The sequence below is a fragment of the Mesorhizobium sp. INR15 genome (assembly GCF_015500075.1).
In the GTDB taxonomy this organism is placed as follows: Bacteria; Pseudomonadota; Alphaproteobacteria; order Rhizobiales; family Rhizobiaceae; genus Mesorhizobium.
This window is the reverse complement of the sequence record NZ_CP045496.1, coordinates 4,208,646-4,323,443: the sequence shown is the minus strand read 5'-3', so window position 1 is coordinate 4,323,443 and position 114,798 is coordinate 4,208,646. Positions and strand designations below refer to the sequence as shown.

Genomic DNA, 114,798 nt, shown 5'->3' with positions numbered 1-114,798 from the left:
TGCCGTCGAGCGACGTTTCATCGAAGCCGTCCATCGACATCAGTGAGAACTGCAAGGCGGCGAACGGGGTGATGGCGCTGTCCCCCACCTGCTGCCGCCAACCAGCCTCGATGTTGGTGCCGAGACCGGCGCTAAGGAAATTGCTGCGCCAATTCTCGGTGATTCCGGCCACCGGATCGAGCGGCGAGCCGGAGCCCGGCACCGCCGTGGCGCGGTGGACATTGTTGTTGGAGAGGCCAAAGGCAAGCGCGCCGTTGACATAGAACTGATCCCACTTGCGCGCGACATAGGCACCGGCCTGACCGCTGATGATGTTGCCTGATGTCTGGCGGTCGCCGACGGTGAAGTAGGTTGCGGCGCCGCCGAGCGCGAAGCCCATCTGCACATCGGAGTCGCCCGTGGAACTGAGACCCGCTGTGAAGCTGCCGCCCTTGTACACGCTGTCGGCACTGCCAACGGTAGCATCGCCGCTGATCTCGCCACTATTTCCGCCCGCGGTCGCCCAATAGCTCCAGCGCCGGTCGTCGGGCTGCAAGGCTTTGAACGGATCCTTTCCTGATTTCGCCGGTTCATCATAGGCCTGCGGTGTAAGAACGTTATCCGTCGGGTCGGTGCCGAGGCCGGTACGCCAGAGATCAGCTTGACGGCTCATCGAGGCGAAGAAGGCTTCATATGTATCGAACTGCGGTTGTTCGACGCCGGAAACCCCCTCGCCCGAGATCGAATCATAGACCGCGCCAAGTTGATCGATCGTGGGAATGTAGAACAACGCCCCGGCGATCTTCTTGAAACTCGGCGAGGTTGGTCCGCTCTGGATGGCATTGACCGCGTCGCCGACCGGGGTCTGGTTCCGGGTCAAACCGGTAGGGGCGAAGGTGATGTCAACGTTAAGGTGGACTTCCTTCGAATTCGGATAAAGCAGTTCGTATTGCGCGATCGCACTCGGCACGGCGTTCAGCTTCAACCCGTTGTGGGTCACGCCGTTTGTGGCTTGCAGGATCAGGAAGTCTTGGCTGCCGGGCTTCGCCGCGGATGGGTCCACTATGTTCACGTCGACCGCGCCGTTCAGATCGGCCGTACCGATGACATGAATGAAGTCGGATGCCGGATCAAGGTCGACGTCGAGCTTGTAGGCGCCGGTCGAGGACTGGTTCCAATTGCCGACCAGGTTGGTCGTCATCACCTTGCCGTCGCCGCCTGGCGAGAAATAGCCGTTGTCGGTGAAGAGATAGCCCGAGCCTACCTTCGCGTCGGCGCCTGCGTTAAAGGTTGCGCCGAGCATGTTCGTGAAGCTGTTGGCGCCGCCGCCGAGATCGAAGGAGCCGGTGACCGTGCCGTAATTGGTGACATCCTCCTTGCCGGCGCCGGAAAGGATCGCCCAGCCGCCATCCGTTCCGCTCGCCGTCGTGATCGTGCCCTTGTTGCTGATGCTGTTGTTGTTGCCGTCGATGATCCAGACGCCGACGCCGGTATGGGTCGCGTCGGTGGCGCCGCCCTTTACAAGGCCAGAGGCGCTCTTCAGGTTGATGGCGATGTTACCATTGCCTTCCACGGCCTTGCTCTGTGCGACAATCGCATCGGTGCCGACCGCATGGGTGACCACCGAGCCGGTGAGATCGACGGTGACGGTGCCGGCGGTGCCGAGATATTGCTGTGCCGCATCCTTCTTGCCACCGTTGCTTTGCGCGAAAATGCCGATGGAACTGTCGCCATAGGTATCGATCGTGCCGGAATGTCTGACGAGAATATCGCCTGAATCGCCGGCGTCGCCATTGCTGCCGATGCGCCAATTCGTGACGACGCTCACGCCCGGGATCAGCTCGTTGCCGAGCGTACCCAGGATGCCGCCGCCGCCGCCGACCGACTGGGCGAATATGCCGGACGACGACGAGCCATGGGTGATGATCGCCCCGGTGCCCTCGACGGTTACCGCTTTGCCCGATCCGCCATTGCCGCCGCCTTGCCCGAAGGCCTGGCCGATACCGAGATTGAGCGCCGGGACAGGCCCGAGCCCGTTCGCCAGCACGCGATCGACATTGCCGGCAACGCCACCACCGCCGCCGACCGACTGCGCGAAGATGCCGTTGGAGGCCGCGCCGAAGGTCTCGATCTTGCCGGTGCTGTTGTTGATGACGTGGACGATGCCACCGTTGCCGCCGCTGGTGCCTTTGCCGCCGACACCGATCGTTCCCGTGGCACCGATATTGGCCTTGCCGCCAACGCCGCCGCCGCCGCCGACCGACTGGGCGAAGATGCCGTTGGAATTGCTGCCCTTCGTGGTGATGTTGCCGGTATTGGTGACGTTGACAACGCCGCCAATGCCTGCCCCACCGCCATTGCCGCCGACGGCCGCGCCAAGCGCGCTGTAGATCTTGGTCTTGCCGAAGAGCACGTTGGCGATCAGCGCTGCCGGAACCGGGATCAACTCGTCCGTGCCGAGAATGCCGTTGCCGCCCGCGCCGCCGCCGCCGCCCACGCTTTGCGCATAAATGGCGTCGGCAAGCGAACCGTTGGTCGTGATGCTGCCGTCATTGGTAACGGTTACGGTTCCGCCGTCGCCAGCGGCGCCGGCCTTGCCGCCGACCGCGACCGACATGGCGACGTTGATGAGGGCATCCTCGGGCGCCTCGCCCTTGCCAACCAGCACGTTGATCGAGTTGGCGCGGCCGCCGATGCCGCCACCGCCGCCGATCGATTGGGCGAAGATGCCATAGGCGCTGTTGCCGGTGACAACAGTATCGCCGGCTATGTCCTTGTTGGTGGTGATGAGGCCGGTCTCGATGTTGCCGTGATTGTTGACGTTGACGTCCTTGCCGTCGCCGGCGAGGGCGCCATTGCCGCCGATGGCCACCGAGACATTGGTATTCTGCGCGCTCGAGCTGGTCGCGTTGGCCCAGCTTCCAACCGCAGTGATTGCATTGCCACCATCGCCACCGCCGCCGCCGGCGCTCTGTGCGAAGACGCCGGCCGAATTGCTGCCATAGGTACGGATGATCGACCAGTTGTTGACTGTGACGCTCGAACCATCACCGCCAAGCGCGCCCTGGCCGCCGACTGTGACGCCGATCGACGCGAGCGGCAGGTTGCTGTTGTTGATGCCGAGATTGACGCCGATCGCGAAGCCGCCATCGCCGCCACCGCCGCCGATCGACTGCGCCCGCACGCCGTCTGCGCCAAGGCCGAAGGTGGTGATGGTGGAGTCGGGGACGACCGCGCCGAGCGCGTTCTTGCCGGCATCGACGATGACGGTGCCGCCGTTCCCGCCGGTGCCGCCCGTGCCGCCAACGGCAACCGATATGTTGGCGCCCGGCCCCATTGAGCCCGAGCCCGCTCCGGCGTAGCCGCCAGTGCCGCCACCGCCGCCGACCGATTGCGCCCAAATGCCATGGGCTCCCGTGCCACTGGTGGTGATGTCGCCGCCATTTATGACATGCACCGTGTCGCCGATACTGCCGACACCGCCCTTGCCGCCAACCGCGACCGAAACGGCGACCGCCGGAATCTCTTCCGGATCAGGCGAAACCGCGATCGAGAAGGCGATAGCCCCACCGCCATTGCCGCCACCGCCACCCACGGACTGCGCGAGGATACCGTAAGCCTTGATGCCCGTGGTGCTGATGTCGCCCTGGTTGTTGACCGTAACGGTGCCTCCACTGCTGCCGTCGCCCGCATTGCCGCCGACGGCGGCCGATATCGCGCCAACCGCGAGCGCACCGGCGATTGAGAAGCCGCCATTGCCGCCACCGCCGCCAACGCTTTGCGCATTGATACCGATCGACCCGTCCGCATGGGTGACAATCGTCGAGGCATTGTTGACGGTGACCGCCTTGGCGACGCCACCCGCGGCCCCCTTGCCGCCAAGCGTTACGGTCAGCGCAACCGCGCCGATCGTGCCGCCGCCGGCAAAACCGCCATTGCCGCCGCCACCGCCGACCGACTGCGCGAAGATGCCGAAGGCTTGGAGACCATAGGTCTCGATCGTGCCGCCCGTGGTGTTGACAGTGACGATATCGCCAATGCCACCGACACCCGCAGCGCCGCCCATCGCGAGAGCGAAACTGAATGCGCCACCGCCGCTGACCGCAACGGCACCACCGCCATCGCCACCGCCGCCGCCGACGCTCTGCGCGAAGATGCCGTAGGCGCTGTCGCCTTGGGTGGTGATGTTGCCTTTGTAATTGACAGTCACGTCCTTGCCGTTGCCACCAGGGCCGCCACTGCCGCCGATCGCGAAACTGGCGCCAGCGCCGGAGGTGCCGCTCGCCACCGAGACAGCGAGACCGCCCCTGCCGCCGCCGCCGCCGACTGATTGCGCGAAGACGCCGTAGGCCTTGGCACCAGTGACAACGGTATGGCCCTGACCATCGGTGTTGCGAGTGCCGGTATGGATATCGGAGGCGACAAGGTGGCTGAGATCACCCGGCGTGGTCACGTGGTTGACCTCGACCGATCCGCCGTTGCCACCCTTGGCGCCGGCGCCACCGATGGCGATCGAGATCGGCGCTCCCACACTATACGAGCCGCCGCCATTGCCACCGCCGCCGCCGAGCGACTGGGCCAGAATGCCGACGGCGTCATTGCCGCTGGTGGTCAGAGGGCCGGAGGAATTGACGGTGACCTTGAGGCCATCGCCGCCGCCGCCGCCGGAGCCGCCTATGGAGAAGAGGCCGCCGCTGGAGCCACCATCGCCGCCGCCGCCGCCGATCGACTCCGCCTGGATAGCGGTGCCGACCGTGGTGATGCGGCCGGTATTATTGACCGTAACAATGCCGCCATTGCTGGTCGCGCTGCCGGAGCCGCCAATGGCGACCGCGCCGCCACTGTCGCCGCCATTGCCGCCGCCGCCACCGATCGACTGGGCGAAGATGCCGCGCGCCTTCGGGCCGATCGTGATCAACGTGCCGTCATTGTTGACGGTGACGGAGCCGCCGATCCCGCCGGCCGAGCCATCGCCGCCTATTGCTACCAGGCCGCCGCTGTTGGAGCCCGAGCCACCACCGCCACCGATCGACTGCGCCACAATCGCGTCCGCGCCGACGTCATGGGCGTTGGGGTTGGTGCCGCCATAGGTAATGATGGTGGTCCCCGCCGCATTGTTGACGACGACTGTGCCGCCATCGCCACCAGCCGCGCCCGAACCACCGATCGCGACCAGCCCGCCGACATCGCCGGCCGCGCCGCCGCCACCACCGATCGACTGCGCGAATATGCCATAGGCGCCGACGCCCTGCGTGGTGATGTCGCCGCCACGATTGTTGTTGACCGTGACGGTGGAACCGGTGCCGCCGCCGCCGCCGAGCTTGCCGCCGAGCGCGACGATGCCGCCAGCATCGCCCGCATTACCACCGCTGCCGCCGAGCGACTGCGCCCAGATGCCATGCGACTCTATTTTCGACGTTTCGATGGCGCCGCTGTTGGTGACGGTGACTGTGCCGCCATTGCCGCCAGAAGTCGCCGAGCCGGGCAAGCCGACAATGCCGAAGCTGTCGCCGCTGCCGCCGCCCGCGCCGCCGATCGACTGGGCAAAGATGCCGGACGATTTCTTGCCGGTGGTGATGATGTGCCCGCTATTGATGATCGTGACCGTACCGCCGGTCGTCGCCGGCCCGCCGGAGCCGCTTGGGCTGAGGATGTAGCCACTGCCACCATTGCCGCCCTTGCCGCCCTTGCTAAGCGCGAAGATGCCGGGCGAGTTGTCGCCACCGGTGGTCAGGTTGACCGAATTATGCAGCGTAACCGTGCCGCCGGCGCCCGCCGCGCCGCCGTCATAGGGGCCGAGCGCGCCATAGGCATCGCCGCCATTGCCGCCATTGCCGCCGATGCTTGCGACGGTGACGGCAGGCGTGTTGTCGACGTTGTTTCCATAGGGCCCGTCGACACCATTGACGAGAGTGACGCCGACGGTCGGCCCGGTGCCGCCGGGACTGCCACTCGATCCGTCATAGCCGATGGTGACGCTGCCCAGGAGGCCAAGGTCGATGTGGACGCCATAGCCATTGCTGCCGCCCGAGCCCTGAGAGCCAACCTGACGGTCGACGTAGACCGCGCCGTTGCTCTGTGTGCCGGAACTGCCGCTGCCGGCGCCGCCTGCCGCGCCGCTATTGTCGAAGATGTCCGGTTTGTAGGCGTCGATTACCGTCTGCGGATGATTGGTGTCGGTCTCGTTTTTGACTGTGAAACTAAGGATCAAGTTGGTGACGGGATCCTTAGTTTCGCCAACGACCGTGTAGGTGATTCCCGCTGAGACATACGTGCTGTTTAGTGGGGCCGGCGCATCGACCAGGATCGCATTGTAGTGGACGACAGACAAGACGGTGACCGAGGTGAGCGCCCAGCCCGAGCCGAGGTCCTTGACCACGGTCTCCAGCAGCCCCGTGTGCGGATTGGTGACTTGACCGCCGACGATGATGGCGGCGCGCGCCGCGGGCGGGGTCAACAAAAGGAACGACGCCGTCACGGCGGCGACTGCACCCGGGCCGAAAACACAGGCTCGCAATGCCCTTCCACGACCGAACATCGGTTGCTTGGCCGTCTTGATCTTCGTCATCGCCGCGGCCCCCCCGGGCCATCCATGTTCCATCCGTCCCCACGGACCGAATCTGGAACCAACTCTGGGTGACCCCGCGTCAGGTCTCTGTCAATGGCATCGCCTGACGCCGAGTCAGCGAGGATTGCCGCGCGGTAAAGCCGGGCGAGTGCCCCGACTGTACTGCGACGCTGTTTGGGAGCTTTGCAAGAAGGCGGTATTTCTCTGATATTACCGATACATACAAAGGAAATGCCATATCCTGCCCAGCATACCACACTGGATGGACGTGTGCTCGCTGGAGTCAGCCGGGAGGATTACAGGCCCACTCCCGATCTGGACTTTTTCTGGGTGCGTTTTGCTTTTCACGCAAAAGGTGAACTGCCTCCGATTGCCATCGAAATCGATCCGCTGCCGCGATTGCTCAAAATCCGGCGCCCAAGGATGGAATCAAATCCAGTCAATGATGTTTGAGCGATTCGAGCGTGCTCCTCGGACATGTTTGTTTTGGCTGTTTCTTGACCAATCCCACGTCCGCGCAAGCAAGCGCTCCCCGCTCTGAACCATACAATGGTTGACCTGATCCAAGCATGCCGAAGCAGACTGCGCTAGACTGCCTCACGGAAGGAGCCGAGTGCATCATGAGCCACACAACCAGGAGAACGCCTGCCTACGATCCCCAGCAGCTCGAACCTCTGCTGATATCGAGACAACACGCTGGCGACGTCGAAGGCATGGCTGCCCTGTTCGAGCTGGACGCGGTCATAGACTGTGGCCACGGCCAATTGCTGCGTGGCAGCAAAGCCATTCGAAACTACTATGCGGAGCTCGTTGCGACGGGCCGGAAATTCACGGTTGGAGAACAGCGCCCTGCCCTTGTCTGCGGTGATCTTGCGCTGACTTCGACACGACTTCCCGACGGTGATGTGACCAGCGAAGTGGCAAGGCGCCAAAACGACGGAACCTGGCTTTGGGTGATAGACCGCCATTCTGTCACCTAGGCAGCCGGCCGGTGTCTTTCGGGCAGCGCCTGTTTGTTGCTGTTTCCGCCTGGCTGGGGCATGCAACTGCTCATGCTCGCGCCGCTACGGCTCGAGACGTCAAACCTGTCCTGAATCGATGCGTCAGCGCCGCAGCGCGTATACGCGATCCATACTGTCGCTGCTGATCGGCAAAGCCATGTCGTCGTCAAGCAAGCGTGTAATCCGGGCAAAGCCGGTAAATGCCTTCCTGGCTTCTTCTGCCGACATCTGGCCGGTCAGAGCTGCGGAACAGCAATTCAATGCGCATTGGTAGACTGGTCCGCGCCGCCCTGCTGGCCACTTCCGCAAGAAGACCATAGCCTCGGCAACACTATCAACTTCTTCAACAGGGTGACCCTGCCCGCGCAAAATCCGCACCGGCGAAAAAAAGTGCAAGCGATCCATCATTTCCTCCCGGTCGATCGCGATGTGTTCGATCGAACTGGATAAAACTCACCACTCGAAGATTGGTTCCACGAAAAAAGTAAGCGCTGCGAAGAATATTTGGCCGCCTTAGCCTGAAAGCCCTCGGTCCTTGCCAACGCCGAATCGCCTCCCGCTCAAAGATATCGGCCAACCATTTTGCCCGCGCGATAAGCGTGTTTCTCATTGAATATCTTTAAGGTGAAAGCCGGCAAATGGATCGGTTGCCGGTTCCCCTGCGGCGGGCCTAACCTGCGCGGTCAACGCGTGAGGGCGCGTGCTGCAAAAGGGGACGTTGCAAATGACAATACAAGGCGCTTCACCTGATCTTTACAACGAGGATCTGGCTCCGGCCAAAGTCCGGAACTGGGGACCATTTTCGATCTTCAACGTCTGGACTTCGGACGTTCACAGCCTCTGGGGCTACTACCTCGCGGCAAGCCTGTTTCTGTTTTGCGGCGGCTTCGTCAATTTCATCATCGCCATCGGCATCGGATCACTGATCATCTACGTAATGATGAATATGGTCGGCTATGCCGGGGTCAAGACTGGCGTGCCCTACCCCGTGCTAGCCCGGGCCTCCTTCGGCATCTGGGGTGCCAACATTCCAGCCCTGGTGCGCGCTGTCGTCGCCTGCTTCTGGTACGGCGCGCAGACAGCCGCCGCCTCTGGCGCCATCGTGGCGCTTTTGATCCGCTCGCAATGGTTCGCTGACTTCAACGCCAGCACGCATTTCCTCGGCCATACCGGCCTCGAAGTGATCTGTTTCGTGGTCATCTGGGCGCTGCAATTGCTGATCATCCAGAACGGCATGGAAACGGTGCGCCGCTTCCAGGACTGGGCCGGCCCGGCGGTGTGGGTCATGATGCTGGTCCTGGCCATTTATCTCTGCGTCAAGTCAGGAAGATTTGCCTTCACCAGCGACATCCCGATGGATGTGCTGCTGGACAAGACCAAGGATGCAGGTGTGCCCGGCACGCCGGGGTCGTGGACATCGCTGTTTGCGGTGGCGGCGATCTGGGTGACCTATTTCTCGGCGCTCTATCTCAATTTTTGCGATTTCGCCCGTTATGCACCCGACAAGGCTGCGCTACGCAAGGGCAACATCTGGGGCCTGCCGATCAACCTCATCCTGTTCTCGCTGGTCGCCGGCGTCACCACCATCGCCGCCTTTGACGTCTACGGTGAAGTGCTGCTGCACCCTGACCAGATCTCGGCGAAATTCGACAGCTGGTTCCTGGCGGCACTCGCGGCCTTGACCTTCGCCGTGGCGACGCTTGGCATCAATGTCGTGGCGAACTTCGTTTCGCCGGCCTTCGACTTCTCGAACGTTTTCCCGCGGCAGATCGACTTCAAGAAGGGCGGCTACATCGCGGCCGTGATCGCGCTCGTGCTCTACCCCTTCGCACCATGGGAAGGCAGCGCTGCTTCCTTCGTCAACATCATCGGCGCGACGATGGGCCCGATCTTCGGCGTGATGATGGTCGACTACTATCTGATCCGGAAGGGTGAGGTCGACGTCGAGGCACTCTATCGCGAAGACGGCGAGTTCCGCTTCCAGGGCGGCTGGCACGTCAATGCCTTCATCGCCGCCGGCATCGGCGCCATCTTCTCCTCGATCCTGCCCAACTTCACCAACTGGCTGCCAGCCTGGTGGGGGGTCTATGGCTGGTTCTTCGGCGTCGCCATCGCCGGTGTCATCTACTACGTGCTGCGCACCGCGGCCGTGAGTGCGGGCGCCAAGATGGCCAAGGCCTGAAAATGAGGGAATAGGCAGTAGGGGCTAGGGAATAGGGAACTGCTTCCCTACTGCCTACTGCCTACTGCCTACTCTCCGACCATGTCGGTCAGCCTGCGCACCGTATTCCAGTTGCGCGAGGTGCCTATGCCCAGACGTTTGTGGCTTGCCGCCGTCAGCAGGCGGGAATTTGGCGTGGTGCGCGAGAAGACGATCCAGATGTCGCCGCCGACGGCCAGCATCTTCTCATCCTCGCCGATATAAGACTTTAGCGTGGCCACGGCCTCGTCTCTAACAGGCTTGCGCATCACGCGCACCGCCACCTGGTCCCCGGCATCGGCCGATTCGGCCGGAAACGGATTGCCGGCCGCGAGCGCCCGCCAGTCTCGTGCCCCGCGCACGATGATGTCGACATGTTTGCCGAAGGTTTTTTCGAAGGCAGCCTCAAGTTGCTCCTCGACAACAGCGACAGGCGTCTCCCATGTTTCGAAGACGAGATTGCCTGTTGCCACCAGGGTGCGCGGATTTTTCAGCCCGATGTCTTGCGCCATCGCCTTGAGGTCGGACATGACGACCCGGCGCCCCTCGCCCAGGATGATGCTGTAGAGGAGCGCGACATAGGTTTGCATGGCCGGCCTGCCGATGGCCGTCAAACCAGCCGGCTTTGCTCCACCGCCGCCTCGATGAAGCTGGCGAACAGCGGATGCGGCTCAAGCGGGCGGCTTTTTAGCTCGGGGTGATATTGCACGCCGATGAACCAGGGATGGTCGGGGTATTCGACCGTTTCCGGCAACACGCCGTCAGGCGACATGCCGGCGAACACCAGGCCGCAATCCTCGAGCCGTTCCTTGTAGTCGATGTTGACTTCGTAACGGTGGCGATGGCGCTCGGAAATCTGGGTGTCGCCATAGATATCGGCGATCTTCGATCCCTTGGCGAGCTCGGCCTGATAGGCGCCGAGCCGCATCGTGCCGCCGAGATCGCCGGTTTCCCGGCGCTTCTCCAGCATATTGCCCTTCAGCCACTCGGTCATCAGGCCGACGACCGGTTCCTTGGTCGGGCCGAACTCGGTCGAGGATGCATGTTCAACCCCTGCCAGCGAGCGCGCCGCCTCGATGCACGCCATCTGCATGCCGAAGCAGATGCCGAAATACGGCACCTTGCGCTCGCGGGCGAATTTGGCTGCCAGGATCTTGCCCTCGGAGCCACGCTCGCCAAAACCGCCGGGAACGAGGATGCCATGCACCTTTTCCAGCCATGGCGTCGGGTCTTCCTTTTCGAAGATCTCCGATTCGATCCAGTCCAGCTTGACCTTGACGCGGTTCGCCAGTCCGCCATGCGACAGTGCCTCGATCAGCGATTTGTAGGCGTCCTTGAGGCCGGTATACTTGCCGACCACGGCGATTGTGACTTCGCCTTCCGGATTGTGGATACGGTTGGAGACCGCCTGCCAAGGGTCCATGCGCGGCTTCGGTGCCGGATCGATGCCAAAGGCGGCCAGCACTTCCGAATCAAGCCCTTCCTTGTGGTAGGCCATCGGCACATCGTAGATGTGCGGGACGTCGAGCGCCTGGATGACAGCACTTTCCCTGACATTGCAGAACAGCGAAAGCTTGCGGCGCTCTTCCTTGGGGATGGCGCGGTCGGCACGGACCAGCAGGATGTCGGGTGCGATGCCGATGCCGCGCAGCTCCTTCACCGAGTGCTGGGTCGGCTTGGTCTTCAATTCGCCGGCAGTGGGGATATAGGGCATCAGCGTCAGATGGACGTAGACCGCATTGTTGCGCGGCAAATCATTGCCGAGCTGTCGGATCGCCTCAAGGAACGGCATCGCCTCGATGTCGCCAACGGTGCCGCCGATCTCGCACAGGACGAAGTCGTAGTCGTCATTGCCGTTGAGGACGAAATTCTTGATCTCGTCGGTAACGTGCGGAATGACCTGTACGGTCGCACCGAGGTAATCGCCGCGCCGTTCGCGCTCGATGATGTTCTTGTAGATGCGACCGGTGGTGATGTTGTCCTGCTGATTGGCGGAGCGGCCTGTGAAGCGCTCATAGTGGCCAAGGTCGAGGTCGGTTTCCGCCCCATCATCGGTGACGAAGACTTCACCGTGCTGGTATGGCGACATCGTGCCGGGATCGACATTGAGATAAGGGTCGAGTTTTTTGATGCGTGCGCGATAGCCCCGCGCCTGCAAGAGAGCCCCAAGGGCCGCTGCGGCTATGCCTTTTCCGAGTGAGGAAACCACGCCGCCTGTGATGAATACATATCGCGCCATGGGAGTCATCGCTTAACGCGGCTGAATTGATTCCGCCAGAGAAAAAACCACCGCGAAGGCTTTTTCCCAAGATGGCGCTGATGTCGTGGACAAGGCAAAACAAAAGGGCCGGCTGAGCCGGCCCTTTTGGCAATATGGACGCAGGCGTCAGATGATGACGACCTTGGTACCCACTCTGACGCGGCTGTAGAGGTCCATCACATGCTCGTTGATCATGCGGAAGCAGCCGTTGGAGGCGCTGGTTCCGATCGACTGCGGCGCGATGGTGCCGTGGATACGCAGATGCGTGTCCTTCTTGCCGTCATAGAGATAGATGGCGCGGGCGCCGAGCGGGTTCTGGCCACCACCGGGCATGCCGTCCTTGAACTGGCCGTAGTGCTTCGGCTCGCGCTTCTGCATGTCCAGTGTCGGGATCCAGCGCGGCCATTCCTGCTTGTCGCCAACGGCAACCGTGCCCTTGAACTGCAGGCCTTCACGGCCGACCGCGATGGCGTAGCGGCGAGCGGTCGAAGATGATTCGACTAGGTAGAGCCGGCGCGCGTTGGTGTCGATGACGATGGTGCCGGCGTCGTAGCCCGTGAATTCCACGTCCTGCGGCACGAACTCCGGCTTCACCTTGAACTGCTTCTTGGCTTCCTTCTTGGCAAGGGCGGAGTCGAGAGCCCGCGTCTCAGGAAGCAACGACAGGGATGAAGACGAGGATGTGCCGCCAAACAGGCCGGCGAAAAGGCCGGCGCTCTGCTGCTTCTGGCCGACCGGCTCGCTGCGCAGCTCGCCATTGTTGCCGGTGAGCGCCACATTCATCGCTTCGGCCGGGATCGGCTCGGCCGAAGCGATCGGGGCGATCGGCTCAACCGGTTCGATGATCTTGGCCGTCTTCTTGGCAGGTTTCGCGTCGGCCACGACAGCCGCCGACTGACCCTTCTGGGCCATGAAAGCTTGCCGTTCCGCGTCGGCCCGGGCTTTCGCCGCCTCACGCATCGCAAGCTTTCTGGCCTCGAGCGCCTTGTCGCGAGCCGTTTCCTTGTCAGCGACAATCTTGGCCTCGATCTTCTTGATCTGGGCAAGGTCGTCCGACGTCTGATTCTTCTTCTTCTTGAGAAGCTTCAACTGTGCCGCATCGCTTTTGGCGGCGACGTTGATGGCATCGGTTTTCTCAACCGAAGGATGTGCGGCCGGCATGCCGGCGAAGGCTGGTGAACTCATGCCGAGTGCGGCGCAAAGTCCCAGGAAAATGAAGCTGCGAAGCTGCATGGCGAAGATCCGATCGTTCTATGCTTGTTGCCCACGGCGTCTCCCCGCACCCCCCAAGGGCGCCGGAAATGCCGCGCGCAATCTATAGTCGATTAAGCGGAGACCTCTCAAGCGCGCTGTCGCGCTTGACCCGATCGAATCTTCGTGACCGTGCGGCATTTGCCGCGACTGTGTTCAAACGACAACAGATTGCGTTGGCGGCCAGCAGCCTTTTACTGGTTCGGGACCTGCGGGGTGACCGGCAAGGTAACGCCGTTCGCGGCCGGCGGAGTCGTCGAACCAGCTGCCGGTGGTGTTGCCGGAGCGTTCGCCGGAGGCTTCGCGGCGGCATCGTTGCCGGTTGGCGGCGTCGGCTTGGTTGTGCCGGCGGGCGCCGCTGGCGCTGTCGTTCCAGGCAACTGGTTGAGCACGCCCTTGCCGGCGCCATCCGAAGTGGCGGGCACGCGGTCAAGGATATCGATCGGCTTCTCGCCGTAGCGCGCAACGATCGACAAGGTCAGCGAGGTGACGAAGAAGGCCGCGGCCAGGATTGCCGTTGCGCGGGTCAGCGCGTTGGCGGCACCGCGTGCGGTCATGAAGCCTGATCCACCACCGATGCCGAGGCCACCGCCTTCGGAACGCTGCAGCAGCACAACGCCCACGAGGGCGAGCACAACCATGAGATGGATGACGATCAGTACGGTTTCCATAATTTATCCTGGCAAGACCTTGCCCGGCCGCGAACACGACCGGTGAATTGGAGGCGGCTCAATACAATGCTTTGATGGCATTTCCAAGCCCGTGGCCGGAATATGGGAATCGATGTCACCTTTGCAACGATTTCCATCCCGACGCGATCTACTTGTCGCGGGCTAATGACATCAAGAGATGTTGCGGTAGGCCTCGGCTATGGCGAGAAAATCAGCAGCCTTGAGGCTGGCGCCGCCGACCAGCGCTCCGTCGACATTGTTGACGCCGAGCAGTTCGACCGCGTTCGACGGTTTGACGGAGCCGCCATAAAGAATGCGCATCTTCGCCGCCGCGCTTCCAAGTCTCTCCGACAGTTTGGCGCGAATATGCGCGTGCGCTTCGGCGACATCGGCGGCGGTCGGGGTCAGCCCGGTGCCGATCGCCCACACTGGCTCATAAGCAACAACGGTGTTGGATGGCGTGGCGCTAGGCGGCACCGAACCGGCGACCTGGCGTGACAATACATCAAGCGCGGCGCCGGCTTCGCGCTCCTGCTTCGTCTCGCCAACGCAGACGATGGCGACCAACCCGGCGCGCCAGGCCGCGGACGCCTTGGCCTGGACCGTCGCATCATCCTCGCCGCGCTGCTCGCGGCATTCGGAATGGCCAACGATAACGTGGCTTGCGCCCGCGTCCTTCAGCATTTCCGCAGAGATGCAACCCGTGTAGGCGCCACTTTCCTTAGGGTGGCAATCCTCACCGCCGGCATGGACCGGGGTCCGCGAAAGGATCTCGGCGGCGTGAGCCAGAAGGGTTGCGGGGACGCAAATGAGTGCCTCGGTTTCCGCGTCCAGCCCGCTCATGAAGCCGTTGCCGATCATCCGGAGTTCGTTGAGCGAAGCGCTGGTGCCGTTCATTTTCCAGTTTCCTGCAACGAGCGGGCGAATTCCTGGCGTCATGGATTTGCTTCTCCGGGCGAAATTGAGCAGCGCACGCACCAAGCAGACATCGCTTGCTTCGTCGCTTGGGTTTGTTTTGTCGCAGGTTCCTGTCGCAAAACCGTGCCACACTTTGCTGAACGTGCTTACCAAAATCAGGCCACAAAGCAATCGACAGTGGGCCGGAAGGGCGCTATTGCGCTTGTTTCAGACTCGGCGCATGCGAAAAAATGCGCATAAATCGGAAGTAACCATGCTTGGTATCTTGAGAAGCGCGGCAGGGACCTGGGTCGCGAAGACGCTGCTTTCACTGTTGGTGGTAAGTTTCGCAGCCTGGGGCATCTCCGGCCGCTTGATGGGCGGCTTGGCCGGCCACGACTCGGTCATCACCGCTGGCGGTACCAAGGTGTCGATCAACGAGTATCGGCTCGCCTATGATCGCCAGCTCAGCGTCATGTCGCAGCAGTTCGGCCAGCGCATCAGCCACGAGCAGGCAAAGGCGCTAGGCATCGACAACCAGGTGCTGGCGCAACTCGTTTCCGGCGCCGTGCTGGACGAGCAGGCCCGCAAGCTTGGCCTTGGCCTATCCAAGGACCGGTTGGCCGAGTTGACCCGCGAGGATCCGGCCTTCAAAGGCCCTGGTGGCCAGTTCGACAAGAAAACCTTCGAGTACATGCTGCGTCAGGTTGGCATGCGGCCGGAAGACTATCTGAAGAACCGCGCCCAGGTGGCGGTACGCCAGCAGATCGTCGAAGCGGTTTCGGATGGCCTCAGGGCGCCGGACACTTTCTTCAAGGCGGTTGCGCTTTATCGGGGTGAAGACCGCACCATCGACTACCTGAGCCTGCCGAAGGCGCTCGTTGAGCCCATTCAGGCGCCGGCGGACAGTGTGCTTTCCACCTATTTCGACGCCAACAAGAAAACCTATGCGGCGCCCGAGTACCGCAAGTTCTCCTATGTCCGGCTTGAACCAGCGGACATCATGGACACCACCGCGGTCACCGACCAGCAGGTCAGCGACGACTACAACAAGAACAAGGCGCGCTACACCACGCCCGAACTGCGCACCATCGAACAGCTCGTGTTCAAGACACCGGATGCAGCCAAGGCAGCGCTTGATTCGCTCAAGGCCGGCGCAACCTTCGACAAGCTCGTGACGGCGGAAGGCAAGACCCAGGCCGACACTTTGCTGGGCACGTTGCCCAAGGACAAGGTTGCCGACAAGGCGGTCGCCGAGGCAGCCTTCGCCCTCAATGCCAATGAAGTCAGCCAGGTCGTGCAAGGCGCGTTCGGTCCGGTCCTGCTGCGTGTCACCGAGATCAAGCCCGAGGTGGTGAAGCCCCTGAGCGAAGTGTCCGACCAGATCCGCAAGGACCTTGCGCTGGGCGAAGCAAGCCGCATCCTGCTCGACGTGCGCGACAGTTATGAAGACACCCGCGCCTCGGGCAGCACGCTCGCCGAGGCTGCCGCCAAGCTGAAGCTGAAAGTCATTACTCTTGACGCCATCGACCGCGCCGGCCTGAGGCCGGACGGCACCATCGTCAAGGACCTGCCGCAGTCGCCGGAACTGATCAAGGCGGTCTTCGAGGCCGAGCCGGCGACCGAGAACGAAGCGCTGACCACGGCCGACAATGGTTTTGTCTTCTACGAAGTCAATTCAATCACCAAGGCACGGGACCGCACCCTCGACGAAGTGCGTCAGAGGGTGATCGCCGACTGGACTGCCGAGGAGACGACCAAGCGGCTTACGGCCAAGGCCGATGAGCTTGAAAAGCGGCTGAAGGCAGGCGTAACACTCGACGCCATTGCCGGTGAGCTGAAGCTGGAAAAACAGACCAAACGCGGCGTCAAGCGCGATACCGATGACGTCGACTTCGGCAAGGAAGGCGCGGCCACGATGTTTGGCCTTGGCGAAGGCGGCACCGGGCTTATCCCTTCACCTACCGGCGACGGACAGATTCTGTTCAAGGTCGCCGAAGTGTTCGAGCCCGCCGGCGCCGACGCCAGTTCCGTACCGGACGACGCTCAGAAATCCTTCACCTCCGGCATGTCCGACGATCTGCTCGACCAACTGGTTGCGCAGTTGCAGACGCAATACGACGTCCGCGTCGATCAGGCCGCCGTAGCCCAAGCCCTGGCCAGATGAGCGCGCTGAAAACCCATATCGCCAAGGTCGCGACCGGCACCGCGCTATCCTTTGAGGAAGCGCGCGAGGCTTTCGACATCATCATGTCTGGTGATGCGACACCTGGCCAGATCGGCGGCTTCCTGATGGCGTTGCGCGTGCGCGGCGAAACGGTGAGCGAGATTTCCGGCGCCGTCGCTACCATGCGCGCCAAGATGCTGCGCGTCGAAGCTCCTGCCGGAGCTATCGATATTGTCGGCACCGGTGGCGACAATTCGCATTCGGTGAATATTTCGACAGCATCCGCCTTTGTCATCGCCGGCAGCGGCGTGCCTGTTGCCAAACATGGCAACCGCGGCCTGTCCTCACTGACCGGCTCCGCCGATGTGCTGATCGCGCTCGGCGTGAAGATAGACATCGCGCCGGAAATGATCGGCCGCTGCATCCACGAGGCCGGCGTCGGCTTCATGTTCGCGCCAGCGCATCATCCGGCAATGAAGCACGTCGGCCCAACCCGGGTCGAACTCGGCACGCGCACCATCTTCAACCTGCTTGGCCCGCTTTCCAACCCGGCTGGCGTTAGCAGGCAAATGGTCGGTGTATTCCTGCCGGAATGGATAATGCCTGTTGCCGAGACGCTGAAGGCGTTGGGCGCCGAACATGCCTGGGTTGCTCATGGCGACGGCTATGACGAGATCACCACCACCGGCGAAACCCAGGTGGCGGAACTGGTTGGCGGCGAGATCAGAACCTTTACCTTGACCCCGGAAGCGGTCGGGCTGAAGCGCCACACCAAGGACGAGCTGCGCGGCGGCGATGCGGCCTACAACGCCAAGGCGCTGCGCGACATGCTGGGCGGCGCTGCCGGTGCCTATCGCGATACCGTGCTGATGAATGCAGGCGCTGGCATGGTGGTGGCGGGCAAGGCAACGACGCTTGCCGACGGCATCGCGACCGCCACACAGGCCATCGACAGCGGCCGGGCACTTGCCGTGCTCGACAGACTGATCGAGATTTCGAACGGTTAGAGAAGATGTCCGACATCCTGCGCAAGATCGAGGCCTACAAGCGCGAGGAGATCGCTACGGCCAAGGCACGCTTGCCGCTTGCCGAGATCAAGGCACGCGCGAAAGATGCCGACAAGCCGCGCGGCTTTCTCGCCGCACTGGAAACCAGGCGCGCATCCGGTGCCTTCGCGCTGATTGCCGAAATCAAGAAGGCAAGCCCATCCAAGGGGCTGATCCGCGCCGATTTCGATCCGCCGGCACTGGCCAAGGCTTACGAAAAAGGCGGTGCGGCCTGTCTTTCCGTGCTGACCGATGGGCCATCTTTCCAGGGCGCGCCGGAATTTCTTACAAAAGCCCGCGCGGCGGTGGCATTGCCGGCCTTGCGCAAGGACTTCCTGTTCGACCCCTACCAGGTCCATGAGGCTCGCGCCTGGGGCGCCGACGCCATTCTGATCATCATGGCAAGCGTCGATGACGCCTTGGCCCAGGACCTCGAAGCGACAGCTTTCGAGCTTGGCATGGATGCACTGATCGAAGTGCACGACGAGGCCGAGACCGAGCGCGCGCTGAAACTTTCGTCACGGCTGATTGGCATCAACAACCGCAATCTCAGGACATTCGAGACCAGCCTCGACACCTCGGAGCGGCTGGCGGCGATGGTGCCTGACGGTCGCTTGCTGGTGAGCGAGAGCGGTATTTTCTCGTATGAGGATTGCCTGAACCTGCAAAAGCACGGCATCGGCACCTTCCTGGTCGGCGAGAGCCTGATGCGGCAACAGGACGTGACAACGGCAACGCGCCTGCTGCTGACGGGCAAGGCGCCGGCCGAGGCCATCTGAACATGACACCTGCCCTCACCCATCTTGGCGCGCAGGGCGAGGCCAATATGGTCGATGTCGGCGACAAGGCCGAGACGACGCGCACGGCGATCGCCGAAGGCTTTGTCTCGATGCAGCCCAAGACACTTGAGATGATCCTCGAAGGCAACGCCAAGAAGGGCGATGTGCTCGGCACCGCGCGTATCGCCGGCATCATGGCCGCCAAGAAGGCGCATGAGCTGATCCCGCTCTGCCATCCGCTGCTTCTGACGAAAGTGTCCGTCGACATCGAGCCCGACCCGACCTTGCCTGGCCTCAGAGTGACGGCGCTGGCGCGCGTCACAGGCAAGACCGGCGTTGAGATGGAAGCGCTGACCGCCGCTTCGGTTGCGTGTCTGACCATCTATGACATGGCCAAGGCCGCTGATCGCGCCATGGTGATCTCCGGCATCCGCTTGGTCGAGAAGACCGGCGGCAAATCCGGTGACTACAAGGTGGCCCCCTAGATGGCGCTGGTTCCAGTCGCGGAAGCGCTTGAGCGCCTGCTGGACGGCGCCGCGCCACTGGCCGGCGAAAGCGTTTCCCTACTGGAAGCCATGGACCGCGTGCTGGCCGATCCTGTCGTTGCATTGCGAACCCAGCCGCCGTTCAACGCGTCCGCCATGGATGGTTATGCCGCCCGCACTGCCGATGTGACATCCGTGCCTTCGCGGCTGTCGGTAATTGGCATGGCGCCGGCAGGCCGAGGCTTCGACGGCGCTGTTGGCAAGGCGCAAGCCGTGCGCATCTTCACCGGCGCGCCGCTGCCTGAAGGCGCTGACACCATCGTTATTCAGGAGAATGTCCGCGACCTTGGCGGCGGCACCATTGAAGTGACCGAGTCCACTGCGGAATGGCGCAACATCCGCCGCGTTGGTCTCGATTTCTCGAAGGGCGACATTCTGCTGGAGAAAGGCCGCTTCCTCGATCCGGCTGCACTTTCGCTGGCGGCATCGGCCAATCATCCGCGTGTGAATGTGGTGAAGCGGCCACTCGTAGCCATCATCGCCACCGGCGACGAATTGTTGCCGCCAGGCAGTGAACTCGGCCCCGACCAGATCATCTCCTCCAATGCCTATGGCGTTGCGGCTGCTGCACTTTCGGTCGGCGCCCAGGCGCTTGATCTCGGCATCGCCGCCGATCGCAAGGAAGCCATCGCAGCTCTGGTAAAAAAGGCTGTCGCTGCCGGCGCCGATGTCATTGTCACGCTGGGCGGCGCCTCGGTCGGCGACCACGACCTGATCCACGACGTGCTGACCGGTGAAGGCATGACGCTCGACTTCTGGAAGATCGCCATGCGTCCCGGCAAGCCGCTGATGTTTGGCCGCCTTGGCAACGTCAGGTGCATCGGCCTGCCCGGCAATCCGGTGGCGAGCCTGGTCTGCTCGCAACTGTTCTTGAAGCCACTGCTGGCTCGGCTTGGCGGCCGCAGCCATAAACAGGATATCCGGCAGGCGCGATTGGGTGCGGCAATGCCGGCTAACGACCTCAGGCAGGACTATGTGCGAGCAGTGGTCAGCGAAAGCGATGGCGAACTGATAGCGACCCCGTTCGGCATCCAGGACTCCTCGATGCTGCGCATGCTGGCCGACGCCAACGGGCTGATCGTGCGCGCACCGTTTGCACCCGCAGTGGGCGAAGGCGAGCTTTGCAACGTCCTTATGTTGCGCTGAAAGAACGACCCGCAAGCCGCTGATAAATCAATCACAAAATTGAGCGGAGCTCCATCAGGAGATCAACGTCCGCGTCAGTGGGTGCACCGGGTCGGCAAGACCATCAATAATGCTGAAATGATGCCGGTCAGGTTCGACGACAGTGCTGGTCGTGGCGCCGAGGCCGGTCCAGATGTTGGCGAGCAAGGCGTTCTGGCGAAGGAATTCCGCACGCTCGCCGCCGCCTGCCCAGCAGGTGATGCGGGCATTGGACATTGGGCGCAGCAGTGCCGGACTTTCCGTCAGCGCCTCAGTCTCGTCGATCGCCAGCGCCGTGTTCATCTCGGTCGCCATCATCGGGCGCAAATCGTGCACGCCCGAGATCGACACCACGTTGCGTATGCGCTTCGCCACGTCTGATGCCAAAGGCGTCGTTGCCGTCACCATGCGGCTGGCGAGATGTCCGCCGGCGGAATGCCCCGTCAGCATCATGGGCCCCTCGACCATTGACGCTGCCTTGCCGATCGCCGCGCCGACCTCCCTGACGATGCCGGCAATGCGGATTTCCGGGCAGAGCGTGTAGGACGGCATCGCTACCGCAAAACCGTTTTCGACCGCTCCAGCGGCTAGATGCGACCAGAAACTCTTGTCGAACGCTTTCCAGTAGCCACCGTGGATGAATACGACGAGCCCCTTGGGGGAGGCGCTGGGAAGAAACAGGTCGAGCCGATTGCGCGGCCTGTCGCCATAGGTGACGTCGAGCTGAGCCCGGCCAGAGGCTGAAAGCGTATCGCGAAATGCTTTCGCGGGCTCCACCCAGGCGGCCGGCCAGCGGTCGCTGCCGGCTATGTTGGCCCCGTTGGAGTAGGCACTGTCCCAATCGGCAATGTGATGTTCGAGCACCTGCACCCTCCCCCAAACGGCATCGTTTCAGCCACTAGGAGCCCGTCCAGTTAGCGTTCCGGTCGGGTTCATTTCATTAGATAGTCTGATTGCGACAGGCTCTCGGGTGACGATAGCCTGGTCAGGAGGCCCTGAGGAGGCTTCCCAGCTTCACGAGGTTGTGGGCGGTGCAGATAATCGCCCATTCGGCACGCACGTTTGCCAGTCCCCGCAACAGGAACTGGCGGAAGCCGCGTGCCTGCTTGATCTGCCCGAACACCGCCTCCACGATCTGCTTTCGCAGTCGGTAGGGGGTCTCGAAGCCGCCGTCGGCGATCTTTTTTCTCATTGCCTGTGTCAACGGTCCGCCGCCCTTGCCGTTGTCGGCGGTGGGGTGTTTGGCGCGTCCGGTGGCGATGTAGCCATCGATCCCGCGTTGGTCGAGGCTGGCGAGGTTGACTTCGCTCAGATAGCCGCTGTCAGCGGACGCTTGCTCCGGTTTGCGGCCGAGATTGGCTTGGATGCCATCGACCAGCGGCACCAACTGGCCATAGTCGCTCGTGCTCGGCGTCAACCCGTGTGCAACGATGATCTGCGCTTTGCCGTCGACGGCCGCCTGCGCGTTATAGCCCTGGATGAAACCATCCTTGGTTTTGAGAATGCGGCTTTCAGGATCGGTGAAGTTGCGCTGGGCCTTCGCGGCGGGCTCGTCGGATGGCGCAGCCGCGGGCTTGCCGGTCTTCTTGCGGCCCTCGGCCTCGCGGCTCTTCTGCTTCTCGGCCTCGATGCGGCGCTCCTCGTCGGCCGCGGCCTTCGCCTCGGCCTCCAGTTCAGCCTTGGCCTGGGCGATCCTGGCGATCCGCCTCTGTTTGTCGGCGACCCAGCCGGGCAGTTCGTCACCTCGTTTGTTGCCGTGCAGCTTGTCCTCTTCGGCATCCGCCGCCTCAGCGGCGGCCAGCCAGCGATCGACCTCCGCCTGCAACTCGGCTTGGCGCTTCTTCATGTGCTGATAGCTCATCGCCTTGTGTTTGGACGCGTTCGCCTTGATCTTGGTGCCGTCGAGCGCGACATGCCCGAGCCGCACCAGCCCGGCCTTCTCGGCCAGCTTCAACACCTGCACGAACAGCCCGGCCAGCTGTTTGAGGTGCCGCTTGCGGAACTCGGAAATGGTACGGAAATCCGGCGCATCCAGCGCCGCGATCATCATGAAGTCGGCGCGCTCAACGCACGCCTTGGCGATGCGCCGGGAGGAATAGAGGCCGCTCGCATAGCCGTTGAGCAGCAGCGCCACCATCAGCCGCGGATCGAACGGCGGCTGGCCAAGCGCACTCCTATAGCTGCTGGTAATCTCGCTCAAATCGAGGCTCTCCCGCACCAGATCCACGATGAACCGTGACAGGTGGTCCCTCGGCACAAAATCCTGCACGCTCGGCGGCAACAACTGCGGCTGATCAATCTTCCACGCGCGAAAATGCTTGCTCATGGTCGCAATTAGAATCAGACTCGTGCCCAATTGAACAGCGACTACTCGGACAGGCTCCTAGCAATGGCCATCGCCAGGCCATGCGTCAATGTGCCAGCGGCAAAACATTTTAGGCTTGAAACAAATTTCGACTGGTGCGATCCTGTGTATACGAACAGCCGACAATGGGAGGTCAGCTGTGTTGCCCGTGACATCAAATCTTCGATCAAACTCTGCGCGACCGCATTGTCGTGCAAGGTTCCGCCGGCAGCACATAGGCTCTCTGGAAGTGCAGGAATTTCAATTCCACCGAACCGGCCTGAGCGCCATCCATTGGCCAGGCAGCAGATAGGATAGCGGCGACATGCTTGGGCCATCAGCGCATATCGATACGTTCACGCGCGACCACCTGCCGCCGCCGGATCAATGGCCGGAATTCCTGCTCGAAGGCTTTGAATACCCCGACTACCTCAACGCCGGTGTCGAGCTGACCGACAGGCTGGTCGAGAAGGGTCTCGGCGATCATACGGCACTGATCGGCAATGGCCGCCGCCGCACCTACAAGGAACTCTCCGACTGGACGAACCGGCTGGCCCATGCGCTGGTCGAAAATTACGGCGTCAAGCCTGGCAACCGGGTGTTGATCCGCTCCGCCAACAATCCGGCCATGGTCGCCTGCTGGCTGGCGGCCACCAAGGTCGGCGCTGTTGTCGTCAACACCATGCCGATGCTGCGCGCCGGCGAGCTCGGCAAGATCGTCGACAAGGCCGAAATCACGGTTGCGCTTTGCGACACAAGGCTGATGGACGAGATGACCGCCTGCGCCAAGGACAGCCGTTTCCTCAAGCAGGTCATCGGCTTCGACGGCACCGCCAACCACGACGCCGAACTCGATCGCGCCGCCCTCGACAAATCGGTCACCTTTGCCGCCGTCAGGACAGGACGCGATGATGTCGCCCTGCTCGGCTTCACCTCCGGCACGACTGGCGTTCCCAAGGCAACGATGCATTTTCATCGCGACCTCCTGATCATCGCCGACGCCTACGCGCGCGAGGTGCTCGAGGTGACGCCCGACGACATCTTTGTCGGCTCACCGCCGCTAGCCTTCACCTTTGGCCTCGGCGGGCTTGCCATCTTCCCTCTGCGCTTCGGCGCCGCGGCCACGTTGCTGGAACAGGCGACGCCGCCCAACATGATCCACATCATCGAAACCTACAAAGCGACCGTCTCCTTCACCGCGCCGACCGCCTACCGCGCCATGCTCAAGGCGATGGATGAAGGCGCGGACCTGTCGTCGCTGCGCGTCGCGGTCTCGGCCGGCGAAACCTTGCCGGCTCCCGTTTTCGCCGAATGGACCGAGAAGACCGGCAAACCGATCCTCGACGGCATCGGCGCCACCGAAATGCTGCACATCTTCATTTCAAATCGCTTCGCTGACATGAAGCCGGCTTCGACCGGCAAACCTGTCGGCGGTTATATCGCGCGGATCGTCGACGACGAGATGCAAGAGGTGCCGCGCGGCGCCACGGGCCGCCTGGCCGTGCGCGGGCCGACCGGCTGCCGCTACATGGCCGATGACAGGCAGAAAGAATATGTCCGCGACGGCTGGAACCTGACCGGCGACACATTCACCCAGGACGAGGATGGCTTTTTCCACTTCGCCGCGCGCTCCGACGACATGATCGTCAGCGCCGGCTACAACATCGCCGGCCCCGAGGTCGAGGCGGCACTCCTGTCGCATCCCGATGTCGCGGAATGCGCGGTGATCGGCGCCGACGATACCGAGCGCGGCCAGATCGTCGAGGCGCATGTCGTGCTGGTGCAAGGCGTTGCACCGGACGCGCTGACCACCAAGCGCCTGCAGGACCACGTCAAGGCAACCATCGCGCCCTACAAATATCCGCGATCGGTAAAGTTCATTGCCGCCTTGCCGAAGACCCAGACCGGCAAGATCCAGCGGTTCCGCCTGCGCACGGAGAAAATCAATTGAGCGAGCCATACGATCCGGCGTCGGAAGGCGCGCAGATGTCGTTCAAGGAGCGCATGTCCTACAGCGACTATCTGCACCTGGAGAAGGTCCTCGAGGCGCAGACACCGCTCTCGTCAGCGCATGACGAGATGCTGTTCATCATCCAGCACCAGACCTCGGAGCTCTGGATGAAGCTCGCGCTGCACGAGATCGGTGCCGCGATCCGCTCCATCCGCGCCGATCGCCTGGAGCCGAGCTTCAAGATGCTGTCGCGCGTTGCCCGCATCTTCGAGCAGTTGAACAATGCCTGGGACGTGCTGCGCACGATGACGCCCAGCGAGTACACTGAGTTCCGTGACGCGCTCGGCCAGTCGTCCGGCTTCCAGTCCTGGCAATACCGCGCGATCGAGTTCATGGCCGGCAACCGCAACCTTGCCATGCTCGGCCCACACAAACACAGGCCGGACCTGAGCGAGAAGCTGGAGGCGATCCTGGCCGGGCCGTCGCTCTATGATGAAGCGCTGCTGTTGCTTGCCCGCAATGGCTTCGATATCGGCGCCGACGCCAAACGCACTGACTGGCGCGAAACCCGCACCGAGAACGAAGAGGTTCTGGTCGCCTGGCAGACCGTCTATCGCGACCCGCAGCGCTATTGGATGTTCTATGAACTGGCCGAGAAGCTGGTCGATTTCGAGGACTATTTTCGGCGCTGGCGCTTCAACCACGTCACCACGGTTGAGCGCATCATCGGCCTGAAGCGCGGCACCGGTGGCACCTCGGGCGCGTCCTATCTCAAGAAAATGCTCGAAGTGGTGCTGTTCCCGGAGCTTTGGACAGTCCGCACCCGACTTTGACGTCAAAAGGCCTATTCGCGCGGATGGGCCTTTTTTAGCGGACGAAGCCGCAGCACTGGTCGAGGCGAGGAAAGCGCCCCGCCCCGCTCCCTCAGGTAACGGCTTCCTTCACGGCGAAACGCTGGTCCTTCCAGGCATCCGTGCGCAGGATATCTTCCAGCACGTCGACTGCATGCCACACATCGGCGTAGCTGACATAGAGCGGCGTGAAGCCGAAACGGATGGTCGAGGGCGCGCGGAAATCGCCGATCACGCCGCGATCGATCAGCGCACGCATGACCTGATATCCGTGGTCGTGAAGGAACGACACCTGGCTGCCGCGCTTGGCCCCATCGCGCGTGCTCTCCAAAGTGAGACCAAAAGCACCGCACCTTGCTTCAACGAGCTGGATGAAGAGGTCCGTCAGCGCTGCGCTCTTTTTGCGCACGGCCGTCAGGTCGACATCGTTCCAGATGTCGAGCGCGCCTTTCAGGGCCCGCATCGAGAGGATAGGTTGCGTGCCGCACAGGAACCGGCGGATGCCGGTGCCGGCGACATACCCTCGCTCGAAGGCAAAGGGCCGCGCATGCCCCCACCAGCCGCTGAGCGGCTGGCGGACTTCCGCAAGGTGCCTTTCCGCAGCGTAGATGAAGGCTGGCGCGCCCGGACCGCCATTGAGATATTTGTAGGTGCAGCCGACAGCGAAATCGGCTTTCGCCTGGTCGAGTTCGACCGGCAGGGCGCCGGCGGTGTGGCACAGATCCCAGATGATCAGCGCGCCGGCCTCGTGCGCCTTGCGCGTCAATGCAGCCATATCGCGCAATTCGCCCGACTTGTAGTTGACGTGGTTGACCAGAATAACCGCGACGCGCTCATCGATCAGATCCTCGATATCAGCTGCATCGACACCTTCGAGACGAAGCACCGCGCCCGGCCGCGTCGAGGCAACGCCTTCGGCCATGTAGAGATCGGTCGGGAAACTGTCGCCCTCGGCGACGATGACGGAGCGGTCCGGCCGCATCTCGAGCGCCGCGTGCAGCACCTTGTAGATGTTGGTCGACGTCGTGTCGCAGACAACCGTCTGGCCGGCCGCCGCACCGATCAGGCGGCCGAGCTGGTCGCCAAGCGTCGTTGGCATGTTGAACCATCCCGCCGTGTTCCAGGCCCGGATGAGGTCCTCTGCCCATTCCTGCGCCGATGCCGTCCGCAGCTCATCGAATACGGCGTGAGAGGCGGCCCCGAGCGAGTTCCCGTCGAGATAGATCACCCCTTTCGGCAGGATGAAACGGTCACGCATGGCACGTAGCGGGTCCTTGGCATCCATCGCCTCGATTGCCGCGAGATCTGGAATATTCATGATGCGATCAGTCCTTGGTTATTCGCGGATGGTTTCGCGCGCGGGCGCCGGCCCACGGCTGCGCTTCAGGCTTGGCAGTGCCAGCATGGCGAGCACGAACAGGCCGGTGGCAAGCTTCAGGTCGGGAGGTGGCATGCCGGCTGCGAGGCAGAACGACACAAGCTGGTAGTAGACGACCGCTCCGACGAAAGGAGCCAGCAACTGGCGCCGCACCGTCTGCTTGCCGACTATGGCCTCGCCAATCATCAGGGCGGCAAGGCCGTTGATGAGAATTCCAAGGCCCATATTGACGTCGGCGAAGCCTTGCGACTGAACCATCAGCGCGCCGCTGGTTGCCGAAAACGCGCTGGCCAGGCCGACGCCGCCAATGGTCGCCGCCCAGACATTGATGCCCTGGGCTTCCGCCATGTCGGGATTGGCACCGACCGCACGCACAGCCGTGCCCTTTTCGGTCTTGAAGAACATGTTGAGCAGCACGAAGACAACGAGGCCGATCAGTCCGGCGACGGCGATCTTGCTGGCCGGAAAACCCGGGCGCATGAACGGCGCCCAGTCGAACACAGCAGGAGTACCAAAGACCGAAAGGTTCGACTTGCCCATGATGCGCAGGTTGATGCTGTAGAGCATCGTCATCATCAAAATGCCGGCAAGCAGCGTGTGGATGCGGAAGCGCAGATGGATGAACGCTGTGCAGCAACCGGCGGCGAAGCCCGCGATCAACGCGACGGCGATGGCGGTCAGCGGCGATGCACCGCCAGCAAGCAGAACCCCGCAGACGCAGCCGCCGAGCGGAAACGCCCCTTCGCTGGTGAGATCAGGGAAATTCAGCATGCGGAACGGGATCATGATGCCGAGCACGACAAAAGCCAGGATCAGGCTTTGCGCCAACGTGACGGGAATGATGGCGATGAAGCTGGTCAGAACTGTCTGGATAAAGTCCATGATGATCAGCTCGCCAACAGCATGCGGTCGGTCTTGACGGAGAAGTGGCCGATCAGGTCGGCAACGGTGACGTTAGCCTTTTCCGCTCCAGTGACTTCGAGGCGAACCCGCCCTGCGTCGAGCATGACGACACTGCTGCCGTACTCCACTGCGTGCTGCATGTTGTGGGTCACCATCAAGGTCGTGAGCTTCAGCGCCTCGACCGCCCGAACCGTCGCCTTCATGACAATGTCGGCGGTGCGCGGATCGAGGGCGGCGGTATGTTCGTCGAGCAGCAGCAGGTCCGGTGAGCCGCCGACTGCCATGATCAGTGACAGCGATTGCCGCTGCCCGCCTGAGAGAAGATCGACACGGGTGTCGAGCCGGTTCTCCAGACCAAGGCCCAGCATGGCCAGGCGCTCGCGGTAGGCCGCGATGCGGGTGGGGTTCAATCCCTGACGCAAGGTGCGTTTCTTGCTACGAAGATCAGCCAGCAGCATGTTTTCCGCGACCGTCATGGAGGCGGCGGTACCGCGCATCGGGTCCTGGAAAACACGCGCAAGCCGCATGGCGCGCATGTGGACCGGCAAGTTGGTGACATCAGTGCCGTTGATCAGGATCTGGCCGGAATCAAGCATCAGAGACCCTGAAATCGCGTTGAGCATGCTGCTCTTGCCGGCCCCGTTGGAGCCGATGACGACCGCGAATTCGCCCGTGGCGAGCGACAGGCTGAGACCATCCAGCGCGATCTTTTCGTCGGCCTGCCCCTTGTAGAATACCTTGCGTGCAGATCGGATTTCGAGCATCCGTCCCTCCCGGAAAAAGCGACGGCGTCAGCGACGCCGCCACTTGTTGACGAAGCTCGATGTCAGTCGACGATGCAGCCGCAATCGGCCAGCGAAGCCGGGATCTCGATGCCGAAGGCGGCCATCGCCTTCTTTGAGATCAGCGCCGAGTGGTCCTTGTAGGCAGGCCGCGAAGGCGCGATCGTCTTGGGATCCTTTCCTTTCAGGATTTCCGCCGCGATGTTGCCGGCGTTGACGCCGACTTGCTCGTAGTTGACCGCGAAGCTTGCCGGCACGACGCCGCCGCGCACGGCATTGACGTCAGCGTTGACGACCGGGATGCCGGCCTGACGCGCCGCGGCCGAGACAGCCGCGATGGCCGGCTGGATGAGGTTGGAGGTCGGCCCATAGATCACGTCGGCCTTGCCTGCCAGCGAGGCAATGCGCTGCTGGATATCATTGACGTTGTCGATGCCGACCTCGACCACTTCGAACCCGGCTGCCGGAGCTGCTTCCTTGATCTTTTCCAGGAGCGCGACGTCGTTCGCCTCGCCCGGATTGTAAGGCACGCCGAAACGCTTGGCGTTCGGCAGCAGTTTCTTGGTGAAAGCCATCACAGCCGCGACATCCTGAAGGTCGCTCGCGCCGGTCATGCCTTCGTCTCCGGCGTCCCACGACGGAACTAGCTTGGCGGCGACCGGATCGGTCACGGCCGCGAACACGATTGGAATTCCCGAGCCGGCCAATGCCTTCTTGGCGATCTGCGAGACCGGTGTGGTGACGGTGTACATCAGCTTGGGCTGGTCGGCCTGGAGCTTGGCGATCATCTGCGGAACCAGCGACGCATCGAAATTGGTATGGCTTTCCGTGTAGACGACTTCCTTGCCTTCGTTGAACCCGTTCGCGGCAAGCGCCTTTTTGAAACCGGCGACGGCGGCGTTCAATTGCGGATGTTCGCCAAAATTGGCGATGCCGATGCGGATCTGATCAGCGGCCGAAGCGCCGATATTCGCCATCAGGACGCCGGCCAGGGCCAATCCCGGCAGCCAAGCGGATTTCAACTTCATCATCATTTCCTCCCAGATTTGATTGGTGCCGCTTACGGTGCGGCAACTGTGGCAATCATGATCAGTCCATCCTTGCCTGTCAAACATTATATATAATTCTTGCCACACCCTCACATGATATATAATTCTTCCCAGGTCAGCTGACGGACGAAAGCGCATGCAGGATCAGAAGAGATCGACAAAGACCGAGGCGGCTTATCAGCTGCTGCGGCGCGATATCCTCACCACCCGCCTCATGCCGGGCGCGCCCCTCAAACTGAGCGCATTGCGCGGCACCTACGGCGTTGGCTGGACACCTCTGCGCGAGGCATTGTCGCGGCTGGAGGCCGAGCGCCTGGTCACCGCGATCAGCAATCGCGGCTTTGCCGTCGCCCCCGTATCGCGAGCCGAACTCGAGGATCTGGCGCACGCGAGGATGGTTGTCGAGATACCCCTGTTCCTGGAATCGATCGAGAAAGGCGGTAAAGCATGGGAAGATGCCGTCGTCACCGCCCACTACCGGCTCTCCCGCTGCAAGACCGCGGTTGACGATCCTTCGGATGAGGCCGTCGACAAATGGGACGAGAGCCACGAGGCCTTCCACGCGGCACTGCTGAGTGCGTCGACCTCCAACTGGCTGCTGCGATTCCGCTCCACAATCGCCGACCAGTTGCGCCGGCATCATCGCTTTCTTGGCCTTGCGCCGACACTGCGCGCCGCGGCAGGGCTCAAGGATGGCTATGAAGAGGCCATGGATGCGTTGCGCGAGGCGATAGCGATCGAGCACCACACCGCGATCATGGAAGCGGCGCTGGACCGTGATGTCGAGCGGGCAAAGGCGTTGATGGTGGCCCACATCGGCTACACGCTGCATGTCTATGTCCACAGCGAAGACAACAACGCGAGCAAGTACACCGCGCGTGCCGGCAGCTTGAAGACGGTCGGCAAATGAGCTCAACGCTCCCGCGCCGCCCGACACTCGAGGAGATTGGCGCGGCTCGCGACCGGCTGGCCGCGTCGTTGCCACGGACACCGCTGCTGCGTGTCGATCTTGGCGGGACCGACCAACGGATATTCCTAAAGCTTGAGACCCTGTCGCCCATAGGCGCCTTCAAGATCAGGCCGGCGCTGAATGCTCTGCTTTCCCGCGACGCCGATGCGCTACGGCATGGCGTCGCCACGATCAGTTCGGGCAACATGGCCTATGGAATGGCCTGGGCCGCAAGGGCGCTTGGCGTTCCAATGGCCGCCTACATGTATGCGGACGCGCCCCAGACCAAGATCGATGGAGTCCGCCGCCTTGGTGGCGAGGTGCGTTTCATTTCGCACGAGACCTGGTGGCGATACATCACCGGGATTGAGCGTCCGGATATCGCTGAACTCCTCATAAATCCCGTCACCGATCAGGCGGTACTGGCGGGAAATGGCACCATCGGCCTGGAGATCGTCGAAGACCTGCCGGAAGTCGATTGCGTGCTGACGCCCTACGGCGGCGGCAGCATGACAACCGGGGTCGCCAGCGCGGTCAAGGCATTGCGGCGCGACGCGAAAGTCTTCGCGGTCGAAGACGAAAACGCGGCGCCGGTCACCGCCGCCCTGGCGGCCGGGCGCATTGTCGATATCAAGACGCAGCCCTCCTTCATCAAGAGCATCGGTGGGCCGTCGCTGGTGCCTGAACTATGGCCTTTGGCAAACCAGCTTATCGACGGCGCTATTACCGTCAGCCTTCAGCAGGTGACGGAAGCAATGCGGCTGCTGTTTTCGAAAGCGAAGCTCGTGGCCGAAGGTGCCGGGGCGGCGTCACTGGCCGCCGCTCTTTGCAGCGAGCAGGCAACTGGCAACATCGTCTGTGTCATCTCCGGTGGCAACATCGATGCTGGCGCCTATGCGCAGGTCTTGGCCGGGGAAGTCCCACCGGCGTGATGTTGGCGCCGACCCACCCGTGGTTGGCATTTTGGCTTCGTTTCGTTCACGGCAAATGGCAAGTCAGCAAAGGTCGACATATCCGTCTTGGGCACCTGTCCATGACTGGTGCCAGGATTCGCCATGGGATGGGCCACACGCCGTTAACCATAACAATTTCAACGCTGGAAAGCATGCGCCAGCGGCGTGAAATGAGCCGTGGCGAAGCGGCACGGTGCCGACAATAATTTCAGCCGTCTTAACAAATTCATTAAACTTTAAACAGTTGCGGAACACAACTGGAACAGATAGTGTTTGTTCTGGGTTTGTTTTTCCGATTCTGGTTTCAGAACTCCTGGGGGCTGCCATGCTGACGCGCAAGCAACATGAATTGCTGATGTTCATTCATGAACGCCTGAAGGAAAGCGGCATTCCCCCATCCTTCGACGAGATGAAGGAGGCGCTCGATCTTGCCTCCAAGTCCGGCATTCACCGGCTGATCACGGCGCTGGAAGAACGCGGCTTCATTCGCCGGCTGCCCAATCGTGCCCGTGCTCTCGAAGTGCTGCGGCTGCCCGACTCGATCGCACCCGGCCTCAACGCGGCGCGCAAGTTTTCGCCCAGCGTCATTCAGGGCGGCGGTGGTCAGGGCAGCCTCGGCCGGCAGATCAAACCAGCTCCTTCGCGCATGCCTTCGGCCGGCAATGACGATGACGCGGTCTCAGCCGTATCCATCCCGGTGATGGGCCGTATCGCCGCCGGTGTGCCGATTGATGCCATCCAGCACCAGACGCATTCGATCTCGGTGCCGCCGGACATGATCATGGGCGGCGAGCACTATGCGCTGGAGGTCAAGGGCGACTCGATGATCGAGGCCGGTATTTTCGACGGCGACACAGTCATCATCCGCAACGCCGACACCGCAAGCCCGGGCGAGATCATCGTGGCACTGGTGGACGAAGAAGAGGCAACGCTAAAGCGGTTCCGCCGCAAGGGCGCTTCGATTGCGCTTGAAGCCGCCAATCCTGCCTATGAGACCCGCATCTTCGGGCCAGACCGGGTCAAGGTGCAAGGCAAGCTCGTGGGGTTGATCCGGCGTTATTGAGCCTGAGGCGCTGCCTGTTTCTCCGGCTTGACGTAGGGCGGCAAGCCTCGCGCTTCCCGTGAGAATTTTCGCTGTTCGTGCCAGGGCCGGTATGGTCTGTCGACGGCGAAGCTGATCCGTGCCGGCGCGGTCGCGGATAGCCTATCGAAGAAGATCGCGGCACTGCCTTTGCGGGCCAGCTGTCTTTTGGTCAGAACGAGTACCAGCGGATTGTGACACGGATCGTAGGCCGTGGCGTCGTTGATGATGATCAGGTCGGCAAACGCACAGGCTCTCCAGGCATCCTTGCGGTCCTCGACATGCGCGATGATCGCGCCGGACGGATGCCGGGCAACGCACACACCGGCCATGCAGTAGAACGGCGCTCCTGACGGCAGATCAGCAGGGTCGATATCGAACTGCGCGTCTTCCTTGCTGAACACCTCCGGCAGGACGATGGTTTCGGATCGCAGCGCGCGTTTCCAGTTGTCGACGGTGAACTCGTTCGGGCGCGGCCGGTTGACGGCGAGTTCGCCGCCGCCGATCGGCAGTGCGACCAGCCGTGCATCCTCGGAGACCAGCACGTCGGGCGTTTCGGCGCCGGAGACCGTCAACAGGCTGGCTAGCGCGAACGGAACGGCTGCTAGCCGCAGCCGGGTCGTCGCCATTGTCGCGATGATCAGGGCAATCGTTGCCAGCAGGACCGACCGCTGCGAAATCAGACCGACGGCATCGACCGGCGAGCGCTCGGAGATCCAGCCGGATACGGCGATCATCGCGGTCAGCCCTTTGCCCATCAAATAGAGGGCGGGCCCATCGAGGCCGAATGGCATCAGCAGCGCGCTGGCGACGGCCAGGAACATCACGATGGACACGATCGGCATGATGGCCAGATTGGCGAACAGGCTGAGCGGCGACACGCGCTGAAAATGCCAGATCGCAAACAGCGCCGTGGCACTGCCGGCGATGATCGAGGTCATCGCCAGACCGCCCATCATCAGCAGGAACTTTCGCGTCAGAAAGCCGGGCAAGGAGCGCCGTGGCGGCGGCGTCCTGGTTTTTCCCGCGCGATAGTCCGACCAGCCGGCATAGGCACCAACCAGGGCCGCGGTTGCAGCAAACGACATCTGGAAGCTCGGACCAACCACCTCGTGCGGCGATATCGCGATGACGGCGATGGCCGAGATCGCCAGATTGCGCATGGTCAGCGCTGCTCGGTCAAACAGGACCGCAATCAACATCACCGCCAGCATGATGAAGCTGCGTTCGGCTGCCACCACCACGCCGGAGACCACAAGATAGGCGGCGATAGAGAAAAGTGCCGCCGCCGCGGCGTATTTCTTGACCGGGCGCCGCGAGGAGAAATCCGGGAACAAGGCGAAAGCGCCGCGCAGCATCGCCATGATGGTGCCGGCGACCAGCGCCATATGCAGCCCTGAGATCGAGATGATGTGATAGATGCCGGTGCGCCGCATCGACTCATTGATCTCTTCAGGAATGCCGGCGCGCACGCCGACGATCAATGCGGCGGCAATTTCACCTTCGGCGCCACCAACAATGCCGCGAATGTGATCGGCGATAGTCTCGCGGGCATTCTCGATCGCCGCGGAAAGCCTGGCGCTGAACGGCATGCCTTGAGACGGAACAACCTGCGGATTGCCGAGGAAAAAGCCGCTGCCGCCAATGCCGGAAAAATAGCTGTCGAAGGAGAAGTCATAGCTCTCCGGCCGCACCGGGCCGGTTGCCGGCAGCAATTTGGCATAGCCGGTGACCTGGGAGCCGGCGACCGTCTCAGCGGGTATTTTCCGCGCCGACAGGCGAACCCGTTCCGGCATGTAGCGCAGCTTCGGCCGCGCGGTCGAAATCACGTCGAGGGTCAGTCGAATACGGCCGTTTGCCATGCGGTCGATCGAGACGACGCGGCCGGTCAGTTGCGTCGATATTTCCGAGCCGAGCATCTGAGTGCCCGCCCGCCATGTCTCGACCTTGGCGGCAAGCATGCCGAGCGCGCACAACAGCGCCGCCACGAAACACAGATTGGTTCTGTGCCAGGAACGCGACGCGAGCGCGCAGACCGCCATCAAGACGACGGCGGCGATAGGCTTTGGAAAATCCGGTTCCGCCGCCAGCGAGAAATAGCCGATGGCTCCGCATGCCAGAAACACCGGCACGAGCAGGAAGGCGATGCCCCGGTCAAGCTCCAGCCCAGCGGCCAGGGCGATACCGTTGCCGACGCGAGGCAAGGAGAACCGGCGCAAAGGCGAACGCAGGCGCGTGACCGCACCGGCCTCGCGGACCGGACCTTGCGTCGGGACATCGGCGGTTGGATGGTCAGGGCGGTTTTCAGGCAGCGGAACGGCAACTGCCAAGGTGGCCGAAGGCATGGCAAACAATGATCGTTCGCTGACACCGATGACGGTATCCTCGCCCTCCTCCCCACCCCGGCTTCGTCCGGCCATCGGGTCTGCCCCTTGCGCCCTTGACCTCCTATGCTACATGAACGCGCAACGCGCGAAAGTCCGCCCCCCATACCCCGCTTCAGACGCTTCCCGAGAGTTCCATGTCCGACAAGGTCGTTACCCGTTTTGCTCCCTCGCCCACCGGCTACCTGCATATCGGTGGCGCGCGCACGGCGCTGTTCAACTGGCTCTATGCCAAGCATACGCAAGGCACGATGCTGCTGCGTATCGAGGACACGGACCGTGAGCGATCCAGTGACGCGGCGACGGCCGCCATCCTCGACGGACTGACCTGGCTTGGCCTGTCATGGGAAGGTGACGCGGTATCGCAGTTCGAGCGCGCGCCGCGCCATCGCGAAGTGGCCGAGGAGCTCGTGCGCCTGGGCAAGGCCTACTACAGCTACGAAACACCTGCCGAGCTCGACGCGATGCGCGAGGCAGCGCGGGCCAAGGGCCTGCCGCCGCGCTACAACGGCCACTGGCGTGATCGTGACGCGTCCGAGGCGCCTCCTGGCGTCAAGGGCGCGATCCGCATCAAGGCGCCGTCAGAGGGCGAGACTGTGGTGCGGGACCGCGTGCAGGGTGACGTCCGCTTTCCCAACAAGGATCTCGACGATTTCATCATCCTGCGCTCGGACGGCAATCCGACCTACATGCACGCTGTCGTCGTCGACGACCACGACATGGGCGTTACCCACATCATCCGGGGCGACGACCATCTGACCAATGCCGCACGCCAGACTGTCATCTATGACGCCATGGGATGGGATTTGCCTTCGATGTCGCATATCCCGCTGATCCATGGTGCTGACGGCGCCAAGCTGTCCAAGCGGCACGGCGCGCTCGGCGTCGAGGCCTATCGCGCCATGGGCTATCTGCCCGAGGCGCTGCTCAATTATCTCGCGCGGCTTGGCTGGAGCCATGGCGATGACGAGATCATGTCGATCAAAGACATGATTGCCTGGTTCGACATCGGCGACGTCAACAAGGGTGCCGCGCGCTTCGACTTCGCCAAGCTCGAGGCCCTGAACGGCGTGCATATGCGCCGCATGGATGACGCCGCGCTGTTCGACATCTTCATCTCCACGCTGCCCCATCTCGAAGGCGGGCCCGCACTTGCCGCGCGCCTTGACGACAAAACCCGGGCGCAGTTGCTGGCTGCCTTGCCGGGCCTCAAGGAGCGCGCCAAGACGCTGGTCGAACTGGTCGACGGTGCCGCCTTCCTGTTTGCCACGCGGCCGTTGCCGATCGACGAAAAAGCTGCCTTGGTGCTCAACGACGATGCGCGCAACATCCTGCGCGGCGCGCATGCGGCATTGAACGCTGTTTCAGGTGACTGGACGGCGGCATCGGCGGAGGCCGCGATCCGCGACTATGCGCTTTCAGGCGGCCATAAGCTTGGCGGGGTTGCGCAGCCGTTGCGGGCCGCCTTGACCGGCAAAACCACCTCACCGGGTGTGTTCGATGTGCTTGCCGTGCTTGGCCGCGACGAGAGCCTGGCACGCATTGCCGATCAAATCGATTAGGAGCAATCTGGCCCAAGAAGATTGGCATTGAAAGGCGCGTTTCGCAGTGCAACATTAGGCCTTGGCCCAATCTGGCACGCACCCCCTAAAATGCGGTCGCGAATACGCGCATTCCGGTGATTTCGACGTGTCGCTTTGCAGAATTTGCCTTTGCCGGCATGAGGAAAGAAGAAGGAGTTTGCAATGACCGAAGCAGCGACAAAACTGGAATTGGGCGGCAAGACCCAGGAGGCCACCGCAACGCTTGAATTCGCCGGCAAGACGCACGAATTCAAGGTGCGAAGTGGCTCGGTCGGACCCGATGTCATCGACATCGCCGCGCTCTACAGCACCACCGGCGCTTTCACCTACGACCCGGGCTTCACCTCGACCGCCAGTTGCGAGTCGGAGATCACCTTCATTGACGGTGACGCCGGCATCCTCCTGCATCGCGGCTACCCGATCGACCAGTTGGCCGAACATGGCGACTTCCTCGAAGTCTGCTACCTCCTGCTCTACGGCGAATTGCCGACCAAGGCGCAGAAGGACGATTTCGACTACCGCGTGACGCGCCACACCATGGTGCATGAGCAGATGTCGCGCTTCTTCACCGGCTTCCGCCGTGACGCGCACCCGATGGCGGTGATGTGTGGCGTGGTTGGCGCGCTGTCGGCCTTCTACCACGACTCGACTGACATATCCGATCCGTACCAGCGCATGGTTGCGTCGATGCGGCTGATCGCCAAGATGCCGACGATCGCGGCGATGGCCTACAAATACCACATCGGCCAGCCCTTCATTTACCCGAAGAACGAGCTGAATTTCGCCGCCAACTTCCTGCATATGTGCTTTGCGGTGCCGTGCGAGGAATACAAGATCAACCCGGTTCTGGCGCGCGCCATGGAGCGCATCTTCATCCTGCACGCCGATCACGAGCAGAATGCTTCGACCTCGACCGTTCGTCTCGCCGGCTCTTCGGGCGCCAATCCTTTCGCCTGCATCGCCGCTGGCATTGCCTGCCTGTGGGGCCCGGCTCATGGCGGCGCCAACGAAGCGGCGCTCAACATGCTGGGCGAGATCGGCCATGTCGACCACATCCCGGAATTCATCGCCCGCGCCAAGGACAAGAACGACCCGTTCCGGCTGATGGGCTTTGGCCACCGCGTCTACAAGAACTACGATCCGCGCGCCAAGATCATGCAGAAGACGGCACACGAGGTTTTGGGCGAACTCGGCATCAAGGATGATCCGCTGCTCGACATCGCCATGGAATTGGAAAAGATCGCGCTCACCGTTCCCTATTTCATCGAGAAGAAGCTCTACCCCAACGTCGACTTCTATTCCGGCATCACGCTGAAGGCGCTGGGCTTCCCGACCACGATGTTCACCGTGCTGTTCGCGGTCGCCCGCACTGTCGGCTGGATCGCGCAGTGGAAGGAAATGATCGAGGATCCGCGCCAGAAGATCGGCCGCCCACGCCAGCTCTATACCGGCGCACCGGAACGCGACTACGTGCCGATCGCCAAGCGCTGATCGCCGGAGGTTCCGCAAACAAAAAAGGCGCCGTTCAGGGCGCCTTTTTTATGTGTTGAAGCACGACACCAGCAGCGATTTCGCCGGATGGCTTGCCGGTGGCCATGCGTCGCGCAATCTCGGCAAACCCGTCCTTCTGCCAGGCGCGCATGCCTGTGTCGGCAAACAGCGCTTCCAATTGGCGCGCCAGATTGTTCGGCTTGACGTATTCGTTGTAGAATTCCGGGATCAGTGCCCGGTCCGAGATCAGGTTCGGCAGCAGCGCCGACCAGACGGAAACAAGATAAGGCGCGACGACACGGGCGACAGGGTCAAGCCTGTAGCAGGAGACCGTCGGCACGCCAGCGAGCGCCAGTTCCAGGGAGACTGTTCCCGACGCGATCAGCGCCGCGTCAGCCTTGCCGAAGGCCTGCCACTTCCGCTCCGGGTCAAGAATGATCTCGGGTTTCTCGTCCCATCTGGTGACCGCGGACCGAACAGTGTCCGCGACATGCGGCACGGTTGGCAGCATCAGCCGCAGGCGGTGCCCGCGCGCCCGCAGCATCGACACGGTTTCTCCAAACGGCTCCAGCAGCCGGCGCACCTCGCCACCCCGTGAGCCAGGCAGGACAAGCAGCGTCTTCACACGGTCCGGCGCAAGGTCGCGCGGTTGGGCCTGCGCCTTGGCCGCCGAGAGCACGCCAGCGTCATGCGTGAGACGATGCCCGACATAGGTGCCGGGTGGGCCGCCAAGCCTGCCCAGTTCCTTCACCTCGAACGGCAGGATGCAGAGGATGTGGTCGACATAGGGCTTCATCGCCACCGCCCTGCCCGGCCGCCATGCCCAGACACTCGGGCAGACATAGTGGATGATCGGGATCGATGGGGTGGCCGCACGTACCTTTTTGGCGACGCGCAACGAAAAGTCTGGGCTGTCGATGGTGATGAGGCAGTCCGGCTGGGCATCCGCGACTATCTTGGCCATCTGGCCGATCCGCCTTATCAGGCGCGGCAGGTCACGCAGAACAGCACTGAAGCCCATGAGCGCGACATCACCGGCGTCGAACGGTGAAACCAATCCGAGCGCCTGAAGATGGCGGCCGCCAAGGCCGACAAGCCGCACCTCGCGGCCTGTCGAGGCTTTCAGCGCGCGCACGATATCGGCGCCCAGCAGATCGCCTGATTCCTCGCTGGCGACGATAGCGATCTTCAGCACCTTGTCAGCCATGCATTGGCTCCACTGCTGGCAGGCCGACGATGAACAGCCCGAGCGCGTTGGCACGCGCGATGGTCGCCGGCCCCTCAAGGATCAACGAGCGCCCGGCCTCGACCGCTATGCCGGCAAGCCCGGCCGCATGTGCCGACTCGACAGTCTGCGGGCCGATCGACGGCAGGTCGGCTCGCAACTCCTGGCCAGGCTTGGCGCATTTGACCAGCACACCACGCGCTTTGCCGGCTAATCTCCCGTGACCGCGCAGCTCCCGCGTTCGTTCGAGCAGGCCTTGGGTGCCTTCGATGCCTTCAAGCGCGATGGCCCGACCACCGATCGCGATGGCTGCCTGGCCGATATCAAGCGCGCCGATGGCCTTTGCCGCCTGTCTGGCCGCTTCAATGTCGCGCCAGTCCGATTGCTTTGGGCCGGTTGCGGTCAGCGTGCCCTCGCCAGCGGCAAGTTCGGGAACAACCTCATGCGCGCCGATCACTTTGATACCGCGCTTTTCCAAGCCGCGGGTTACGACCTTCAGAAGACCGTCATCCCCGCGCGCCAGCGCCATGATCACCGTCGGCACGATCGCCAGCAAGCCAAGGCTCGGGCGAATCCTGGTCAGCCGCGGCCTGCGCTTGATCTCGCCGGCGAGAACCAGGTGAGTGACACCGTGGCGCTTCAGCGTTGGTATCAATGAGCCGATCTGCTCGAGGGCGAGAGTGCCGTGCTCGTACCGGCGCAGATCCTGCTGACGATCGGCCTCGCCCTCCATCAGGAGGACAAAAGGCGGATAGCCGTGCTTAGCAAGGCCTTGAGCAACCTCGACCGGCAAGCTACCGCCACCGGCAACGATACCGACCTTGGCTCCTGGCGCGAGAACGAAATCCGGCGCCGCCTCAGTCTTCGTCATCGCCATCGTCGCCATCGCTCCCTTTGAGCGACGGCACCGCATAGTGCCGCTTGCCGCGGCTGGTGAAGAAGTCGACAATCTTCATCGCAGTGGGTGACGAGGCAAATTCAGCCTTGGCGAACTCGATGTTCTCGCCAACGGTGCGCGAACGGTCAAAGATCGTCTTGTAGGCCTTGCGCAGCAGCTGGATTTCAGAACGCGGCAGGCCTGAGCGCTTGAGCCCGATGATGTTGAGGCCGCGCAGGCTGGCGCGATTCCCGACAGCGATCGCATAGGGCATGACGTCACCGACGATTGCCGAGCACCCGCCCAGAAAAGCATTGTCACCGATGCGAACGAACTGATGAACGGCCGTCAGCCCGCCAATATAGACATTGTTGCCGACCTCGCAGTGGCCGCCCAGCGTCGCCCCATTGGCGAAGGTGGCATTGTTGCCGACAACGCAGTCATGAGCGATATGCGCATACGCAAGAAAATTGCCGTTGTCGCCGATCGTCGTCTCGCCACGGCTGCTATCGGTGCCGAGGTGCATGGTCACCCCTTCGCGCAACGTGCAGTTCTCACCGATCACCAAGGTGGTGCGGCCACCCTTGTGCTTGGTATTCTGCGGCGGCGCCCCCAATGTCGTCATCGGGTAAACCTTGGTTGACGCGCCGATCGTGGTCGCGCCCATCACCGAGACATGACTGACCAGCTCGACGCGGTCGCCAATCACAGCCTCTGCGCCGACATGACAAAACGGCCCTATGCGAGCACCTTCGCCAATCTGAGCGCCTGCCTCGACAACCGAGGAAGGGTGGATGAGTGTCTGAATTTTCATAAGCATTCGATCGTCAGTCGCTCGTCACCATCATCGCTGAAATATCGGCTTCAGCCGCCTTGGCGCCATCGACCAGGGCTTCACAGGCGAATTTGAGCAAGTTGCCGCGTTTCTTGATTTTCTTCACATAAATTTTCAACTGGTCGCCAGGAACGACCGGTTTTCGGAATTTGGCATTGTCGATGGTCAGGAAATAGACCAGCGACGGCTTTTCGGTACCAAGACTGCGGATGCAGATGGCGCCGGCCGTCTGCGCCATGGCCTCGACGATCAGCACGCCGGGCATCACCGGCTGGTCCGGGAAATGGCCCTGAAAATGCGGCTCGTTTATGGTGACGTTCTTGATGCCGATAGCGGAGTCGTCACCATCGATATCGATAATGCGATCGATCATCAAAAACGGATAGCGGTGCGGCAGGAGCTTCATCAGCCCCATTATGTCGACCGCTTCAAGCGTCGTCGTCGCCGCAATCATGTCAGCCATTGCCTCCCTCGCCCTGTTTCCGGGTCCTGGCGAGCTTGCGCAACATGGCTATCTCCCGCATGGCTTCCGCCATCGGCTGCGCCGGATAACCGCCCCAGATTTCGCCTGCGGGGACATTGCTCATAAATCCACTTCTGGCGGCAAGCTTGGCCCCTGCCCCGATGGTCAGGTGATCCGCAAGGCCGACACCGCCGCCCATGGTGACATTGTCGCCCACTGTCACGGAACCTGAAATACCCGAAAGCCCGGCCACGATGCAATTGCGACCAATACGGACGTTATGGGCGATCTGAACGAGATTGTCGATCTTGGTCCCTTGACCGATAACGGTATCGGACATGGCGCCGCGATCGACGGTGCTGTTCGAACCGATCTCGACATCATCCTGGATGATGACGCGGCCGATCTGCGGCACACGTTCGGGGCCCTTGGCACCGGCGACAAAACCAAAGCCGTCCTGGCCGATCCTGGCGCCGCCGTGAATGATGACGCGGTTGCCGATCAGCGCGTACTGGATACTGGTGCCCGGCCCGATATAGCCATCGCGGCCGATCTGGCAGAGCCGCCCGATGACGGCGTTGGGAGCAACGACCGTTCCGCTGCCGATCGAAGCGCCCGGTCCAATGACAGCGCCTGCTTCAATGATGGCGCCCGCCTCGACATGAGCGGTCGCATCGACATGCGCATGTGGCGAGACGCCGGTTTCACCAGTCATCGGCCCTGGTGTTGCTGCCGCAGGAAAGAGCAGCCGCCCAACCAGTGCGAAAGCCTGTTGCGGGCGCGGATGAACCAGAACGGCAACGCCGGCCGGCGCCTTGCCGGCGAACTCGGCGGGGCAAAGCACCGCCGCCGCCCGCAGCGACGGCATCAGCGCGAAATTGCGCCTGCCATCGACAAAGACGAGCGCATTCTCGCCGCCTTCGCTGGCTGGCGCCAAGGCGTCAATAAACACATGAGATTGGCCGGAATCGACAAGCACCGAGCCGGTCAGATTCGCGACTTCGCCCGCCGTATACCGGCGTGAGGGCGCGAAGAACACCGGATCGGTCATTCCAGAAGCTATATCCAGCTAGGTCGGAACATCTTCTTCCGGACCGAAAGGTCCGGAAGCGTTGTAAACCGCCGATCAGAAGCGGGTCGATATGCCGAAGTTGAATTCCTGCACGTCGTCAGACGCTTCTTTCCTGACCGGGATCGCATAGTCAATACGGATCGGGCCGAACGGCGAGGCCCACATCAAGCCCATACCGACCGAGGCGCGCAATTTCATGCCAGTCGACGACGGGTCAACACCCGATACCTTGTTACCGTAAAGCGTTGCCGCGTCCGCGAACACCGCACCGCGCAGGCCGAAGCTCTCCGGAATGACCGGCAATGGGAACTGGGCTTCCGCCGAAGCATTGAAGTAGGTGGTGCCGCCAAGATGATCGCCACTGCCGCCCAGTGCGACTGGTCCAATACCGCCATAAGCGAAGCCGCGGATCATGCGGTCCGTGCTCTGGAAGTGATCGAAGACACGCAGGTCACCGCCACCATACCCTTGGACGACGCCTGCCCCACCTGACACAAGACCAACCAGATCCAGTTGTTCAGAAAGCGTCTGGTAGACGCTGGCCCGACCGGTGACTTTCACGTATTTCGCATCACCACCGAGGCCGGCGAATTCAGCCGTGGTCGTGGCGTAGATACCCTCATGCGGGTTCTTCATGTCGTCGATGGTGTTGTAGACCAGCCCAAGGCTGACCGACGACTTGATCCACGGGCTTTGCGCAATGCCATCCAGAATGGCGGTGGAAACGTTGCACTTAAGCGGATCATAGACCCCAGAGGTCATGCAACCATCGTCCAGCTTATACTTCTCTTGCGAGATATTGTACGCCAGCTGCGTTGAAATGCTCTCTGTGATCGGCAGACCGAAGCGTACCGTCGCGCCTATCGTCTCGCTGTCGTAATTGCTGTAATTGCGCGTCTGGTTGAACACGTCGAATCCAGCAGCGATACGCCGTCCGAGGAAATAGGGCTCGGTGAAGGAAAGGCTGTAATCGCGCGAATTCTTCCCGCCACCAGCCGAAAGCTTGATGAACTGGCCGCGGCCGAGGAAATTGCGCTCGGAGACCGAGCCTTCAACCGACGGGCCTGCCGTGTCGCCACCAGTCGAATAGCCGGCGCCGACCGAGAATTCACCGGTCGACTTCTCGACCACATCGACAACGAGCACGACCTGATCCGGCTGGGAGCCAGGCACAGTCGAGATATCGACTTTGTCAAAGTAGTTAAGGCCTTCAAGCCGCTTCTTCGCGCGCTGGATGAGCACCTGGTTGAAGGCGTCGCCTTCGCTGACGTCGAACTCGCGACGGATGACATAGTCACGCGTGCGGTCGTTGCCGCGGATTTCGATCCGCTCGATATAGGCCTTGGTGCCCTGATCGACTGTGTAGACCACCGAAATCGTGTGGTTCTCGAAGTTGCGGTCGCCGCGCGGCGTCACCTGGGCGAAAGCGTAGCCCGAACCCGCGACCTTCTCGGTCAGCGCGATGATGGTGTCTTCGACGTTCTTGGCGTTGTAGACGTCGCCCTTCTGGGTCTCGACCACCGATTCCAGCGCCTTGCTGTCAACTTCCGGGATAGTGCTCTCAACGCTGACGTCGCCGAACGTATAGCGGTCGCCTTCCTGAACGGTGATGGTGACGGTGTACTTGTTCGTCGCGTCGTCAAGCTCGCCGACAGCGGAAACCACCTGGAAGTCGGCATAGCCGTGATTGTAATAGAAGCGGCGCAGCAGCTCCTGATCGGCGCGCAGCTTGTCTTCGTCATAGACGTCGTCGCGCAGGATGAACGATAGGTAGGACGAGCGCTTGGTGTTGATCACATCGGACAGGCGGCGGCTTGAATAAGCGCTGTTGCCGACGAAATTGATCGAAGCGATCTGAGTGCGGCCGCCTTCGTTGATGTTGAAGACAACATTCACGCGGTTGTCGCCCAGTTCCATGATCTGGGTGGTCACGGCGGCATCGTCGCGGCCAATGCGCTTGTAGGCGGCCTTGACCGCCTCGACGTCGGCATCAACCGCCGCCTGCGAGAATGTCCCGCGCGGCTTCAGCTGAACCGCCGCTGCCAGCGCGTTGTCCTTGAGCTTCTTGTTGCCCTGGAACAGCACCTGGTTGACGACCTTGTATTCGGCAACCTTGACGATCAGCGTCGAACCGACCTGATTGATCTGCACATCCGAAAACAGGCCAGTGCCAAACAGTGCCTTGACAGCGCCGTCGACATCGGAGCTGGAGAACGACTTGCCCGGCTTGATGGTGATGTAATTGCGGATGGTGTCGGCGTCGACACGCTGGTTGCCGCTTACCTCCACTCTGGAGACGACAGCCGCCTCGGCCGCTGATGTGGCAACGAATTGCACTGCGAGCGTGCCTGGTACGACCAGAGCCGCAGACATGGCCACCGCGGAAGCGGCGCTCAGAAACTTGGATGCTGCCTTCATCGGGCTTAATAACCTTTTCTCGTAGTCCCCACGGCGAGAAAACCGGACGTGCGGTAATTTCCCCTACCGTATTAACCGGATTTTCCCTACACGCAAGGCTTCTGGTTAATTTGTATTTACTTAACCTTGCCGCGTGGCTTTCGCGTCACTCATATCCCCGTGCATGGTAAACGGGGTCTCAACATCGCTCACGCCAAAGCCAAATTCCTTCATGATTTCAGCACCCAAACAAATCGTTCCAGAAAACGAAACCCATGAAGCACAGCACCAGAAGCAAGCCTGCCCGATAGGCTATTTCCATCATCCGTTCCGACACCGGGCGCCGGATGACGGCCTCAACCCCGTAGAACAAGAGATGGCCGCCGTCGAGGGGGGGAATCGGCAAAAGGTTTAGAATGCCTATCCCGACAGAGAGCAGCGCAACGAGCTGCACCAGCCATTCAAAGCCCAGCTTTGCCGCCTTGCCTGCCATATCGGCGATCTTCACCGGGCCGCCGAGCTGACACTTGTCCTCCCGGCCGACAACAAAACGCTGCAGGAATTGCCCCGTACGCTGGATGACGTGCCCCGTCTCCTGGATTGCCGCTCCAACTGCCCCGACCGGAGTGTAGGTGATCAGCCTGGGCTGGCCGAGTTCCTTGTTGTTGACGACGCCGATGACGGCCACCTTGACCTTGTTGCCAAGCGCATCCTCCTGCTCCCTCAACTGCGGCGTAGCGGTCACGGTGACCTCTTTGCCATCGCGCATCATGACGAAGGTGATCGAATCGCCAGCCCTGCCTGAAACCAGGCGCTGAACATCGGCAAAGGTCTCGACCTTGGCGCCGTCGACGCTGACGAATCGGTCGCCGGGCAGGATACCTGCCTTGGCGGCCGGGCTTTCGGCTGTAACCTCCGCCACCATGGGCTCGGCGACATAGCGGCCATAGGTGGAAAAAAGCACCGCGAAGACAGCGATCGTCAGCAGGAAATTGAACAGCGGTCCGGCAACCACCGTCGCGGCCCGCTTCCAGATTGGTTGCGTGTGAAAGGCGACCTTGCGTTCCTCGTCGGTCAGCGCTTCGATGTCTTCCGAGTTTGGCTGGCTCGATGTGGCGTTCATGTCACCGACGAATTTGACATAGCCGCCAAGCGGTATGGCGCAGAGCTTCCAGCGCGTGCCATGGCTGTCATTGAAGCCCAGGAGCTCGGGACCAAAGCCTATCGAGAAGGCCCTGACGCCGATGCCGCACCAGCGTCCGACCAGGTAGTGGCCCATTTCGTGGACAAACACGACCACCGTCAGCACGAACAGAAACGGCACCAGTGTGCCGAGCAGAATGCCTTGGGTGCTGAAAAGCGCGTGAAGAATCTCGTTCAAGACAAACCCTCAAATTCTTCCACAGCGCTGATCGCACGGTGACTGTGACATCAATCGAGGCGAATCCAAGGCGCTCTGTACCGGTCTTGGACTATGCCGATCAAATTGGAAACAGTCCGTGAGCCGGATGATCGGCGGTCGCCGAAATCCAGCCGATGACGTACAGGGCGAAAGCAGCCGCCACAAGCCCGTCGACACGGTCCATGACACCGCCATGTCCGGGAATCAGCGTGCCGGAATCCTTTTTGCCGTGCCGGCGCTTGACCCATGATTCAAAAAGGTCACCCGCCTGCGCGACGATCGACAACAGCAGAGCCACAAGGCCGAGCACACCAAGATTGCCAATGCCCGCCGCGGCCGCCAGGGCGAGCCCTGCAATCACGCCACCAACGGCGCCGCCAAGCGCGCCGCTGCGCGTCTTGCCAGGTGAGATCGACGGCGCCAGCTTCGGGCCGCCGACAGCGCGGCCGACGAAATAGGCGAAAATGTCAGTCGCCCAAACGACGGCGAACAGGAAGAGGATTGCAACGAGGCCGGATCGATCGCCATCGCGCAGCAGCGCCAAAGAGAGGCCCGAAACAGCTGCATAGGCCAAGCCGGAGGCATCCCACTGCGTCGCCTTTCGTAAAATGGCGGCGACAGCGGTGATGGCGACCAGGACTGCGAGAAGCGGCAGCAAAGCGGATGCCGGCAGCCCGGCGATCAGCGTCCCGATAAAAATCAGAACCAGCACTTCAGGCAGGAAACCAAGCCCCGCCATTCCAGCGGGCCGGGACATCCGCGTCCATTCATAGAAGATCATCGCCGATATGGCCGCCGAAAGCAGGCGAAACGGCAGGCCTCCAAGCCAGGTCAGGCCAAGGGCAACGATGGCAAGAACAAGCGCCGAAATGACCCGAAGCTGAAGATTGCTCATCCTGCCGCCGGTCGCGAAGCGACGTCTTGTGAGCCAAGTCCACCAAAACGGCGCTCGCGGCCGGCGAAGTCACGCAGGGCTTCGGCTAGGTGTTCACGGCTGAAATCGGGCCAAAAGCAAGGCAGGAAAACGAGCTCGCTATAGGCGGCTTGCCACAACAGGAAATTGGACAGCCGAAGCTCGCCGCTGGTACGGATGACCAGTTCCGGGTCAGGAATGCCCTGTGTATCGAGCGCACCCGCGAAGCTCTCGGCGGTGATTGCCTCGCTGTCGAGCTCGCCACGCGCTACGGCCTCGGCAAGCTTGCGCGCTGTGCGAACGATTTCGTCGCGCCCGCCATAGTTGAAGGCGATGACCAGCGTCAGAGATTCATTGCCGGCGGTGAGCGATTCGGCCTCGTCGAGCAGTCCCCTGATATCAGCCTGCAGCCCTGCCCTGTCGCCAATGATTCGCACCCGCACCCCGCTTTGATGCAGTTCGGCGAGATCGCGGCGGATGAACAGTTTGAGCAACCCCATCAGGTCGCTGACCTCGGATTTCGGCCGCGACCAGTTCTCCGATGAAAAAGCGTAGACCGTCAGGAAGGAGATGCCGAGGCCAGGTGCGGCGCGCACCGTCTTGCGCAGCGCCTCGACCCCGGCGCGGTGACCAGCCAGCCGCGGCATGCCGCGCGCTTTGGCCCAGCGTCCATTTCCGTCCATGATGATCGCGACATGCGCGGGCGTTGCCATGTTCTTGCTTTCGGGGCCGGCCCCTAAACCTGCATGATTTCGGCTTCCTTGTCGGAAAGCAGGTGATCAATGTTGCTGATCGTCTCGTCGGTGAGTTTCTGAACCTGGTCGGACCGCTTGCGCTGGTCGTCCTCGCTGATATCGCCGTCCTTTTCCGCCTTCTTCAGGAAGTCCATGCCGTCGCGGCGCACATGGCGCGCGGCTACACGGGCATTCTCGGCATAGGTATGCGAGATCTTGACCAGTTCCTTGCGGCGCTGCTCGTTGAGTTCGGGGAGCGGAATTCGTAGATTGGTGCCATCGACGATCGGGTTGAAGCCGAGATTGGATTCGCGGATGGCGCGATCGACCGCGCCGACCATGGACTTGTCCCAGACCGACACCGAGATCATGCGTGGCTCCGGCACCGACACATTGGCCACCTGGTTGATCGGCATCGAGGTGCCATAGGCCTGAACCTGGATCGCGTCGAGCAGGCTGCCGGAAGCGCGACCGGTCCTGAGCGAAGCCAGATCATGCTTGAACGCGGCGATTGCCCCATCCATGCGCCGCTTGAGATCGTCGTACTCGCCACTCATCACTATCTCCTCAACCCGTCTAGCGCGGGTTCATTGCGCCAGGGCAAAGCCCCGTGTTTGAGCCTGATTTTCGAAAACCGGTTTCCCTTTTTCGGGCTCGGGCCCCGAATTACTCGTCCGCGACGACCGTGCAGCGGCCGCCACCCCTCAGAATATCGCCGAAATTACCTTTTTCGTGGATCGAATAAACGATTATCGGAATGTTGTTTTCGCGCGCAAGGGCTATCGCGGCCGTATCCATGATGGAAAGGCCTTTGTTTATGACTTCAGCATGGCTGATGCGCTCGTAACGCGTCGCGTTCGGGTCCTTCTTGGGGTCCGCCGAATAAACACCGTCGACCTGCGTGCCCTTGAACAGCGCGTCGGCGCCGATTTCGGCGGCGCGAAGCGCCGCGGCCGAATCAGTGGTGAAGAACGGGTTGCCGGTGCCGCCGGCGAAGATCACGACCTTGCCCTGGTTCATGTAGGCGGTTGCCTGGCGCTGCGAAAAGCTCTCGCAAAGCTCGGGCATGGCGATGGCCGACAGCACCACGGCATCGACACCAATCTTGTTCAGCGAGGTGCGCAATGCCAGCGAATTGATCACGGTGGCAAGCATGCCCATGTGGTCGCCAGTGACACGGTCACCGCCCTTGGAGGCCACGGCGACGCCGCGAAAGATGTTGCCGCCGCCGATGACGACACCGACTTCGATGCCCAGGGCGCGAGCCTCGGCGATGTCGCTGGCGATGCGATCGACGACCGATACGTCGATGCCGAAATGCTGTTCGCCCATCAATGCTTCGCCCGACGCCTTCAGCAGAACACGTCGATAGAGGGGCTTAACCGTCATCTGGACCTCGTCATTTTGCATGGCGCATCCGGGCAGGCATTCACGCAGGCACCATCCCAAAACACTGGGTTCCGATACACGATGGGCGCCGCGATGTCACGCGGCGCCCGAAGCGGAAATCAATGGTCGACTTTCACGAAACGCCTGCAAAACGACCTTGCATCATCAGGTCGGACAGATAGCCGTCCGGCTTGTCGCCCGCCGCCTGCCCACCAGTCATGGCACCTTGTATTTCCGAGCCTACGAACGAATTCGGAATGCTGGGCGCCTTATCGACACCGCACAAGAAATCGGCCGGGCATCCTAACGGACACCCGGCCGAAAAATCTTGTCAGATGCTTGGAGTGCCCGAAGGCAACCTTACTTCTTGACCGCTGCCGCGACTTCCGCCGCGAAATCCGTCTCTTCCTTCTCGATGCCTTCGCCGAGAGCGAAGCGCAGATAGGCCGTGATCTTTGCCGGAGCGCCGATTTCTTTCTCGGCTTCCTTCAGCGCCTGCTCGACCGTGATGTCGGGGTTGAGCACGAAGGCCTGCTTCAAGAGCACGACTTCCTCGTAGAACTTGCGCAGGCGGCCTTCTACCATCTTCTCGATGATCGCTTCCGGCTTGCCGGACTGGCGCGCCTGATCGGCGAAGATTGCCCGCTCGCGCTCAACCGCTGCCTGGTCGACTTCTTCCGCGATCAACGCCATCGGGTTGGAGTTGGCGACATGCATGGCAACCTGCCGGCCAAAGGCGTTGGCGGCTTCCGCATTGCCGGTGGTTTCGATCGCCACCAGCACGCCGAGCTTGCCGAGACCATCAGCAACCTTGTTGTGAACGTAGTTCGCTACAGCACCGTGCTCGACGCTGAGCTTGGCCGAACGGCGGAAGCTCATGTTCTCGCCGATCGTGCCGACGGCATCCTTGATCGTGTCGGCGACCGACTTGTCCGAGCCCGGATACTTGGCGGCGGCGACAGCTTCGGTCTTGCCGCCATAGGCGAGCGCGACCTTGGCGACATTGGCGACGATCTCCTGGAACGCGGCATTGCGTGCAACAAAGTCGGTTTCGGAGTTCACTTCAACGACCGCGGCCTCGCGAACGCCGGCGTCGATGCCGATCAGGCCTTCAGCCGCCGTACGGCCGGCCTTCTTGTCAGCCTTCGAAATGCCCTTCTTGCGCAGCCAGTCAACGGCTTCTTCCATATTGCCGTTGGTCTCGTTCAGTGCCGCCTTGCAATCCATCATGCCCGCGCCAGTCAAGTCGCGGAGTTCTTTGACCTGTGCAGCTGAAATGCTCATTGTCGCCTCTTTGTTTTAAATGCACCGACGCACCACCGATACTCGATGATGCGTCTGTCTAGCGTGCCAAAATATGAGAATGATGAAGGCCGCGAACGGCCTTCGATTATCAAGCTTCCGGAGCTTCCGAAGCCGGGGCCGGATCAAGCGCCGGTTCAACCGGAGCTTCGACCGATGCTCCGATGTCGACGCCGAGCGCGCCTTGCTGACGGGCGATGCCGTCGATCGCAGCCTTGGCGATCAGGTCGCAATAGAGCTGGATGGCGCGGGCCGCGTCGTCATTGCCGGGGATCGGGAAGTCGATCTTGTCCGGATCGCAGTTCGAATCGATGATGGCAACGACCGGAATGCCCAGGCGCTTGGCCTCGAGAATGGCGATCGCTTCCTTGTTGGTGTCGATGACGAACATCAGGTCCGGCGTCGAGCCCATGTCCTTGATGCCGCCGAGTGCCTTGTCGAGCTTCTCGCGTTCGCGGTCGAGATTCAGGCGCTCTTTCTTGGTGAGGCCCTGGGCCTCGCCAGCCAGCATCTCGTCGAGCTTGCGCAGGCGCTGGATCGAGTTCGAGATCGTCTTCCAGTTGGTCAGCATGCCGCCGAGCCAACGCGAATTGACATAATACTGGGCCGAACGCTGTGCCGCGTCAGCAACGATGTCCGACGCCTGGCGCTTGGTGCCGACGAACAGCACGCGGCCGCCCTTGGCGACGGTGTCGGAAACCTGCTTCAGCGCCTGGTGCAGCAAAGGCACGGTCTGCGAGAGGTCGATGATGTGGATGTTGTTGCGGGCGCCATAGATGTACGGCGCCATCTTCGGGTTCCAGCGGTGGGTCTGGTGGCCGAAGTGAATGCCAGCTTCCAAAAGCTGGCGCATGCTGAAATCAGGCAGTGCCATTCAAAGTTCCTTTCCGGTTAGCCTCCACGGACACAGGCATTTTTGGACTTTTGTCCTAGAACGCCACCGGAGGTCTCAGCCGGATTTCTCCCGGGCAGACACCAAAGTCCGTGTGTGGAATGAGCGCGCATATAGAGGGGAAGCAAGACAAACGCAAGCCGTCTGGCGCTTCACCGGTCAGCGTGCGGCAATCAGCGCGCCGGTGCCGATCATCGCGCTGCCGGCAAACCGGTTCATCAGCCGCATGCGCCTTGGCGTCCTGAACCATCCTGAAGCCCGCCCCGCCAAGGCAGCGTAGAAACCCATGGTGAGGATGTTGACGCTGATCACGACCGCAACCACCAGCAGGCCGTCGGCAAAGGTCATGGTGTTGAGGTTGAGGATCAGCGGCATGATGGAAGCGTGAAACAGGATCGCCTTCGGATTGCCAAGCGCAATGGATGCGCCGAGGAAAAACGACCGCGACAGCCTGCCGTGCGGCGCCTGCGATTCGCTCGACTGCGTGGCGGCGGCTCGCCACATCTTGACGCCCAGGAAAATGAGATAGGCAGCGCCCGCGTATTTCAGCAGCAGAAAAACCCATTCGAATGTCTGCGCCAGCGCCACCAGCCCGAGCAGCGCCAGGGTGACCAGCACCGCATCGCCGGCGGCGACACCGACGCCGGCGATGAAGGCACGGACAAACCCATGCGACACGCCATTGGTAATGACCGTGAACATCGCCGGTCCTGGCGTCGCGGCGGCGAGCGTGACTGCAATGCAATAAGCCAGGAATGCCGTCAGCGTCATGACCGGATTTTCCCCTTGGGTACCCTCACCCGCCTGAAGATCGCGACGATCTCCTCGCGGCTGCATTCGATCGCGCCAAGCCGCACGGCGCGGTCACGCTCGAAACCGGTTATGTCATAGTGCGGCGCCGATGTCTTGGGCGGCCCCTGGTAGGACGAGCGCTTGATGCCGAGCTGCGCGGCAAAGCTGTGCAGCTGGTCAGTGTCATCGGCCATCAGATGGCACCAGCGGTGACCAACCCATTTCCAGATCGCCGCGTCGACATAGACCGCCATGAGGCTCGCCGCATTTCCTTCTGTCCGTTCGCGCGTTGAGGCGCGATCGGCCGCGTGAACCAACATTCGCCCGGCAGCGATCATAGAAGGGATTCGGATAGAAAATGAAGCCGCCTCAGGCTTCGAACTCGACCGCCGTGCGTGAGGGGGATGGTTGGCGACCTTACTTCGTCGGGCAGGGTTTCGTCTGATCGAACAACGACAGGTTGACCAGCTTGCCGGTCATCGAGAAGTCGCCATAGTCCATGACCAGATCGCGGGTAATGCCGTTCTCATGCAGCTTGAAGCTGATCCGGTATTCCGGCACCTCTTCGCCGTTCTTGGCGGTGTCGTCGAAATAGGCGATGTCGACTGGCCAGTATTTGTCGGTAGCCAGTTTGGCCAGCGCCGGCGCCTCCGGATCGGCCTTGTCGGCGTCGGTCTTCTTGCCGACGACCACCGTGGTGGTCATCACCTTGTTGGCGTCCTCCGAACCGTCGAACAGATTGGTTTGATAGAAGTTTTCGCCCTTCTCCGCCTTGCCGATAAGCTCGACTAGGTGCTGGGTCGGAAACTGGGTCGGGGTCAGTTCAACGCTGTTCTTCTCGGGTTTGTCGATATCGACCTTGAGTCCTTTGGTTTCCTTCGTTGCGATACCCTTGACCTCCTTGTCGAGATTCTGGTCGACGAAGGATTTGGTCACGAACGAGAAGGTCTTGCCTTCGGCATCCTCGAATGTGGTCGTCTGCTGGTCGGTCAGCTTCGTGCTCTCGCTGGTGATGATCTGCGTAACGAAGCGGAATTTCACCGTATAGCCTTCGCAGGCCGAGCCATTGAACTCATAGACCATGCGGCCGGTGATGCCCGTGATGCCCGAACGGTCGGATGCCTTGTCGAGTGAAAGATCATAGACGGCGCGGTGAGCCTGCAACGCCGGCACGGCGAAAGCAGGAGCCATCGGAAAAACCGCCGACAGAAGAACGGCTTGGAATGCAAGGCGCGTTGCGCGCATGAGGTACTCCGATCGTCGCGGCTGATGGCAGGCCGCAGGGAAAGATGGTCCAGCTTAAAAAAAGTCGTGGCGGAAGCGAGGCAAAAATAGCAATTTCGGCCCAGCCAGCGCGGCGACATCAAGCAATAGGGAAATACCATGAGTGAAACAATCGAAAAGCGGCTAAGCGATCTCGGCGTCACGCTTCCCGTCGCCGCCGCGCCCGCCGCCAACTATGTGCCCTATTGCAGGACCGGCAACCTGCTGTTCACCGCCGGTCAGCTGCCGCTCAAGGATGGCAAGCTCCAGGCGAGCGGCTTGCTTGGCCGCGATGTCGACACGGCAACCGGCAAGGAAGCCGCGAAATACTGCGCGATCAACATTCTGGCGCAGGCCAAGGCCGCGCTTGGCGACCTCGAAACAATCCGCAGGCTGGTGAAGATCACCGTTTTCGTCGCTTCGACGCCGGAGTTTGTCGAGCAACACCTGGTTGCCAACGGCGCCTCCGACTTCCTCGTGGCGGCGATCGGCGAGCGCGGCAAACATGCCCGTTCCGCGGTCGGCACCGCCTCGCTGCCGCTTAATGCCGCGGTGGAAATCGAAGCCATCTTCGAAGTCGAGTGAAGACATGACCGACCTGTCCTGGTTGACGGCCCGGCCCGTTGCCCATCGTGGCTTTCACGACATGAACAAGACCCGGTGGGAGAACACGCTCTCAGCCTTCGCCGCGGCCGCCGAACGCAACTATGCGATCGAATGCGACGTCCACCTGTCATCGGATGGCGTTCCCGTCATCATCCATGATGGCGACCTGCGGAGGCTGACCGGTCAGGATGGCTTCGTCTGGCAGCGCACGGCGGCGGAAATGGCGGCGCTGAAGGTTGGTGGCACAAAGGACCATGTCCCGACATTGCAGGAGGCGCTCGATCTGGTCGACGGCCGCGTGCCTATGGTCATTGAGTTGAAGGGCATTCCCGGGCGGGACGAGGGACTGGTGGCGCGCGTCGGCAAGATGCTCAAGCGCTACAAAGGCAAGGCAGCGATCATGTCGTTCGATCACTGGCTGATCCGCGATTTCCCCAGAGATGCTCCTGGTATTCCCGCGGGATTGACCGCCTACGGCAAGGACAACCAGCTGATCGAGGCGCATTTCGCCATGCTGGCGCATGAGATCGATTTCACCTCGTATGCCGCTGGCGACCTGCCCAACCGGTTCGTCAGCTTCGTGCGCGAAAAGCTCAAGATGCCGGTCATCACCTGGACCGTGCACGACCAGCCGGCGGTGGACCTGACCTTCAAATACGCCGACCAGATGACGTTCGAAGGGTTCGACCCCGATCATGTCAAAGTGGCCTGAATCCGGATTGCCTGAAACGTGACTTGTACGAGCCCCTGCGGAGCTTAAATAAGCCTAATGGATCAGGGCGATGACGGTGATGGACAAGCGGCGAACGCGGATTACTCGATCCGCGTCGCCTCGGGTATAGGCGCCTTTACCAGCGAAGAATGGAATGGCTTCGCCAGCACCACTCGAAATGACAAGGAAAACACCTACAACCCTCTTGTTTCATTCGCTTTTCTAAGCGCGCTTGAGGATTCAGGTTGCGCCGTGCGGCGCACCGGCTGGCAGGGGCATCATCTGCGGCTGGAGAACGCTCAAGGCAAGCTGCTTGGTGCCGTCGCTTGCTATCTCAAGTCGCACAGTCAGGGCGAATACGTCTTTGACCATGGCTGGTCCGATGCTTTCGAGCGCGCCGGCGGACGCTACTACCCGAAACTGCAATGCGCGGTGCCGTTCACGCCGGTCACCGGCCCTCGCCTGCTGGTCAGCAAAGGCGAGGACAGCGGCGCTGTCAAAGCCGCCCTCGCGGCAGGCCTGAAGGCGGTGACCGAAAAGCTCGGCGTCTCTTCCGCCCACGTCACCTTCGCTCCCGAAGACGACGTCGAGGCGCTGGTAGCCTCAGGCTTCCTGCATCGGACCGATCAGCAGTTCCACTTCTTCAACGAAGGCTTTTCGGCCTACGATGATTTTCTGGCCACGCTTGCCTCACGCAAGCGCAAGGCAATGAAGAAGGAACGGCGTGAGGCGCTTGCTGATGGCATCTCGATCGATCGGTTGACCGGCAAGGACCTCACCGAGAAGGTGTGGGACGACTTCTTTGCCTTCTACACCGACACCGGCAGCCGCAAATGGGGCCGGCCCTACCTCAGCCGCGAATTCTTCTCGCTGATCGGCGAGCGCATGGCCGAGGACATTCTGCTGGTAATGGCCAAGCGCAATGGGCGCTACATAGCCGGCGCCATCAATTTCATCGGCTCGGACGCGCTCTACGGCCGCAACTGGGGCTGCATCGAAGACCACCCCTTCCTGCATTTCGAGGTCTGCTATCATCAGGCGATCGACTTCGCCATCGAGCGCAAGCTGAAAGTGGTCGAGGCCGGCGCGCAAGGCGAGCACAAGCTGGCGCGTGGCTATCGGCCGGTGACCATGCACTCAGCGCACTACATCGCCCATCCCGGACTGCGCAACGCAGTGGCGGACTATCTCAAGCGGGAGCGGCGCGAGGTGGAGCGCATGGGCGAGTATCTGGAAGAGCACACGCCGTTCCGCAAAGATCTGGCCGAGTAGAGGCCGCGCAGCCTTAAAAGAGCTGCTGTTTACCGACTTCCCGGAATCCGCTAAGCCAAACACGGGCATGGGTGTACAGCACCCTGGGGTTGGCATGCAGGGTTTGGCATCTTGGGAAGCCGGGCAATGGCTCGGCGCGGTGGGAATTGCGGCTGCGCTGTTGTTGGTCGTCTGGCTTGAGCGCCGGCCCGCGACTTGGCATCTCGGCTTCGCTGCATTCTTTCTTCTCTTCGGTGCCATCCATCTGCTGTTCCCTGGCAAGACCGGGGCATTGTGGACGACGCTGGTGCTGGTAGCCGTGATTGGCGCTGCCTCCAAACTCAAGTATCGCTATCTCGGATTCAATCTCCTGGCGGGTGACATTAGCCGCCTCGCGACAAGCGGCCTCCGCAGGCTGCTCAAGGACTACAAGCGCCTTGTCTTCCTCTACGTTTCTGGAACAGTCGTGATCCTCGCCAGCCTCGGCGCACTTGCAGCCGTCCTGCGCGAACCGGCGGACTCGCTCCAGGAGCGCCTGGAAATCGCTAGCGCCGCGGCGCTTCTCTACGTCATTCTCTTTGTGGCCGGTGGAGGATCGCGGCGGTTCCGCTTTCATCTCCTGACACAGGACCGTGCACATCTTTCCGTTTTCATGGCTTCATGGTTTCGCATCGGGCTAAGCCAACCCGCATTCGTCGACATTGACACCGATGCCTTGCCGCTTCTGACGCCGATGCCGCCAAGACAAATGGCGGGCGAACGACGGCCGCACATCATCATGATCCTGCATGAATCGACGTTCGATCCCAGGCGCCTCGGCCTTCCGATCGATGACGCGTTCAAGCCATTCTTTTCGCCTGAGGGCAGTCTGTCGGGCGCGCTGCATGTCGACGTTTTCGGTGGTGGCACGCAGCAGACCGAGTTTTCCGCGCTAACCGGCCTCTCATCGCTGTCATTCGGCATGAACAGCCGCTTCGTCTACTATCTTCTCACGGGGCGAATCCGTCACTCGCTCCCATCCTTCCTGGCTGACGCCGGATATCTCGTTTCGCATGTGAGTTGCGACGCGCCGGCAAGTTTCAATTGCGGCCATTTCTACAAATCGATCGGGATCGAGCATGTCAGCCACGCTGAAATGCTGCCACCGCCCTTCGACACCGGACGCTGGGAGCGTGAGCAGCACGACCAGCAACTCTTCGATCACGCACTTGGCCTGTTTTCCGATCGGGTGGCGCTTGGAAAACCATCCCTTCTCTCCATCATGACGCTGATGAACCACGGCGATCATGTCCGCCGCATCTTCCCGCCCGAACGGCATGAAGAGCTCCGTCGTGAAGCTGTCGCCGCCACCGATGATGCCCAATATGGCGAATACATCGTGCGCCTTGCCGAGAGCGTCGAAGCCTATGATGCGTTCCGCAAAGGTCTCGACGAAAGGCTGGACGGTCAGCCCGCGATCATCGTCCGCTACGGGGACCACCAGCCGTCTTTTACCGCGCCGCTCACCGGTTTGCCGCCATCGAATTCGGCACTGTACGAGACCTTCTACGCGATCGAGGCGGTGAACTGCTCGCTCCCTTCGGATCTCACAGCGCCGCCGGTTCTCGATGTAACCTACTTGTCGACGCTCGCGTTGCTGGCTGCCCAAATACCGCTCGATCCGGTTTTCACAACCCGTGCCGCCCTGTTGAACAACGATCCGTCCGCTTACTTTGACCTCGCCTCGGCGCCGAAGAGGCGTTTCCATCGGGCGCTCGTCGAAGCCGGCCTAGTCGATCTCGCCTGATCGTCTTGCCTGCATTCAGCGGCTTCGCTACACGAGGCGAATGGAGCAGCCTATGCTCAACTCCAGGCAAATCCGGAGCGTTCGCCATGGTTGAAGCCGCCTACGACACCGACAACATCTTCGCAAAAATCCTGCGCGGCGAAATTCCATCGCACCGCGTCTATGAGGACGAAGCGGTCGTCGCTTTCATGGATGTCATGCCACAGGGACCGGGCCATACGCTGGTCTTGCCGAAGGCACCTTCGCGAAACCTGCTCGACGCCGACGCGTCGACGCTAGGACCGCTTTTCAAGATCGTTCAGAAAGTAGCGCTGGCGGTCAAGCAAGCCTTCGGCGCCGACGGAGTGACGATTCTGCAGTTCAATGAACCGGCGTCGGGCCAGACGGTCTACCATCTGCATGTTCATGTCATCCCGCGCTTCGAGGGCATTGCCCTGAAGCCGCATAGTGGCGGTATGGAGAAGCCTGAAATCCTGGCTGAAAACGCGGGCAAGATACGCGCGGCGCTGGCAAGCTGACGCACCTTTCGAACTGGAAACAGTTCAATCGGCGGCTGTTAGCCTCAATTGCTCGAACGCACTTGGCCGAGTGACGCCTTGTTCCAGTTGACGACGAATTGCATCCGCACACTGCATCGGACTTGAAACAGACGTATCGACTTCGAGATCGTAGAGTCCGGGCTTGTGGACCGCCTCTTGCCAAAGGCGCACGGGCAGCGGTGCCGGATCGTCGTCAGTGCCGATCACATAGCCCTTTTCCGCAGCGCTTTCGGCGCGCCGTTGCAGAATCACTTCTATTGGGCAGCGAACCCCGACGAACAGCACCGGCAGACCAGCCACGCGCCTGGCGCAATCGGCAAGACAACCTAGAGGCCGCGTATAGCTGTCGTGGTGGCCGACATCGGCCACGACATTCAATCCCAACCGGCTGTGCGCGGCGATCGATTCGTAAAGTGCCGCATAGAAGCTTGGGATGAAAATTTCGAGATCGGGACGCTCGCCGCCGGGCCGCAAACCCATTCCGGGCCGGTAACGCGGCGGCGTCATCCGAGCATAATTGTCAATGCCGAGGTTCATCCAGGGGGCGCCAAAACTATCCTGGATGGCCGCAACGATGCTCGACTTCCCCGATGGCGGCGCACCGTTCAGGATGATGATCTGTCCAGCCATGCCCGATCTCATTGCATCAACGGAAAAGGCCCCGTCTCCGGGGCTTTTTTACTTCGACAAAGTCAGTTCTTTCTTGGCAGTTGCGGCACCAGGCTGCGCTTGCCGCCATCCTTGCCCTTGGGCTCCGGCTTCTGCGCCACCAGCTTTTTCGCTGCCGGCTTTTTCGCCACGGCCTTCCTCGGCTTGGGTGCGTCTTCCGGCTCTTCCTTCTTCGGCGTTACCGGCGCCTCGTCGGCGAGCGATTCGAGCTTCAGGCCGGTCTCGCCGGTTTCCTTCTTCTCGACGGTGACACGCACCGTGCCGCCCTTCTTGAGCTTTCCGAACAGCACTTCGTCGGCCAGAGGCTTCTTGATGTGCTCCTGAATGACACGGCCAAGCGGCCTTGCGCCCATGCGCTCATCGTAGCCCTTGTCGGCCAGCCAGGCGATCGCATCGGGCGACAGGTCGAAGGTGACGCCACGCTCGGAGAGCTGGGCTTCAAGCTGCATCACGAACTTCTGCACCACCTGATGGATGACCGGCACCGGCAGCGAGCCGAACGGGATGATCGCATCGAGGCGGTTGCGGAATTCCGGCGTGAACAGCCGGTTGATCGCCTCGACATCGTCGCCTTCGCGTTTGGTCGAACCGAAACCGATCGCCGCGCGCTGTGCATCCGAGGCACCCGCATTGGTGGTCATGATCAGGATGACATTGCGGAAGTCGATCTGCTTGCCATTGTGGTCGGTCAGTTTGCCGTGATCCATGACCTGCAACAGGATGTTGAACAGATCGGGATGCGCTTTCTCGACTTCATCCAGCAAAAGCACACAGTGCGGATGCTGGTCGACGCCGTCGGTCAAAAGCCCACCCTGGTCGAAGCCGACATAGCCGGGAGGCGCGCCGATCAGCCGCGAGACGGTGTGGCGTTCCATGTATTCCGACATGTCGAAACGGATCAGCTCGACACCGAGCGAGGCAGCGAGCTGCTTTGCCACTTCGGTCTTGCCGACGCCCGTCGGGCCCGAGAACAGATAGGAGCCGATCGGCTTTTCCGGTTCGCGCAGGCCGGCACGCGCCAGCTTGATCGCCGAGGTCAGCGCGCTGATCGCGGTGTCCTGACCATAGACGACACGCTTCAACTCGATGTCGAGGCCCTGCAGCACCTTCTCGTCGTCGGCGGACACGGTCTTCGGCGGGATGCGCGCCATGGTGGCGATCGTCGCCTCGATCTCCTTGATGCCGATCGTCTTCTTGCGCTTGGCTTCCGGCACGAGCATCTGCGAGGCGCCGGTTTCATCGATCACGTCGATCGCCTTGTCCGGCAGCTTGCGGTCATTGATGTAGCGTGCCGACAGCTCCACCGAGGCCTTGATCGCCTCGTTGGTGAACTTCACCTTGTGGAATTCCTCATAGTAGGGCTTCAGGCCCTTCATGATCTCGATGGCGTCCTCAATGGTCGGCTCGTTGACGTCGATCTTCTGGAAACGGCGCACCAGGGCGCGGTCCTTCTCGAAGAACTGTCGGAACTCCTTGTAGGTGGTCGAGCCGATGCAGCGGATCGCACCGGACGACAGCGCCGGCTTCAACAGGTTCGACGCATCCATCGCGCCGCCCGATGTAGCCCCTGCCCCGATCACGGTGTGAATTTCGTCGATGAACAGCACGGCGCCCGGATAGTCCTCGAGCTCCTTGACGACCTGCTTCAGCCGCTCCTCGAAATCGCCGCGGTAGCGCGTACCGGCCAGAAGCGTGCCCATGTCGAGCGCGAAGATGGTGGCATCGTGCAGCACTTCGGGAACGTCGCCTTCGACGATGCGCTTGGCGAGGCCTTCGGCGATCGCCGTCTTGCCGACGCCGGGATCACCAACATAGAGCGGATTGTTCTTCGAGCGGCGGCAAAGCACCTGGATGGTGCGGTTGATCTCGGTCTCGCGGCCGATCAGCGGGTCGATCTTGCCGGCCTTGGCCTTGTTGTTGAGGTTGACGCAATAAGCGGTCAGCGCATCCTGCTGCTGCTTCTTCTTGCCGCCTTCCTCCTGCGGCTCGGAGCCGCTCGGACCATTGCCCTGCTCGTCGTCGGCGCCCCGCGGTGAGCGTGCCTCCGATGCGCCGGGGCGCTTGGCGATGCCGTGCGAGATGTAGTTGACCGCGTCGTAACGGGTCATCTGCTGTTCCTGCAGGAAATAGGCGGCATGGCTCTCGCGCTCGGCGAAGATGGCGACGAGCACATTGGCGCCCGACACTTCCTCGCGGCCCGACGATTGCACGTGGATGACCGCGCGCTGGATGACGCGCTGGAAGCCGGCGGTCGGCTTGGAATCCTCATCGTAACCGGTGACGAGATTGTCGAGCTCGGTATCGATATAGGTCAGGACCGTGTGCTTGAGCTCATCGAGATCGACATTGCAGGCGCGCATGACGGCGGCGGCCTCGGTGTCGTCGATCAGGGCGAGCAGCAAATGTTCAAGGGTTGCGTATTCGTGGTGCCGCTCATTCGCGAGCGTCAGCGCCTGGTGAAGCGCCTTTTCCAGGCCTTGGGAGAAAGCCGGCATGTTACCTCACTTCTTCTCCATCACGCATTGCAGCGGATGCTGATTCTGTCGGGCGAAATCCATGACCTGAGACACTTTGGTCTCGGCCACCTCGAATGTATAGACCCCGCACTCGCCCACCCCATGATTGTGAACATGAAGCATGATGCGTGTGGCGGCTTCGCGGTCCTTCTGGAAAAAACGCTCCAGCACGTGAACCACGAACTCCATCGGAGTGTAGTCGTCGTTGAGGATGAGGACCCGATAGAGACTGGGCTTCTTGGTTTTGGTTTTCGTGCGCGTGATGACAGCCGTGCCACGGCCGGTCCCATTGCCGTTGCCGTCACCGTCTTGCATCCGCGCCACATGCGTCGTGGCAGTCAATCCGATCGTCACGTATTCCTGCCTCTTCCGATTCCTCATACGAGTTCGACATGTAGGTGCTCGATGTACGATTTTAAGCCCTTCTGTTTAGCTGACAATATGGCTAGGTGGCCAAACCGGGCCGTTTTTCGCAATCGTGAAGCGGCATGATGCCCCGGAGCCGGAATTGACACGAAAAAACCCGGCCGCGCGGGCGCGACCGGGTCTCTGTTGTCGGCCAGAACGGGCCAACCGTCACATCATGAGGCGAAATTACTTAGCCTTGGCAACGATCGATTCGAACGGCTTGTAGGCTTCCTTCGCGAGTTCGGCATAGAGGTCGCCGATCTTGGTCGCCTCGGCGACGAACGCCTCATAGGACTGCTTGGCATAGTCGGACTGGATCTCGATCGCCTTTTCCAGCGACTTGGCCGAGAAAATCTTCTCGACGGCGGCGCTGCCGGCTTCAAAGCTCTTCTTTGTGTATTCGCCAGCTTCGGTGGCAATCGCCTGGGCGCCCTTGGAGAGCGATGCGAAGCTCTTCAATCCGGTGTCGGCGAACTCTTTGCCGTATTTGCTGAAGTCCTCATAGGTCTGGGTCATTTCGCGGATTCCCTTGACGGTTGAAGCGTCCTTCTTCGGGGGCGCCCTTGTGCAATGCACCTGAATATATTGTGCGGCGCACAAAAGTCAATATTTGACCGTCGCGGAGCCCTCCTGCGCCGGCAATGGCTAAAAATCGAATAAACAGAGGCTCAAGCCCGAAGAAAATGGTGAACGCGGCGGTTACCATAAACGGATTGGTAACGCTGCCCCAGTAGCTTGGCAGGAAGTGAGGCAGGACCCTTTGCCGCCTCCAACGCAACAAAAAGATCCAAAGGAAGTATCAGTGCGTCAGGCGTTGTTGGGCATCGTTTCCAAATCCACCTCCCCTCTCAAAGCGGCCATGGTCATCGCTCTTGCGATGACATTTGTCGTTGCCGATGTTGCCTCGTCGCTCGCGGCAAGGTCGGCGGCCATCGTGATCGATGCCAAGACTGGCAAGGTGCTCTACTCCGCGGATGCCGACGGGCGCCGCTATCCGGCGTCGCTCACCAAGATGATGACGCTCTACCTGACATTCGAAGCGCTCGCGAAAGGCAAGATCAGCCGGAACTCGCCGATTGTCTTTTCAGCCAACGCGGCCGCTCAGGCGCCAACGAAGCTTGGCGTGAAGTCAGGCGGTTCGGTAACGGTCGAAACGGCGATCCTGTCTATTGTGACCAAGTCGGCGAACGACTCGGCTACCGCACTTGGCGAAACACTCGGCGGCAATGAAGCCAATTTCGCCCGCATGATGACCGCAAAGGCGCGGCAGCTGGGCATGAACGGCACTGTGTTCCGCAATGCCAATGGCTTGCCCAACCCTGGCCAGTTCACCACCGCGCGGGACATGGCGACGCTCGGCATCGCCCTGCGCGAGCATTTCCCGCAGTATTACGGCTATTTCGCGCAGCGCTCCTTCCTCTACGGCCGTCAGCGCATCAATGGCCACAATCGTCTGCTCGGACGCATCAAGGGCGTTGACGGCATCAAGACCGGTTACACCCGCGCCTCCGGCTTCAACCTCGTCTCGTCGGTTTCCGACGGCAATCGCCGCCTCGTCGCCGTCGTCATGGGCGGCACCTCAGGTGGCAGCCGCGACAATCATATGGCGGCGTTGATCAACACATACATGCCGAGGACTTCGACTCGCGGCGGCGGTACGTTGGTCGCCAAGGGCGGCGACAGCAATCCGATTACCGCCCTTGCCAAGGTGCTCTTGCCAAAGCACGACGCGCCGACGCCCGACGACAAGCCTATCGCGCAGGACGACGCCACCGTGGCCGACGACGCCGCGGTCGCCACTGATGACAGCGATGATCAGGCAGAAGATGCAGCACCTGTCGTGAAGGCCAGGAAGGTGAAGACGGTTATCGTCGCGGCGCCTCAGGTTGCGACGGCGCAGGTTGTCGCTGCCTATGCCGAACCAGCCCCCGCTCCCGCCGTCGACCCGGTGCACACGGCATCAGTGCCATCAGGCTGGGCGATCCAGGTTGCTTCATCGCCAAAGCAGTCCGAGGCGCAGGCGTTCCTCGACAAGACCACCAAGCAAGCGCCCAAGGTCCTCGCCGACGCCGCAGGCTTCACCGTCGCTTTCCAAAAGGACGGCGTCACCTACTACCGCGCCCGCTTCGGCGGCTTCGGTTCAAAGAACGCGGCATGGAATGCCTGCACTGCTTTGAAGAAGAAGAAGATCGAGTGCTACGCCGTCCAGCAATAGACGGTGTGGAAGTTATCTCCCGGAAAAATTCTGCGTCGAAGGAGACTAGTTGTGATTGGAGAGCAAGACGTCCTTGGCTTCGTTAATCCGCGCCGCCAGGAAAGACGTGCCGCCGATATCGGGGTGCAGGCGCTGCATCAGGCGGCGGTGCGCCTTGCGGACATCCGCCGCGGCGGCCCCCGCTTCAAGACCAAGGACCTTGTAGGCCTCCTCCTTAGTCATGGCGCCCGGACCTGGCGTAACACCCAGCCCGTCACCAATGTTCGTCTCAACGTTTTTGCGCCAGACGGGAAATCTGCCGTCAAGATACGTCTCTAGCAATTGCTGGCTCTCCGGATCGCCGGGGAGTTCGCGGTAAAGCTGCTGCAATTCCGCATGGCCCATTGCGCCGAGCATCTTGCCTTCATGGCGACCGGCCAAGACAAGGCCCTCCAGGCCGCCAGTGTCGTGATCAAGCTCCATTTCAAGCGCCGCTGTGCGGACCGTCGAACGCTTGCCCGCTACAAGTCCCGTCTTCGGCTGGCGGCTGCGCATGGCGCCATACCAGCCAATTGCCCCGAACAGAACAATGCCGCCGATGCCGCCGCGCCCGGCTAGAAGCAGAGCGCCGCCCAACAGTGCAAGCAGAATCGGTCCTGACGTTCTCATTCCGTCGGCGAGCCTGGCCGGATCAGCGCGCAGGAGTGCGGTCGCTACGCTGAGCAGCACCAGTAGCAATGCCACCAGAACAATGACTGCGGCTATCATTTCCCACCGTCCCGCAAGCTGCCTGTCCCCTTGGACAGAAGCGCGATTTGCTTGAACATTCTTTCTGCGCCGGAATGATGGCCGGCAACCGGAGCCGATGAGACACTCGAGCAGGCTCCGGTCGCGCCATGGTGCTTCGCCGGCGCAGGAGTGGACATCGACTGGTTCTTGTTGCGCATGCGTTCAAGATGTGGCGTTGGCGCGCCGCTTGCAAGTCCAGCACAAGGCAACATGGAGGGCCAGAAAACCGCCGCGGTTGGCAAGGATGGACCGTCTGCGTCGGGGTCTAGAGCAAGCCGAGGTCGGCAAGCTCGCGCCGGAGTTTCGGCGGCATCTCAACCAGCCCTGCCTTGACCTGGCCGAGATCGACCGGCGCGTCCGCCGGCTTCAGGTAGCGCCAGCCCTGGAAGGCCCGGCGCGGTTGCCAGTCAGTGCGCACAACCTGCGGATCGAGGATCAGGTGGCAGCGGCCGATCCCCTCGGCGTCCGTGAACGGCCGGATTTCAGTGATCAGCTGCCGGCACTGCACATTGCCCTTGACCACCCAGTAGAGCGAGCCGCCATCGATGATCTCGGCACCGCGCGTCGGCACCATGCGGGTGGTGTGGTAATGTTCGACCGGTTCGCCCGCCCGCCGTTTTTCATCGAGGCGAAACGCGATCCACTCTTCGAGATCCTCGACGCTGTCGCAGCCGACGCAGAGTTTTAGGAGATTGAGAGCCATCGTTTAAGGTTAAGCCGCCGCGCGGATGCGTCAACGGCCTGATCGACTTCTCCACAGTGCCAGCAGGATCTCAGCACTCCACGACATTGACGGCGAGGCCGCCAAGGCTGGTTTCCTTGTATTTCTCGTTCATGTCGAGGCCCGTCTGGCGCATCGTCTCGATCGCGGCATCGAGTGGCACGAAATGGATGCCGTCCCCCTTGATGGCCAGCGACGCGGCGGTCACAGCCTTGACCGCGCCAAGCGCATTGCGCTCGATACATGGCACCTGGACCAGCCCGCCGACCGGATCGCAAGTCATGCCAAGATGATGTTCCAGAGCGATCTCGGCGGCATTCTCGACTTGCTCGGGCGTACCGCCCATGACCGCACAAAGCCCGGCTGCCGCCATCGCTGAAGCAGACCCCACCTCGCCCTGACAGCCGACCTCGGCGCCTGAAATCGAGGCGTTGGTCTTGATGATGCCGCCAACAGCCGCCGCCGTCAGCAGGAAATCGCGGATGCTTGGCTGATCAGCTTCAGGATGGAAATGCAGCCAATAGCGCAGAACCGCGGGCAGCGTGCCGGCAGCGCCATTGGTCGGCGCGGTGACGACACGTCCGCCGGCGGCATTCTCTTCGTTGACGGCCATCGCATAGATCGACAGCCAGTCATTGGCGAGCAACGGGTTTGGGCGGTTCTGCTGCCACTGTTCCTGCAGCTTGTCATGCAACATGCGCGCGCGGCGGCGGACCTTCAGCCCGCCCGGCATGATGCCGTCCTGCGACAGGCCGCGATCGATGCAGCCCTTCATGGCGCCCCAGATGGCATCGAGGCCGGCATCGAGCTCCTCACGCGTCATCTGTGTTTCCTCGTTGACGCGCTTCATGTCAGCGATCGAAAGGCCGCTCTTCGCCGCCATCGCCAGCATTTCGACGGCGTTCTTGAAGGGATGCGGAACCTTCTTGCCCTCTGTCGTTACCGACCCCTTGGCCTTCATCTTCTGCAACTCTTCCTCGGAAACGACGAAGCCGCCGCCGATTGAGTAGTAGATGCGCTTGAGCAGCAGCCGGTCGCTGGCATCATAGGCGTAGAACGCCATGCCGTTGGCGTGGCCAGTCAGCGGCGTCTTCCTGTCCAGAACCAGGTCAGTGGCCGGATCGAAGCGATAGGACGGATGGCCCGGTGGTGCTATGCGCTTTTCCTCGGCAATCCGTGTTGCAATGCTCTCGGCTTTGTCAGGGTCGACCGTCTGTGGGGTCAGGCCGGCAAGGCCAAGCACAACCGCACGGTCGCTGCCATGGCCGATACCGGTATAGGCGAGCGAGCCGTGCAGGCTGGCGCCCAGCCGATCGACCTTGACGCCGGACGGCCGCGGCCAGTCACCGTTCTGGATCTCATCGAGAAAGCGCGCGGCGGCCGTCATCGGGCCCATCGTATGTGAACTCGATGGGCCGATACCGATCTTGAACAGGTCGAAAACCGAAAGGAACACGCGCTGTTGTCTCCTGGGGCCGTATCGAGAGTCACATATAGGAATTTTCAGGATGTTTCCGCTCTTTTAAAGAGCGCGGCGCTGCATCCGCCGACCTTGTTTGCTCCGGTAGCGACATTGGTTGCGAGACCATGACGGCGTGACTATCCTGCGGCATTGCCGAGGGAGGAAGCCATGCTGACGTTGAATGCGAAGCCAGGGCCGGTGCATATCGTGCCTGCCCAGACAGCCATCATCGTGGTGGACATGCAGAACGCCTTCGCCACGGCTGGCGGCATGTTCGATCTGGCCGGGCTGGATATATCCGGCGCAGCTGCCGCCATTGACGCAACGAAGCGGCTTCTCAAGGCCAGCCGGAATGCCGGCGTGGCGGTGGTCTATCTCCAGATGTCATACGCACCCGACCTCCGTGATGGCGGCGATCCTTCTTCGCCGAACTATCACAAGGAGTTGGGGATGGTGTTGATGCGCGAGCGCCCCGAGCTTCGCGGCAGGCTGTTGATCGACAACAGCTGGGATTGGCAGATCGTCGACGCGCTGAAGCCAGAGCCGGGCGATCATGTCATCCGCAAATCCCGCTACAGCGGCTTTTGTAACACCGGCCTGGAAGCGCATCTGCGTGCCCGCGATATCCGCCACCTGCTGTTCACCGGAGTTGCCACCAATATCTGTGTCGACGCAACCGCGCGCGACGCCTACTCGCGGGAATTCTGGCCGATCCTGATCGAGGATGCGATGAATCATTCCGGGCCGGACTTCAACCGCCAGTCGACACTATGGAATTTCGAGCATGCGTTCGGGTGGGTCACCAAGTCCGATCTGGTGATCGACGCGTTGCGGACCGAGGTCGCGGCTTTGCCGGCTTAGATCATGAACCCGGACCGATTTCGGCGAGGGCCAGTGGCAGTTATTGCGAATCCCCTGGCCCCGGGAATGGCCGGTCGATGCGCCCCGACAGCCAATAAGCGAACAGCCCGATCCATTCGCGGGTCGCCATCGTCGTGTTCTGCAGCGAATCGGTGGCATTGTCGCGAAACAGGCCAACACCTTCCTTGCCTGAAGTGCGATAGTCCGCAGGCCAGGGAATTGTGGCAAAGCCCACTTTGTCGAACAGGGCCTTGGAGCGCGGCATGTGGAAGGCCGAGGTTACCAGCAGCCAGGTCTCGCCCGGCTTCGGCGTCATCATTTCCTTGGTGAAGACAGCGTTCTCGTAAGTGTTGCGGGACTTGTTCTCGAGGATCAGCCGGTCCGCTGTCACGCCAAGCGCCGAAAGCAGGCGCGGCGCCGTGTCGGCATCGGCCTCCCCTTTCAGCAACAATTCGTCGCTGCCGCCGGAAACCACCACCTTCGCTTCGGGAAAGCGCCGTGCCAGGACAGCGGTTTCAACCATGCGGTCGCCACCGGCATTCAGCTCATAGCCACCACGCACCAGATTGATTCCGCCTTCGAAACCGCCGCCGAGCACGACAATACCGTCGACCTTTTGCGGTAGAGTTGGCCTGGGGAAGCGCTCTTCCAACGGATTGAGCATCATGGCGCCAAGCGACGTCCAGGCCGAAAGCGCGAGAATCAGGAAGGCGAACACAGTGCCTGTTGCTGCCAGCCGCCGCTTGCCGATCATGGCCGCGAGCAAGCCGGCCAGCAGTAGGAAAATCGCCAGGTTGAGCGGCTGGACGAAGAACCAGAATACCTTGGAAATGTAGAAGAACATCGCTCACCCCATCAGATGAGCGATACCCTTACCACCACTTTTCCGGCTGAAATGTGCCGGCCGCCTGCTCGATGACCGCGGCGGTCTGGAACAGCGTTTCCTCGTCAAATGGCCGTCCGATGAGCTGCAGACCAAGCGGCAGGCCCTTGGCGTCAAGCCCGGCGGGCACGGAGATACCAGGCAGGCCAGCCATGTTCACGGTCACCGTAAAAATGTCGTTCAAGTACATTTTCACCGGATCGGCGGCCATGTCTTCATCGGCGATGCCGAAGGCAGCCGACGGCGTCGCAGGTGTCAGGATGACATCGACACCCGCGGCAAAGACATTCTCGAAGTCGCGCTTGATGAGGCTGCGCACCTTCTGCGCCTGCAGATAGTAGGCATCGTAGTAGCCGGCCGACAGCACGTAGGTGCCGATCATGATGCGGCGCTTGACCTCGCGGCCAAAGCCGGCGGCGCGGGTCCTTTCATACATATCTATGATGTCCTTGCCCGGCACGCGAAGGCCGTAGCGGACACCGTCGTAGCGAGCGAGGTTGGACGAGGCTTCGGCTGGTGCAACGATGTAGTAGGCCGGCAGCGCGTATTTCGTGTGCGGCAAGGATATGTCGACGATCTCGGCGCCGGCGTCTTTCAGCCAGGCAATGCCCTTCTGCCACAGCGCCTCGATTTCTTCGGGCATGCCGTCGACGCGGTATTCCCTGGGAATGCCAACCTTCATGCCTTTGATCGGCTTGCCAATCGCTGCTTCGTAGTCCGGCACCGGTCGATCGACGGAGGTGGTATCCTTCGGATCGACAGAAGCCATGGATCTGAGCATGATCGCGGCATCACGCACGTCACGCGCGATCGGCCCGGCCTGGTCAAGCGACGATGCGAAGGCGACAATGCCCCAGCGCGAGCAACGGCCATAGGTCGGCTTGATGCCGACCGTGCCGGTAAAGGCAGCCGGCTGGCGGATGGAGCCGCCGGTGTCGGTGGCTGTAGCGCCGGCGCACAGAAATGCCGAGACAGCCGCAGCCGAGCCACCGGACGAACCGCCCGGCACCAGCTGGGCGTTATCCAGGGTGCGCGCGGTCTTGGTGCCGCCGGCGGAGACAAAGCCGCCATCGCCCTGATGCGTGGTTGGCATCACCACCGTGTCGAGCCGCGAACGCCGCCATGGATTGACGACCGGGCCATAATAGGACGTCTCGTTGGACGACCCCATGGCGAACTCGTCCATGTTGAGCTTGCCCAGCATGACGGCGCCATCAGCCCACAGATTGGCGGTCACGGTCGATTCGTAGCGCGGCTTGAAACCATCAAGCACATGGCTGCAGGCCTGAGTATGCACGCCTTCGGTGCCGAACAGATCCTTGATGCCAAGCGGAATGCCCTCAAGCGAACCGCCCTCGCCCTTCGCCAGCCTGGCATCCGACGCCTTGGCCATGTCCCGCGCCTTGTCGCCGGTGACGACGATATAGGCATTGAGCGCCGGATTGGCGCGGTCGATGGCCTGGAGATAGGCCTCGGTGATCTCGGTCGCGGTGATTTCCTTGGCGCGCAGCTTGGCGCGGGCCTGCGAAATCGTCAGCTGGGTCAGGTCGCTCATCGGGCAAGGCTCTTTTCGTAAAACACCGACCACTCGGAATCGGGATAATCCAGCACCGGGCCGCAGCGCGTAAACCCGGCTCGTTCATAGACGGTCCACGCGGCAGGATGACGGTCGCCAGTCTCCAGGACCAGACGCGTCAGGCCTTCCTCGCGTGCCAATGCTTCGACCCGCTCAACAATCTGGGCGCCGATCTTGCGGCCGCGATGCGAAGGGCGCGTGTACATGCGCTTGACCTCGCCAACGGCTTCATCATGACGCTTCAGCGCGCCGCAGCCGATGGCCAGACCGTTGTCGCGGGCAATGAAAACCGTTGTGTCCTTGCCGGCCATCTGTTCGACGGTCAGGTGATAGCTGTGCTCCGGCGGTGTCAATTCGAGCAATGTCTCGTTGAGCTCCTTGACCAGACCGCGCACATCCTCCTGCAACGGCGTTTCAACGGCGATTTCGATGGCCATCGCCGCCTACTCCACGACCTTCGGAACGAGGAAGAAATTCTCTTCGGTCGCCGGCGCATTGGCGACAATATCGGCCGCCTTGCCTCCATCGGTAACAATGTCCTGGCGCTTCTTCATATCCATCGGCGTGACCGAGGTCATCGGCTCGACACCGGAAACATCAACTTCGTTCAACTGCTCGACGAAGCCCAGGATGGCGTTCAACTCGCCGGTCATGCGCTCGGCATCCTCTTCGCTCACCGCTATGCGGGCGAGACGCGCGACGCGCTTCACTGTCTTGACATCAACGGACATGTTTTAGCCTCGGGAAAACCAGCTCGCGCTATAGCCGCGCCGCGCGCCATGCGCAACATGCATCGTTCCGAACGCTAGGCTGCGGTGGCGGCCCGGCTCTTTGGTGTCCGCAGCGGAACGGGCAACTCAAACAGACGTTTCTTGCCCGAGCACATGCTGCACGCCGCCTCATCCTCACGTGCGGCGAAAGCCTTTAGTTCGGCACGCGAGCAGTCCGGCTCAAGCGGTTGGTACTTCAGATAAGGGTCCCATTTCTCGGAGAGACGATACTTGGCCTTCTGCATCGGCAGATAAGCCAGTGGGGCGCATTTCCAGATCCGCCCGTCGTAAAGTTGCTTGCAGTAACGGGCAGGACAGATCTCCCAACTGGCGCGAGCGTCGCCATCCTCGAAAGGCTGCATGCTATCGCCAAAGCCTTCATAGCGGCGCGTCCAGGTCTTGTTCGACGGGCGGATCTCGGCAACCAGATTATGCTCCAGCCGCCACGCGTCCAGAAGAGCGAAAATCGGCTTCAGCTTCTCACGATATTCCTCCGAATCATGATGAACCGAGACAGTCAAACCGGCATCGGGGTCAGCGACAAGGACAGCTGGTAGCGTCGGGTGACGGTGCAGAAAGAAGCCGTTGCTGACAACATCGATACGCGTCCGCGGCCAGTGCCGCCGCACCAATCGCACAAACTCGGGCAGTTGCGGATGGATGCTGGGCTCCCCGCCCAGCAGCGTAAACCGCTCAACCGATACGCGTTGGCTCCACAATTTCATCCATCGATCCGCTTCTTCCAGCGAGACGATGCCGGAATGGGCATGATTGGAGTAATGCGAACAACTCTCGCATGACAGGTTGCAGCCATGCGCGACATGGAGTTCCAAGATCGGGAATACCGGGCGCCGTCGGCGAACGAGCGAACCCACCTGCTTCAATATGTTCATTTGAACCACTTAGCACGCTCTGACGGGTTGGTGATGATCACAGCCAAACCCAGACTAGGGCAGCGCCACCCCATCACACAGATAGTAGCTGCCGCTGTTGCCGCTGCCTTCGCTCTCGTCTTCAATCGGCTTGACCGAAACCAGGTCGATCTGCGTCGGGCTGAGCTGCGTCACCGAAAGGACGTCCGGAAAGGCATACCCCGGCTCCTGGCAGATAGCCGTCACTGCCCAGCTTGGCGACCGTGTCGCCTTGGTCACCTGCAGGAATTCGCAATTGTATTCGACGCCTTGCAGGCCATTGGCCGACAACACCACGTTGCCGGCCTCGATCAACGTCCGCAGCGTATCCTTCTTGGCCTGCGCGCAAAGGCCCTCTGACTGCGGATAGACACCTTTGATGAAATCATCGGCGGCCCCCACCGGTGATGCCGCGACGAGCATGGAAACGCAAAGAGATTTCCGCGACGCCATGCTTTTGTTCCATTTTCTAGAGAGTAATGGTCTCGCCGATCTTGGGCTTCGCCACGTTCACACCCGAGCCTTCCAGTCCCGCTTCGAATTTCTCGGCGGTTGGATCAATCATCGGGAATGTGCCGAAGTGACAGGGTACGACCGTTTCAAACTGGAAGAAGCGCCGGCACGCCAGGGCTGCGACCGCGCCCCCCATGGTAAAGCGGTCGCCGATCGGCACGAGGCCGATCTTGGGCTCATGCAATTCATTGATCAGCGCCATGTCGGAGAAGATGTCGGTGTCGCCCATGTGGTAGAGCGTCCGGTCTTCCGGAAAATGCAGGACGAGCCCGCCTGGATTGCCCAGATAGATGTTGCGTCCGCCCTCTTCCGCGAACGACGAGGAGTGCAGTGCCGAGACGAAGGTCGTGGTGAAGCCGCCGCAATCGACGGTGCCGCCAATGTTGCCGGGGTTGATCTTCTTGTCGCTGACGCCCTTGCCGACCAGATACATGCAGATTTCGAAGTTGGCGACCAGTTGGGCGCCGCTTTTGCCCAGCACTTCCAGCGCGCCGCTGATGTGGTCATTGTGGCCATGCGTCAGCAGCACGTGGGTAATGCCTTCAGCCGGCCCTTCCCAGCCGCCCGTCCATGACGGATTGCCGATCAGATAGGGATCGATCAGGATTTTCGCGTCCGCTGTTTCGATGCGGAAGGCCGAATGGCCGTACCAGGTCAGTTTCATCAATGCATTCCTCGATTTTTGCTTTGTCAAAGGATAGAACGCCGGCGGCGCGAGATCAAAGTGTTACAGCGTCCTTTGCGTACCCTAGAGGGCGCGCGGTGCTGTAAAAGTCAAAAGGAAAGCCGTTGAGCATCATCACGATCGAGGAACTGCCGGCACGGCTTGTTGGCGGCAAGACGCTCGCCGGGCTTGATCTCGGCGACAAAACGATCGGCGTGGCTGTCTCCGACCGGGGCTTCTCCTTTGCCCATCCGCGCCCCGTCATCATGCGACGGAAATTCTCGCTGGATGCCGCTGTGCTGCTCGCTTTGCTGAACAAGGAGAATGCAGGCGCCGTGGTGATTGGCCTGCCGATCAACATGGACGGGTCGGAAGGTCCGCGCGCACAGAAATCCCGCGCGTTCGTGCGCAACATGGCCGGCATGAGCGACCTGCCCTTCGTATTCTGGGACGAAAGGCTGTCAACGGTCGCGGCCGAAAGAACCCTGATCGAGATGGATTTCTCGCGCAAGAAGCGCGCCGGCAAGATCGATTCGGCGGCAGCCGCCTTTATTCTGCAGGGAGTTTTGGACCGTCTTCAGTCGCTTGATGCAAGCGCTCGAGCGGAACCTGGCCCGCCGCCTGCTTCCTGACCCAGCCGGCGATTTCGCGACGGCGGCGGAATGCCCACAATGCCATCAACAGAAAACCGTCGAACACGCAGGCCCGTCCAACCATCCCCGGAATGATCAACGGATCGATCCCGAGCATCTGGCCGTAAAGCTCGAAGACGAAGTCGTGCAATTGGCGGGTGAGCATGACGTAGCCAAAATTCATGTCGTTGAGCGACAGGAAGAACCAGCCCCAGAAAAGAGCCATTGGCGCCGCCCACAATATGAACAGGGTGCGCATCAGCGGCCCTTCCTATGATTGGTGTCGGGCCTATGATTGGTGTCGAGCCTATGATTGGTGTCTGGCCGTCCGGAAATGCGCGACAGCAACGAACTGTGCGCCGCCGCCGATGCCATCACATGGGCGGTGGCGCGGACCTCGCCTTCGTCCGGATCCTCCGCGAGCAGCGAACGCCGTTCCGCAAGCATCGCCACGTAGGAAGCCAGCATCGCTGCCAATTGCACGGCAACAGCCATGAACAGGCCGTTTATGCCTTGAGCCGCGCCGGCGACAAGGATCAGTGACAGCACTCCGGATGCGGAGATGAAGGCAACCCGCACAACACTCTCGGCATCGGGACTGGTGGCATTGTTGACCAGGCTTTCGATAAAGGCCCAGCAGAACAGGACCGCGACCACAAGCAATGCCACGGCGAACGGCGCCACCACGGCGGCATTGTCGATGCCGGCGATGCGGACGTTCCCCGCCGCGATCCCAAGCACGCCAAGTGCCGCCGCGATGCCACGATCTCCATCGATGCAGATAAACGCCAGCAGGGCAAAAACGACTGCCCAGTGCAAGGTCAGAAAGGAGGCCAGAATGTGCCGCATGGTGTTCCTGCTTCGGTACACAGACAGTGGGCTTTGCCAGCCGCCGCCGCAATGGAAACCATTTGTTAAGGTTAACGGCCATCCACAGGAACCCTCTTGATGCGCCCGTGGCGCTTTACATGATGGATGTAGCTGCTACGCCACGGGTTTTCCCGCGAGCGCCAACCAATGCAAGCCACCTTCGAGAGCATCCTGCCGATCTTCCTGCTTATCTTGTGCGGGAATATCCTTCGGCGATTCAATGTCGTGGATATCGCCGGGTGGGATGGCATCAACCAGCTTGGATACTGGTTCTTCTATCCGACATTGATCCTGGTCACGATCGTTAATGCCGATTTCGACGGCCTTCATCTCGATGCCATGATGCTGGCGCTGCTTGTCGCCCTGCCCCTGATGTTCGCATTCGTGCTTTCGTTGTGGCCGCTGTTGCGCGGCAACGGCCTTGCGGTTGCTGGTGAATTCTCGTCGATTTTCCAGACATCCATCCGCTGGAATGGCTTCATGGCGCTTGCCATCGCGCAGAAATTGTTTCCTCCCGCAGGCATGGCCGTTGTCGCGCTGGTGATGGCGGTGATCATCCTGCCGATCAATCTGATGACGGTTTTCGTGGTGACGCGATTTGCCGACGGCAACGCGAACTGGCCAATCCTGCTGCGCCGCATGGTGACCAATCCCATGGTCATCGCCGCGGCCGGAGGCCTTCTGCTTCGTGCGATGCCGTTCGAACTGTTTGCGCCTGTCAACGACACGCTGCGGTTGATCGGCCAAGCCGCGCTCGGGCTTGGCCTCGTCGGCATCGGCTCGGGATTGCGGCTCGACAGTCTGATCGAGCCGAGAGCCGCGGTGCTGATCCCGGTAGTTATCAGGCTGATCGTATTTCCAGCGCTGCTGCTCGCCGTGTCGATGCTGGTTGGCGTCACAGGCCAGGAGCTGTCGTTTTTGGTTCTATGCGGCGCCGTGCCGACCGCCATGAACGGCTATGTGCTGGCCAAGCAGATGGGCGGTGACGCGGAACTTTATGCGACAGTCACAACCCTGCAGACGCTTTTGAGCTTCTTCACCATTCCCGCCGCTTTGCTGATCACGGCTCAGTTTGTCGGGGGATAAAGCGTGTCAATGATCATGCGCGCATCGTGGCGCGCATCGAGCATGCCATAGGTGTTGCGCCATTGACCGGCCAGCCGCGTCTCGACAAAGGCATCGGCGATCCGCCCTGCCCCCAAGCGGCGCAATTCCGCCGCTGCCGCTGACAGCGCCAGCTGCTCGGTGAGCAGGCGTGCGGACCCGTCGTCGGTTCCGGCAACCTGCATCGCAGCCTTGAGCACGCCAATGGTACCACGGCCACCGGCGCCAAGATCACGATCGATGCCGGCCAGCACATCCTCGAACAGGCCAGGCGCCCGGCTGAGCACGCGCAGCACGTCGAGCGCCATGACATTTCCGGAGCCTTCCCAGATCGCATTGACCGGAGCCTCGCGGTAATAGCGGGCCAGCGGCGCTTCCTCGACATAGCCATTACCGCCGAGGCACTCCATCGCTTCATAGAGCAGCGGCGGCGCGATCTTGCAGACCCAGTATTTGACAACCGGCGTCATGGCCCGCGCGAACGCCGCCTCGCCGCGATCGCTGGCCGCCTCATCGAAGGAGCGCGCCAGCCGGAAGGAAAGAGCGGTGGCGGCAGCGACATCGAGCGCCATGTCGGCCAGCACACGCTGCATCAGCGGCTGTTCGATCAGCGTCGAGCCAAACACCTGGCGATGGCGTGCATGGTGGACGGCTTCGGCCAGGCCCGCGCGCATGATCGCCGATGACGCGACAGCGCAATCGAGCCGGGTCAGCGTTACCATGTCCATGATCGTCTTCACGCCGGCGCCGGGTTCGCCGACCATCTCGCCGATGGCATTCACGAACTCCACCTCGGATGAAGCGTTGGACCGGTTGCCGAGCTTCTCCTTCAGGCGCTGGAAGCGGAAGCCGTTGCCCGAACCGTCGCCAAGAATGCGCGGCACGAGGAAGCACGAAAGCCCCTCTGGCGCCTGACCGAGCACCAGGAAGGCATCCGACATCGGCGCCGACATGAACCACTTGTGGCCGGTGAGCCGATAAAAACCGCTGCCGGCGCGCTCAGCCCTGGTGACATTGGCACGAACATCGGTCCCGCCCTGCTTTTCCGTCATGCCCATGCCAAGCGTCAGGCCGGTCTTTTCCACCGGCGGCTTCTGGCTCTGGTCATATTTGCGGGTCGTGACGCGCGGCGCCCATTCGCGAAACAGCTTCGGGCTCGCCATCAGTGCCGCCAGCGAAGCGCTGGTCATGGTGATCGGACACAGATGCCCGGTCTCGAGTTCCGCGGTGAGATAGAAACGGGCGGCGCGCACCTGATGGCGTCGGCCGATCTCGGCGTCGCCATTTTCCCACACCGACGAATGCAGCCCGTTCGCCACCGAACGGCGCATCAGCGCATGATAGGCGGGATGAAACTCGACCTGATCCAGACGCCGGCCCTGCCGGTCGTGGGTCCTGAGCTTTGGCGTCTCGACATTGGCGAGGCGAGCCAGTTCCTGCGCCTCCTGCGTCAGCACGAAACGGCCAAGCGCGTCCAAATCCTTGCGCACCGGGTCGGAAAAACGCTCCGCAAGCTGGATCAGCAACGGATCCCCCCGCCAGGCGTTGCCGCCTGTCAGCGGCGGCGGCTGGTTCGTCACGTCGTCGGTCACGTACTGTCCTTATCAGCAGAAGGCCACGAATCCGAAGCCATCGGCTAGATATAGCCAAGCGTCGCCGCGCGCGCGACGAAAATACCGGGGAGAAATGCGACAATCCAATGTCGGCGCTTGCAGGGTGAAAATCTCCGCCCTATAGCAGCGCCTTGAGATGACCGACGCTTCGTCCCTGCCACTTTACCCTCACCGCCATCTTCTGGGCATCCGCGACCTTTCCCCCGCTGATATCGAGCTTCTGCTCGACCGGGCGGATCAAGCTGTTGCCATCTCCAGGCAATCGGAAAAGAAGACGTCGACGCTGCGCGGCCGCACGCAGATCAATCTGTTTTACGAAGCTTCGACCCGCACCCAATCATCGTTCGAACTCGCAGGAAAGCGGCTCGGCGCCGACGTCATGAACATGTCGGTAGCAAGCTCTTCGGTGAAGAAGGGCGAGACACTCATCGACACCGCAATGACGCTCAATGCCATGCGGCCTGACATCCTGATCATCCGCCACCAGCAGGCGGGCGCCGCCGCTCTTCTGGCGCAAAAGGTCGGCTGCTCAGTGGTCAATGCCGGCGACGGCGCGCATGAACATCCAACCCAGGCGCTGCTCGACGCGCTGACCATCCGACGTGCCAAGGGTCCGCTCTCCAAGCTGATCGTGGCCATCTGCGGTGACATTCTGCACTCGCGCGTGGCGCGCTCGAACATCATGCTGCTCAACGCGCTTGGCGCCCAGGTGCGGGTCGTGGCGCCTTCGACGCTGCTGCCGGCCGGCATTGAAAAGATGGGCGTCATTGTCACCCGCTCCATGGCAGAAGGCCTGAAGGACGCCGATGTGGTGATGATGCTGCGCCTGCAGCGCGAGCGGATGGAAGGCGCTTTCGTGCCTTCGGTGCGCGAATATTTCCGCTATTTCGGCCTTGATGCCGAGAAGCTGAAAGCAGCCAAGGACGGCGCGATGGTCATGCATCCCGGCCCGATGAACCGTGGTGTCGAAATCGCCTCCGAAATCGCCGACGGCCCGCAAAGCGTGATCCAGGAACAGGTGGAAATGGGTGTCGCCGTGCGCATGGCGGTGATGGAAGCGCTGCTCGACCCACGCCGCAACCATGAGGGCCGTGGCGCATGACGACGACAGTCTTCAGCCATGCCCGCATCATCGACCCCTCGCGCGGCATCGATGAAGTCGGCACTGTCATCGTCGAAGGCCGAAAGATCGTTGCCGCCGGCAAGGCGGCGCTGAACCAGGGAGCTCCGGAAGGAGCTACCGTGATCAACTGCGCCGGCAAGGCGGTCATTCCGGGGCTGATCGACGGCCGCGTCTTTATCGGCGAGCCTGGCGGCGAGCATCGCGAAACCATCGCTTCGGCGAGTGTCGCTGCTGCCGCCGGCGGCGTCACCTCGATCGTCATGATGCCAGACACCGACCCGGTGATCGACAATGTCGCGCTGGTCGAGTTCGTGCTGCGCACCGCCAAGGACACGGCAAGCGTCAACATCTTTCCGGCAGCGGCGATCACCAAAGGCCTCGAAGGCCGCGAGATGACCGAGTTTGGCCTGTTGCGCGAGGCCGGCGCGGTCGCCTTCACCGATGGCCGGCACACCATCGCCAGCGCGCTGGTGATGCGCCGCGCGCTGACCTACGCACGCGATTTCGGCGCCACGATCGTGCATGAGGCGCAAGATGCGTCGCTTGCCTCTGCCGGTGTCATGAACGAAGGGCTCTATGCCAGCTGGCTCGGGCTCGCGGGCATTCCGCGCGAAGCCGAATCCATTCCGCTCGAGCGCGACCTCGCACTGGCGCGCCTGACCCGCGGATCCTACCACGCGGCCAAGATCTCGACGGCGATGGCGGCGGCCGCCATGGCCCGGGCCAAGGCCGACGGCGCGAAGGTGACGGCAGGGGTTTCGATTCACAATCTCTCGCTCAACGAAAACGATGTCGGGGAATACCGCACCTTCTTCCGTCTGACCCCGCCGCTGCGCGCCGAGGACGACCGGTTGGCCATGATCGAGGCGGTCAGGGACGGCACGGTCGACATCATCGTCTCCTCGCATGATCCGCAGGACGTCGACACCAAGCGCCTGCCCTTCGCAGATGCCGCTGCGGGCGCCATCGGCCTGGAAACGCTGCTGGGTGTAGCGCTTCGGCTCTATCACAATGGCGACGTGACGTTGCTCAGGCTTATCGAGACACTGTCCACCGGGCCGGCAAGACTGTTCGGCCTGCCCGGTGGCACGTTGAAGCCAGGCGCGATCGCGGATCTTGCCCTGGTCGATCTGGACGAACCCTGGATCGTCAGCGAGAGCGGTATCCGCTCGCGCTCAAAAAACACCTGCTTCGAAGGCGCGCGCCTGCAGGGCAAGGTCTTGCAAACGCTGGTTGCGGGCCGCACAGTATTCTCGGCTTGAATCTGCCGTCGCGCACAGCGCACGAAATCGATCTGCCAGGGGAAATGCGGGGGAAACAATGACTTACAGCCTGATCCTGGCATTGGTGTTCGGCTATCTCCTCGGCTCGATTCCCTTCGGACTGCTGCTCACGCGCGCGGCCGGCCTTGGCGATGTGCGCAAGATCGGCTCCGGCAACATCGGCGCCACCAATGTTTTGCGCACAGGCAACAAAGGCCTTGCCGCCGCCACGCTGCTGCTTGACGCGCTCAAGGGCACGGCTGCCGTTCTCATTGTCGGCCACTTTGCGCCGGACCTTGGTCCTTTGGCCGGTCTCGGCGCTTTCATCGGCCATCTCTTTCCAGTCTGGCTGGGCTTCAAGGGCGGCAAGGGCGTCGCCACCTATCTCGGCGTGCTGATCGGCCTCGCCTGGCAGGTGGCGCTGATCTTCGCTGTCGTCTGGCTGGCGATGGCTTTCCTCTTCCGCTACTCGTCGCTGGCCGCGCTGACCGCGGCGATCGTCGTACCGATCGCTCTCTATGTCCTCAGCACTCCGCAAGTTGCCGGCCTGTTCGTGGTGATGAGCCTGATTGTCATCCTTAAACACCGGGCCAACATTTCACGGCTGCTCGCCGGCACCGAGGGCAAGATCGGAGCCAAGGGGTGAGCGAGCCCGCCGCCGGGCCGCGCCTCAGCGACCGGCAGCGGCTGAGCTGGCTGCGGCTGATCCGCACCCAGAATGTCGGCCCAGCCACCTTTCGTGACCTGATCAACCGCTTCGGTTCAGCTGAAGTCGCGCTCGAAATGTTGCCTGAACTGATGATTTCGGGCGGCGCCAACCGCATCGTCCGTATTCCTTCCATAGCAGAGGCCGAAGCCGAGATGGAGGCGGCTCACAAAGCCGGTGCCCGCTTCATCGGCATAGGCGAGCCGGACTACCCGCCACTGCTGCGCAACATGGACAATCCACCCCCACTGTTGGCCGTCAGGGGCAACAGCGCCGTGTTCCGGCTGCCTGCGGTCGCCATTGTCGGCGCCCGCAACGCCTCGCTGGCCGGCATCAAGATGGCCAGGATGCTGGCGGCGGATCTTGGCCGTGACGGCTATGGCATCGTCTCGGGCCTGGCACGCGGCATCGACACCGCGGCGCATCAAGGCAGCCTGCCGACCGGCACGATCGGTGTGCTCGCTGGCGGCCTCGACTTGCCCTACCCGCCGGAAAATGTCGGCTTGTGCGATGAGATCGCCGAGCGCGGCGCCATTATTTCGGAAATGCCGTTCGGCTGGCAGCCGCGCGCGCAGGACTTTCCCCGCCGCAACCGTCTGGTCGCCGGTGCTGTCCTTGGGCTTGTCGTGGTCGAGGCAGCACTACGCTCAGGGTCTTTGATCAGCGCCAGGCTTGCCGGCGAAATGGGCCGGCTGGTCTTCGCCGTGCCGGGCTCACCGCTCGATCCGCGCGCTGCCGGCACCAACGGCCTGCTGAAGGATGGCGCGACCCTGGTCACCGAAGCAGCCGACATTTCCAGCGCCATCGCGCCGCTAACCGGAATGCGGGCTCCCGACATGCCGCCGTTTGAAGAGCCACCCGACTTCTCAGCAACGCCCCCGCCCCGCGAAAGCGACCGCGCCCGCGTCCTTGAAGCGCTGGGGCCGACGCCGGTGTCGGTCGACGAGATCATCCGGCACACCGGCCTGCATCCCGCCCAGGTTTTCATGGTGCTGCTGGAACTCGACCTCGCCGGCCGGCTGGAACGCCACGCTGGCGGTCATGTCTCGCTAGTGTTCGGGAATTCCTGAAATCTTGGTGGGCGCGATGGGATTCGAACCCCTGACTTGCTGGTCAAGAATTCGTTCTTAGCCATCCGTGTGGGTCAAACCGGCCTGTGAACATTGTCGCCGATCGGCGCTGGCGAGTCCGCCGCATAACGGAAGTTTGCTCCCGCAAAACCCTCTGCGTTCAGGATATGGCACATGCCAGTCCGCTGGATCACGGTGTCCTCACGACAGGAGGGAGAAGTGACGGTGCTATTAAGCGGCCCAATCTCCTTGCCTCTATATTAGAGCAAGAGCATATTCATTGTTGAACAATGGGCAATGGAGCTGAACAGTGTGCAGTACCTGCGATGGTGAAGGAGTCGGCCGGCGTGATTTCCTCAAGGTCGGCGCGGGACTTCTTGCGTTCGGTGTTGGTGGAGCGGCGTGGTCGGCGCGCGCTGCCGAAGGCGCTGTGACACCGCTGACCCTCGATGAAGCACTCGCTGCGCTAAAATCCGGTAACGAAAGCTATGTCAGCCATCCGGAACTCTGCTCTATCGATCTCGCTGCGCAGCGAAACGCTGTCGCCGCACATCAGGCCCCCTGGGCCACGATCATCAGTTGCGCCGACAGTCGTGTTCCGCCGGAGCTGATCTTCGGCGGTCACGGCGTTGGAGAACTGTTCGTCGCCCGCAATGCCGGCAACCTCGTCGACACCGCTACGCTCGGCACGGTCGAGTACGGCGCGGCGGTACTCGGCTCACCCTTGATCGTCGTTCTGGCGCACACGAACTGCGGCGCCGTCAAGGCGGCGTGCGACGTGGTCACCAAGAACGCGACTTATCCGGGCGCGATTGGCCCGATGATCGAGCCGATCCTGCCTGCGGCGATAGCAGTGCGGAGCGAAGCCGGCGATTTCGTCGACAACACCGCCAAGGAAAGCGCGCGAAGGACAGCGAGGCGCCTGACCACGTCGAGCAAGCTGCTGGCGGGTCTCATCGGGACGGGCAAGCTGAAGATAGTCGCGGCGATCTATGATCTCCAAACGGGTGTGGTGACTTACATCGAATGATACACCAGTCATCGCGATCGGGGACACGGGGATCCTTGATGCTCAGGCGTGCGACCCGGCTTGCGTTGGTGGAATCGCCGTCAACCGGTTGCACGACAGGCGATGTCGAGTCGATCAACCCATTTGACACAGAGCGGGCCGGGCTCGCCCGCCTTCATCCCGGACTCTACCGACGACGGCCCAACCATGGTCGCATTGTCGTTTTCAGGTGGCGGGACGCGCGCGGTGAAGAAATAGCGGCATGCGCGAAGCTTTGATCGCAATGGTAATCTTCGTGTGCCTGGTGGCGGCGGCGCTCACCAGCATGGCGATCTGGCCGACGTTGCCGGCCAAACATCGTGACGACGACACGAACACCGTGGTTCGGCTCGCCGCCAATCTGTTCGGTGTCATGACCTCGCTGATGCTCGGCCTGATGATCAACTCGGCAAAGAATACCTTCGAGTCGATCGATCGCAATGTCCACGCCTATGCGACGGAGCTGATCCTTCTCGACCGGTCGATTAGGCAATATGGGCCGGAGGCTGACGGGGTGCGTCAGCCGCTTGTCGTCTATGTGCAGCGGGTGACGGGTCAGGACTCGCCTACGCATGAAGCGCCAAACATTGCCAATAGGTTGTCGGAGCACCTTCTTATTGAGATAGGCAACAGGCTGAGTGCCCTGGCGCCACCGGATGACATGCACGGCTCCTTGCTGCAGGAAGCCCGTCAGCATCTGCAGAAGGTGACGGAACTGCGCTGGGTTTTGATCGAGCAGTCGGAGGGCACGATCCCCGTACCGATGATTTCCATGCTGGTTGCCTGGCTGGTGTTGATCTTCGCCAGTTTCGGGTTCAGGGCGCCACGGAATACGATCACCGTTACGACTTACATGGTGTCGGCGGCCCTGGTTTCCGGGGCCATCTACCTGATCTTCGATATGGACGTGGCTTTTGCCGGCCCGATCCAGATCTCAATGGCCCCGCTGGAGAGGGCGCTGGCCGAATTGCAGCAGTGATGCAGAGCCGGCCGCCATGCCGGACTCAGCGGAATACGACCGACTTGTTCCGCAGCCTCATTCCACCGACCAGCAGTTTGGGTGAGTGATCGAGACGCGCGGACATGGTGTGGACACCATTTCCACGAGGCGTCGCAAGGCGCCCTAACCTCTCTCAAAATATTGATCTATTTTGCGATTGTGGTGAGCGCGATGGGATTCGAACCCATGACCTACTGATTAAAAGTCAGTTGCTCTACCGGCTGAGCTACGCGCTCCCGTGGGCGCGAAAGGCTGCCCTCGAAATTGCGCGGAACATAGGGAGAGTGCCTCGACCGGTCAACCGGAAAAAGCGGGCTTGCAAGCCTTGCTTTCCCGAAGTGCCGCAACGCATCAAAAGCCGCTTGCGCCAATGTGGGCAAAGCACCCGCAAAGGGCGGGACATCGGCTTTCAGATATCGGCCATGTGTCAGGGAAAGGCGGAGTTCCAGCAAGCTTGTTGCGCCATTCGTTCCTCGGGAAGCGCCCCGGAGAAACATTACAATTCAGCAACTTGGCATTTTTTCCGGAACAATAGACCGGCGCGCTCGTTTCCTCGCCACAAGGGACGTCAACCACCCTTTCAAGGAGAAGATCATGAACAAGATCATATCGGGTCTTATGGCGGCCACACTGTCAGTTTCGTTCGCGGCTGCTGCCGCGGTGCCGGTGAACGCCGCGCCGATTCCGTTGCCTATGGCGCCTGCGGCATCGCCTGGGATGTCTGGGCTGCAACTGGTAGAGAACCGCAATGGCGACCTTCAGGGCGGAAACTTCCAGTGGAGAAAGCGAGGCGGCGATTCCCGTGGATGGAATCGCAGCCGCAATGACGATCGTGGAGCGTATTGGAACGGCCATCGCGGCTACCGCGACTATCGTCCAGGCTATCGCCGTCACGGCGACAACTGGTTCCCGCTCGCGGCTTTCGCGGCAGGCGCGTTGGTGACCGGCGCGATCATCAACAACAACCAGAACCGTGTCTATCAGGGCAATTCACACGTGCAGTGGTGCTATGACCAGTACAGAAGCTACCGCGCGTCGGACAACACATTCCAGCCCTACAACGGCCCTCGCCAGCAGTGCCGTTCGCCCTACTGACCGGAATAAATACTAACTGTTGAGTAGAAGAACCCGCGCTGGAAACGGCGCGGGCTTTTCATTTGGTGCTCAACGTCCTTCGCACGGCATCGCGCCAGCCTGCAAGCTTGGCGGAACGGACAGAAGCCGCCATCTCAGGCTTGAATCGTCGTTCAAGCGCCCAGCTTTTCGCGAATTTCCTGGCATCCGGCCAGACGCCGGCTTTCGAACCTGCCAACCACGCCGCTCCCAGCGCCGTCGTTTCAAGAATGGTCGGGCGATCGACCGGTGCGTCGAGAATGTCGGCGAGACGCTGCATGGTCCAGTCCGATGCCACCATGCCGCCGTCGACCCGCAGCACCGTCTTTGCCGAGGCTCCCTTCCAATCCTTGCGCATCGCGTCAAGCAGGTCGCGCGTCTGGTAGGCGACGGCTTCGAGCGCGGCGCGGGCGAACTCCGCCGGCCCGGAATTGCGCGTCAGTCCGAAAATGGCGCCGCGTGCCTCGGCATCCCAATGCGGTGCGCCCAGCCCGACAAAGGCCGGCACCAGATAGACATTCTGCGTCGGATCGGCCTCGGCCGCCAATTTGCCGCTCTGCTCGGCCTTGCCGATCACCTTGATGCCATCGCGCAGCCACTGCACGGCTGCCCCTGCGATGAAGATCGAACCTTCCAGCGCATAAGTGGTCTTGCCGTTAAGCCGGTAGGCGATGGTCGTCAGCAGCCGGTTTTTCGACCGGACCAGATCCGCACCGGTGTTGAGCAGCGCGAAGCAGCCGGTGCCGTAGGTGGATTTCATCATGCCCGGCTCAAAACAGGCCTGACCAATGGTTGCCGCGTGCTGGTCGCCGGCAACGCCAAGGATTTTTATCTCGGCACCAAAGAGATCCTTCTCCGTCGCCCCATAGTCATCGGCGCAATCCTTCACCTCGGGCAGCATCCTCACCGGTATCTTGAGGATGCCCAGAAGCTCGTCGTCCCAGATATTCTTCTCGATGTTAAAGACCAGCGTACGCGAGGCATTGGTGGCATCCGTGGCGTGAACTCTGCCGCCGGTCAGCCGCCAGATCAGGAAACTGTCGATGGTGCCGGCCAGAAGCTCGCCCTTCTCGGCGCGTTTCCTCGCACCCTTCACCTTGTCCAGCATCCAAGCGATCTTGGTGCCGGAAAAATACGGATCGAGCAGCAGGCCGGTCTTTTTGGTGAAAGTCTTCTCCAAGCCCTGCTTCTTCAGTTTCTGGCATAGCGGCGCGGTGCGGCGGTCCTGCCAGACAATGGCGTTGTGGATTGGCTTTCCGGTTGCCTTGTCCCAGATGACAACGGTTTCACGCTGGTTTGTAATCCCCAGTGCGGCCACCTCCGACGCGTCGCGGCCGGCCTTCTTCAGCGCGACTTTCACGGTCGCCACCACACTCGCCCAGATTTCCTCCGGATCGTGCTCGACCCAGCCGGAGGCGGGATAGTGCTGGGTGAATTCCTTCTGGCCGCTGCCGACGACTTTCATGTCGTCATCAAACAGGATCGCCCGGCTCGATGTCGTGCCTTGGTCGATTGCCAGGATAAAACCACTCATTCCCACCTCCTCCGCCGTCGATGCAAACAAGGGAGACGGCAACGTGCCGCCTCCCCCTAGTTTCATATGGGCGCGAGCGCCCGCATAGGACAGTCTTACTTCTGCCAGCTCTTCACCAGTTCGTCGTAGTTGATGGTGATCGGCTTGTCCTTCTCCTGCTCTAGCTTCAGCTGAGGCGCGAGATTGCCGCCCTTGACCGCATCTGCGTTCCAGTAGGCCAGGTCATGCTCTTCGGCCATCTTCGGACCAATGTCGCCCTGGACACCCGATTTCTCGATGCGGGCCATGACCTTCTCCTGATCGGCGCAGAGAGAATCCATGGCTTCCTGTGGCGTCTTGGCACCCGAGGAAGCATCGCCGATGTTCTGCCACCACAGCTGTGCCAGCTTTGGATAGTCCGGCACGTTGGTACCGGTAGGCGTCCACTGCACACGGGCCGGCGAGCGATAGAACTCGATCAGACCGCCAAGCTTCGGCGCACGTTCAGTGAAGCTCTTGTCATGGATGGTGGAGTCGCGAATGAAGGTCAGGCCAACCTGGCTCTTCTTCACGTCGACGGTCTTCGAGGTGACGAACTGCGCATAAAGCCAGGCGGCCTTGGCGCGGTCGGTCGGCGTCGACTTCATCAGCGTCCAGGAGCCGACGTCTTGATAGCCGAGCTTCATGCCGTCCTTCCAGTAGGAGCCGTGCGGAGACGGCGCCATGCGCCATTTCGGCGTACCGTCGTCATTCATCACCGGCAGGCCGGGCTTGACCATGTCGGCGGTGAACGCGGTGTACCAGAAGATCTGCTGGGCAACATTGCCTTGCGACGGCACGGGACCGGACTCGGAGAAGGTCATGCCCTGGGCTTCCGGCGGTGCATAGGCCTTCAGCCAATCCAGATACTTCTGGATGGCATAGACCGACGCTGGGCCGTTGGTGTCGCCGCCACGAGCCGTACACGAACCGACGGGGCGCGAATTCGCATCGACCTTGATGCCCCATTCGTCGACCGGCAAGCCGTTCGGCAGGCCCTTGTCGCCGTTGCCGGCCATCGACAACCAGGCATCGGTGAACCGCCAGCCAAGCGACGGGTCCTTCTTGCCGTAGTCCATGTGGCCATAGACTTTCTTGCCATTGACGTCACGGCCGGTGAAGAACTCGGCGATGTCCTCATAGGCTGACCAGTTGACCGGCACGCCGAGATCGTAGCCATACTTGGCCTTGAAGTCGGCCTTGTTCTTCTCGTCGTTGAACCAGTCGTAGCGGAACCAGTAGAGGTTCGCGAACTGCTGGTCAGGCAGCTGGTAGAGCTTCTTGTCCGGCGCGGTGGTGAATTTCGTGCCGATGAAGTCGTCGACGTCGAGCATCGGATCGGTGACGTCCTTGCCTTCGCCCGCCATCCAGTCGGTCAGGTTGCGCACCTGCTGGTAGCGCCAGTGCGTGCCGATCAGATCCGAATCGTTGACCCAGCCGTCATAGATGTTCTGGCCGGTCTGCATCTGGGTCTGAATCTTTTCGACGACGTCGCCTTCCTGGATAACGTCATGCGTGACCTTGATGCCGGTGATGGCGGTAAAAGCCGGTGCCAGCACCTCTGATTCATACTTGTGGGTCGTCAAGGTTTCCGAGACGACCTTGATGTCCATGCCGGCGAAGGGCTTGGCTGCGTCGATAAACCACTGCATCTGCTTTTCTTGGTCGGCGCGGGAAAGCGTCGACACGCCGCCTATCTCCTTGTCCAGAAAGGCTTTTGCCTCATCCATCCCGGCATAGGCATTGCCTACGCCGAGTAGCAGGACAAGGGCCGTTGTTGATGTTAAAAATTGCCGTCGCATGTGTTTCCTCCACTGTTTAAGGTTTCAAGTGCGATCTGGAGCGGTCGCTGGCACGCGGCCGCTCCAACAGTTTCCCCCTCTATACGTAGCGGAACACGCCAATCGCGTAGACCACGGAGAGAGCGAGAGCCCACCAGAGGCTCGGTCCGACAAGACCCAGCCAAGCGAGATGGATAAAGGCGCTGCCAAGCAGCGATAGGAACAGACGGTCGCCGCGCGTCGTCTCGAAGCGCAGGATGCCGACACGCGGATTGCCGCCCGGCGAGGCGTATTCCCACGCCGCCATGCCGCCAAGCAGCAGCGCGATAACGACGAAGAAGATCGCCGTCGGTGGCGTCCATGCCATCCAGGAGAGGTTGAAATTCACCATCACACCCTCCCCAGGGCGAAGCCCTTGGCGATGTAGTTGCGCACGAACCAGATGACGAGCGCGCCGGGGATCAGCGTCAGCACGCCGGCCGCCGCGAGCAGTCCCCAATCCATGCCTGACGCGGACACCGTGCGGGTCATGGTCGCTGCGATCGGCTTGGCGTCGGTCGTGGTCAAGGTGCGGGCGATGAGCAGTTCCACCCACGAGAACATGAAGCAGAAGAAGCAGGCCACCCCAATGCCGCTGGCGATCAGCGGCATGAAGATTTTCAGGAAGAAGCGCGGGAACGAATAACCGTCGATATAGGCGGTCTCGTCGATCTCCTTAGGTACGCCCGACATGAAGCCCTCGAGGATCCACACTGCCAGCGGCACGTTGAACAGGCAGTGGGCAAGCGCCACCGCGATGTGGGTATCGATCAGGCCGAAGGCTGAGTAAAGCTGGAAGAATGGCAGCGCGAACACCGCCGGCGGCGCCATGCGGTTGGTCAGCAGCCAGAAGAACAGATGCTTGTCGCCAAGGAAGCGGTAGCGCGAGAAAGCGTAGGCTGCCGGCAGCGCCACGGACACCGAAATCACCATGTTGATGACCACATAGGTGATCGAATTGATGTAGCCGGAATACCAGACCTTCTCGGTGAAGATGGTGACGTAGTTGGCGATCGTCGGCGCATGCGGATAGAGCGTCAGCGAGTTGACGATCTCGGCATTGGTCTTGAAGCTCATGTTGATGAGCCAGTAAATCGGCAGCAGCAGAACGAAGATGTAGAGCGTCGGCACGATCCACCACCAGCGCGATTCCTCGCCGCGCCGGCGCATCCGCCGATCAAGGTCGCTCTGCGACAGTGCGCTGGCGAGGCCTGCCGAGGCGGTCGTCCCGTTCATCGCATCCCGCCCGGTCGTTCTTTCATTGGCGTCGGCCATCTCAACGCTCCGCGTCGTAGTTGGTCATCACGGTGTAGAACACCCACGACAACAACAGGATGATGAGGAAGTAGACCAGCGACATGGCAGCCGCCGGGCCAAGGTCGAACTGGCCAAGCGCTGTCTTGACCAGGTCGATCGACAGGAACGTCGTCGAATTACCCGGTCCGCCGCCGGTGACGACGAAAGGCTCGGTGTAGATCATGAATGAGTCCATGAAGCGCAGCAGCACGGCGATCAAAAGCACGCGCTGCATCTTCGGCAGCTGGATGTAGCGGAACACCGCCCAGCGCGAAGCGCCGTCGATCTTGGCCGCCTGGTAGAAGGCATCGGGGATCGACACCAGACCGGCATAGCAGAGCAGCACGACGAGGCTGGTCCAGTGCCAGACGTCCATGATGATGATGGTCACCCAGGCGTCGAATGGATCCTGCACGTAATTGTAGTCGATGCCGATGGCGTTGAGATAATAGCCCATCAGACCGATGTCGTTGCGCCCGAATACTTGCCAGATGGTGCCGACCACGTTCCACGGAATGAGCAACGGCAGTGACATCAGAACCAGGCAGACCGGCACGCCCCAGCCTTTTTTCGGCATGTTGAGCGCGATGAAGATGCCGAGCGGCACCTCGATGGCCAGGATGATGAAGGAGAAGGCGAGGTTACGCACCATCGCTTGCCAGAAGCGGCTGGACGAGAGCAACTCCTCGAACCATTCGGTACCAGCCCAGGTGAAGACGTTGTTGCCGAACGTGTCCTGAACCGAATAGTTCACGACCGTCATCAGCGGGATGACGGCGGTGAAGGCCACCAGCACCAGCACCGGCAGGACAAGGAACCAGGCCTTGTTGTTCCAGGTCTTTTCCATCTATGCCCCCATCTCGACACGCCAGGAATCGGCATAGATGTTGATGCCCGCGGGGTCGAAGCGCACCTTGGGCTCGGCCGGCACTGTCTCGTCCTCGCCGATGACCGCCGCGATATCGCGGCCTTCCAGTTTCGCGCGCACCACCTTGTGGCGGCCGACATCCTCGACCTTGCTGATCGAAACGGCCATGCCGTCGCGGCCAAGCCGCACATATTCGGGGCGGATGCCAAGCTCGAGGGCGCCGCTGCCGGCCTTCGGTGCGCCCGGCAATTCGATGCGTTGCGACCCGAGCGTCGCCGTCTTGCCGTCGATTGCCACCGGCATGACATTCATGCCGGGTGAACCGATGAAGTAACCAACGAACGTGTGGCGCGGCCGCTCGAACAGCTCCGCCGGCGTGCCGATCTGGACGATGCCGCCGTCATACATGACAACGACCTGGTCGGCGAAGGTCAGCGCCTCTGTCTGGTCATGCGTGACATAGACCATGGTGTAGCCGAAACGTCGGTGAAGCTGCTTCAACTGCGAGCGCAGCACCCATTTCATATGCGGATCGATCACGGTCAGCGGCTCGTCGAACAGGATGGCGTTAACGTCGGAGCGAACCAGCCCGCGGCCAAGCGAGATCTTCTGCTTCTGGTCGGCGGTCAGCCCCCTCGCCTTCTTCCTGGCCCAGTCGGCCAGGTCGATCATCTCCAGGGTCTCGCGCACCTTGCGGTCGACATCGGCTTCCGGCACGCCGCGATTGCGCAGCGGGAAGGCCAGATTGTCGTAGACGGTCATGGTGTCATAGATGACCGGAAACTGGAACACCTGCGCGATGTTGCGTTCCTGCGTCGACAGGTTGGTCACATCCCGCCCGTTGAACAGCAACTGCCCATGCGAGGGATGAAGCAGGCCCGAAATGATGTTGAGCAGCGTGGTCTTGCCGCAGCCGGACGGGCCCAGCAGCGCATAAGCGCCGCCATCCTCGAAAGTGTGGTGCACTTCCCGCAGCGCGAAATCGGCATCCTTCCGCGGGTTCGGCAGATAGGAATGGCGGATGTGATTGACGTCGATGCGTGCCATCTTTCTGCTCCTACGCCGCCAGCTTCGGCGCGGTCACGGCACGGCCGTGCTCGTCGAAAACCATGATGTGGCGGGGGTCGATGAACACTTCGACCTCGTCGTCGGTCTCGAAATCCCTGATGCCATGGGTCAGCATGACCCAGCGTGCATCGGCAAAATCGAGATGGATGAAGCTCTCCGACCCTGTGATCTCGGTGATCGTAACCTTCGCCCGCACCGGCACCGCCGACGCATTGGGCCGCTCGAGCGACAGGTGGTGCGGCTGGAAGCCGATCGTATAATTGCCATCGGCGATCCCGACCAACCCTGCCGGCACCGGTAGCTTGACCCCACCCTCAAGCAGGAAGTCCGGTCCATGCTTGGCCAGCACGATGGTGTTGAGCGGCGGATCGGCAAAGGTCCTTGCCGTCACCAGATCGACCGGCTTGCGGAACACATCGATGGTCGGCCCAAACTGGGTGATCCGCCCTTGCGACAGCGTCGCCGTGTTGCCGCCGAGCAGCAGCGCCTCATGTGGTTCGGTGGTTGCGTAAACGAAGATGGTGCCGGCGGCGGCGAAAATCCTCGGCAGCTCGGCGCGCAGCTCTTCGCGCAGCTTGTAATCGAGATTGGCGAGCGGCTCGTCGAGCAGCACCAGGCTGGCGTTCTTGACGATGGCGCGCGCCAACGCGGTGCGCTGCTGCTGGCCGCCCGACAGGCTGAGCGGCGTGCGGTCGAGATAAGGCGTCAGCTTCAACAGGGCAGCGGCCTCGCGCACCTGGCTGTCGATCTTGCGCTGCTCGGTACCGGCCACCCGCAATGGCGAAGCGATGTTCTCATAGACGGTCATCGCCGGATAGTTGATGAACTGCTGGTAGACCATGGCGATCTTGCGCTTCTGTACCGGCACGCCGGTAACGTCCTGGCCGTCGAACCATACAGAGCCGGATGTCGGCACATCGAGGCCGGCCATCAGCCGCATCAGGCTGGTCTTGCCGGACAGTGTCGGCCCGAGCAGAACGTTGAGCGAGCCGTGCTGGAGCGTCAGTGAGACGTCACGGATATGCTCGGCCGCGCCAACCGTCTTGGTGACGTTCCTCAGTTCCAGCATGATGCCTCCTCCCCGGCCTTGCGCATCAGATCCCGGCCCATCTCATTCGGCAGCCGCGACATGCTGGCGGCTTATGCCGCGCATGAATTCATCGAGCGATGCCGCTTGTTCGCGGGTAAGATGCAGGCCGCGCTTGGTCCTGCGCCACAACACATCCTCGGCAGTGACGGCCCATTCGTTTTCAGCGAGATAGCGCACTTCGGCCTCGAACAGATCGGCGCCGAAATTCCGGCCGAGATCGGCATTCGACTTGGCAAGGCCGAGCAGCGTGCGTGCCCGCGTGCCATAGAGCCTGGTCAACCGCCTGGCGAAACGTGCATCAAGAAACGGATAGGAGGTCTTCAGCTTCGCCACTTCGGCATCAAAGCCGGTGGCGGGGAAATCGCCGCCCGGCAGTGAGGCATTGGCGGTCCACGGCTTGCCACGCTTGCCGAGAAACCCTTCGATCTTTTCCAGCATCGATTCCGACAGGCGGCGATAGGTGGTGATCTTGCCGCCAAAGGCATTGACGAGCGGAGCGGCACCTTCGCCGCCATCGGCCTTCAGCACATAGTCGCGGGTCGCTTCCTGCGCTTTGGAGGCACCGTCATCGTAGAGCGGCCGCACGGCGGAGTAGGTCCAGACAATGTCCGAACGCGTCACCGGCTGCGCAAAATACTCGCTCGCCGCGGCGCAGAGATAGTTGATCTCGGTGTCGCTGATCTTCACATCATGCGGATCGCCCGGATAGTCCTGATCGGTTGTGCCGATCAGCGTGAACTCTTCCTCATAGGGAATGGCGAAGATGATGCGGCCATCCTTGTTCTGGAAAAAGTAGGCGCGCGGATCGTCGAACTTCTTGGCGATGACGATATGGCTGCCCTGCACCAGACGGACATTGTGCACATCGTTGAGGCCAACGACGCCTGATAGCACGTGATCGACCCAGGGGCCGGCAGCGTTCACCAGCAGCCGCGCCTTGACCTCTTCAGTCTCGCCGGTCCGCAGGTTCTCGATCTTGATCGTCCAGATGCCGTTTTCGCGGCGCGCGCCCACCACCTTGGTGCGGGTGCGGATTGTCGCTCCGCGATCAGCGGCGTCACGTGCATTCAGCGCCACGAGACGTGCATCATTGACCCAGCCATCCGAATACTCGAACGCCTTTTTGAACAACGGCTTCAACGGCTTGCCGGCAGGATCCCTGGCCATGTCCAGTGTTCTGGTCGCCGGTAGCAGTTTGCGTCCGCCAATATGGTCGTAGAGGAACAGGCCAAGCCGGATCAGCCATGCCGGGCGCAGGCCCTTGGCATAGGGCAGCACGAAACGCATCGGCCAGATGATATGCGGCGCGTTCTTCCACAGAACCTCGCGCTCCATCAGTGCTTCGCGCACCAGCCGGAATTCGTAGAATTCCAGATAACGCAGCCCGCCATGGATGAGCTTGGTCGAGCCGGAGGAGGTTCCACTGGCCAGATCGTTCATCTCGGCGAGAAAAACCGAAAAGCCGCGCCCAACGGCATCGCGGGCAATGCCGCAGCCATTGATGCCGCCGCCTATGACGAAAATGTCACGGATCGAAGATGCGTCCACAAAGTCCTCCCACGATTTCGCATTGCACCAATCATGGTCTTTTGCGAAACCGTGGCCGAATTATTTCGAAATGAGAACGAATGTCAAACGAAATATCACAAGCCCGTGATTGGGCCTTCGACGCCGCCTAGCCGAGCGATGTCTCGATCAGTTGAACCTCTGCCTCCTGGCAGATTTTGCGTACCGACGGGATGTCGCAACGGTCGGTGATGAACGTGTTGACCTGCGACAGATGGCCTATGCGCACCGGCGCCGTGCGTTCGAATTTGGTCTGGTCCGAAACCAGGATGACATGCCGCGCATTGGCGATGATCGCTTGTGCCACCTTCACTTCTCGAAAATCGAAATCGAGTAGCGCGCCGTCATGGTCAATCGCCGAGGCGCCGATCACCGCGTAGTCGACCTTGAATTGCCTGATGAAATCGACAGCGGCCTCGCCGACCACGCCGCCATCGGAACCGCGCACGACACCACCGGCGATCACCACCTCAATCGAGGGATAGATACGCATCCTATTGGCAACATTGATGTTATTGGTGATGACCATCAGGCCATTATGATCGAGCAAAGCCTTGCTGACCGACTCTGTCGTGGTGCCGATGTTGATGAACAGTGAGGCATTATCGGGGATCAGCCTGGCCGCGGCGCGGCCGATCGCCTCTTTCTCCTCGGCGGCGATCTTGCGGCGCGCTTCATACTCCATGTTCTCGATGCCGGAAGGAAACAGCGCACCGCCATGGACACGGGAAAGCAGCCGCTGATCGCAGAGGTCGTTGAGGTCCTTGCGTATGGTCTGCGGCGTCACATTGAAATGCGTCGCCAGGTCGTCAACCAGCACACGGCCATTGTCCTTTGCCATCTGGATGATTTCGGCGTGGCGCGGCGACAGATACATCAGGCAAGCTCCCGTTTTCGTTTTTCTTGTCTATAACTGAAAACGAAACCGATGAAAAGGCATAAGCCGGCTAATGGAAATCAGCTGATAACAAAGACAAAGCTCGGCGCAACCATTTCAAGGCCCTTTCAGGTCAGGCCTCGCGCAAGTTCGGTGATCGTCTCGAAAGCCGTATCGACATCGCTGGCGGTCGCCTCGAACTGGCCGACCTGGAAGCGGATTGCCACGGCACCGTCCACCTTCGTCTGCGTCAGGTAGATGCGTCCGTCATCGTTGATCGCATTGACCAGACGCAGGTTGTGAGCGTCCGCATCGACGCCGGCCCCCCCCCGATGCCGGAACGAGAACAATGACAGCATCGGCTCGGAGACAAGTTCGAAGTCGGGCTCCTTTGCCAGCCGGATCGCCAGTCCCTCGCTCCATGCGACGTGGTTGCGGATCATCGTGCGCAAGCCTTCCAGTCCGTGAGCACGCAGCAGGAACCACAGTTTCAGCGCGCGAAAGCGCCGGCCAAGCGGAACCGACCATTCGGAATAGTTGATGATGCCGTCATGGCCGTGGGTCTTGAGATAGTCGGGCTTGATGGCGAGCGTGCGAACATGGCTCTCGGGATCGCGCAGGAACTGGATCGAGCAATCGAACTGCGCACCAAGCCATTTGTGCGGATTGAAGACGATGGAATCCGCCCCTTCGATGCCAGTCCAGAAATGCCGGTACTCAGGGCAGATCATTGCCGATCCGGCCCAGGCGGCATCGACATGAAGGTAGAGCCCATGCCGCCGCGCGACATCGGCAACCGCGGCGATGTCGTCGGTGCCGCCGGTGCTTGTGCCGCCGACGCAAGCGATGATGCCGGCTGGCAGCATGCCGGCATCCCGGTCGGCAATGATCGCCGCTTCGAGTGCTGCTGTATCCATGGCGCGAAACCGGCCGGAAACCGGAATGCGGACGAGATTGGCCTCGCCGATGCCCGACACCCAGATCGCCCGATCAATTGACGTGTGCACCTGGTCGGAGGAATAGATGCGCAGCCTCACCTGCCCGGCCAGGCCTTGCTTGTTGCCTTGCCAGTCGAGCGCGCGCTCACGCATGGTCAGCACCGCCGCGAGCGTCGCCGATGACGCGGAATCCTGGATGACGCCGGAAAATCCTTCCGGCAGCCCGAGTGCCTGACGCATCCAATCGACGGTGCGGGTCTCGAGCTCGGTTGCCGCCGGCGAGGTCTGCCACAGCATGCACTGCGCGGCCATTGCCGAGACCAGATATTCAGCCACCACCGAGACTGGGGCTGCGTTGGCCGGGAAATAGGCGAAAAAGCGCGGATGCTGCCAATGCGTCATGCCCGGCAGGATCTTGTTCTCAAAGTCGGCGAAGATCCGTTCCATCGGCTCGGCAGCCTCAGGCGGCGACACTTCGATGCTTTTGAAAACATCTCCTGATGCAACCGGCGGCCTGACTGGTCTATCGCGCAAAGTGCTGCGGTAGTCCGCACCCCAGTCGGCGGCGCGCCGAGACCACTGCCGGAAATCATCATTGTCCATTGCACTCTCCCGAACATGGTCGCGCCTGGCCACCCGCTGCAGCGGGGGTCATCAGCCGAATATTGATTAACATGTGAAATATATTCCGGCAATGCCTGCGGAACACGGCTAGCCGCCTACCCCGGAAAATCTGGCAGACTGGCAAAAGCGGTCTTCAACGCATTCGACCAGCCATCGGAGATCGTGCGGTAATACTGGTCATCCTGGCCGATCCGCTTCTTCAATCCGACCTTGAACGCATCCTTCTCCAGGAAAAGCAGATCGAGCGGCAGGCCGACCGAGAGGTTCGACTTCAGCGTCGAATCGAACGACACCAGCAGCAGCTTCACCGTCTCGGCGAGGCTCATCGCCTTCTCATAGGCGCGGATGATGATCGGCTTGCCGTACTTCGTCTCGCCGATCTGGAAGAAGGGCGTGTCATCGGTCGATTCGATGAAATTGCCTTCCGGGTAGATCATGAACAGGCGCGGCTCGCTGCCCTTGATCTGGCCGCCGAGAATGAATGAGGCATTGAAATAGGAATCCGCCTTCTCGCCGGCCGGCGACGAACTGGCGATGACTTCCTTGACCGTATCCCCGACCAGCCGCACCGTCTGGTACATGGACGGCGTTTCCAGGAGCGTGGCGTGGCGATCCGCGATTGCCTTGGTGCGTTCGTCGAGCAGCGAGACGACAGCCTGCGTCGTCGCCAGGTTGCCGGCTGACATCAAGACGATCACGCGCTCGCCCGGTTGTTCCCAGACATGCATCTTGCGGAAGGTGGAGATCGAATCCATGCCGGCATTGGTGCGCGTGTCCGACATGAACACGAGCCCACGATCGATCTTCAGGCCGACGCAATAGGTCATGGAATCTCTTCTGGCAGCAATAGTGCCAAAGACTACTGCTCTACCGTGACGGTGACCGCAAGCTGTTCTTCCGCCTGTCCCAGCCGAATCCCCGATACCGGCGTGGCATCGCGGTAGTCGCGGCCACTTGCCACCTTCACATAGCGTTCGTCGGGAGAAATGCCGTTGGCGACGTCGAAGGCCACCCAGCCGAGCCCAGGAACATGCGCTTCGGCCCAGGCATGGCTTGCCGCCTGTTCGACCGCCGCGTCCATCATGAGATAGCCGCTGATGTAACGAGCCGGGAAACCCATGGCGCGCGCCGTGGCGGCGAAGATGTGGCTGTGGTCCTGGCAGACGCCGGTTTTGAGCACCAGCGCCTCCTCGGCCGGCGTCGTGGCGTTGGTTGTGCCGGGTGTGTAGGCGACGCGCTCGCCGATCATTGCCATCAGCCGGTGCAGCCGCTCGATGTCAGTGCCTTTGCCGACCGCTGTGGCGAGTTCGCGAATGCCATCGCCGATCGTGGTCAGCGGTGTTTCCTGGACAAACAGCCAGAGCGGCGCAAAGCCCTGGTGCGGACCTGATACGCCCGACGTGTCACGCGTCACCACTTCGCCAGCGGCCTCGACGGTAATGAAGTCTCGCTCCCCCTCGACGCTCAACAGCCGCGTGTCATTGCCAAAATGATCGACGAAGCGCACTTCCTCGCGCGCGCCCTCGATGTTCAGCGCCCAGGACAACACGGTCTGCGTCGGCCCGTTTACCGGCAGCAGCCGCAACCGTTGCAGCAGATACTGCACAGGCGCGTCATAGCGGTATTCCGTCCGATGGGTGATCTTCAGCCGCATGTTTATTATCCGTTTGAAAGCATGATCTTGTCAGAAACCCGGGGCGCAGTTTTCGCTAACGCGGTCCTTCGGTTTAGGATCATGCTCCTGCTCAATTGAACTTGTAGTCCTGCGCGATCTCGTCCCCGAGCTTGGTGTTGTCGAGAATGAAACTGGCCAGGAATTCGTGCAGGCCGGTGTCGAATATATCCTTGATCGAGCCGGCCCTCAGCATGGCCTGTGTCTTCTCCGCCGTCGCGTGGCAGGCATGACGTTCGCCGTAGTCGTCGCCGAGAAATTTCAGGTGTTCCGACAGGAAGCGATAGCAGAAGGTCAGCGAACGCGGCATGCGCACATTGAGGATCAGATAGTCGGCGATGTTGGTCGGCTTGTAGTCGGCCTCGTAGACCCAGCGGTAGGAGCGGTGCGCCGACACCGAGCGCAGGATCGATTCCCATTGGTAATTGTCGAGCGTCGAACCAACCCATGAGATAGACGGCAGCAGCACGTAATATTTCACATCGAGAATGCGCGCCGTGTTGTCCGCCCGCTCCACATAGGTGCCAAGCTGCGAGAAATCGAAGATCTCGTTGCGCAGCATGGTGCCGTAGAACGAGCCACGGATCAGCGCTGTCTCGCGCTTGATTGCGTCGAGGACGCTTGGCAGGTCGCGTTCGTCGATCGGCTTGGCCAGCATGCGTTTCAACGACATCCAGGCTTCGTTGATGCTCTCCCAGGTTTCGCGCGTCAGCGCCGTGCGCACCATGCGGGCGTTGTTGCGGGCCGTCTCGATCGAGGCCATCGTGCTCGACGGGTTCGACACGTCACGCAACAGGAAGTCGGCGACATTGGCGGCGGTGTACTCAGAATATTTCTGGGTGAAGGCAACATCCGACCCGGCACTGAGAAGCACCGAGCTCCACTCCTCCGACGCGCTCTGGGTGCGGGTCAGTGCCATCCGCAAACCGGCATCGACCAGCCGCGCCATGTTCTCGGCCCGCTCGATGTAGCGGTTCATCCAGTAAAGCCCGTTGGCGGTGCGGCCTAAAAGCATCAAAAACCTTTCAGGTGAAAATCAGTCATCCAGCACCCAGGTGTCCTTGGTGCCGCCGCCTTGCGAAGAATTGACGACCAGCGAGCCTTCCTTGAGCGCGACACGGGTGAGCCCGCCGGGCACGATCTGGATGCGGTCGGAGACCAGCACATAGGGCCGCAAGTCGACATGGCGCGGTGCCAGCCCCTTCTCGGTCAGGATCGGGCAGGTCGACAGCGCCAGCGTTGGCTGGGCGATGTAATTCGAGGGTTTTGCGGCCAGCTTCTTGGCGAACTCCTCGCATTCCTTCTTGGTCGCCGCCGGCCCGACCAGCATGCCGTAGCCGCCGGAACCATGCACTTCCTTGATGACCAGCTCGTGGATGTGTTCGAGCACGTATTTCAGACTGTCCGGCTCGGAGCAGCGCCATGTCGGGATGTTGCCAAGGATCGCCTTGCGGCCGGTGTAGAACTCCACGATCTCAGGCATGTAGGAATAGATCGCCTTGTCGTCGGCGATGCCGGTGCCGGGTGCGTTGGCGATGGTGATGTTGCCGGCGCGGTAGACATCCATGATGCCGGGCACGCCAAGCGCTGAATCCGGGCGGAAGGTCAGCGGGTCGAGGAAAGAATCATCGACGCGCCGGTAGAGCACATCGATCTGCTTGTAACCTTCGGTGGTGCGCATCGCGACATGGCCGTCGACGACGCGCAGATCCTGTCCCTCGACCAGTTGCACACCCATCTGGTCGGCAAGGAAGGCGTGCTCGAAATAGGCCGAGTTGAAACTGCCTGGCGTCAGCACGGCGATGGTCGGCGCGCCCTTGGTGCGTTGCGGCCGTACCGCCGCCAGCGATTGGCGCAGGAGCTGCGGGTAGTTTTCGACGGGCCGCACCTTGATCTGCTGAAACAACTCCGGAAAGAGTTGCATCATCGTCTCGCGGTTCTCCAGCATGTAGGAGACGCCCGACGGTGTGCGCGCATTGTCCTCCAGCACATAGAATTCGTTCTCGCTGATGCGGACGATGTCGACGCCGATGATGTGGGTGTAGACGCCGGCTGGCGGCCGCACACCAATCATCTCCGGCAGGAACGCCTCGTTCTTGGCGATCAGCTCCCTAGGAACGCGCCCGGCACGCAAGATCTCCTGGCGATGGTAAATGTCATCGAGGAAGGCATTCAACGCCTGCACACGTTGCTCGATGCCTTGCGTCAGCCGCCGCCATTCATTGCCTGATATGATGCGGGGAACGATGTCGAAGGGGATCAGCCGTTCGGAGGCTTCCTGTTCGCCATAGACGGCGAAGGTGATGCCGGTCTTGCGGAAGACGCGCTCGGCGTCCTGCATTTTCTCGGTAAGCCTGGCCGGATCCTGTTCCTTCAGCCAGCGATCGTAAGCCGAATACGGTTGTCTAAGTCCGGAGACCTCCGGAAGCATTTCATCGAACGCTGCCAATCGCATACTCCCCTGTGACACCATTTCACTGGCGTCGTGGGAGAAAATCAAGCGCAATCGGTGATTTGGGAGATGCGGAGGATCAGTAAATTGCAACTGCCTAAAATTGAGGCAGCTGAAATATGACGTTAGTCAGGCTTTGCCTCGTCCCCGGGCAACCTCTAGAACGCCCGGAAGGTTACCACAGTGAACGTGTCCTTGATGCCCGCAATGACCTGCACCTTCTCGTTGACGAAGTGTCCGACGTCTTCCTCGTCGTCGACATAGAATTTGGCGAGCAGATCGTAATTGCCGGCGGTCGAGTAGATCTCCGAGGCGATTTCGGCATCGGCAAGCGCGCTGGCAACCTCATAGGATTTGCCCAGCTCACATTTGATCTGCACGAAAAATGCCCTCATGGCGTCGTCCTGCCCAAGCTCATCAGCATAAGCGGCCCTTCTGGCAGACTGGAGGCATGCTTTCAAGCATTGGAATCAATGTCAGCCTGCGCGCGCCTTGGCAACAGCGTCCCTCAACTCAGCCAATGGCATGCCGCGCTTGTACAGCTTGCCGCCGATCACCAGCGCCGGCGTGCCTCGCAACTTGAAGGCCGTCGCTTGGGCCTCATTGCGCGCAAGCACCGCATCGGCGTCGGAAACTGCGGCAAGGCCGGTTCGAACTGTTGCAACATCAACGCCAACGGAAGCCAGGATGGTATCGGTGCGGCGTTGCGAAAGCCCGCGCTCGTTGGCCATCAATGCGTCCACGGCAGCGCCATAGCTGGACCCCGCCGACAGCGCCATCCGCGCCGCGTCGCGCGATACATCGCCGAAGATCGGCCAATCCTTCATCACCAGCCGCACACCGCCATCTTCGGCGAGAAGCTTCTTCAATTCGACAAAGACCAGCTTGCAGACCGGACATTGATAGTCGACAAACTCGGCGATCGTCACATCACCCTTTGGATTGCCAAGTGCCGGTATCGCCCGATCGAAGGCCACTTCGTTGACAGTCGGCGCGGCATTCGCCCAGGCTGGCAACGGCGCCAGGACAACAAGGCTGGCGGCGGCCTTCAGCAAAAGGCGTCGATCAACAGGCTTCTCGAACATCATTCGTCCCATGTAGTTCCTTACCGAATCCACCCGCCTTCACGATGGGCGCGGTGCCTTAAAGGAGGCTTAAGCTCGCGGCAGGCTGCCCTGAGGCGAATATTCACAATTGCTGAAACCACGATGCACCGCCAAGCGTATGTTATGATGCGTCTTCGGACAGCACTATTTCGAGGGAACATTTTCGAGGGACAACGGAGACAGGCCATGCGCCGCGCTTTTTTCGCATTCGCAGTCGTTCCACTCATCCTCGCGTCGTCGGCCTTCGCCGGTGACGCGGAAATCAAGGCTGGCCAGGCTGTCATCGATGGCCAGCTGAAAGCCCTCATCGCCAATGATGGCGCCACGGCCTATAGTTTCGCCGCGCCCAACGTCAGGCAGATCTTTCCGACGGTGGACGCCTTCATGAACATGGTGACCAACGGCTACCCGCCGGTGCGCAAGCCGCAGACTTACTCATTCGGCAAGGTGCAGGAGACCAGCTCGACCTCGATCGTGCAGCAGGTACTGATCGTAGGGCCGGACGGCAAGGACTACGAGGCCGTCTACACGCTCCAGCTACAGCCAGATGGCCACTACCAGATCACCGGCTGCAGCCTGCGCGCCTCGAACTCGCTCAGCACGTAAGGCCTTACAGGACGGGGATATCGCCCCTCGCCCAACCCTCGGAAATCTCCGCGGCGCGCGCCTCGAACGCGGCGGCTTCGATGGCCGCGCGAATGTCCTGCATCAGCTTTTGATAGTAGGAAAGATTGTTCCAGGTCAAAAGCATGGCGCCCAGCGCCTCTTGCGAGCGCACGAGATGGTGCAGATAGGCGCGTGAATAGTCTCGCGCCGCGGGGCAATCGCTTTCCTCATCCAGCGGGCGCGGATCGTCGGCATGGCGGGCGTTGCGCAAATTCACCTTGCCGCGCCGTGTATAGGCGAGACCATGGCGGCCGGCACGGGTCGGCATCACGCAGTCGAACATGTCGATGCCGCGTGCCACCGATTTCAGGATATCGTCCGGTGTGCCGACGCCCATAAGATAGCGCGGCTTGTTGTCAGGCAATTCCGGACAAGTGATCTCGAGCATCTCGAGCATCACCGCTTGCGGTTCGCCGACAGCCAGCCCGCCAACCGCGTAGCCCTTGAGATCCATCGCTTTCAGGGCTTGCGCCGAACGTACCCGCAGGTCGGCCTTGTCGCCGCCCTGGACAATGCCGAACATCGCCTTGCCAGGTTGATCGCCGAACGCCGTCTTGCAGCGCTCGGCCCAGCGCAGCGACAGTTCCATGGCGCGCTCGATCTCCTTCACCTCCGCCGGCAGCGCCGTGCACTCGTCGAGCTGCATCTGGATATCGGAATCGAGCAAGCCTTGAATCTCGATCGAGCGCTCCGGCGACATCTCGTAGGCGGCGCCGTCGATATGCGAGCGGAAGGTGACGCCCTTTTCCGTCAGCTTCCTCAGCTTCGACAGCGACATCACCTGGAAACCGCCACTGTCCGTCAGGATCGGATGCGGCCAGCGCGCGAATTCGTGCAAGCCGCCGAGCCGCGCCATCCGCTCGGCGCCCGGCCGCAGCATCAGATGGTAGGTATTGCCAAGGATGATATCGGCGCCGACGCCGCGCACCTGATCCATGTACATGGCCTTGACGGTGCCGCCGGTTCCGACCGGCATGAAGGCAGGCGTACGGATTTCGCCACGCGGCATGTCGATCACGCCGCGCCGTGCCTTGCCATCCGTTGCCAGAACCTTGAACGAAAAAGCCTTACCCATTGAATTCCTTGTCATGCACCGGTGCGCCGGGCGCCTGTTCATCGAGGGATTGCCGGTAGCGGATACAGCCGCGCATGAATTTGGGCCAGGGCGGCACGGCGATGGCCGGCTCTGTCTTTTCCGGCAGCAGGTGCCACGGATCCGGATGGTGCCAGCAGAGATCGTGGCCGGATGTATCACGGTGCGCGCGAATGCCGGCCCGCAGCTTTTTTACTTCCGCGACCAGCCGGTCACGGTCAAATGCAAGAAGATCATTGTCCATCGCTCATCTCCGCTCGAAAAAGCAGACTTGCGTCCCCGTAGGAGTAGAATCTGTAGCCGACCTCAATGGCATGCGCATAGGCCGCACGCATTGTGTCGAGGCCGCAAAAGGCCGAGACCAGCATGAACAGCGTCGAACGCGGCAAGTGGAAATTGGTCATCAGCATGTCGGCGGTGCGGAACCGATAGCCTGGCGTGATGAAGATATCCGTCGGGCCCGACCATGCGGCAAGCGTGCCATCCGCGCAGGCGGCGCTCTCCAGCAGGCGCAGCGATGTCGTTCCGACGGCGACGATGCGTCCGCCCCGCGCCTTGGCCGCATTCAAGGCGTCGGCGGCCTCCTGGCTCACCGAACCGATCTCGGCGTGCATCTTGTGCGCGGCGGTGTCGTCGACCTTCACCGGCAGGAACGTGCCGGCGCCGACATGCAACGTGACGAAGCGGCGTTCGACCCCCATGGCGTCGAGCTTGGCAAACAGTTCCGGCGTGAAATGCAGTCCGGCGGTGGGTGCCGCCACCGCTCCCTCTTCCTTGGCATAGATGGTCTGGTAGTCGGCACGGTCACGCTCGTCATCATCGCGCTTCGAGGCGATGTATGGCGGCAGCGGGATGTGGCCAACCGCGTGCAGCGCTTCATCCAGGAACGGTCCTGAGAGGTCAAAGCCCAGCAAGGCCTCGCCGCCCTCGCCCTTCTCGATCACCGTGGCGTCGAGCTGACCGAGAAAACAGGAATTGCCGTCATGGCCGAAATGGATGCGATCGCCAACCGCGATACGCTTGCCCGGGCGCATGAAGGCAAGCCAGCGGTCGGGCGCCATACGCATATGCAGCGTGGCTTCGACCTGCGCCGATGCCTCGCCGCGCCGCCTGATGCCTTTCAGCTGTGCTGGAATAACCTTGGTGTCGTTGAAAACCAGCACATCGCCGGCCCTGAGCAAGGACGGCAGGTCGCCGACCGTCCGGTCCTCCAGCCCCTCGCCCGGCTTGACCACCAGAAGCCTGGCGTTTTCGCGCGGTTCCGCCGGGCGAAGCGCGATGCGCTCCTCCGGCAAATCAAAATCAAAGAGGTCAACACGCATCGGAAATCAAAACAGCCGGACGAGCAGCGCTCCGGCCAGAAGCAGCACCGCGCCGGCAATGCGGCCGACCGAAATCTCGCGCACCGCGACGCCGAGGAAGCCGACGCGGTCGATCAGCATGCCGGCCAGCAGCTGGCCCGCCACCAGGAATGCCATCAGGGCGGCAGCGCCGATGCGCGGCGTCAGGATGGTCGACAACGTGACGTAAAAGCCGCCAAGCATGCCGCCGGCAACGAACAGCCACGGCGCCGGCGCCTTCCAGTCAAGCGTGATGCCTTGCAGCTTCACCACGGCGACGGAAATGATGCCGAGCACGACCGCGCCCGACAGGAACGAAAACGCAGCCGCGGCGACCGGGAGCCCCAGGCCGCGCGCAAGCTGCGAATTGATTGGTGCCTGAATGGCAATGAAGGCGCCGGACAGGATGCCGAGAAGCGACCAGACTACGCCCATCATTGCCGTTCTCGCTTGTTACTTGACGTCGGCCGCGACCTTCAGCGACACGATCTTGTCGGGATCCGGCACCGGCTCGCCGCGCTTGATCTTGTCGACATTGTCCATGCCTTCGATGACCTGGCCCCAGACCGTGTACTGACGGTTGAGGAAGGCGGCATCGTCGAAGCAGATGAAGAACTGCGAGTTGGCCGAGTTCGGGTTCTGCGAACGCGCCATCGAGCAGGTGCCGCGGCCATGGTTGGCGTTGGAGAACTCTGCCTTCAGGTCAGGCTTTTCCGAGCCGCCCATGCCAGCGCGCGACGGCGCGAAGGAAGGCTTGCTGGAATTGCCAAATTTCACATCGCCGGTCTGCGCCATGAAGCCTTCGATGACGCGGTGGAACACCACGCCGTCATAGGCGCCTTCGCGCGCCAGTTCCTTGATGCGAGCGACATGGCCGGGCGCCAGGTCGGGGAACAGTTCGATGACGACCTTGCCCTTGGTCGTTTCCATGATGAGCGCGTTTTCGCGGTCCTTGATTTCAGCCATGTCAGATATCCTTTTGAAAGAAATAGATTACTTGCCGTCGGCGGCGATTCGCACCTTGATCATGCGGTCAGGATCGGAGACCGTCCCGTTCTGCGCCTCGTCGCCCTTCTTGATATGATCCACCAGCTCCATGCCGGTGACGACATTGCCGACGATGGTGTACTGGCCATCGAGCGGCGGTGCCGGTGCGAACATGATGAAGAACTGCGAATTGGCGGAGTTCGGATCCTGCGAGCGGGCCATGCCGACCACTCCGCGCTTGTAGTGCTCGCTCGTCGAGAATTCAGCCGGCAGGTCAGGCAGATCGGAGCCGCCCGTACCGACGGCTTCAGCGTTGAAGCCGCTCTTCATGTTGCCGAACTTCACGTCGCCGGTCTGCGCCATGAAACCGCCGATGACACGGTGGAAGGCAACATTGTCATAGGCGCCCTGGCGCACCAGCTTCTTGATCTGGGCGACATGCTTGGGCGCGAGGTCAGGACGCAGCGCGATGGTGACATCGCCGTCCTTCAGGGTGATGATCATTGTGTTTTGCGGATCGGCGGCGAAGGCCGGAACCGATGCGGTTACCAGACCGGCAAGCACGACAAGGAATGAGGCGAGCTTTTTCAGCTGCATGAGTTTTCTCCGAGTATCTTTGTTTCATGCATGTCGTTACCCCAAAACCGGAATCCACTTTTGGGCGACATGCATTATTTCGCGAATTTGGCGGTGAGCGCGCCGGCAACAGCGGCCGGCACGAAGGGGCGGATGTCGCCTCCCATCGAGGCTATCTGGCGCACAAGTGTGGCGGTAATGGTGCGCACGGATGGGCTGGCGGGCAGAAAAACCGTCTGCAACTCGGGCGCCATGGTCTCGTTCATGCCGGCCATCTGCATCTCGTAGTCGAGATCGGTACCGTCGCGCAGGCCACGGATCATGATCGAGGCGCCCTGCTGCTTGGCGGCGTCGATGACCAGTCCGTCAAAGGCGACGACCTTGATGCGCGCACCGTCGCGGCCGAATTCGGCCTTCGTCGCCGCCTCGATGAGCGCCACCCGCTCCTCGAAGGAAAACAGCGGCTTCTTGCCGGGATGAATGCCAATTGCCGCGTAGACGATGTCGGCCACGGCCAGCGACGCCTTCAGCACATCGAGATGGCCGTTGGTCAGCGGGTCGAAGGAGCCGGCATAGAGGGCGATGCGTTCTGTCATGGCTGGTGCTTCTAGCGAGCCTCTCTCGCAAAGGCAAATCCGATCGGCGCGCCGGCCTGTGAACCTTTTCGCGCACATGAACGACAGATGAATACGCTGATCACGAAGCCTTCACGCAGCGTTCACTAGGTTGCACCTTAATAAGATGAAACCAAAATCCCATTTAACCGTTGTAAGGCGCAGGAGAACACGCACATGCTGATCTACATGCTCGCCACCGCAATGACCGTCGCCATGCTGATCGCCACCGTATTTGGGCTGCATCAGGAAGCGCAACGCGTTCGCGTCAAGGCCAACACCAAACGCTTCGAAGGCTTCGGCCCGCGCAAGCCATTCCGCCATTACTAGTATAATCTGCCATTACTAGAATAATCTGATTGTGTTGCCGCGCCGGCCCATGGGCCGGCGTTGCTATGTCAAAACCTATTCGGCGACATCCGGACCGGCATCCGTCGCTGGTGCGGTCTCAGAGCCGGCTTCGGCACTGTCTTCGGTTTCTTCGTCCGCCTGCGGCTCCGAAATCCGCTCGACCGAAACCACCTTTTCACCTTCAGCCGTGTTGAAGATGGTCACGCCCTTGGTGGCGCGGCTGGCGAAACGGATGCCGTTGACGGGTACGCGGATAACCGTACCGCCGTCCGACACAAGCATGATCTGGTCGTCATTGCCGACCGGGAAGGTCGCCACGAGGCTGCCGATTTCAGCCGTCTTCGACACGTCGGTGGCACGGATGCCCTTGCCGCCGCGCCCGGTCAGGCGGAAGTCGTAGGACGAAGACCGCTTGCCATAGCCATATTCCGTCACCGTCAGCACGAACTGTTCGTGCGCCTTCAGGAATTCGTAGCGCTCGTCGGACAGTTCCGCCTCCTCACCAACCTCTTCATTGGTGAGCTGGATTTCTTCCTCCTCGCCGGCCGCGATGCCGGCGGCCACACGCCGTTCGGCGACAACGCGCTTCAGGTAGGCGGCGCGTTCGGCGGGCGGCGCATCGACATGCTCGATGACAGCCATCGAGATGACGCGGTCGGTGTCGGCCATGGCGATGCCACGCACGCCAACCGAATTGCGGCTCTGGAAGACGCGCACGTCGCTGACCGAGAAGCGGATGCACTGGCCGGAACTCGCGGTCAAAAGCACGTCGTCATTGTCGGTGCAGGTCTCGACGCCGAGGATCTCGTCGCCTTCCTCCTCCAGCTTCATCGCGATCTTGCCATTGCGGTTGACCTGGATGAAGTCCGAAAGCTTGTTGCGGCGCACGGTGCCGCGCGTGGTGGCGAACATCACGTCGAGCTCGCCCCAGCTGGTCTCATCCTCCGGCAGCGGCATGATGGTGGTAATGCGCTCGCCTTGCTCTAGCGGCAGCATGTTGATCAGCGCCTTGCCGCGTGACTGCGGATTGCCGATCGGCAGCCGCCAGACCTTTTCCTTGTAGACGATACCGCGCGAGGAGAAGAACAGCACCGGCGTGTGCGTGTTGGCCACGAACAGGCGGGTAACGAAATCCTCTTCCTTGGTCGACATGCCCGAGCGGCCCTTGCCACCCCGGCGCTGCGCCCGGTAGAGCGACAGCGGCACGCGCTTGATGTAGCCGGAATGGCTCACCGTCACGACCATGTCCTCGCGCTGGATCAGGTCCTCGTCTTCCATATCCGCCCCACCATCGGTGAGCTCGGTGCGGCGCGGCGTGCCGAATTCGTCGCGCACTGCGGCCAGTTCGTCCTTGACGATCTGCTGGATGCGCGCACGCGACGACAGGATGTCGAGGTAGTCCTTGATCTCGTCACCGATCGTATTGAGCTCATCGGCGATTTCATCACGACCAAGCGCTGTCAGGCGCTGCAGGCGCAGTTCGAGGATGGCACGTGCCTGTTCCTCGGACAGATTGTAGGTGCCATCCTCGTTGATGCGATGGCGCGGATCATCGATCAGCAGGATCAACGATTCGACGTCGCCGGAGGGCCAGCGCCGCTCCATCAACTGTTCACGCGCCGTCTGCGGATCCGGCGCGGTACGGATAAGCTTGATCACTTCGTCGATGTTGGCGACGGCAATGGCGAGGCCGACCAGGATGTGGGCTCGGTCACGCGCCTTGCGCAGCAGGAATTTTGTCCGGCGGCTGATCACCTCTTCGCGGAAGGTGACGAACGCCTTCAGCATGTCGGTCAGCGTCAGTATTTCCGGCTTGCCGCCGTTCAGCGCCACCATATTGGCGCCAAACGACGTCTGCAGAGGCGTGAAGCGGTAAAGCTGGTTGAGAATGACGTCGGCAACGGCGTCACGCTTCAGCTCGACGACGACGCGGTATCCCTGGCGGTCACTCTCGTCGCGAATGTCGGAAATGCCCTCGATGCGCTTGTCGCGCACCAGTTCGGCCATCTTCTCGATCATCGACGACTTGTTCACCTGATAGGGAACCTCGGTGATGATGATCGACTCACGGTCGTTGCCGCGCTGTTCGATGTTGACCTTGCCGCGCATGACAATGGAGCCGCGGCCGGTCGAATAGGCGCTGTAGATGCCGGAGCGGCCAAGCACGATGGCGCCGGTCGGGAAATCCGGCCCGGGGATGATCTCCATCAGCGCCGGCAGGTCGATCGCCGGGTTGTCGATGATGGCGATGGCGCCGTTGCAGATTTCGCTAAGATTGTGCGGCGGGATGTTGGTGGCCATGCCGACCGCGATGCCGCCGGAACCATTGACCAAGAGATTCGGGAACCGTGCCGGCAGAACCTTCGGTTCGCTGCCCGACGCATCATAAGTGTCCTGGAAGTCGACGGTGTCCTTGTCGATATCCTCTAGCAGTTCGTGCGCGACCTTGGTCAGCCGCGATTCGGTGTAGCGCATCGCCGCCGGCGGATCGCCGTCGATGGAACCAAAATTGCCCTGCCCGTCGATCAGCGGCACACGCAGCGACCAGTCCTGCGCCATGCGCACCAAGGCGTCATAGATCGAGGCGTCGCCATGCGGATGGTATTTACCCATCACGTCGGCGACCGGACGAGCCGACTTCACATATTTGCGGTTCCAGTGGTAGCCGCTCTCATGCGCGGCAAAGAGAATGCGGCGGTGGACCGGCTTCAAGCCATCGCGCACGTCGGGCAGCGCACGGCTGACGATCACGCTCATGGCGTAATCAAGATAGGAGCGCTGCATCTCCTCGATGATGGAGATCGGCTCGATGCCGGTAGGGCCGCCGTCGGCGCCGCGCGGTGTCTTTTGGTCGGTCAAATTGGATCACAATCTAATCAGGAATCACTTGACGCTTATATAGGAAGCGGCGGCGAAACTCCAATGATCGCAAGACTTTTCCAATGTCAATTTCGGTGGTAATTTCAAAAGGATACCGCTCATTGCGACGATATGGCCAACAAGCTTTTCGCCGCCACCAAGGCAAAAGCCGGCAATGGACCACAACCTCCCCAAGCAAAAGCCGCGAGCACCATGAATTGGAACCAATGGCTGCCTTTGCGGGCGCTCAGCGGGTGGCAGCCCCGGGATCTCAATGGCGATCTGATCGCGGGTCTGACATTGGCGGCGATCGCTATCCCCGAGCAGATGGCAACCGCCCGGCTCGGCGGCTTTGCTCCCGAGGTCGGTTTCTTCGCTTTTGTTGCCGGTTCGGTGGCGTTTGCCCTGTTCGGCGCCAACCGCCATCTCTCGGCCGGCGCGGATTCGACCATTACGCCGCTGTTTGCCGGCAGCCTGGCGCTGCTTGCCACTTCGGGATCGCCTCACTATCTGGCGCTGGCCGCCATGCTGGCACTGATGGTCGGGCTGATCGTGACACTCAGCGGTGTCTTTCGCCTCGGCTGGATCGCCGATCTCCTGTCGTTGCCGGTCACGACAGGATTCCTCGCCGGCATCGCCGTCCACATCATCGTTTCGCAGATGCCCGGACTGCTTGGCCTGCCCCCTGAAAGTGGTGAAACCCTACGGCGCGTCGGTGAGATCGCCGGCAGTCTCCATCTCACCAACCCCTGGAGCCTTGGGCTCGGCCTTGGCGTGTTTGCAATCGTGTTCGGTGCCGAACGCATCAGCGCCCGCATCCCCGGCGCCTTGATCGGCATGGTGCTTGCCACGACGGCTGTCGCCATCTTCGGCCTCAAGGGTCGCGGCGTCGAGGTGCTCGGCGCCCTGCCCAACGGCTTGCCGCAACCGGGCCTGCCGCTTGCCAGCCTTGACGATGTACAGGCGCTGGTGCCGCTGGCGTTGCTGATCGCCATCGTCGTCATGGTGCAGACGGCGGCCACCTCGCGCTCCTTCGTGCCGGAACAGGGCGACCCTGACGTCAATCGCGATTTCGTCGGTGTCGGCGCCGGCAGCATCGCGTCCAGCCTGTTCGGCGCCTTTGCCGTCAATGCCAGCCCACCGCGCACGGCCATCGTCTCCCAGTCGGGCGGCCGCTCGCAACTGTCAGGCCTTATCGCCGCGGCCATCGTGCTGGCGCTCGGCGCCTTTGGCGGCGGCCTGCTCGCCAATGTTCCGCAGGCCGCCCTTGCCGGTGTCCTGATGTTCGTTGCCCAGCACATACTGCGCTGGAAGGTGTTCGCCAATGTCTACCGGCAAGCGCCTGTCGAATTCTTGTTGATCCTGATCACCATGGCCGCAATCGTCGTGTTGCCGATCGAGACCGGCGTGGCGGTCGGTATCGGCCTGTCGCTGCTGCATGGGATATGGAGCGCGACCCGCACGCTGCCAATCGAGCTCGAACAGGTGCCGGGAACTTCCGTCTGGTGGCCGCCGGGCAAGCCCAGTGCTGGTGAACAACTCTCCGGCGTGCTGGTCGCGGCCTTCCAGGCGCCGCTGTCCTTCGTCAACGCCGACCGCTTCAAGCGCGGCCTTTGCGATCTCGTCGACGCCCGGAAAGAAAACGTGAAACTGGTCGTGCTGGAGGCCAGCAACATCGTCGAAATCGATTATACCGCCGCGCAGGCCCTGAAAGACACCATCACCCATTGCCGCAAGACGGGCGCCATTTTCGCCATCGCCCGGCTGGAATCGCTGCGCGCCCAGGCGGCTTTGGCGCGATTTGGCATTGCCGAACTCGTCGGCCCGCAGCGGATATTCCACAGTGTCGACGCGGCGATCAAATCGCTTGGTCCGAAGACACAGCAGCAGCAAGAACAGGATGGAGCGCCATGATTGACCCCCGAGCACCCTTTGTCACGCCGGTTCCCGTCGAGGAACTGAGGCCGACACAGATAACGGTCGGCATGAGAGAAGTGGCATTGAAGCGCCAGATGATCAGGGCGCAGGACGCCAGGAAGAAGACCGGCGCTTTTCTCGGCAAACACATGGTGCCGGTTGTATTGGGCCCCAAGAATCGCAATTACGTCACCGATCACCATCACCTCGCTCGCGCTCTGCTCGAGGAAGGCGTCAAGGACGTGCTTGTGACCGTGATCGGCGACCTGTCCGCTCTCGACAAGGACGCGTTTCTTTTCGTGCTCGACAACAAAGCCTGGATGCATCCGTTCGATGAGAACGGTCGGCGCCGCGATTACTCGGCAATTCCGAAGACAATCGGCGAGCTGGTCGATGATCCTTACCGTAGCATGGCGGGCGAACTGCGCAGAATGGGCGGCTTTGCCAAGGACACGACGCCGTTCAGCGAATTCATCTGGGCGGACTTCCTGCGTCGCCGGATCGCACGGGACGCGGTCGTGAAAGATTTCGACAAGGCGATGAAGGATGCCCTGGCGTTTGCCAAATCCAGGGATGCCGACTACCTTCCTGGCTGGTGCGGACCGACCACGGACTGAGACTAAAAGGTCGGCAAACAGACCTCTTTAGCGGCGGGCGCGGTAGCTGCCAGGCGTCGCGCCCATGTCACGCCGGAACCGCCTGTTGAAGGTCGAGAGGTCGTTGAACCCGGCATCGAAGGCGATCGCCGAGATCGTCTCGTCCGAAGAGCGCAGCCGCACCGCTGCTCGGTGCAGCCTAGTTCTCAGCAGAAATTGGTAAGGGGTCATGCCGGCGACCTGCCGGAATGTGCGCAGGAAATGGTACGGACTTGTCGCGGTCTGGCCAGCAAGCGCGGCAAGCGAAAGCGGCTGGTCACCGTCGATCTCGATGCGCCGAACGGCCTCGGCCACGCGTTTCTGGTCGCGGCGGCTTGGCGCTGGCGCCGCCTTGGCGAAACCAGAACTTGCAGCGACCACCGCACCGGCAAGGCGCAGGCCGAGTTCCTCGAAAGCGCCAGTCTCGTCCGCCTCGCGCGCCGCTTCGGCCTCGGCCAGCAACGGCGCCAGCACCGGCAAGGGCGGCAGGCGAGGTGCCGCGAAGGCGAGCTTCCTTGCTCCCGGAACATCGGCGACGATCCGTTCCAGACAGGCCGGCGTGAAATGGAAGGAAAGGCAGCGGTCGCCGCTGCCATGGTCATGGCCGCACTCGTAGCAGGTGCCTGAATTGCCAAGCAGGACGGCACCCGGCGCGAGCATCGCCGTGCCTTGGCTTGCACGATAGCGGAAGGTGCCGCTGGTGACCGCCGCGACGCAGAAATCCCTATGCTCTTCCTCAAACGGCCGATCCGCGGTGCCGGCGGTGCAGATCACATCCGACACCTGCCAGCCGGATCCCGATGCAATGGTGCGCGTGGTCGCCGTCATCACGCAGATATAGCAATATTTCCCAAGTCCAGAACCCGGCCATGGCCTATTGCCTGATCTCTCCTGACAAGCAGAGACCGCAACCATGCCTGACCAGTCTTCCTTTGCCGAGGCGCTGCACAGCGCAGGGCCTGCCAAGAACCTTGCCGAGAAGCTGAGACTTTACGGCCGCTTCGCCGGTGCCTGGACTTTTGATGCCGCGCGCTACCTGGAAGACGGCCAGGTGCTGACTGGACGCGGCGAGGTGCATTTCGGCTGGGTACTCGAGGGCCGTGCGATCCAGGACGTCTGGATCCTGCCAGCCCGCGACGCCGGTCCCTCGCCTTCGCTTGGCACCTGGACATTCCATGGCACGACGCTGCGCGTCTACGATCCCGACCTCGACGCCTGGCACATCTTCTGGAGCGATCCGCGCAATCAGTATTTCAGCCGGCAGCTTGGCCGGACCGAGGGCGACACCATCATCCAGGATGGCAATGACGGCATGGGCGGCTCGGTGCGCTGGAGCTTTTCACGGATCACCGAGGACACGTTCCGCTGGCTTGCCGAACGTTCGCACGACAATGGCGCGACCTGGCGGCTCGAAGTCGAATTCCTGGCGCGCCGCGCCACCCAGGCTTGATGACAAGGGAGAGAAAAATGCTTGATCACATCTCGATCGGTGTCCGCGACGCCGACGTCTCGAAGCGCTTCTATGACGCCGCGCTGAAACCGCTCGGCTATTCCTGCCTCAGCCAGTCGCCGGGTTCGCTGGGCTATGGCGCGCAGGGCGTGGCACTTTGGGTGAACGAAGCCGCGCACCCGGTGCCCGCGGATGACAAGTCCGGCCTGCATTTCTGCTTTTCGGC

At 61.7% G+C, this 114,798-nt stretch carries 108 protein-coding genes and 1 tRNA gene (2 of these 109 running past the window's edge); 36 read left to right on the top strand and 73 right to left on the bottom strand.

Annotated elements, in window-relative coordinates; all coding sequences use genetic code 11:
* Positions 1–6,547: the 5' portion of a hypothetical protein gene (locus tag GA829_RS20960; RefSeq protein WP_195174586.1), read on the bottom strand. Its footprint begins 359 nt before the window's first position; 6,547 of the gene's 6,906 nt are visible here — the first part of the coding sequence; it begins with the start codon at positions 6,545–6,547; its stop codon lies beyond the left edge, outside the window.
* Positions 6,548–7,167: 620 nt separating this feature from the next.
* On the opposite strand from GA829_RS20960, the gene GA829_RS20955 reads away from it, so the two are divergent.
* The gene (locus GA829_RS20955; protein ID WP_195174585.1) at positions 7,168–7,527 is read left to right on the top strand and encodes a YybH family protein; all 360 of its coding nucleotides are present in this window, start codon (positions 7,168–7,170) and stop codon (positions 7,525–7,527) included.
* Positions 7,528–7,650: 123 nt separating this feature from the next.
* Here the strand turns inward: GA829_RS20955 and GA829_RS20950 are convergent, their stop codons facing one another.
* Positions 7,651–7,953 carry a DUF982 domain-containing protein gene (locus GA829_RS20950; RefSeq protein WP_195174584.1) on the bottom strand — a complete coding sequence of 101 codons (303 nt, stop codon included), beginning with the start codon at positions 7,951–7,953 and terminating at the stop codon, positions 7,651–7,653.
* Positions 7,954–8,272: 319 nt separating this feature from the next.
* Between GA829_RS20950 and GA829_RS20945 the strand changes: the two genes are divergently transcribed.
* Positions 8,273–9,730 (top strand): NCS1 family nucleobase:cation symporter-1, encoded by a 1,458-nt coding sequence (locus GA829_RS20945; protein WP_195174583.1) that lies wholly within the window; start codon positions 8,273–8,275, stop codon positions 9,728–9,730.
* A gap of 68 nt (positions 9,731–9,798) precedes the next feature.
* Here the strand turns inward: GA829_RS20945 and GA829_RS20940 are convergent, their stop codons facing one another.
* From GA829_RS20940 to tpiA, 5 genes are all read right to left on the bottom strand, one after another.
* Complete coding sequence (locus GA829_RS20940) at positions 9,799–10,338, bottom strand: DUF1697 domain-containing protein (protein WP_195174582.1); 540 nt, start codon at positions 10,336–10,338, stop codon at positions 9,799–9,801.
* 20 nt (positions 10,339–10,358) lie between these two features.
* Positions 10,359–11,996 carry a CTP synthase gene (locus GA829_RS20935; protein ID WP_308462070.1) on the bottom strand — a complete coding sequence of 546 codons (1,638 nt, stop codon included), beginning with the start codon at positions 11,994–11,996 and terminating at the stop codon, positions 10,359–10,361.
* 138 nt (positions 11,997–12,134) lie between these two features.
* Positions 12,135–13,241, bottom strand: a complete 1,107-nt coding sequence (locus GA829_RS20930; RefSeq protein ID WP_195174580.1) for a L,D-transpeptidase family protein — start codon at positions 13,239–13,241, stop codon at positions 12,135–12,137.
* Between the two features lie 212 nt (positions 13,242–13,453).
* Complete coding sequence (gene secG, locus GA829_RS20925) at positions 13,454–13,930, bottom strand: preprotein translocase subunit SecG (protein WP_195174579.1); 477 nt, start codon at positions 13,928–13,930, stop codon at positions 13,454–13,456.
* 171 nt (positions 13,931–14,101) lie between these two features.
* A complete protein-coding gene (gene tpiA / locus GA829_RS20920; RefSeq protein WP_195174578.1) occupies positions 14,102–14,869 on the bottom strand; it encodes a triose-phosphate isomerase in 768 nt (255 codons plus the stop codon).
* A gap of 232 nt (positions 14,870–15,101) precedes the next feature.
* Here tpiA and GA829_RS20915 point away from each other — a divergent pair, with 232 nt between their 5' ends.
* From GA829_RS20915 to GA829_RS20895, 5 genes are read left to right on the top strand one after another with little or no spacing between them, the layout of a single operon-like run.
* Positions 15,102–16,994, top strand: a complete 1,893-nt coding sequence (locus GA829_RS20915; RefSeq protein WP_195174577.1) for a SurA N-terminal domain-containing protein — start codon at positions 15,102–15,104, stop codon at positions 16,992–16,994.
* Positions 16,991–18,001: an anthranilate phosphoribosyltransferase gene (gene trpD / locus GA829_RS20910; RefSeq protein ID WP_195174576.1), complete on the top strand. Its 1,011-nt coding sequence runs from the start codon at positions 16,991–16,993 to the stop codon at positions 17,999–18,001. The genes GA829_RS20915 and trpD overlap by 4 nt, the downstream gene beginning before the upstream one ends.
* A 5-nt stretch (positions 18,002–18,006) precedes the next feature.
* Positions 18,007–18,819, top strand: a complete 813-nt coding sequence (gene trpC / locus GA829_RS20905) for an indole-3-glycerol phosphate synthase TrpC (RefSeq protein ID WP_195174575.1) — start codon at positions 18,007–18,009, stop codon at positions 18,817–18,819.
* 2 nt (positions 18,820–18,821) lie between these two features.
* Entirely contained in the window at positions 18,822–19,304 is a 483-nt protein-coding gene (gene moaC, locus GA829_RS20900; RefSeq protein ID WP_195174574.1) for a cyclic pyranopterin monophosphate synthase MoaC, read from the top strand.
* Complete coding sequence (locus tag GA829_RS20895) at positions 19,305–20,510, top strand: molybdopterin molybdotransferase MoeA (RefSeq protein ID WP_195174573.1); 1,206 nt, start codon at positions 19,305–19,307, stop codon at positions 20,508–20,510.
* Between the two features lie 54 nt (positions 20,511–20,564).
* Here GA829_RS20895 and GA829_RS20890 read toward each other — a convergent pair whose 3' ends face one another.
* On the bottom strand, positions 20,565–21,392 hold the full coding sequence (locus GA829_RS20890; protein WP_195174572.1) for an alpha/beta hydrolase: 828 nt from the start codon (positions 21,390–21,392) through the stop codon (positions 20,565–20,567).
* Between the two features lie 121 nt (positions 21,393–21,513).
* On the bottom strand, positions 21,514–22,854 hold the full coding sequence (locus GA829_RS20885) for an IS1182 family transposase (RefSeq protein ID WP_195174571.1): 1,341 nt from the start codon (positions 22,852–22,854) through the stop codon (positions 21,514–21,516).
* A gap of 343 nt (positions 22,855–23,197) precedes the next feature.
* Here GA829_RS20885 and GA829_RS20880 point away from each other — a divergent pair, with 343 nt between their 5' ends.
* Together GA829_RS20880 and kynA are read left to right on the top strand one after the other, a co-directional pair.
* The gene (locus tag GA829_RS20880) at positions 23,198–24,823 is read left to right on the top strand and encodes an AMP-binding protein (RefSeq protein WP_195174570.1); all 1,626 of its coding nucleotides are present in this window, start codon (positions 23,198–23,200) and stop codon (positions 24,821–24,823) included.
* Positions 24,820–25,656: a tryptophan 2,3-dioxygenase gene (kynA, locus tag GA829_RS20875; RefSeq protein ID WP_258051799.1), complete on the top strand. Its 837-nt coding sequence runs from the start codon at positions 24,820–24,822 to the stop codon at positions 25,654–25,656. The genes GA829_RS20880 and kynA overlap by 4 nt, the downstream gene beginning before the upstream one ends.
* A gap of 91 nt (positions 25,657–25,747) precedes the next feature.
* Here the strand turns inward: kynA and kynU are convergent, their stop codons facing one another.
* The 4 genes from kynU to GA829_RS20855 all read right to left on the bottom strand — a co-directional run bounded on the left by kynU (position 25,748) and on the right by GA829_RS20855 (position 29,768).
* Complete coding sequence (gene kynU, locus GA829_RS20870; protein WP_195179746.1) at positions 25,748–26,995, bottom strand: kynureninase; 1,248 nt, start codon at positions 26,993–26,995, stop codon at positions 25,748–25,750.
* 15 nt (positions 26,996–27,010) lie between these two features.
* Positions 27,011–27,934: an ABC transporter permease gene (locus GA829_RS20865; protein ID WP_195174569.1), complete on the bottom strand. Its 924-nt coding sequence runs from the start codon at positions 27,932–27,934 to the stop codon at positions 27,011–27,013.
* A gap of 5 nt (positions 27,935–27,939) precedes the next feature.
* Positions 27,940–28,719, bottom strand: coding sequence for an ABC transporter ATP-binding protein (locus GA829_RS20860; protein WP_195174568.1), 780 nt, complete (start codon positions 28,717–28,719; stop codon positions 27,940–27,942).
* A gap of 62 nt (positions 28,720–28,781) precedes the next feature.
* Positions 28,782–29,768, bottom strand: coding sequence for an ABC transporter substrate-binding protein (locus GA829_RS20855; protein ID WP_195174567.1), 987 nt, complete (start codon positions 29,766–29,768; stop codon positions 28,782–28,784).
* A gap of 154 nt (positions 29,769–29,922) precedes the next feature.
* Between GA829_RS20855 and GA829_RS20850 the strand changes: the two genes are divergently transcribed.
* The 3 genes from GA829_RS20850 to lexA all read left to right on the top strand — a co-directional run bounded on the left by GA829_RS20850 (position 29,923) and on the right by lexA (position 32,751).
* Entirely contained in the window at positions 29,923–30,696 is a 774-nt protein-coding gene (locus tag GA829_RS20850) for a GntR family transcriptional regulator (RefSeq protein ID WP_195174566.1), read from the top strand.
* The gene (locus GA829_RS20845; RefSeq protein ID WP_195174565.1) at positions 30,693–31,667 is read left to right on the top strand and encodes a pyridoxal-phosphate dependent enzyme; all 975 of its coding nucleotides are present in this window, start codon (positions 30,693–30,695) and stop codon (positions 31,665–31,667) included. Before GA829_RS20850 ends, GA829_RS20845 begins: the two co-directional genes overlap by 4 nt.
* Positions 31,668–32,013: 346 nt before the next feature.
* The gene (lexA, locus tag GA829_RS20840; RefSeq protein ID WP_195174564.1) at positions 32,014–32,751 is read left to right on the top strand and encodes a transcriptional repressor LexA; all 738 of its coding nucleotides are present in this window, start codon (positions 32,014–32,016) and stop codon (positions 32,749–32,751) included.
* Here the strand turns inward: lexA and GA829_RS20835 are convergent.
* Positions 32,745–35,189, bottom strand: coding sequence for a ComEC/Rec2 family competence protein (locus tag GA829_RS20835; protein ID WP_195174563.1), 2,445 nt, complete (start codon positions 35,187–35,189; stop codon positions 32,745–32,747). The genes lexA and GA829_RS20835 overlap by 7 nt on opposite strands.
* Before the next feature lie 101 nt (positions 35,190–35,290).
* Here GA829_RS20835 and gltX point away from each other — a divergent pair, with 101 nt between their 5' ends.
* On the top strand, positions 35,291–36,715 hold the full coding sequence (gene gltX, locus GA829_RS20830; RefSeq protein WP_195174562.1) for a glutamate--tRNA ligase: 1,425 nt from the start codon (positions 35,291–35,293) through the stop codon (positions 36,713–36,715).
* A gap of 183 nt (positions 36,716–36,898) precedes the next feature.
* Entirely contained in the window at positions 36,899–38,227 is a 1,329-nt protein-coding gene (gene gltA / locus GA829_RS20825; protein WP_195174561.1) for a citrate synthase, read from the top strand.
* 34 nt (positions 38,228–38,261) lie between these two features.
* Here gltA and lpxB read toward each other — a convergent pair whose 3' ends face one another.
* The 16 genes from lpxB to GA829_RS20745 all read right to left on the bottom strand — a co-directional run bounded on the left by lpxB (position 38,262) and on the right by GA829_RS20745 (position 53,765).
* Positions 38,262–39,434, bottom strand: coding sequence for a lipid-A-disaccharide synthase (gene lpxB, locus GA829_RS20820; protein WP_195174560.1), 1,173 nt, complete (start codon positions 39,432–39,434; stop codon positions 38,262–38,264).
* Positions 39,427–40,323, bottom strand: coding sequence for an LpxI family protein (locus tag GA829_RS20815; RefSeq protein ID WP_258051798.1), 897 nt, complete (start codon positions 40,321–40,323; stop codon positions 39,427–39,429). The genes lpxB and GA829_RS20815 overlap by 8 nt, the downstream gene beginning before the upstream one ends.
* Entirely contained in the window at positions 40,310–41,143 is an 834-nt protein-coding gene (gene lpxA, locus GA829_RS20810; protein WP_195174558.1) for an acyl-ACP--UDP-N-acetylglucosamine O-acyltransferase, read from the bottom strand. Before lpxA ends, GA829_RS20815 begins: the two co-directional genes overlap by 14 nt.
* Before the next feature lie 13 nt (positions 41,144–41,156).
* Positions 41,157–41,627 (bottom strand): 3-hydroxyacyl-ACP dehydratase FabZ, encoded by a 471-nt coding sequence (fabZ, locus tag GA829_RS20805; protein ID WP_195174557.1) that lies wholly within the window; start codon positions 41,625–41,627, stop codon positions 41,157–41,159.
* Positions 41,620–42,678 (bottom strand): UDP-3-O-(3-hydroxymyristoyl)glucosamine N-acyltransferase, encoded by a 1,059-nt coding sequence (lpxD, locus tag GA829_RS20800; RefSeq protein ID WP_195174556.1) that lies wholly within the window; start codon positions 42,676–42,678, stop codon positions 41,620–41,622. The genes fabZ and lpxD overlap by 8 nt, the downstream gene beginning before the upstream one ends.
* A 75-nt stretch (positions 42,679–42,753) precedes the next feature.
* Positions 42,754–45,117: an outer membrane protein assembly factor BamA gene (gene bamA / locus GA829_RS20795; protein ID WP_195174555.1), complete on the bottom strand. Its 2,364-nt coding sequence runs from the start codon at positions 45,115–45,117 to the stop codon at positions 42,754–42,756.
* A 217-nt stretch (positions 45,118–45,334) separates the two neighbouring features.
* Complete coding sequence (gene rseP, locus GA829_RS20790; RefSeq protein ID WP_195174554.1) at positions 45,335–46,477, bottom strand: RIP metalloprotease RseP; 1,143 nt, start codon at positions 46,475–46,477, stop codon at positions 45,335–45,337.
* Between the two features lie 100 nt (positions 46,478–46,577).
* The gene (locus GA829_RS20785) at positions 46,578–47,393 is read right to left on the bottom strand and encodes a phosphatidate cytidylyltransferase (protein WP_195174553.1); all 816 of its coding nucleotides are present in this window, start codon (positions 47,391–47,393) and stop codon (positions 46,578–46,580) included.
* Positions 47,390–48,124 (bottom strand): isoprenyl transferase, encoded by a 735-nt coding sequence (locus GA829_RS20780; protein WP_195174552.1) that lies wholly within the window; start codon positions 48,122–48,124, stop codon positions 47,390–47,392. The genes GA829_RS20785 and GA829_RS20780 overlap by 4 nt, the downstream gene beginning before the upstream one ends.
* Before the next feature lie 23 nt (positions 48,125–48,147).
* Entirely contained in the window at positions 48,148–48,702 is a 555-nt protein-coding gene (gene frr / locus GA829_RS20775; protein WP_195174551.1) for a ribosome recycling factor, read from the bottom strand.
* A gap of 109 nt (positions 48,703–48,811) precedes the next feature.
* Entirely contained in the window at positions 48,812–49,534 is a 723-nt protein-coding gene (gene pyrH, locus GA829_RS20770) for a UMP kinase (RefSeq protein WP_195174550.1), read from the bottom strand.
* Positions 49,535–49,894: 360 nt separating this feature from the next.
* On the bottom strand, positions 49,895–50,818 hold the full coding sequence (tsf, locus tag GA829_RS20765; RefSeq protein ID WP_195174549.1) for a translation elongation factor Ts: 924 nt from the start codon (positions 50,816–50,818) through the stop codon (positions 49,895–49,897).
* Positions 50,819–50,927: 109 nt separating this feature from the next.
* The gene (gene rpsB, locus GA829_RS20760; RefSeq protein ID WP_023777441.1) at positions 50,928–51,710 is read right to left on the bottom strand and encodes a 30S ribosomal protein S2; all 783 of its coding nucleotides are present in this window, start codon (positions 51,708–51,710) and stop codon (positions 50,928–50,930) included.
* A 177-nt stretch (positions 51,711–51,887) separates the two neighbouring features.
* Positions 51,888–52,499 (bottom strand): LysE family translocator, encoded by a 612-nt coding sequence (locus tag GA829_RS20755; protein ID WP_195174548.1) that lies wholly within the window; start codon positions 52,497–52,499, stop codon positions 51,888–51,890.
* Positions 52,496–52,774, bottom strand: coding sequence for a DUF4031 domain-containing protein (locus tag GA829_RS20750; RefSeq protein WP_195174547.1), 279 nt, complete (start codon positions 52,772–52,774; stop codon positions 52,496–52,498). Before GA829_RS20750 ends, GA829_RS20755 begins: the two co-directional genes overlap by 4 nt.
* A gap of 163 nt (positions 52,775–52,937) precedes the next feature.
* Positions 52,938–53,765: a cell envelope integrity EipB family protein gene (locus GA829_RS20745; protein WP_195174546.1), complete on the bottom strand. Its 828-nt coding sequence runs from the start codon at positions 53,763–53,765 to the stop codon at positions 52,938–52,940.
* Between the two features lie 138 nt (positions 53,766–53,903).
* Here GA829_RS20745 and GA829_RS20740 point away from each other — a divergent pair, with 138 nt between their 5' ends.
* From GA829_RS20740 to GA829_RS20720, 5 genes are all read left to right on the top strand, one after another.
* Complete coding sequence (locus GA829_RS20740) at positions 53,904–54,368, top strand: RidA family protein (protein ID WP_195174545.1); 465 nt, start codon at positions 53,904–53,906, stop codon at positions 54,366–54,368.
* Between the two features lie 4 nt (positions 54,369–54,372).
* The gene (locus GA829_RS20735) at positions 54,373–55,101 is read left to right on the top strand and encodes a glycerophosphodiester phosphodiesterase (RefSeq protein ID WP_195174544.1); all 729 of its coding nucleotides are present in this window, start codon (positions 54,373–54,375) and stop codon (positions 55,099–55,101) included.
* 57 nt (positions 55,102–55,158) lie between these two features.
* A complete protein-coding gene (locus GA829_RS20730) occupies positions 55,159–56,373 on the top strand; it encodes a GNAT family N-acetyltransferase (protein WP_195174543.1) in 1,215 nt (404 codons plus the stop codon).
* Positions 56,374–56,467: 94 nt separating this feature from the next.
* Positions 56,468–58,138: a sulfatase-like hydrolase/transferase gene (locus GA829_RS20725; RefSeq protein ID WP_195174542.1), complete on the top strand. Its 1,671-nt coding sequence runs from the start codon at positions 56,468–56,470 to the stop codon at positions 58,136–58,138.
* Positions 58,139–58,224: 86 nt separating this feature from the next.
* The gene (locus GA829_RS20720; protein ID WP_195174541.1) at positions 58,225–58,656 is read left to right on the top strand and encodes an HIT family protein; all 432 of its coding nucleotides are present in this window, start codon (positions 58,225–58,227) and stop codon (positions 58,654–58,656) included.
* Between the two features lie 24 nt (positions 58,657–58,680).
* On the opposite strand, the gene GA829_RS20715 is transcribed toward GA829_RS20720, so the two are convergent.
* From GA829_RS20715 to GA829_RS20700, 4 genes are all read right to left on the bottom strand, one after another.
* Entirely contained in the window at positions 58,681–59,307 is a 627-nt protein-coding gene (locus GA829_RS20715) for a chloramphenicol phosphotransferase CPT family protein (RefSeq protein WP_195174540.1), read from the bottom strand.
* Between the two features lie 62 nt (positions 59,308–59,369).
* Positions 59,370–61,841, bottom strand: a complete 2,472-nt coding sequence (gene clpA / locus GA829_RS20710) for an ATP-dependent Clp protease ATP-binding subunit ClpA (protein WP_195174539.1) — start codon at positions 61,839–61,841, stop codon at positions 59,370–59,372.
* 6 nt (positions 61,842–61,847) lie between these two features.
* The gene (gene clpS, locus GA829_RS20705; RefSeq protein WP_195179745.1) at positions 61,848–62,177 is read right to left on the bottom strand and encodes an ATP-dependent Clp protease adapter ClpS; all 330 of its coding nucleotides are present in this window, start codon (positions 62,175–62,177) and stop codon (positions 61,848–61,850) included.
* A gap of 279 nt (positions 62,178–62,456) precedes the next feature.
* Positions 62,457–62,786 carry a phasin family protein gene (locus GA829_RS20700; RefSeq protein ID WP_195174538.1) on the bottom strand — a complete coding sequence of 110 codons (330 nt, stop codon included), beginning with the start codon at positions 62,784–62,786 and terminating at the stop codon, positions 62,457–62,459.
* Positions 62,787–63,072: 286 nt separating this feature from the next.
* Between GA829_RS20700 and GA829_RS20695 the strand changes: the two genes are divergently transcribed.
* Entirely contained in the window at positions 63,073–64,485 is a 1,413-nt protein-coding gene (locus tag GA829_RS20695; protein WP_195174537.1) for a D-alanyl-D-alanine carboxypeptidase, read from the top strand.
* A 45-nt stretch (positions 64,486–64,530) separates the two neighbouring features.
* Here GA829_RS20695 and GA829_RS20690 read toward each other — a convergent pair whose 3' ends face one another.
* The 3 genes from GA829_RS20690 to GA829_RS20680 form a co-directional block, all read right to left on the bottom strand.
* Positions 64,531–65,232, bottom strand: coding sequence for a DnaJ domain-containing protein (locus GA829_RS20690; protein WP_195174536.1), 702 nt, complete (start codon positions 65,230–65,232; stop codon positions 64,531–64,533).
* 286 nt (positions 65,233–65,518) lie between these two features.
* On the bottom strand, positions 65,519–65,956 hold the full coding sequence (locus GA829_RS20685; protein WP_195174535.1) for a DUF1489 family protein: 438 nt from the start codon (positions 65,954–65,956) through the stop codon (positions 65,519–65,521).
* Positions 65,957–66,026: 70 nt separating this feature from the next.
* On the bottom strand, positions 66,027–67,430 hold the full coding sequence (locus GA829_RS20680; protein WP_195174534.1) for an L-serine ammonia-lyase: 1,404 nt from the start codon (positions 67,428–67,430) through the stop codon (positions 66,027–66,029).
* A gap of 174 nt (positions 67,431–67,604) precedes the next feature.
* Between GA829_RS20680 and GA829_RS20675 the strand changes: the two genes are divergently transcribed.
* A complete protein-coding gene (locus GA829_RS20675; RefSeq protein ID WP_195174533.1) occupies positions 67,605–68,297 on the top strand; it encodes a cysteine hydrolase family protein in 693 nt (230 codons plus the stop codon).
* A 40-nt stretch (positions 68,298–68,337) separates the two neighbouring features.
* Here the strand turns inward: GA829_RS20675 and GA829_RS20670 are convergent, their stop codons facing one another.
* From GA829_RS20670 to GA829_RS20640, 7 genes are all read right to left on the bottom strand, one after another.
* On the bottom strand, positions 68,338–69,141 hold the full coding sequence (locus tag GA829_RS20670; protein WP_195174532.1) for a YdcF family protein: 804 nt from the start codon (positions 69,139–69,141) through the stop codon (positions 68,338–68,340).
* Positions 69,142–69,169: 28 nt separating this feature from the next.
* Positions 69,170–70,735 carry an amidase gene (locus GA829_RS20665; protein ID WP_195174531.1) on the bottom strand — a complete coding sequence of 522 codons (1,566 nt, stop codon included), beginning with the start codon at positions 70,733–70,735 and terminating at the stop codon, positions 69,170–69,172.
* A complete protein-coding gene (locus GA829_RS20660; RefSeq protein WP_195174530.1) occupies positions 70,732–71,193 on the bottom strand; it encodes a GNAT family N-acetyltransferase in 462 nt (153 codons plus the stop codon). Before GA829_RS20660 ends, GA829_RS20665 begins: the two co-directional genes overlap by 4 nt.
* A gap of 6 nt (positions 71,194–71,199) precedes the next feature.
* Complete coding sequence (gatC, locus tag GA829_RS20655) at positions 71,200–71,487, bottom strand: Asp-tRNA(Asn)/Glu-tRNA(Gln) amidotransferase subunit GatC (RefSeq protein ID WP_195174529.1); 288 nt, start codon at positions 71,485–71,487, stop codon at positions 71,200–71,202.
* 74 nt (positions 71,488–71,561) lie between these two features.
* Positions 71,562–72,419, bottom strand: a complete 858-nt coding sequence (locus GA829_RS20650; protein ID WP_195174528.1) for a radical SAM protein — start codon at positions 72,417–72,419, stop codon at positions 71,562–71,564.
* Positions 72,420–72,473: 54 nt separating this feature from the next.
* Positions 72,474–72,890: a hypothetical protein gene (locus GA829_RS20645; RefSeq protein ID WP_195174527.1), complete on the bottom strand. Its 417-nt coding sequence runs from the start codon at positions 72,888–72,890 to the stop codon at positions 72,474–72,476.
* 16 nt (positions 72,891–72,906) lie between these two features.
* On the bottom strand, positions 72,907–73,614 hold the full coding sequence (locus GA829_RS20640; RefSeq protein ID WP_195174526.1) for a metal-dependent hydrolase: 708 nt from the start codon (positions 73,612–73,614) through the stop codon (positions 72,907–72,909).
* Positions 73,615–73,739: 125 nt separating this feature from the next.
* Here GA829_RS20640 and ruvX point away from each other — a divergent pair, with 125 nt between their 5' ends.
* On the top strand, positions 73,740–74,246 hold the full coding sequence (ruvX, locus tag GA829_RS20635) for a Holliday junction resolvase RuvX (protein WP_195174525.1): 507 nt from the start codon (positions 73,740–73,742) through the stop codon (positions 74,244–74,246).
* Here ruvX and GA829_RS20630 read toward each other — a convergent pair.
* The gene (locus GA829_RS20630; RefSeq protein ID WP_195174524.1) at positions 74,164–74,505 is read right to left on the bottom strand and encodes a DUF6105 family protein; all 342 of its coding nucleotides are present in this window, start codon (positions 74,503–74,505) and stop codon (positions 74,164–74,166) included. The two genes, ruvX and GA829_RS20630, sit on opposite strands and share 83 nt — an antisense overlap.
* Positions 74,505–75,095, bottom strand: a complete 591-nt coding sequence (locus GA829_RS20625) for a hypothetical protein (RefSeq protein WP_195174523.1) — start codon at positions 75,093–75,095, stop codon at positions 74,505–74,507. The genes GA829_RS20630 and GA829_RS20625 overlap by 1 nt, the downstream gene beginning before the upstream one ends.
* 168 nt (positions 75,096–75,263) lie before the next feature.
* On the opposite strand from GA829_RS20625, the gene GA829_RS20620 reads away from it, so the two are divergent.
* Complete coding sequence (locus GA829_RS20620; protein WP_195174522.1) at positions 75,264–76,202, top strand: AEC family transporter; 939 nt, start codon at positions 75,264–75,266, stop codon at positions 76,200–76,202.
* Here the strand turns inward: GA829_RS20620 and GA829_RS20615 are convergent.
* Complete coding sequence (locus tag GA829_RS20615) at positions 76,184–77,812, bottom strand: DNA alkylation response protein (RefSeq protein ID WP_195174521.1); 1,629 nt, start codon at positions 77,810–77,812, stop codon at positions 76,184–76,186. The two genes, GA829_RS20620 and GA829_RS20615, sit on opposite strands and share 19 nt — an antisense overlap.
* 157 nt (positions 77,813–77,969) lie before the next feature.
* Between GA829_RS20615 and GA829_RS20610 the strand changes: the two genes are divergently transcribed.
* The 6 genes from GA829_RS20610 to GA829_RS20585 all read left to right on the top strand — a co-directional run bounded on the left by GA829_RS20610 (position 77,970) and on the right by GA829_RS20585 (position 84,021).
* Complete coding sequence (locus tag GA829_RS20610) at positions 77,970–78,935, top strand: aspartate carbamoyltransferase catalytic subunit (protein WP_195174520.1); 966 nt, start codon at positions 77,970–77,972, stop codon at positions 78,933–78,935.
* On the top strand, positions 78,932–80,218 hold the full coding sequence (locus GA829_RS20605) for a dihydroorotase (protein ID WP_195174519.1): 1,287 nt from the start codon (positions 78,932–78,934) through the stop codon (positions 80,216–80,218). The genes GA829_RS20610 and GA829_RS20605 overlap by 4 nt, the downstream gene beginning before the upstream one ends.
* A gap of 58 nt (positions 80,219–80,276) precedes the next feature.
* Positions 80,277–80,864: a glycerol-3-phosphate 1-O-acyltransferase PlsY gene (plsY, locus tag GA829_RS20600; protein ID WP_195174518.1), complete on the top strand. Its 588-nt coding sequence runs from the start codon at positions 80,277–80,279 to the stop codon at positions 80,862–80,864.
* Positions 80,861–81,994: a DNA-processing protein DprA gene (dprA, locus tag GA829_RS20595; protein WP_195174517.1), complete on the top strand. Its 1,134-nt coding sequence runs from the start codon at positions 80,861–80,863 to the stop codon at positions 81,992–81,994. The genes plsY and dprA overlap by 4 nt, the downstream gene beginning before the upstream one ends.
* A gap of 310 nt (positions 81,995–82,304) precedes the next feature.
* Positions 82,305–83,024, top strand: coding sequence for a carbonic anhydrase (locus GA829_RS20590; RefSeq protein WP_195174516.1), 720 nt, complete (start codon positions 82,305–82,307; stop codon positions 83,022–83,024).
* 241 nt (positions 83,025–83,265) lie between these two features.
* The gene (locus tag GA829_RS20585; RefSeq protein WP_195174515.1) at positions 83,266–84,021 is read left to right on the top strand and encodes a bestrophin-like domain; all 756 of its coding nucleotides are present in this window, start codon (positions 83,266–83,268) and stop codon (positions 84,019–84,021) included.
* A 181-nt stretch (positions 84,022–84,202) separates the two neighbouring features.
* Here the strand turns inward: GA829_RS20585 and GA829_RS20580 are convergent.
* Positions 84,203–84,278 (bottom strand) — tRNA-Lys (locus GA829_RS20580).
* Between the two features lie 358 nt (positions 84,279–84,636).
* On the opposite strand from GA829_RS20580, the gene GA829_RS20575 reads away from it, so the two are divergent.
* Positions 84,637–85,137: a BA14K family protein gene (locus GA829_RS20575; RefSeq protein WP_195174514.1), complete on the top strand. Its 501-nt coding sequence runs from the start codon at positions 84,637–84,639 to the stop codon at positions 85,135–85,137.
* A 58-nt stretch (positions 85,138–85,195) separates the two neighbouring features.
* On the opposite strand, the gene glpK is transcribed toward GA829_RS20575, so the two are convergent.
* The 16 genes from glpK to GA829_RS20495 form a co-directional block, all read right to left on the bottom strand.
* Positions 85,196–86,689 (bottom strand): glycerol kinase GlpK, encoded by a 1,494-nt coding sequence (gene glpK / locus GA829_RS20570; protein ID WP_195174513.1) that lies wholly within the window; start codon positions 86,687–86,689, stop codon positions 85,196–85,198.
* A 95-nt stretch (positions 86,690–86,784) separates the two neighbouring features.
* Positions 86,785–88,509 (bottom strand): ABC transporter substrate-binding protein, encoded by a 1,725-nt coding sequence (locus GA829_RS20565; RefSeq protein WP_195174512.1) that lies wholly within the window; start codon positions 88,507–88,509, stop codon positions 86,785–86,787.
* A gap of 79 nt (positions 88,510–88,588) precedes the next feature.
* On the bottom strand, positions 88,589–88,879 hold the full coding sequence (locus GA829_RS20560; protein ID WP_195174511.1) for a DUF2160 domain-containing protein: 291 nt from the start codon (positions 88,877–88,879) through the stop codon (positions 88,589–88,591).
* Positions 88,879–89,802: a carbohydrate ABC transporter permease gene (locus tag GA829_RS20555; protein ID WP_195174510.1), complete on the bottom strand. Its 924-nt coding sequence runs from the start codon at positions 89,800–89,802 to the stop codon at positions 88,879–88,881. Before GA829_RS20555 ends, GA829_RS20560 begins: the two co-directional genes overlap by 1 nt.
* A gap of 1 nt (position 89,803) precedes the next feature.
* Complete coding sequence (locus tag GA829_RS20550) at positions 89,804–90,670, bottom strand: carbohydrate ABC transporter permease (RefSeq protein ID WP_195174509.1); 867 nt, start codon at positions 90,668–90,670, stop codon at positions 89,804–89,806.
* The gene (locus GA829_RS20545; protein ID WP_195174508.1) at positions 90,671–91,738 is read right to left on the bottom strand and encodes an ABC transporter ATP-binding protein; all 1,068 of its coding nucleotides are present in this window, start codon (positions 91,736–91,738) and stop codon (positions 90,671–90,673) included.
* A 10-nt stretch (positions 91,739–91,748) separates the two neighbouring features.
* Positions 91,749–92,828 carry an ABC transporter ATP-binding protein gene (locus tag GA829_RS20540; RefSeq protein ID WP_195174507.1) on the bottom strand — a complete coding sequence of 360 codons (1,080 nt, stop codon included), beginning with the start codon at positions 92,826–92,828 and terminating at the stop codon, positions 91,749–91,751.
* Between the two features lie 42 nt (positions 92,829–92,870).
* Positions 92,871–94,397, bottom strand: a complete 1,527-nt coding sequence (gene glpD, locus GA829_RS20535) for a glycerol-3-phosphate dehydrogenase (RefSeq protein WP_195174506.1) — start codon at positions 94,395–94,397, stop codon at positions 92,871–92,873.
* 127 nt (positions 94,398–94,524) lie between these two features.
* Entirely contained in the window at positions 94,525–95,292 is a 768-nt protein-coding gene (locus tag GA829_RS20530) for a DeoR/GlpR family DNA-binding transcription regulator (protein WP_195174505.1), read from the bottom strand.
* A gap of 128 nt (positions 95,293–95,420) precedes the next feature.
* Positions 95,421–96,833: a pyridoxal phosphate-dependent decarboxylase family protein gene (locus GA829_RS20525; RefSeq protein WP_195174504.1), complete on the bottom strand. Its 1,413-nt coding sequence runs from the start codon at positions 96,831–96,833 to the stop codon at positions 95,421–95,423.
* A gap of 116 nt (positions 96,834–96,949) precedes the next feature.
* Positions 96,950–97,681, bottom strand: coding sequence for a proteasome-type protease (locus GA829_RS20520; protein WP_195174503.1), 732 nt, complete (start codon positions 97,679–97,681; stop codon positions 96,950–96,952).
* Between the two features lie 32 nt (positions 97,682–97,713).
* Positions 97,714–98,508 carry a transglutaminase family protein gene (locus tag GA829_RS20515; RefSeq protein ID WP_195174502.1) on the bottom strand — a complete coding sequence of 265 codons (795 nt, stop codon included), beginning with the start codon at positions 98,506–98,508 and terminating at the stop codon, positions 97,714–97,716.
* A 91-nt stretch (positions 98,509–98,599) separates the two neighbouring features.
* A complete protein-coding gene (locus GA829_RS20510; RefSeq protein WP_195174501.1) occupies positions 98,600–99,541 on the bottom strand; it encodes an alpha-E domain-containing protein in 942 nt (313 codons plus the stop codon).
* 21 nt (positions 99,542–99,562) lie between these two features.
* Positions 99,563–100,975, bottom strand: coding sequence for a circularly permuted type 2 ATP-grasp protein (locus GA829_RS20505; RefSeq protein ID WP_195174500.1), 1,413 nt, complete (start codon positions 100,973–100,975; stop codon positions 99,563–99,565).
* Between the two features lie 161 nt (positions 100,976–101,136).
* Entirely contained in the window at positions 101,137–101,373 is a 237-nt protein-coding gene (locus GA829_RS20500) for an Lrp/AsnC ligand binding domain-containing protein (RefSeq protein WP_195174499.1), read from the bottom strand.
* 81 nt (positions 101,374–101,454) lie between these two features.
* Positions 101,455–102,075, bottom strand: a complete 621-nt coding sequence (locus tag GA829_RS20495; RefSeq protein WP_258051797.1) for a thioredoxin domain-containing protein — start codon at positions 102,073–102,075, stop codon at positions 101,455–101,457.
* A 195-nt stretch (positions 102,076–102,270) separates the two neighbouring features.
* Between GA829_RS20495 and GA829_RS20490 the strand changes: the two genes are divergently transcribed.
* Complete coding sequence (locus tag GA829_RS20490; protein WP_195174498.1) at positions 102,271–102,690, top strand: DUF4864 domain-containing protein; 420 nt, start codon at positions 102,271–102,273, stop codon at positions 102,688–102,690.
* Between the two features lie 4 nt (positions 102,691–102,694).
* On the opposite strand, the gene tgt is transcribed toward GA829_RS20490, so the two are convergent.
* The 7 genes from tgt to coaD form a co-directional block, all read right to left on the bottom strand.
* Positions 102,695–103,825 (bottom strand): tRNA guanosine(34) transglycosylase Tgt, encoded by a 1,131-nt coding sequence (tgt, locus tag GA829_RS20485; protein ID WP_195174497.1) that lies wholly within the window; start codon positions 103,823–103,825, stop codon positions 102,695–102,697.
* Entirely contained in the window at positions 103,818–104,087 is a 270-nt protein-coding gene (locus tag GA829_RS20480; protein WP_195174496.1) for a hypothetical protein, read from the bottom strand. The genes tgt and GA829_RS20480 overlap by 8 nt, the downstream gene beginning before the upstream one ends.
* Positions 104,077–105,165, bottom strand: a complete 1,089-nt coding sequence (queA, locus tag GA829_RS20475) for a tRNA preQ1(34) S-adenosylmethionine ribosyltransferase-isomerase QueA (RefSeq protein WP_195174495.1) — start codon at positions 105,163–105,165, stop codon at positions 104,077–104,079. The genes GA829_RS20480 and queA overlap by 11 nt, the downstream gene beginning before the upstream one ends.
* Before the next feature lie 6 nt (positions 105,166–105,171).
* Complete coding sequence (locus GA829_RS20470) at positions 105,172–105,621, bottom strand: DMT family transporter (protein WP_195174494.1); 450 nt, start codon at positions 105,619–105,621, stop codon at positions 105,172–105,174.
* A gap of 15 nt (positions 105,622–105,636) precedes the next feature.
* On the bottom strand, positions 105,637–106,149 hold the full coding sequence (locus GA829_RS20465; RefSeq protein ID WP_195174493.1) for a peptidylprolyl isomerase: 513 nt from the start codon (positions 106,147–106,149) through the stop codon (positions 105,637–105,639).
* Between the two features lie 27 nt (positions 106,150–106,176).
* Positions 106,177–106,767, bottom strand: a complete 591-nt coding sequence (locus GA829_RS20460; RefSeq protein WP_195174492.1) for a peptidylprolyl isomerase — start codon at positions 106,765–106,767, stop codon at positions 106,177–106,179.
* 74 nt (positions 106,768–106,841) lie between these two features.
* Entirely contained in the window at positions 106,842–107,342 is a 501-nt protein-coding gene (coaD, locus tag GA829_RS20455) for a pantetheine-phosphate adenylyltransferase (RefSeq protein WP_195174491.1), read from the bottom strand.
* 195 nt (positions 107,343–107,537) lie between these two features.
* Here coaD and GA829_RS20450 point away from each other — a divergent pair, with 195 nt between their 5' ends.
* A complete protein-coding gene (locus GA829_RS20450) occupies positions 107,538–107,690 on the top strand; it encodes a hypothetical protein (protein ID WP_195174490.1) in 153 nt (50 codons plus the stop codon).
* Positions 107,691–107,765: 75 nt separating this feature from the next.
* On the opposite strand, the gene gyrA is transcribed toward GA829_RS20450, so the two are convergent.
* The gene (gyrA, locus tag GA829_RS20445) at positions 107,766–110,570 is read right to left on the bottom strand and encodes a DNA gyrase subunit A (protein ID WP_195174489.1); all 2,805 of its coding nucleotides are present in this window, start codon (positions 110,568–110,570) and stop codon (positions 107,766–107,768) included.
* Positions 110,571–110,783: 213 nt separating this feature from the next.
* Between gyrA and GA829_RS20440 the strand changes: the two genes are divergently transcribed.
* Positions 110,784–112,484, top strand: coding sequence for a SulP family inorganic anion transporter (locus tag GA829_RS20440; RefSeq protein WP_195179743.1), 1,701 nt, complete (start codon positions 110,784–110,786; stop codon positions 112,482–112,484).
* On the top strand, positions 112,481–113,104 hold the full coding sequence (locus tag GA829_RS20435) for a ParB-like protein (RefSeq protein ID WP_195174488.1): 624 nt from the start codon (positions 112,481–112,483) through the stop codon (positions 113,102–113,104). Before GA829_RS20440 ends, GA829_RS20435 begins: the two co-directional genes overlap by 4 nt.
* A 27-nt stretch (positions 113,105–113,131) precedes the next feature.
* Here the strand turns inward: GA829_RS20435 and GA829_RS20430 are convergent, their stop codons facing one another.
* A complete protein-coding gene (locus GA829_RS20430; protein ID WP_195174487.1) occupies positions 113,132–113,950 on the bottom strand; it encodes a helix-turn-helix transcriptional regulator in 819 nt (272 codons plus the stop codon).
* Between the two features lie 85 nt (positions 113,951–114,035).
* Here GA829_RS20430 and GA829_RS20425 point away from each other — a divergent pair, with 85 nt between their 5' ends.
* The gene (locus tag GA829_RS20425) at positions 114,036–114,572 is read left to right on the top strand and encodes a hypothetical protein (protein ID WP_195174486.1); all 537 of its coding nucleotides are present in this window, start codon (positions 114,036–114,038) and stop codon (positions 114,570–114,572) included.
* A gap of 17 nt (positions 114,573–114,589) precedes the next feature.
* Positions 114,590–114,798, top strand: partial view of a VOC family protein gene (locus GA829_RS20420; protein WP_195174485.1) — the 5' portion only. The gene runs 169 nt beyond the window's last position; the window shows 209 of its 378 coding nt (coding positions 1–209); it begins with the start codon at positions 114,590–114,592; its stop codon lies off the right edge, out of view.

Coding starts and splice junctions, on each gene's coding strand:
- GA829_RS20955 (WP_195174585.1), top strand. CDS start 7,168: ATGAGCCACACAACCAGGAGAACGCCTGCCTACGATCCCCAGCAGCTC.
- GA829_RS20950 (WP_195174584.1), bottom strand. CDS start 7,953: ATGGATCGCTTGCACTTTTTTTCGCCGGTGCGGATTTTGCGCGGGCAG.
- GA829_RS20945 (WP_195174583.1), top strand. CDS start 8,273: ATGACAATACAAGGCGCTTCACCTGATCTTTACAACGAGGATCTGGCT.
- GA829_RS20940 (WP_195174582.1), bottom strand. CDS start 10,338: ATGCAAACCTATGTCGCGCTCCTCTACAGCATCATCCTGGGCGAGGGG.
- GA829_RS20935 (WP_308462070.1), bottom strand. CDS start 11,996: ATGACTCCCATGGCGCGATATGTATTCATCACAGGCGGCGTGGTTTCC.
- GA829_RS20930 (WP_195174580.1), bottom strand. CDS start 13,241: ATGCAGCTTCGCAGCTTCATTTTCCTGGGACTTTGCGCCGCACTCGGC.
- secG (WP_195174579.1), bottom strand. CDS start 13,930: ATGGAAACCGTACTGATCGTCATCCATCTCATGGTTGTGCTCGCCCTC.
- tpiA (WP_195174578.1), bottom strand. CDS start 14,869: ATGACGCCAGGAATTCGCCCGCTCGTTGCAGGAAACTGGAAAATGAAC.
- GA829_RS20915 (WP_195174577.1), top strand. CDS start 15,102: ATGCTTGGTATCTTGAGAAGCGCGGCAGGGACCTGGGTCGCGAAGACG.
- trpD (WP_195174576.1), top strand. CDS start 16,991: ATGAGCGCGCTGAAAACCCATATCGCCAAGGTCGCGACCGGCACCGCG.
- trpC (WP_195174575.1), top strand. CDS start 18,007: ATGTCCGACATCCTGCGCAAGATCGAGGCCTACAAGCGCGAGGAGATC.
- moaC (WP_195174574.1), top strand. CDS start 18,822: ATGACACCTGCCCTCACCCATCTTGGCGCGCAGGGCGAGGCCAATATG.
- GA829_RS20895 (WP_195174573.1), top strand. CDS start 19,305: ATGGCGCTGGTTCCAGTCGCGGAAGCGCTTGAGCGCCTGCTGGACGGC.
- GA829_RS20885 (WP_195174571.1), bottom strand. CDS start 22,854: ATGAGCAAGCATTTTCGCGCGTGGAAGATTGATCAGCCGCAGTTGTTG.
- GA829_RS20880 (WP_195174570.1), top strand. CDS start 23,198: ATGCTTGGGCCATCAGCGCATATCGATACGTTCACGCGCGACCACCTG.
- GA829_RS20865 (WP_195174569.1), bottom strand. CDS start 27,934: ATGGACTTTATCCAGACAGTTCTGACCAGCTTCATCGCCATCATTCCC.
- GA829_RS20860 (WP_195174568.1), bottom strand. CDS start 28,719: ATGCTCGAAATCCGATCTGCACGCAAGGTATTCTACAAGGGGCAGGCC.
- GA829_RS20855 (WP_195174567.1), bottom strand. CDS start 29,768: ATGATGAAGTTGAAATCCGCTTGGCTGCCGGGATTGGCCCTGGCCGGC.
- GA829_RS20850 (WP_195174566.1), top strand. CDS start 29,923: ATGCAGGATCAGAAGAGATCGACAAAGACCGAGGCGGCTTATCAGCTG.
- GA829_RS20845 (WP_195174565.1), top strand. CDS start 30,693: ATGAGCTCAACGCTCCCGCGCCGCCCGACACTCGAGGAGATTGGCGCG.
- lexA (WP_195174564.1), top strand. CDS start 32,014: ATGCTGACGCGCAAGCAACATGAATTGCTGATGTTCATTCATGAACGC.
- GA829_RS20835 (WP_195174563.1), bottom strand. CDS start 35,189: ATGGCCGGACGAAGCCGGGGTGGGGAGGAGGGCGAGGATACCGTCATC.
- gltX (WP_195174562.1), top strand. CDS start 35,291: ATGTCCGACAAGGTCGTTACCCGTTTTGCTCCCTCGCCCACCGGCTAC.
- gltA (WP_195174561.1), top strand. CDS start 36,899: ATGACCGAAGCAGCGACAAAACTGGAATTGGGCGGCAAGACCCAGGAG.
- lpxB (WP_195174560.1), bottom strand. CDS start 39,434: ATGGCTGACAAGGTGCTGAAGATCGCTATCGTCGCCAGCGAGGAATCA.
- GA829_RS20815 (WP_258051798.1), bottom strand. CDS start 40,323: ATGACGAAGACTGAGGCGGCGCCGGATTTCGTTCTCGCGCCAGGAGCC.
- lpxA (WP_195174558.1), bottom strand. CDS start 41,143: ATGAAAATTCAGACACTCATCCACCCTTCCTCGGTTGTCGAGGCAGGC.
- fabZ (WP_195174557.1), bottom strand. CDS start 41,627: ATGGCTGACATGATTGCGGCGACGACGACGCTTGAAGCGGTCGACATA.
- lpxD (WP_195174556.1), bottom strand. CDS start 42,678: ATGACCGATCCGGTGTTCTTCGCGCCCTCACGCCGGTATACGGCGGGC.
- bamA (WP_195174555.1), bottom strand. CDS start 45,117: ATGAAGGCAGCATCCAAGTTTCTGAGCGCCGCTTCCGCGGTGGCCATG.
- GA829_RS20785 (WP_195174553.1), bottom strand. CDS start 47,393: ATGAGCAATCTTCAGCTTCGGGTCATTTCGGCGCTTGTTCTTGCCATC.
- GA829_RS20780 (WP_195174552.1), bottom strand. CDS start 48,124: ATGGCAACGCCCGCGCATGTCGCGATCATCATGGACGGAAATGGACGC.
- frr (WP_195174551.1), bottom strand. CDS start 48,702: ATGAGTGGCGAGTACGACGATCTCAAGCGGCGCATGGATGGGGCAATC.
- pyrH (WP_195174550.1), bottom strand. CDS start 49,534: ATGACGGTTAAGCCCCTCTATCGACGTGTTCTGCTGAAGGCGTCGGGC.
- tsf (WP_195174549.1), bottom strand. CDS start 50,818: ATGAGCATTTCAGCTGCACAGGTCAAAGAACTCCGCGACTTGACTGGC.
- rpsB (WP_023777441.1), bottom strand. CDS start 51,710: ATGGCACTGCCTGATTTCAGCATGCGCCAGCTTTTGGAAGCTGGCATT.
- GA829_RS20755 (WP_195174548.1), bottom strand. CDS start 52,499: ATGACGCTGACGGCATTCCTGGCTTATTGCATTGCAGTCACGCTCGCC.
- GA829_RS20750 (WP_195174547.1), bottom strand. CDS start 52,774: ATGGCGGTCTATGTCGACGCGGCGATCTGGAAATGGGTTGGTCACCGC.
- GA829_RS20745 (WP_195174546.1), bottom strand. CDS start 53,765: ATGCGCGCAACGCGCCTTGCATTCCAAGCCGTTCTTCTGTCGGCGGTT.
- GA829_RS20740 (WP_195174545.1), top strand. CDS start 53,904: ATGAGTGAAACAATCGAAAAGCGGCTAAGCGATCTCGGCGTCACGCTT.
- GA829_RS20735 (WP_195174544.1), top strand. CDS start 54,373: ATGACCGACCTGTCCTGGTTGACGGCCCGGCCCGTTGCCCATCGTGGC.
- GA829_RS20730 (WP_195174543.1), top strand. CDS start 55,159: ATGGATCAGGGCGATGACGGTGATGGACAAGCGGCGAACGCGGATTAC.
- GA829_RS20725 (WP_195174542.1), top strand. CDS start 56,468: ATGCAGGGTTTGGCATCTTGGGAAGCCGGGCAATGGCTCGGCGCGGTG.
- GA829_RS20720 (WP_195174541.1), top strand. CDS start 58,225: ATGGTTGAAGCCGCCTACGACACCGACAACATCTTCGCAAAAATCCTG.
- GA829_RS20715 (WP_195174540.1), bottom strand. CDS start 59,307: ATGGCTGGACAGATCATCATCCTGAACGGTGCGCCGCCATCGGGGAAG.
- clpA (WP_195174539.1), bottom strand. CDS start 61,841: ATGCCGGCTTTCTCCCAAGGCCTGGAAAAGGCGCTTCACCAGGCGCTG.
- clpS (WP_195179745.1), bottom strand. CDS start 62,177: ATGCAAGACGGTGACGGCAACGGCAATGGGACCGGCCGTGGCACGGCT.
- GA829_RS20700 (WP_195174538.1), bottom strand. CDS start 62,786: ATGACCCAGACCTATGAGGACTTCAGCAAATACGGCAAAGAGTTCGCC.
- GA829_RS20690 (WP_195174536.1), bottom strand. CDS start 65,232: ATGATAGCCGCAGTCATTGTTCTGGTGGCATTGCTACTGGTGCTGCTC.
- GA829_RS20685 (WP_195174535.1), bottom strand. CDS start 65,956: ATGGCTCTCAATCTCCTAAAACTCTGCGTCGGCTGCGACAGCGTCGAG.
- GA829_RS20675 (WP_195174533.1), top strand. CDS start 67,605: ATGCTGACGTTGAATGCGAAGCCAGGGCCGGTGCATATCGTGCCTGCC.
- GA829_RS20670 (WP_195174532.1), bottom strand. CDS start 69,141: ATGTTCTTCTACATTTCCAAGGTATTCTGGTTCTTCGTCCAGCCGCTC.
- GA829_RS20665 (WP_195174531.1), bottom strand. CDS start 70,735: ATGAGCGACCTGACCCAGCTGACGATTTCGCAGGCCCGCGCCAAGCTG.
- GA829_RS20660 (WP_195174530.1), bottom strand. CDS start 71,193: ATGGCCATCGAAATCGCCGTTGAAACGCCGTTGCAGGAGGATGTGCGC.
- gatC (WP_195174529.1), bottom strand. CDS start 71,487: ATGTCCGTTGATGTCAAGACAGTGAAGCGCGTCGCGCGTCTCGCCCGC.
- GA829_RS20650 (WP_195174528.1), bottom strand. CDS start 72,419: ATGAACATATTGAAGCAGGTGGGTTCGCTCGTTCGCCGACGGCGCCCG.
- GA829_RS20645 (WP_195174527.1), bottom strand. CDS start 72,890: ATGGCGTCGCGGAAATCTCTTTGCGTTTCCATGCTCGTCGCGGCATCA.
- GA829_RS20640 (WP_195174526.1), bottom strand. CDS start 73,614: ATGAAACTGACCTGGTACGGCCATTCGGCCTTCCGCATCGAAACAGCG.
- GA829_RS20630 (WP_195174524.1), bottom strand. CDS start 74,505: ATGCGCACCCTGTTCATATTGTGGGCGGCGCCAATGGCTCTTTTCTGG.
- GA829_RS20625 (WP_195174523.1), bottom strand. CDS start 75,095: ATGCGGCACATTCTGGCCTCCTTTCTGACCTTGCACTGGGCAGTCGTT.
- GA829_RS20620 (WP_195174522.1), top strand. CDS start 75,264: ATGCAAGCCACCTTCGAGAGCATCCTGCCGATCTTCCTGCTTATCTTG.
- GA829_RS20610 (WP_195174520.1), top strand. CDS start 77,970: ATGACCGACGCTTCGTCCCTGCCACTTTACCCTCACCGCCATCTTCTG.
- GA829_RS20605 (WP_195174519.1), top strand. CDS start 78,932: ATGACGACGACAGTCTTCAGCCATGCCCGCATCATCGACCCCTCGCGC.
- plsY (WP_195174518.1), top strand. CDS start 80,277: ATGACTTACAGCCTGATCCTGGCATTGGTGTTCGGCTATCTCCTCGGC.
- GA829_RS20585 (WP_195174515.1), top strand. CDS start 83,266: ATGCGCGAAGCTTTGATCGCAATGGTAATCTTCGTGTGCCTGGTGGCG.
- GA829_RS20575 (WP_195174514.1), top strand. CDS start 84,637: ATGAACAAGATCATATCGGGTCTTATGGCGGCCACACTGTCAGTTTCG.
- glpK (WP_195174513.1), bottom strand. CDS start 86,689: ATGAGTGGTTTTATCCTGGCAATCGACCAAGGCACGACATCGAGCCGG.
- GA829_RS20565 (WP_195174512.1), bottom strand. CDS start 88,509: ATGCGACGGCAATTTTTAACATCAACAACGGCCCTTGTCCTGCTACTC.
- GA829_RS20560 (WP_195174511.1), bottom strand. CDS start 88,879: ATGGTGAATTTCAACCTCTCCTGGATGGCATGGACGCCACCGACGGCG.
- GA829_RS20555 (WP_195174510.1), bottom strand. CDS start 89,802: ATGGCCGACGCCAATGAAAGAACGACCGGGCGGGATGCGATGAACGGG.
- GA829_RS20550 (WP_195174509.1), bottom strand. CDS start 90,670: ATGGAAAAGACCTGGAACAACAAGGCCTGGTTCCTTGTCCTGCCGGTG.
- GA829_RS20545 (WP_195174508.1), bottom strand. CDS start 91,738: ATGGCACGCATCGACGTCAATCACATCCGCCATTCCTATCTGCCGAAC.
- GA829_RS20540 (WP_195174507.1), bottom strand. CDS start 92,828: ATGCTGGAACTGAGGAACGTCACCAAGACGGTTGGCGCGGCCGAGCAT.
- GA829_RS20530 (WP_195174505.1), bottom strand. CDS start 95,292: ATGTATCTGTCGCCGCGCCACGCCGAAATCATCCAGATGGCAAAGGAC.
- GA829_RS20525 (WP_195174504.1), bottom strand. CDS start 96,833: ATGGACAATGATGATTTCCGGCAGTGGTCTCGGCGCGCCGCCGACTGG.
- GA829_RS20520 (WP_195174503.1), bottom strand. CDS start 97,681: ATGACCTATTGCGTCGGCCTGAAGATCGATCGTGGGCTCGTGTTCATG.
- GA829_RS20515 (WP_195174502.1), bottom strand. CDS start 98,508: ATGCGGCTGAAGATCACCCATCGGACGGAATACCGCTATGACGCGCCT.
- GA829_RS20510 (WP_195174501.1), bottom strand. CDS start 99,541: ATGCTTTTAGGCCGCACCGCCAACGGGCTTTACTGGATGAACCGCTAC.
- GA829_RS20500 (WP_195174499.1), bottom strand. CDS start 101,373: ATGAGGGCATTTTTCGTGCAGATCAAATGTGAGCTGGGCAAATCCTAT.
- GA829_RS20495 (WP_258051797.1), bottom strand. CDS start 102,075: ATGGGACGAATGATGTTCGAGAAGCCTGTTGATCGACGCCTTTTGCTG.
- GA829_RS20490 (WP_195174498.1), top strand. CDS start 102,271: ATGCGCCGCGCTTTTTTCGCATTCGCAGTCGTTCCACTCATCCTCGCG.
- tgt (WP_195174497.1), bottom strand. CDS start 103,825: ATGGGTAAGGCTTTTTCGTTCAAGGTTCTGGCAACGGATGGCAAGGCA.
- GA829_RS20480 (WP_195174496.1), bottom strand. CDS start 104,087: ATGGACAATGATCTTCTTGCATTTGACCGTGACCGGCTGGTCGCGGAA.
- queA (WP_195174495.1), bottom strand. CDS start 105,165: ATGCGTGTTGACCTCTTTGATTTTGATTTGCCGGAGGAGCGCATCGCG.
- GA829_RS20470 (WP_195174494.1), bottom strand. CDS start 105,621: ATGATGGGCGTAGTCTGGTCGCTTCTCGGCATCCTGTCCGGCGCCTTC.
- GA829_RS20465 (WP_195174493.1), bottom strand. CDS start 106,149: ATGGCTGAAATCAAGGACCGCGAAAACGCGCTCATCATGGAAACGACC.
- GA829_RS20460 (WP_195174492.1), bottom strand. CDS start 106,767: ATGCAGCTGAAAAAGCTCGCCTCATTCCTTGTCGTGCTTGCCGGTCTG.
- coaD (WP_195174491.1), bottom strand. CDS start 107,342: ATGACAGAACGCATCGCCCTCTATGCCGGCTCCTTCGACCCGCTGACC.
- GA829_RS20450 (WP_195174490.1), top strand. CDS start 107,538: ATGCTGATCTACATGCTCGCCACCGCAATGACCGTCGCCATGCTGATC.
- GA829_RS20440 (WP_195179743.1), top strand. CDS start 110,784: ATGAATTGGAACCAATGGCTGCCTTTGCGGGCGCTCAGCGGGTGGCAG.
- GA829_RS20435 (WP_195174488.1), top strand. CDS start 112,481: ATGATTGACCCCCGAGCACCCTTTGTCACGCCGGTTCCCGTCGAGGAA.
- GA829_RS20430 (WP_195174487.1), bottom strand. CDS start 113,950: ATGACGGCGACCACGCGCACCATTGCATCGGGATCCGGCTGGCAGGTG.
- GA829_RS20425 (WP_195174486.1), top strand. CDS start 114,036: ATGCCTGACCAGTCTTCCTTTGCCGAGGCGCTGCACAGCGCAGGGCCT.